This window comes from Streptomyces sp. NPDC003393 (genome assembly GCF_053589015.1).
On sequence record NZ_JBSFRB010000013.1, the window covers coordinates 56,825 to 161,106 of the forward strand.

The following is a 104,282-nucleotide window of genomic DNA, read 5'->3' on the forward strand; positions in this document are numbered from 1 at the left end:
GCTCGCCGTGTCGGCCCAAACCCTGCGGTGGTGGTGCATCACCACACTCGGACCGTACTGGAACACCCGGGTCATCGTCGTCCCGGGAGCACGCCTGGTCGGCGCCGGCCCCTACCGCTTCCTGCGTCATCCCAACTACGTCGCGGTCGTCGTGGAGGTCGCCGCCCTGCCCCTGGTGCACTCCGCGTGGCTGACCGCCACGGTGTTCACCGTCGCCAACGCGATGCTGCTCACCGTCCGTGTCCGCTGCGAGAACACGGCACTCGGCGAGAACAGGGCCCGCTGCGAGGACACGGCCCTCGCCCGGGCGGAGCCGGCGTGAGCACCGGCCCCGACCTACTGATCGTCGGAGGCGGGCCCGCCGGCCTCGCGACCGCCCTCCACGCCGCGCGCGCCGGACTCGACACCGTCATCGCCGAGCCGCGTCAGGCGCCCGTCGACAAGGCGTGCGGTGAGGGCCTGATGCCCGGAGCCGTTGCCGCCCTCACCCGGTTGGGCCTGGACGTCCCGGGTCACCCCATCACCGGCATCCGCTACGTCCAGGGACTTCGCCAGGTCCAGGCCGCGTTCCGGCACGGACCCGGCCTCGGCGTGCGCCGCACCGACCTTCACAACGTCCTGCACCGAGCGGTGCTGGACGCGGGGGTGCCCATCCTGCGCATGCGGGTGGAGGACGTGCGCCAGGACGCCACCGGCGTGACCGTCCCCGGCACCGGACTGCGCGCCCGATGGCTGGTCGCCGCCGACGGCCTCCACTCACCCGTGCGCCGCTCCCTCGGCCTGCAGATGCGCACCCGCGGGGTACCCCGGTACGGGCTGCGCCGGCATTACGCGGTGCCCCCCTGGTCGCCGTACGTCGAAGTGCACTGGGGACAGCACGCGGAGGCGTATGTCACCCCGCTCGGACCGGAACTGGTCGGCGTCGCCCTGCTCACGGCCCGGCGAGCCCCCTTCGCCACCCAGTTGGCGAGCTTCCGTGCGCTGGCGGCCCGCCTCCCGCAGGAAAGGGCCGTGACCGCGGTGCGGGGCGCCGGGCCGCTGCGCCAGAAGGCCCGCACCCGCACCCACGGGCGCGTCCTGCTGGTCGGTGACGCGGCCGGATACATCGACGCACTGACCGGTGAGGGCCTCTGCCTCGCCCTGACCGGCGCGGAAGCCCTGGTCGCCAACCTGAGCCGCGCCACACCGAGCCGTTACGAAACCGACTGGAGCCGAGCGACCCGGCGCCACCGGATCCTGACCGAGCTGCTGGTCGGAGCCCGTCAGCGGCCCGCACTCGCCGCCCGCATCGTGCCCACCGCCGCCTGCCTGCCGGGCCTGTTCACGGCAGTGGTGAACGCACTGGCCTGAAGCCTGCCGTCACCTTGCTTGCAAGGCGGCCCGGCGGGCCCCCACCACCCGTGGTCCGGTCGGGTTTCGGACGCCTCGGGCACCCTTGCTCGTTTCCCGGCATGCCGGTCAGGCGGTGGCGTCGCCGCCCACGGTCACCCGCTCGCCCGGGGCGCACCGCACCAGGCGCGCGTCGTGGCCGCGGCGCGCGGCCTCTGCCAGGAAGTCCTCGAGCGGGGAGCGGAAGACCGTGTAGTCGTCGTAGTGAACGGGCAGCGCCCGCCGCGGGCGCAGCAGGTCCAGCAGGTCGGCGCCCTGTTCGGCGTCCATGGTGACCACCAGGCCCCCGGGCAGGGTCGTGCCGCCCAGGTGCAGGACCGCCAGATGGATGTCCGGGCAGCGCTCCGCGATCCCGCGCAGGCCGTCGTACATCAGGGTGTCGCCCGAAAGGTAGAGCACCAGCCTGATCTCCCCCGAGCGGTCGCCGAACTCCAGCAGGCTGCCCATCACCGGCGGCAGCAGGACTCGCACGGGGCCGGGCGCGTGGCGGCCGGGCAGTGAGGTGATGCGTACGGAGGAGTCGCCGTGCCGCAGGGTGCGGCTCTGCCAGGTGCGCAGGCCGGTGGCGCGGCGGAAGCCGTACAGGCGCTTGAGCAGGAGGGCGCCGTGCGGCGTGGTCACGAACGGCAGGCCCCGGTCCAGCCCGCGCCGCGCCACCCGGTCGAAGTGGTCGCCGTGCAGATGGGAGAGCACCACGGCGTCCAGGTCCTCGTGGGGCAGTGCCGCCACGTCGACGGCCGGTTCGGTGAGCCGGCGCGAGACCAGCCCGTAGCCGAGGTGGGCGAACTGTCCGCGGTGGAGGAAGTTCGGATCGGTCAGCAGTGTCAGCTCTCCGTAGCGGATCAGCACGGTCGCATTGCCGATGAACAAGATCTCCGCGGTGCCTTCGGGCGGGGTGTGCTGCACGGCCGAATCCCCTCGTCGCTCATGAACCCCCACTGCCCCCCGAGTGATCGGCGGCCGCAGGTTCACACCCGGTCCGCGCGCCCCGGCCGAGGCCCGTCGTGATCGTTCCGGACGAGTCCGCACCAGGCGACGCGGCGGTCGCGGTCGGGACGGGTCCGGCTGTCCCGCCCGGCGTGGACAGACCGGCTCGGCTGCCCGGCAACCGCGGAGAGACCGCGTCAGGTGGCTGCCGGACACGAGGCCGATCGTCGGCGCGTCGTCCGGGGTCCGTCGGTCCGGCCGACGTCGTCCTCACCCGGGCGCAGGCGCTGGCCCGCCGGGGACCGGCCGACGTCCTGTTCCCGGAGCCGGACGAGGAGACGGATGCGACGGTGCGCGGCGGCGCCTGCTCCTCGTCCCTCCGAGGCCGTACGCGGGCCTTCAGGCATGCCCGTGCTCGCCGGCATCCAGGCAATCGACATCAGCGAGGGCACAGTGACGGGCCGTCAGTACTTGGTGAGCAGAGTGCGTCCGGGCCCTGCTCACCGACACCACGGTGATGGTGGCGAGACCGTCGACACTGTCCTGATCCGGCCATGACGCGATCGCGGGCCGATGCCGGAACGGTTCACGACCGGGCCTCGCATCAGTAACACAAGGGACATGACGCCTCATTGACGGTGTTCCAACTCGATCATAGGCTCGCTGTCCGTCGGCTTCCGCTCGCCCCTGTGCCCCTGCTCAGGCTGCGTCCGGGCGTGTTCGTGCGCCAGGCGCCGGCCTGCACGCCACGCCGGGCCGGGGGCCGCTGCCCGGCCGGCACCACCGGAACGACCGGAACCACCCGCACCACCGGACCAACCGGAACCACCTGCACCACCCCGTAACTCGCCATTCTCGGGAGGAGCATGTGAACAGACGACGCGCGGCTGTCCGGGCCGCGTCAGCGCTCGCCATCACCCTGGCCCTGACCGGCGCGCTCACCGGCCCCGCGGCCGCCGTACCCGGCGCCGCCGCACACGCCGGGACGACAGCGGTCGCCACCGCGACCGACCCCGTCACCCACGAGCAGAACGACCGTGTCCCCGAGGGCTCGGTGTGGACCCAGCACTACTTCCCGTCCTCCGATCACTCCGGCACCGAGCTGCACGCGGACGTTCTGCTGCCCGAGGGCATGAAAGCCGGTCAGAAGGTGCCGGTCATCCTGTCGATCGGCCCGTACTTCGCGCACACCGGGCAGACCGGCCCCGAGGGCTGGACGCACACCGGGCCCTCGTCCCGCTTCCAGGACTTCGTCGAGGGAACGGACCTCTTCCGCCACGGATACGCCTTCGTCATGGCGGACCTGCGCGGCTTCGGCGGCTCCACCGGCTGCCTGGACTGGGGCGGCCCCGGCGAACAGGCCGACGTCAAGGCCGCCGTGTCCTGGGCCGCCCACCAGCCGTGGTCCACCGGGGCGGTGGGCATGTACGGCAAGTCGTACGACGCCGTCACCGGGCTCATCGGCAACGACCTCGACCAGGATGCGCTCAAGGCCGTCGTCGCGCAGGAACCCCTGTGGGACATGTACCCGTACATCTACTCCAACGGCGTGCCCCGCCCGAACGTCACCGGCACCGCCAACGCCTACAACGGCATCGCCACGATGCCCCCGATGGCGGACGACGACCCCCACTACCAGGCCAACGCCCGCTGGGAGGACACCCACCCGGAGTGCCTCACCGAGAACTCCGCCGGGTACCGGATATCCGACCGGTCCGACCCCTACTGGAAGGCCCGCGACCTGGCGAAGATGGCCCGGGGGACCGACACGCCGCTGTTCGTCACCCAGGGCTTCATCGAGAACAACACCAAGCCGGAGGAGATGCAGGAGTACCTGGACAACCACGTCGGTCCGGAGCGAGGGTGGGTCGGCCAATGGGACCACGTGCGCGGCGGCGACCGCGTCGGTGACGGCCGCCTGGCCATGGGCCGCGAGGGCTGGTACGACGAGACGCTCTCCTTCTACGGCCAGTACCTCAAGCACGTCCGGCCGAAGGTCCACTACCCCGCCTACGCAGTCGAGGACTCCACCGGCACCTGGCGCGCGCAGCGCACCTGGCCGGTCGTCGAACGGTCCGTCACCCTCCCTCTGGGCAACGGCTCCTACATCGACGACGGCGGGGCCTCCGCCCGGAAGGCCCTGGGCATCTCCGCCGCCCCGGCGCCGCGGGGGACACAGCCGTCGGGCCGATGGGACATGGAGCACGCGCCGGCCACCGACCAGCCCTCTCCCCAGGGGCTGGCCAAGGGACTGGCGAAGCTCCAGAAGAGCGGTGAGGTGACCTCGAGCTTCTTCGTGTGGTCGAAGCCGACCGCGCGGGACGTACGCGTCACCGGCACGCCGCGGATCTCCCTGACCGCAGAGGGAGAAGGCAACGTCATGCTCAAGCTGTACGACGTCGCCCCGGACGGCACCGCGGTGATGTTCGACGAGCAGGTCTCCCTGTTGCACTCGGGACGGATGAACGTCGATCTCAAGGCGACCGACTGGACCCTGCCGGCCGGGCACGTCCTCGCCGTGGAGATCGGCTCCATCCAGACCGGCTCCTGGCGCGACACGCCGTCGGGTCAGACGATCGGAGTCAAGGGCGCCCAGCTCAGGCTTGCCCTGGACGACCCGTCCGACGACGTCGCCACGCCCGGCGACCGGTCCCCGTTCCTGGACACCTACCTGCGCCAGTACACGGTGGACCTGCCGGCCGGTCCGGCGACGTTCACGGTGACACCGGGCGGTCACCTCTGACACCCAGGGCCGGCGCCGGCCGACACGACCTCCGGGAGCCCCCGGAGCCTCGGCCGGCGCCGGCCCACCGACAACCGACCACCGTGCGGTCGCGGCCCGGATGCGGCCCGGCGGTGCAAGCGCGGCCGACTCCGAGGTCTATGCCGTCGTGACCCGCAGCGGTTCGAACGTCACGACCGTCTGCGGGCCGTCGGCCCAGCGCACCCGCAACTCGCCGTCCACGCGCGTGACTTCCCTGACGGCGCCAGTGGGCTTCGCCGCATCGGCCTCCGCCCCCAGGCCGGCCAACGCGACGAACACCGCCGTCCCCCGGACGTCCGCCGACAGCCGGGGCACCCGCACCCACGGCTCGTACGCCGTGCCCCCGGGCGCACGCACCTGGTCCCACCCGTCCCAGCCGAGCAGCCCCACCAGGTCGGAGCGGAGCGTCTGCGTGGCCCACCCGGTGAGCGTCACGCGTGCCCCGTGCGGCGCCCCGACCACCCGGTGGACCCGCAGTTCGTGACGCCCACGCGCCACGGTCACGCTCTCGACGCGCAGCCCGGGCACCATCGGCGGCCCGGACACGAACACCGGCCGGTGCCAGGAGCCCGCCCAGCCCCACCCGTCGCCCTCTCCCGCGCCGAGTGGACGGATCCGCCGCCGCACACTGGGTACGCCGCCGACCTCCACGGACAGATGGTTGTCCGCGAGGTTGTCCCGGGACGTGGGGCCGGTGTGGGTGGAGTACGCCAGGCGGCCGTACAGCGGGTCGTCCTCCGCCGCGAACTCGCCCTCGTGCGGCCGGACGTCGTCGCTGCCGTGGTTGTGCAGACGCACGATCCCGTCGGCCCCGGTGGACTGCACCAGCAGTCCGGGCGCGGCCAACACGAGCACCCGGTCGGGGCCCTCGCTCGGCGCCCGCTCCTCGGTCGCCGTCCACAGCGGGTCGTCCTCCCGTGCGAGCAGCGCCACGAAGGCCTTCGACGCCCAGTACGGGGACGCGGGGCCGGAGTAGTCCTGCAACGTGGCGGCGTGCGGGCCGTGCCAGCCCAGGCTGAGGAGTCCTTCGTCCGTCACCGCGCCCCGGTCGAGGAAGTAGCGCAGGCTGCCGCTGATCAGACGGCGTGACGTGCCCGGCGACAGCGGCGTGTGACCCGTGACGGCACCCACGCCGACCGCGGCCGCCGCCGCGAACCGGTAGGTCAGCGAGCGCCCGAAGTGGATCGGCGCCCCGTCGGCACCGAAGAGGAGCGAGAAACCCGCCAGGTGCTCGCGCAGCCGCGGCCCGAACCGGCCCGACAGCGCCGTGTCGTCCGACAGATGGGCGTGGAGCAGGGGATACAGGTGCAGCGCCCAGCCGTTGTAGTGGTCGAAGGCGCGCCCGTCGCCGTCGGCGTACCAGCCGTCGCCCCGGTACCACGTCTCCATCAGGTCCAGGGCCCGTTCCGTGGCCCGCGCCGTCGCCCGGTCGCCGCGGCCGACGGACTCCAGGAACGACGCCACCGTGAACGGGAAGAGGTACCAGTTGTTCGGCGCGGGGGTGTGCGTGACGGCGCCGCGCAGCCATGCCTCGGCCCGGTCCTGCACGTCGTCGTCGAGCCGGTCCCACAGCCACGGCCGGGTCAGTGACAGACCGAGCGCCACCGACGCCGACTCGACCATCGGCTGGCCCTGCACGTGGTGGTCGAGGATCAGCGGCCATGACTCGGCATCGTCCCGGCCCGGTGTGCGGGTGCCCGCCGCGAGGCCTCCCGCGTACCGCTCCAGCCAGCCGTGCGGGTCCTTGCCACCCGCGCCCGCGACGCGGAAGCCGGCCGCCAGGAACGTACGGGCGAAGCCCTCCAGGCCGTCCGAGCGGACACCGGACCGCGAGGGTCGGCCGGGCAGGTCCAGCAGGGCGCCGCCGGGGGTCGCCCAGCGCCACGCGGCGCCGAGCAGCCCGTCGGCGACGGCCTCCCAGTGCGCGCGGGTGTAGCCGGTGTACGGGCTCAGCTCCCGGTTCTCGGCGGGCAGGTCGAAGGGGACACTCATGCGAGGAACGCCAGTCTGTCGCGCCGGACGGGATGGGCGAGTTTCTCGCCCGCCGCCCAGCGGGCCACCTCGCCGACGGCCGAGTCGGCGAGCCGTTCCCACTCACTGCCCTGCGAACCGGCGAGGTGAGGGGTGATCAACACGTTCGGGCAGTCCCACAGCGGGTGCCCGGCGGGCAGCACCTCGGGGTCCGTCACGTCGAGCACGGCCCGGATGCGGCCCGCGCGCACCACGTCGGTGAGCGCCTCCTGATCGAGGACCGCCCCGCGGGAGGTGTTGATCAGTACGGCGTTCGGCCGCATCGCGCCCAGCAGTTCACGGCTGACCAGGCCGCGGGTCGCGGGCAGCAGCGGCGTGTGGACGCTGACCAGGTCGCTGCGGGAGAAGAGGCCGGGCAGGTCCACCGGCTCCACGCCCATGTCGGCGGCCTCGGCCTCGGTGACGTACGGGTCGTGCAGCAGAACGTCGAAGTCGAAGGGGCGCAGCAGTTCGACGACGCGCCGGCCGATCATGGAGGCGGAGAGGATGCCCACCGTGCGGCGGTAGTTGCCCACCTCACCCTGTGAGGTGCGCAGCCAGTCGTCGCGTTCGCGGGTCCTCCGGTAGTCGCGGGCCCGCTCCAGTACGTGCTTGCCGTGCAGCAGGACCATGGCGAGCGTGTATTCGGCGACCGGCAGAGCATTGGCCGCGGCCGCCGACGACACCTCGACACCGCGGTCCCAGCAGGCGTCGGTGACGTGCCCGCGCACCGAGCCGGCAGCGTGCACGACGGCCTTGAGCCGGGGCGCCGCCGCGAGGACGCCGGCGTCGAGCGACGGGCACCCCCAGCCGGTGACGAGCACCTCGACGTCCGCGAGGACGTCGGTGGCGCGTGCCGTCGTCAGGTCGTCGAGGACCGGTAGTGGCGCCAGGTCGCACACGTCCCTGAGCGCGGCCAGCGCACGCGGGGTGAAGACGGCGGCGGCCGCCTCGGGCGACATGGCCAGCGCCGCGCGTGGCTTGCTCACCTGACCGCCCCCGCCGCGAGGATCCGCCTTCCGAGACCGACCGGTTCACCCATGCTGATGGCCCCCACAACCCGCTGTCCGCTCGAGCGCTTCGCCCGACGTTTCGGCGGCAGCATAACCAGGGGCGCCGGCCAGCGCTGAGTTCCCGGAGACTCTCCTTGCTCACTGCCGCCGTCCGATCGGGTGCCCGCGAGGAGACGCGTCCGCGGCCCAGCCCTTGGAGTCGCCGCATGCGACGAAGGAGCGGACTGGCTGTAGCCGGGGCCGCGGCCCTGATCTGGGGCGAGTGGTTGAACTGGCGTTGGTCTCGGGCTCTCGTGGGAAAGGCAGGTGCGAGCACAGGCGGTCCCGAGGCCGTGGTCGTGCCGGGTTACCGGAACCCGCAAGCGACGGCGAACCGCGTCAACCGCCGGCGAGTTCGTGCCGGAATCCGCTCCGTCGCCACCGACGGCGCGGCTGACACGCGCGTGATCTTCAGCGGCGGTGCGACCGGCGGCGCCGCGGAGGCCCGGTTGATGGCCGACCACGCGACGTCGGTACTCGGTTTCGACGGCACAGTGCTGCTCGAAGAGCGAAGCCGGACGACATGGGAGAACGTCACGAACGTGACTCCGCTGCTCGAAGGCGTCGACCGCATTGAGATCGCTTCTCAGCCGGCCCACGCGCTCAAGGCCCGCGCGTACCTGCGACGCCACCGCCCCGATCTCGCCAAGAGACTCGTACGCGCGGACGACTACCGATTCGGCGAGTGGATGCTCGTCAAACCGGTGCTGGCGCTGTACGGACTCCGGACGCTCCGCGGCCTCACAGCCGAGGAACGGAAGGTCGAGCTCCCGGGCCGTCTCCCCGTCGACCTGGTGCTCCGTGTCGTCGTGCAGCGACGAAAGGGCGCGGTGCGCGACGGACGCTAACGCAGTGCCGCCGTGAGGCTCCGGCCGTAGGAGTGGCGCGTGGTGACGTCGATGCGCGTGCCGCCGTGGGTCCGTCCGACCCTGACTCCGTCGTCCGCCGAGAGCGCCTTCATCGTCCGGCCGCGGAGGGTGACGGAGACCGTATCGCGTTCCGTCGTCGGGTCGGACACCGCGATCCTGGTGATGCCGTCGCGCCCCTCCTGGACGATCACCGATGCCGGGCCGTCGATCGAGAGCCGTTCGGCGTGGTGGGTGCCCGATGCGAAGACGTTGACGGCCACGATGCGCAGTCCCGTGTGGCGCACGGCCTGGATCCGGGGGGTGTTGACCAGAACGGACACCGGTCCGCGGGCGTACGACCTCAGCCGTCTCTCGGAGGCGTTGGGGACGAGGGCGTAGGCCATCGAGGTGGGTGGTGCGGAGGCCGCCTGCTCGACGCGGACGGAGAAGACCTGCTTGGTCACCGGGGTGTCGGGATTGGAGGCGCGGACCAGGCGGCGACTGCGGGTTACCGTGTCGAGCGCGACGGTGGGCCGCTGCTCGTCCAGGAAGACGTATCCGACCGCGATGCCCTGACCGGCGTCGGCGTAGCGCAGCCAGGCCAGCGGGGCCGTACCGGGGCCGGACCAGGTCTTGCCGTCCCGGAGTTCCCCGGTGAGGGTGACGACGTCCGACGGGCCGGCGATCCGGGTGTCGATGGTCGTCGTCACCGGGCGCCCCGCGGCGTCACCGACCCCCGCGGCGAGGACGACGATCTCGTCGTCGAACATGAACCACGACTTGGTGGCCTCTGCGTTGCGGTAGGCGACGAAGTCGTCGGGGAGGGCTCCGGCCTGCTTCGCGGCATACGCCGCGTCGTCGGACTGGACGAGTCCGACCGCGCCGTAGGCGCCGAGGCAAGCCCCGCCGGAGAAGCTGTCGGTGCCGCGCGGGAAGTACACGTAGGTGTTCTGCGACTCGGAGGAGGAGGTGAAGCCGCGTTCGGGATTGTCGTACCACTGAGTGCCGTACAGCTCGGGAATCGTCTTGCGGCTCTCCACGGGCGCGGTGACGCCGGCGAGGCGGTAGGGCGAGACGGCCGTGTAGTAGTCGACACCGAAGGCCTGGGTCTGGTCCTGGCCGGAGAGATAGAGGTAGTGGGCGCCGTCGCCCTGGAACCACGGCATGAGATTCTCGCCGCTCATGTACTCGTACTTGCTGATCCTGGTGGAACTGCGGGCCAGCGCGAAGGCGTAGCCGGGGCGCCGGTGGACGGTCCTGTCCATCGCGTTGAACGCCACGTTGCGTTCGGCGGGGTTGAGGTCCTTCGCCGGGATCGACGTGTCGGCGAGGAGGGCGGCGTAGCGGGCGATGCTCACCGGGGAGACGAAGCTCTTCGGGTCCAGGGTGGCCTTCGAGGTCTCCCGTATGTACTTGACGTAGCCCTTCAGGGCTGTGGCGTCGGCCCCGGTCGCGTAGCCGGAGAGGTCGACGACGGCCTCGACGACGGAGGCGACGGAGCTGTACCCGGTGGCGGTCCTCGACACCGCGCGGCCCTTGACGATCTCCATCATCCAGCCCTCGAACATCAGTGGAGCGAAGCCGTCGACGACCCAGTCCCGCACGGTGTCGACGAGGCCGCCGATGTCCTGGGCGTAGCCCGTGCCGTCGAGGATCTTGAGGGTCTGGACGACGCGGGTCAGCAGGCCCGTGCCGTAGGAGCCGGTGTAGGCCACGGAGGCGTGCTGGACGAACGAACCGTCGGCGTAGAAGCCGTCGGTGACGCCGTGCCGGAGATCGTACGGATCGACGGTGGCGAAGACGGTCAGCTGATCGGCGATGGCCTTGCCGATGCGGGCGCCGTCGTCGAGCACGGCGCCTTGCAGGATCCGGTTCGTCGTGATGTCGGCGAGGTTGGCGCCGGTGTGGAAGCGTGAGTCGAGGTCGACGTCGCCGTCCTTGCCGTTGCGCAGGTAGGCGTCCATGGCGGCGACGTAGGCGGCGGTGAGGTCGGGCCGGTGTTCCGCGAGTTGGTCCTCGAGCAGGACGAGGGTCCTGCTCACGGGGGTGGATATGCCGATCTCCCAGTTGAACCAGTTGCCGTAGTAGCCCTTCGACGGGGTGCCGTAGTAGTCGTCGTACAGCCTGGCCAGGCCGTCGACGACCCGTCTCTGGACGGTCACGTCGTCGCGGAGGCCGGAAGCCGAGCCGCCGGGTGTGCGGGTCGCGAGGGCGATCTCGTAGAGGTACTGGAACGACGTCGTCAGGTTCGTGTCACTCGTGCCCAGGGCCAGGCCCACGAAGAGTTCCCCCTGCCCGGCTGCGTCCATCGCGGCCAGCCGGGACCGTGCGGTCGCGTCGATGGACGCGAGCTTGGGGCCCACCTCGGGCCGGGCGTTGGACTCCGCGGTTCCGGCCACCATCGCGACCACGTTGCCGATCAGTGCGGCACGGTCGCCGGCCGCGTCGGCGGCGGCCGCGTCCGGCCGGTCCACGCCCCAGGCCCTCGGCGGCCGCGGCACGGCCGGCATGGTCGCCGCGGGGAACACCGACAACAGAGCACGACGTGAGAGCTGCACGGGCACGCTCCAAGGGTTCGGCCGGAAAGCGCTTGTCACATCCAAGCAACTGGAAGTCCCTGTGTCACTAGGGCCGCAGCGGATGCGGACGGCACCGTCGTGGCGTCCTCATGCGCACGGCCCGTGGCGGGTCCTCGGTCCCCGATCAACGGTGGCTGCGGTGCGCCGTCTCGGGTCCGACGACGCGCAGCAGGTCGAGGGCGTCGGTGCTCGGTGTGCCGGGCGGGGGTGTGAAGACCAGCAGCCGCTGGTCCTCGGCCGGGCTGAGGAGCGCCTCGTAGTCGAACTCGATCAGCCCCACCTCCGGGTGCCGCACCCGCAGTCGGCTCTGCCGCCGGACGGCCACTTCGTGCCGGTCCCACATCGCGGCGAACTCGTCGCTCGCCCGCCGGATCCGGGCGACGAGCGCCGCCGCCTCGGCGTCGCCGGGGCCGCGGCGCGCCACCGCCGTACGGAGGTCGGCCACGATCTGCCGGCCGCGTCGCTCATGTTCGTCCTCCGGGTACGCCTCGCGGACGAAGGGATCGGTGAACCACCGCCACACCACGTTCCGGTCGGGCTCCTGCACGGTGCACACGCAGCCGAACAGGGCTTCCGCCACGGCGTTCTGGGCCAGCAGATCGCCGAGGTCACCGAGGATCTGCGCGGGGGTGCGCGTCAGCTGGTCGAGGAGGTGCAGCAGCCCGGGACGGACATGGCTCCCCGCCCGGCGGCCTTCCGGTGGGCGGTGCCCCGCCAGCACGAACAGGTGGTCGCGCCCGTCCTCGGTGAGCCGCAGCGCGCGTGCCAGGGCGCCGAGCAACTGGGTGGAAGGCTGTGGACCGCGTGCCTGCTCCAGGCGCATCAGGTAGTCGGCGGACATCCCGGCCAGCTGGGCCACCTCCTCGCGGCGCAGCCCTGGTGTCCGTCGCCGGGGCCCGGAGGCCAGCCCGACATCGTAGGGGCGCAGCCGCTCTCGCGACCGGCGCAGGAAGTCGGCGAGTTCACGGCGGTTCAGCGCGCTCGGCATGACCCCATGATCCTGCATCGGCGGGCCATGAGGACCTGGGAACCCTGGGACCGCCGGTCCTAGGCGAAGCGGTCCGCTCCTCATCCGGGCCGGGGCGCCGCATCGTTGGCGGTGGAACACGCTCTCCCACCCTCCAGGAAAAGAGGAACCATGCCCGTGGTGACCGTCGACGGCGCTCGCATCCCCTACCGTCTGGAAGGCTCGGGTCCGGTCCTCGTGCTGGTGCACGGCTCCGGCCGGGGGTCGGTCACCTGGGAGTCGGTGCTCGGGTACTTCACCAGCCGGCACACCGTCGTCCTCCCGGACCTGTCCGGAAGCGAGCCGGCCGAGGACGACGGCGGCGAGCTGACCGTCGAGCTGCTCGCGACCCAACTGGCCGCCGTACTGGCCGATGTGGATCGCGGACCGGTGGACGTGCTGGGCTACTCGCTGGGCGCGCCCGTCGTCGCCCTGCTCGCCGCGCACCACCCGGAGCTGGTGCGCCGACTGATCACGCTCTGCGGGTGGTGCAGCCCGGAGGACCCGTACATCCGGAAACGGCCTCACCGTCTGGCGCACGCTCGCCGACGACCCGACGGCCTTCGCGCGCTACGCCATGCTGACGGCCTTCAGCCGCTCCTACCTCAACACGCTCGACCGCGAGGCCGTGGAGGAACTGGCGACCGTCATGCCACCGAGCGTGAACCTGCTCCGCCAGCTCGACGCCGACCTGAAGGTGGACATCCGCGCCGCGCTGCCCCGCATCCAGGCCCCGACCCTGGTCATCGGGTGCGCGCTGGACGCGTTGATCCCCGTCGAGCACTCGCGCGAGCTCGCGGCAGGCATCCCGCACAGCCGCTACGCCGAGCTGGAGTGCGGCCATGTGGCGCGGCTGGAGCAGCCCGCCGAACTGGCCCAGCTCGTCACCGAGTTCCTCGGCTGAGCCGGGCGGGCAGGCTCCCCGTCCGCGACGCGGTGCCGGCCGCCGGACCTAGCCGAGATTGCGCAGCACCTCGTCGATGTTGGTCCGGTACGCCCGCAGCGCCCTCAGCCCGGCGGCGTAGCGGTCGCGGTGCCGTGCGATGTCCGCCGCCTGCTTCTGCGCCCGTACGGCGTGCCAGGTCTGGGCCGTACGGAGGCGGCGCTTGCAGGCGACGTCCGCGACGGCGGTGTCCCGCTCCCGCCGCGTGTGCCGGGTGTTGCCGTCGCTGCCCCGTTGCCAGGCGTCGTCGGCGTACGCCGCGGCAGGATCGGCATAGCGCGTGAACCCTTGGTCCGCCACACAGCGGGACCACGCGGCAAAGGCCGCACGGAGGCGCGGGTCGCGTTCGACCGCCTTGCCGACCTCGACCGCCCGGCTGCTCGCGTAGAGCCAGTCCCGCTTGAGGTCGATGCCCCGCATGAGCCGTCGGTCCGCCTCGGTGACGCAGTCCGGATGGTCCGCGTACTCGGCGTTGGTCATCCGGCGCCCCTTCGGCCGCGGCACCACGGGCTTGGACGGGTCCCAGCCGTAGCCCCAGCGGCGGGCGGCGTCGGGATCGAGGACGCCGTAGTCGGTGGCGACCGCGGTGGCCACGACGGGGTCGGTGGGGTAGCGGGGGTCGAGCGGGAAGTCCGGGTGGCCGCGCCCGGCCATGCACTGCCGGACCAGCAACGCCGATGCCCGCTGCGAGCGCTGGTAGTCCTGCGAGGTGTACGTGTAGCGGTCGGCGGGGAGGGGGCCGAGGTCCGACGCCGCGGCGACCGCCCCCGGGGGTTGCGGGCCGGAGGCACAGAGCGCCGCCAGTACCGCCACCCCGGCTGTGATACCGAGCCGCCGTCTCCGCCTCCCCATGACCAGGGATGTTAGCGGGCGGCGTGCACACGGTCGGCCGCGGCCCCACGCATGATCCATAGACAGTGTCTACGGCTCCTGGTAGACACTGCCCATGGAACGTCGAGGGGACTGTGGAGACATGAGCGGCCATCAGCACACCGACACTTTCAAAGCTCCCATCGACGACCGGTACTTCGAGGACTACACGGCCGGCGCGACGTACGAGTTCGGCAGCATCGCCGTCACCCAGGAGGAGATCATCGGCTTCGCCTCCCAGTACGACCCTCAGTCCTTCCACGTCGATCCCGTCGCGGCGGAGCGGGGGCCGTTCGGTGGGCTGGTCGCCAGTGGGTGGCACACCGTCGCCCTGATGATGCAGTTGTTCGCCGGGCACTACCTGTCGACGGTCGCGAGTCTCGGCAGTCCGGGCGTGGACGAACTGCGCTGGCTCAAGCCCGTGCACCCCGGCGACCGGCTGCGCCTGCGCCTGCACACCCTCGACACCCGCCTCTCCCGCTCCGACCCGCGGCGCGGCATCGTCCGCACCCTCGCCGAACTCCTCGACCAGGGAGGCGAGCCGGTGCTGCGGGTCACGGTCGTGAACCTGCTGCGCACCCGCGCCGGGGCATGACCGGCGGGACGGCACAACTGCTCCTAGGCGCCGTCGTGACGGTGGGCGCCTGTGTGCAGTGGCTGACCGGCATGGGCTTCGCACTCGTGGCCGTGCCCGCGCTCGTGCTGCTGCTCGGCCCGTCCGCCGGCGTCGCACTGGCCAACTGTGCGTGCGGAGCCATCAGCGCCGTCGGGCTCGTCGGCGGCTGGAGGAGAGTGCGGCTCGACGCGATGGGGCCGTTGGTCGCCGCGTCCGCGTGTGCCGTCCCCGCCGGGACCTGGGTGGCCGCCCGACTTCCGCACCCCGTGCTGTTCGTCGCGATGGGCCTCCTGGTGACCCTGGCCGTGCTCCTGGTGATGCGCGGCTGGCGCGTGTCCGCCCTGACCGGTACCCGAGGGGCGGTGGCCGCGGGCGCGGCGGGCGGATTCATGAACGCCGCGGCGGGACTGGGCGGCCCGCCGCTCTCCCTCTACGCGCTGAACGCCGGCTGGACCGTCCATGAGTTCGTGCCGAACGCGCAGTTCTACGGCATCGTCGTGAACATCTTCTCCATAGCGGCCAATGGGATCCCGCGGCTGGGCTCGACGGGGTGGACGACGGCGCTCGTCGCGATGGCGATGGGCGCGGTCGCCGGCCGAGTGCTCGCCGAGCACGTGCCGGAGGGCCGGGCCCGGCAGCTCGTCCTGCTGCTCGCGCTGGCCGGCGGACTGACGAGTCTGGCCAAGGGCCTCGGCGTGCTGTGAGTCCGCCGACCCGGTGCACTACGGCACCGGAACACCACCGACGCGGCACCGCGCCGCCGGCACCACTGTGCCGATGCTGGTGGCGAGCGTGCACCGGCATGAGGAGGGCGTCGCGGCCGACGGCGTCGAGGAAGGCTGTGCTGAGCGCGTCGGCGTGCGGGCGGGTGTAGGCGGCCAGTGCGCGGCGCAGCGGTGGGTCGGGCCACAGGATGCGCCCGTCGAAGCGGGGCGGGACCAGGTTCGCGGGGACGAGGGCCGGGCCGAGGCCGGCGGCGAGCAGGGGGGCCGCACCTGGGAGGACGGGCGCCGTCCCTGAACCCATGCTCGGCGCAGCGCGCCCGCCACGGTCGGACCAGCCGGCCCTGCGTCCGCAAGGGGACGCCTCGCGCGTTCTGGTGCCGGGACGGACGAGCCCGGCGCGCGGTCAGAACCAGTGCAGGCAGTGTGGCGAGCGTTCGGCGCGGAACAGGGCGTCGGCGAGGGCGGCCACGCCCGGACGGTGGGCCCGGACGTGTCCGGCTCGCACGAGCGTGCTCGGCGCGGTGCCGCCGAGGTACACCGAGCCCACGGCGCTCACATCCAGGGACAGGTCGGGCTCCCGGCCCGTGGGAACGCAGCCGGCCTTGCCGTTCCGCACGGTCAGCAGGTAGCGGGCGTGCTCGCCGAGGAACGGGTCGTCGACGTCGAGGACGAGCGTCAGCGTTCGATGCTGTCGAGCGCCGTCAGCAGCCGGTCGATGTCGTCGGCGCAGCTGTAGGGCGCCAGCCCCACGCGCACCGCGCCCTCGCTGCCGAGCCCGAGCCGCCGGGAGGCCTCCACCGCGTAGAAGGATCCGGCCGGTGCGTCGACGCCGTGCGCCGCCAGGTGCCGGGAGACATCGGACGAGCTGTGGCCGCGCACGGTGAACAGCTGCGTCGGGGTGCGTCGCGCGGCCCGGGAGTACACGGTGATCCCGTCCAGCTCCGCAAGCCCTCCCTCCAGGCGCTCCCGCAGGGCGTCCTCATGGGACCCGATCACCGTGAACGCCGCCAGCAGGCGTTCCCGGCGGGTACCGGCCGCGTCCGGCGCCAGGCCGGCGAGGAGGTCCACGGCGGCCCGTGCGCCGGCCAGCAACTCGTACGGCAGGGTGCCCAGCTCGAAGCGCTCCGGGACGGCGTCGGTGGACGGGAGCAGCTTGTCCGGCTGCAGCGTCTCCAGCAGTGCGGGCCGGCTCGCCAGCACGCCCAGGTGCGGACCCATGAACTTGTACGGTGAGCAGACCAGCGTGTCGGCACCGAGGCCGGCCAGATCGATGGCGGCGTGCGCGGCGTAGTGCACCGCGTCGACATGAACCAGCGCACCGCTCCGGTGGGCCAGGTCGGCGATGGCGGGCACGTCCGGCCGGGTCCCGATGAGGTTGGACGCCGCGGTGACGGCGACCAGCCGGGTCCGTGGCGACAGCACCGACGCCACCTGCCCCGGGTGCAGCTCGCCCGTGGCCGGGTCGAAGTCCGCCCAGCGGACCGCGGCACCGGCGCTCTCCGCCGCCTGTGTCCACGGACGTATGTTCGCGTCGTGGTCGAGTCGCGTGACCACCACCTCGTCGCCCGGACCCCAGTCCTTGGCGAGCGCGCGCGACAGATCGTACGTGAGCTGGGTGGCGCTGCGGCCGAACACGATGCCCCGCGGCTCGACACCGAGCAGGTCGGCCAGGGCCTGCCGGGCGCCGGTGACGATGGCTTCGGCGTTGCGCTCGCCCTCGTTGGTCCGCCCCCTGTTGGCCAGCGGGCTCGCCAGCGCGTCGGCGATCGCGTCGATGACCGGCTGGGGCATCTGGGTGCCTCCCGGGGCGTCGAAGCGTGCCGAGTGGGACTTCAGGGCGGGGATCCGCGCGCGGAGAGCGTCGACGTCAAGGGCCATGTGGACTCCGGAGAAAAGCGGTGGCAGCGGGGGAGCGGAGGCGGTCCGACCGGCCACACCCGTGACCGTGCCGGAGCCTCGCGTCGCATCATCGCAGCACCCGGGACGCGGCGCGCACGGGGCCGCCGGTAGCCGCGGCTGACGGTGCCGCAGCCGGCGGCGGGCACCTCGCCGACGCCGAACGCTTCACCGTCACGGCGCTGGGCAGCGGGTGACCGTAGGCCAGTCCTCCCCGTGTTCGACGGGCAGCGTCACCGCCTGCCGGTCCGATGAGCTGGCCCGGCTTCACCCCTGTGCCGGATATTTACCGATATGGTGCGTTGCATGGTCTGGACTGGGTGGATGCGGCTTCCTCGCCCTCTCCGCAGGCGGTGGGACGCCGCCCTGCTCTCGCCGGTGATCTATACCGTGGTCGTCACCAGCCTGGCGTTCGCCACGCCGAGGAAGGTCTCCTTCAGCCGCCTGTTGACCGCCGCACCTGCCCTGGCTGCCTCCACCTGGCCGGCACTCCCCACCGTCGTGCTCGGCGGCGTCTGCGTCCTGATCATGGTCGGGTTGAGCCTTGTCTACCCCGATCTGGGCACCTGGTTCACCGTGGGCGCCATCGCCGCCGTCACCGTGGCCGCCGCATACTCATGCCGTGTCCGACTCCAGCGCGAACAGGTCCTGGTCCAGCTCCGCCTCGTCGCCGACGCGGCGGAGAAGGTCGTTCTGCGCCCTCTGCCGCGCCGGGTCGGGAGCATCGAGGTCGAGTCGATGTACGTCGCGGCCGCCGCGCAGGCGCACATCGGCGGGGACTTCTACGAAGCCCTCGCCACTCCGCACGGTGTGCGACTGGTCCTCGGCGACGTACGCGGCAAGGGCCTGCCGGCGGTAGGAGCCGCGGCGGCGGTGGTCAACTGCTTCCGGGAGGCCGCGTACGACGAGCCGAGCCTGGAGGGCATCGCTCGCCGCCTGGACGCCAGCAGCACCCGCCACAGCTGTACGTTCCCCGGCGAGGACTCACTGGAGCAGTTCATCACCGTGGTGCTCGCCGAGTTCCCGTACCAGGCCGGCCACATCAAAATCCTCAACTGCGGTCATCCTCCTCCACTCCTCCTGCACCACGGCGAGCTCCTCGTCCTGGACCCCTCCGCCGCCTCACCGGGCCTCAACCTCGCGGAACTCCTCGGACCCTGCTACACCACGGACACGATCACCTGCGCCCCCGGTGACCAGTTGCTCTTCTACACCGACGGCGTCATCGAGAGCCGGAACCCCAGAGGCGAGTACTTCTCCCTGCAGGACTGGATGCGCCGGCAGAACCCGGTCGGACCCGAGGCACTGCTCCACAGGCTTCATCGGGACCTCCTCCAGCACAGCGGTGGCGGACTCGACGATGACGTGGCGGCCCTGGCCGTACGCATCTCCGACAGCTCAAGGGCTTCCTGAGACCGGACGGCCCGTGGGCAGGGCACGCGATCTCGTGGTGTGATCCAGGGCACGCGAACGGCGGCGTGGCCAGGCGCCGGCACCGTGAGGGGCGGTGGCGGTCACGGCTTGAGGAGGGTCTTGATGGCGCGACGTTCGTCCATGGCCCGGTAGCCTTCGGCGACCTGTTCGAGGGGGAGGGTGAGGTCGAAGACCTTGCCGGGGTCGATCCGGCCGCTCAGGACGCGCTCGATGAGGTCGGGCAGGTAGCGGCGTACGGGGGCGGGGCCGCCGCGCAGGCCGACGTGGGAGAAGAACAGTTCCCGGGCGTCGATGGCGACCTCGTGGGGCACGCCCACGAAGCCGACGTTTCCTCCCGGGCGTGCGGAGCGCAGGGCCTGCCGCATGGCCTGCGCGGTGCCCACGCACTCGAGGACGGAGTCGGCGCCGATGCCGCCGGTCATCTCCTGGATCCGGGCCACGCCCTCATCGCCGCGCTCGGTGACGATGTCGGTGGCACCGAACGCGCGGGCGAGCTCCCGCCTGGGTTCGTGCCGGCTCATCGCGATGATCCGTTCCGCGCCCATCTCCCGGGCCGCGATCACCCCGCACAGGCCGACCGCGCCGTCACCGACCACCACGGCGGTGGAGCCGGGCCGGACGCCGGCGGCGTCGGCGGCGTACCAGCCGGTGCCCATCACGTCGGAGGCGGTCAGCAGAGCGGGCCACGACTCCTCGCCGGGCACCTGATCGGTGGCGACGAGGGTGCCCTGCGCGTGGGGGATGCGCACGTACTCGGCCTGGCAGGTGCTCATGAACTCGCCCCGCAGGCAGCTGGACTGCCAGCCGTTGCGGCAGTTCGCGCAGGTGTTGTCGGAGGTGGCGAAGGAGCCGACGACGAACTGACCCGAGTCGATCCCGGTGACCTCGGCCCCGACCTCCTCCACCACACCGACGTACTCGTGGCCGATCGGTCGCGCGTCACCGACCGGCTCCACGCCCCGGTAGAACCACAGGTCGGAGCCGCACACACAGGTCACGGCGGTACGGATGACCGCGTCGGTCGGGTGGAGGATCCGGGGGTCGTCGAGCGTCTCGAAGCGCACATCACGGGGGGCGTGGATCACTGCTCCGCGCATGAGGGGTCGTTCCTTACTGACAGAGAGGAGCGGGACGTACAGACAGGGCCCGCCGGGCTGCGGGCGCCCGCCCGTGTGCGGCGGTGCCGGGGCCCGGGCGGCCGAAAGGCCACCTCTTCCAGACAACCGCTCTTTCGCGCGGGCTGCGAGTCACCAGCAGGAGGACTTGGTCCCGAGCCGGTGGCCACCCGGCCCGTCGGGACGTCCTGGCTGCTCGAGACGTCCGGGTGGCCGGAGCTTCAGCCCCGGCCGGGTGCGGAGGCGGCGGCCACGAAGAACGGGATGGCGATGAGCAAGCGATCGGCCTCGGCGCGCCGGCGCTGTTCGGCGAGCCACCGGTCGGCCTGGTCACCGCTCACGGCGCCGCTCGCGCGGGCCTGGCCGGCGAGCCTGGTGAGCAGCGCCAGCATCGCGGACTCGGTGAACACGACGGTGTGCGCCTCGACCATGACGCCCTCGAAGCCGTGGTCCAGGAGCAGGTTGCGGTACTGACGGGCGGCGCGAGGTGAGCCCAGGAGTTCGGCACGGGCGTGCACGATCGTGCGGGTGAGGGCCGTGTCGTCGGAGTCGATCACGAGCGCGTCCCAGTCCTGCCCGACCAGCACGATCCTGCCGCCCGGACGGAGGACGCGCCGCGCCTCCGTCAGTGCGCGCCCCGGCTCCGCAAGCATGTGCAGGACCTTGTCGGCGCGGTAGCCCTGCACACTTCGGTCGGCGAACGGCAGGTCCTCCGCGCCCGCCTCCCGGAACTCGGCCGCGGGCCACCGTTCCCGGGCGGCGGACAGCATCCACCGGTCGGGGTCCACGCCGATCGCTCGGACCCCGCGTTCGGCCAGCTCCGCGACCGCCCGTCCGGCGCCGCATCCCACGTCCACGACGGTCGAGCCCGGGACGGGACAGAGCAGTTCGTAGGAGCGAGCGCGCAGCCGGGAGGCGCTCGGCATCCGGTCCGCCGCATCGAGGAGGGACAGCAGGGCCTTGGTGTCGCGGTGCTCTTCCACCGCTTCCTGGTTCTTGGACATGGACGTCAGGCTGCGACTTAATGTCAACATGAAGTCAAGCGGAGACAGCGGCGCCGACGCGATGGGCATCGGCGTCCTCGCGGCGCGGTTCGGCCTGGCCACGCACGTCCTGCGGCACTGGGAGTCGATGGGCCTGCTGCACCCCGGACGGGACGCGGGCGGGCGCCGCCGCTACGGCGCCGACGACCTCACCCGCGTGGCGGTGATCCTCCTCTGCAAGCATGCCGGCCTCGGCCTGGACACCATCAGGAGCCTGTTCGCCACCGCCGACCGCGCCGGCCGACACGCGATCCTGCGTCACGAGGCCGAGGAGCTCCGATCGAGAATCGCGGCGGCCCAGGCTTCACTGGCGTTCATCGAGGGCGGCCTGAACTGCGAGCACGAGGACTTCACCCGGTGCCCGAACTACCGGCGGCTCGTCGCCGAACGGATCAGTCCCGGCGTGCCGGCACCCGAGCGGACGCCGGGCGGTGAGCCGCACATTGCGCCCACTCCCATAGCGCCTTGACATCGTCCCCGGCGTTCCGCCCCCTTGCCGGGAGGACGACCGGACCGTCCGACGGGCCGCGCGCGTCAGCCGGGCACGCCTTCGCGAACCTCCACGGTGTCCAACCTGACCAAGTGGCGGGCGATCGCGGCGAGCACGGCTTCGGGGTCGACAGGGCCGGTCGCGGCCCAGCAGACGTAGCCGTCGGGGCGGATCAGCAGCACGTCGGCGCCCAGCGGCTCCGCGCCCGGGGCGTACCGGGCCCGGGCGGTGTCGACCCGCTCCGGCAACCGCAGTCCGCGCGGTACTGCCCCCGCCAGATCGAGCAGCACGGCGTGCCCCTCGAGGAACAGCGCCGGAAGCCGTACGGGACGGTCGCCGTCCGCGGTGACCAGCTCCACGTCCGGGACACGCCGCCCGGTCAGCGGGTGCCGGCCGGAGTCGTCTGCGTCGCCGAGGAACGGGTAGGCCAGTGCCAGGCCGGACACCAGGCCGGCCAGGTGCCGGTTGGTGTCGGGCAACCGCAGCAGGTCGACGACGATGTCACGCAGCGCGGCCACGTCCTCGCTCGCGTTCGGATCGGCGAGAACCCGCTGTGCCGAGGTGTGGTGCAGGACCTGCGCGGCGACCGGGTGCCGTTCGGTGTGGTAGCTGTCCAGCAGGCCCTCGGGGGCGCGGTCCTGGACGGTCGCGGCCAGCTTCCAGCCGAGGTTGAACGCGTCCTGGATGCCGAGGTTGAGTCCCTGGCCGCCGAGCGGCGGGTGGATGTGCGCGGCGTCGCCGGCGAACAGCACACGGCCCTGGCGGTACTGCTCCACCTGGCGGGTGGCATCCGTGAACCGTGAGGAGTTCTTCACCTCGGCGAGCACCGTCTCCGGTCCGTACAGCGCCTCCAGCGCCATGGCGATCTCCTCCCGGGAGACGGCGGTGTCGCGGTCCACGGCCCCCTCGCCGACCGGACCGAAGGTGAACCTGTACCGGTCCGCGCCCATCGGGACCGTCATCGCCCAGTAGCCGCCCGCCTGGCGCATCATCGTGTGCATCTGTCCGACCTCGCGCGGCACCAGCTCCGACACCGAGGACAGCCGCACGTCGGCCAGTACCCCCGGGCGGGTGCCCGGCCGCCCGGGGAAGGGCATCCCGACCAGCCTGCGTACCGTGCTGTGCCCGCCGTCGCACGCCACCAGCCAACCCGCGCGCACCTGGCGCTCGTCCGCCGTGCGCACGGTGACCCCGTCGGCGTCCTGTGTGACCGCCGTGACCGGCACGCCGCGCAGCACCCGCGCGCCGAGCGCGGTCGCGCGTTCCTCCAGCACCTCCTCGATCTCCCACTGGGGCAGCCCGAGCGGGTAGGGGTGCCGTGTCCTCCAGGAGGAGCAGTTCAGCGGCACCGGCAGTGTCGCGAAGTGCCCGCCGACCGCGCCGTGAGCCGGAGCCCGTTCCTCCAAGGGTTCCAGCAACCCGCGCATCTCCAGCAGTTCGGCCGTGCGCGGCTGGACACCGCCGCCCTTCACCTGCTCGACGCGCTGCGCCAGCTGCTCCAGGACCAGCGTGTCCACACCCGCCTGCGCCAGTTCGCAGGCCAGCATCAGCCCGGTCGGGCCACCCCCGACGACCACGACCTCAGCCTCGACCAGGGTCTCGGCAGCTCTCTCCACCACGGCGCACTCTCCTCTTCCTCGCCTGAGTGCAAATGTATACCAGGTGCAGAAATGCACCGGGGCTGGCTTTGCTACCGTGGCGGCGTGGAAGGCAGGTCGACGACAGGTCAGTCAGGGCAGCCGGGACTGCGCGAGCGCAAGAAGCAGCGGACCCGCGCCGCGATCTCCGACGCCGCGATCCACCTGTTCCTGGAGCAAGGATTCGACGAGACCTCCGTGGCCCAGGTCGCCGAGGCGGCGGAGGTCTCCAGGCGCACCCTGTTCGCCTACTTCCCCTCCAAGGAAGACCTGGTCGTGCACCGCCTGGCCGACCACGAGACCGAGTCCGCCCGCGTCGTCCGGGCCCGCCCGACCGGCACGGCCCCGCTTGCCGCACTGCGCGCACACTTCCTCGACGGCCTCCGCGACCGCGACCCGATCACCGGCCTCAACGACCACCCCCAGGTGCGCCGGGTGCACCGGATGATCCTCGCGGCGCCCTCCCTGGTCGCCCGGATGGAGGGGTTCAGGGCAGGCGCCGAACGCGCACTCGCCGAGGCACTGCGGGAGACCGTGGAGGCGACGGAGTCGAGGGAGCTGACGGCGCGTCTGGCCGCCGTCCAGATCGTCGGTGTGCAGTGGACCCTGGCCTCCGAAAACGCCGACCGCCTCGCCTGCGGTGAATCCGCCGACACCCGCTACCCGGGCGCGGTCGCCGACGCGCAGCACGCCTTCGACCTCCTGGAGAACGGCCTGCGGCCACTGGTCTGAGAGCCGCGGCCCAAAGGCCGCCGCCGGCCCGCCGGCAGACCAGAGCGATCATGATGTACGTCCAAGGGGCGCGCGTGAGTGGCGGTCGCTGCTCATCGGCGCAAGGGTGGGATGTGCGGGCAGCAGCTGTTCAGTGCGCTCGGGCTGCTGCCCGCGAGCCGCCCGGCCCTGACCAGCCCTGGTGATCAGAGCGGTGAGCGGCTACGAGGCACCCGCGCCAAGGGACTCACCACCCCGGACAGCTGGTCGAACGCGTCCCGCAGCACCGGACGGTCCTGCGGTGCCGCTGTCACCAGCGTCTGTTCCAGCAGTTGGCGACGGCGCTGCCGTGTCGCTTCGAGCACACACCTTCCGGCACCGGTGAGGGAGAACGCGCCGGACGGGAGGCGACGTACCAGCGCCCGCTGCTCCAAGCGGCCGAGCAGCCGGGCCGCCCAGGACGCGCCGACGCGAAGGTCCCGGGCGATCCGGCCAGGTTCGGTCGGCTCGCCGTCCAGGACCAGCAGGACGCGCATCTGCTCTTCGGAAACCGAGGGGGCGACGTCCTCACGGGCTTGCTGCCACAACAGAATCATTGTTTCGGCGACGTGCTCGGCAGCAGAATTCGCCTCGGCACGTTCGGGTTCCACTGACATGGCTTTCCCCTTCCTCGATGCCGTTGATCAGCGGCTTACCCGTTCGGCGGTCCGTCAGCCCCGCTTTTGTGTTCGAAAACGCTGTGAGCTGGGACGGGAAGTAAATAGTATGGAGAGTCGGTGTGTCATCCGAGTGATGCCCCATTCGTTCAGGGGCCGGCCGGCATTTCCCCATTCCTCGATTTATCACCGAGGCAGCCGGCCATCATGGGCGCTCGGTCCTGCCGAATCCCGGAATGCGGCACGGCCGGATTCCGCCACGACGACCCCTTCGCCGGAGACTTTTGTCGGATGGTGGACTCGCGTGAAGCGGAGCCGCGTATGAGCCGTGCGGTTTCGGCGGCTGTCACCGACTGTGGCCGGCCACCGTGGCCCATCGCGGGTCGATGCGGCCCAGCCATGCGTCTTGATCGTCGGCCAGTGGCCGCTTCAGGGGAAGCGGGAGGAACCGGCAGGCGAAAGTGAGGCCGGCGTCGTCCCCGCGGCCGTCGACGTGGTGCTCCCACGCGTCGGGGGTGTCCGCGGGCGCCTGGAGGTGGAAGAAGCCGGTTCGTCGTGGCTGCCCCGTGGCGGGGTGGGGCTTGTCCTCCACGGTGATCTGCCGGATCACCGTGGCCGTCAGCAGACCGGTCTCCTCGGCGACCTCCCGAAGAACCGCGTCCTGTGGTCCTTCGCCCGGTTCTACTCCTCCCGCAGGAACCTGGGTGCCGGCCTCCGGCAGACCGACATGGTCGAACACCAGCAGCTCGGGGACGCCGCGGTGCCGGATCACGTACGCGGCGACGCGGACTCTCGGTCGGGCCATCCGGGCATTGTCCGCCATCGACGCCGTCGGAGCGGTGAACGGACGATGACGCACACGTCGCGGAGCCCCGCGCATGGCCCGCCTGGCACCGACGGCTCTACGCTCATCAGGGAACGTCCCGCCCTGCGGCTCCCGGCCGTATCGAAGCGCTGACCGGGCTCTTCACTCGCGCGCGTGTGGGCACGAGAACCAGATGGTGTTCGGAAAGGGAAATGCGCACGCATGGTCCTGAGACGCTTGAGCAGCGGAACGCCGCCCCTTTCAGGCTCGGTCGGTGGCAGCAGGCTGGAATCCCGTCCCGGCACGGCGGCGCCGCAGTCGCCGGCACCGAACGCGCGAAAAGGGCCGACCGCCGGTACTGTTCCACGACCGGGAGCCATCCGGCTTCCGGCAGCGCGCCGCACACAGTCCCCCTTCACGCCGTACGAAGTCTTGTCACCCGGACTCCGGGCCCACTGCGACAAGGGAGCCGATGGATCCCCTGAATGACGTCCTCGCCGTCCTGGACATGCGCAGCGCCCAGTTCGCGCGACTGGAGGCCGTAGGCGACTGGGCGATCTCCTTCCCCGGGTACCGGCACATCAAGCTGGGGGCGGTCCTGGACGGTGCCTGTTGGGTGGAAACCGAAGGGACACCGCCCGTCCGGATCGCCGAAGGCGACTGCTATCTGCTGGGGAACGGCCGTCCTTACCGCGTCGCCAGTGATCCGGCGGTGCCGGCCCGGCCGAGCAGTGAGATCTTCAGGGACTTCGTCGAGGGCGGCACCGTCAGAGTGGGGCCATCGGGCAGCAGTCCTGAAGCCGTCGTCGTCGGCTGCGGGTTCCACCTCGACTCCGCCAACGCGGCGGTCCTCGTCGACGTGCTGCCTCCCTTGGTGCACGTCCCCGCGGCCTCGGACGAGGCGGGCGCGATCCGTACCGCCTTGGACATGCTGCGCAGGGAGACAGCCACCCCGGAAATCGGCAGCGCCTTGATCGTCGAGCGGCTGGCCCACATCGTCCTCGCCCAGGTGCTGCGCAGCCACATCGCCGCGCAGGGCCCCACCGGCGGGGTGTGGCTGACCGCCCTGGCCGATCCCGGGATCGCCACCGCGCTCGCCGTCATCCATCAGGACCCCGCGCATCCGTGGACGGTCGCCGAACTGGCGGCCAGGGCGAGGATGTCACGCTCCCACTTCGCGGCCCGCTTCAGCGAACTCGTCGGCACTCCGCCCCTGGAGTACCTGGCCACCTGGCGCATCCGGGCGGCGGCACGTGAACTGCGCGCCGGGAACCGTACGATCGCGGCCATCGGCGCGCGGTACGGCTACGGCTCCCAGAGCGCCTTCAGCAATGCGTTCAAACGGGTCACCGGCATGGCCCCAGGTCACTACCGCAGGCAGGCCCGGTTGGCACCGTCCTCGTCCTGACCGGTGTGCGAGGTGGCGGTCGGGGTGTCCCGTTGCTCGGCCGGAGGGCCACGTCGCACGCGCGCCACAGCGGCCGGAAGCCCGAGTGCCTCCCGTACGCGGGCTTCCGGCCGGCACACCACGAGCACGCGCCGAACGCCGGTGCTCGACGGGCGAATGTCGCCTGGCAGGCCCTGGTGGTGCCCTAGTGGGCGATGCTGACGACAATCTTGCCGGCGGCGGTCCCGTCCGCCACCGCGGCATGCGCATCCGTGACGTCGGCGAGGCCGAACACGCGAGAGTCCAGCAGCGGCCGGAGGCGGCCGGAGTCGACCAGGGCGGTGACCTCGCGCAGGATCTCGCCATGGTGCTCGCGGCCGCGGCCGGTCAGCATCGGCGCCAGGGTGAAGACGCCGGAGTACGTGGCACCCCGGAAGGACAGTGGAGCGAGGCTGTGCGTTCCCCAGCCGAGCGAACTGAGCACGTGCCCGGTGTAGGCCCGCGCGACGGCGAAGGACGCGTCCAGGACCGGCCCGCCTACGGTGTCGTAGACGATGTCGAAGCCCTCGCCGCCGGTGAGGCGCGCGACGTACTCCTGAGGCGTCTCGGCGGTGTGGTCGATGGCGGTCGCCCCGAACTCCTCGACGGCCTTCAGGCGGTGCGGTGCCTCCGTGCCGAACACTTCGGCGCCACGTGCACGGGCGATCTGGAGGCCCACGTGACCGACGCCGCCGGCGCCGCCGTGCATGAGCACCTTCTGCCCCGCGTGCACCTGCGCCCTGTCGACCAGGCCCTCCCACGCGGTGATGGTCACCAGGGGCAGCGCGGCCGCCGCGCGCATGTCCAGAGACCTCGGCTTGGGCGCCAGCAGCCGGGCGTCGACCGCCGCGTACTGGGCGAGGGAGCCCTGCAGGTCGCCGACGCCGCCGGTCATACCGTAGACCTCGTCGCCGGGGGCGAACTCGCCGACGCCTTCGCCCACTTGCTCGACCACACCGGCCAGGTCGAGACCGAGCACCGCGGGAAGGGTGCGCTCGGCGTGGGCCGCCTGACCCGCAGCGATCTTGATGTCGAGTGGGTTGACCCCGCTCGCCTCGATCCGTACCAGCACCTGGCCGGGGCCGGCCGCGGGCTCGTCGATCTCCTTGAGCACCATCGGGGTGCCGAACTCTTCCAGGACTGCTGCACGCATGGTGCCACCTTCGGATGTGCGTTGCTGAATACACCTGACGGGTGCGTCCAGCAGTACTGGAGCTCCCTTAATCAGACAGACTAGTTCGTTCGATTAAGGGCGGCAAGTGGACTGGGTCACGGCTCGTCCAGGGGGGTCGGACGGTTCAGGAAGGCAGCCGAGGGCGGGACTTGGCCGTCACCCCGCGCCCGGACCCGGAAGCCGGCGGGGCTCACCAGGGTCAGGCGGTAGTGCGGCGCGCCGCACGGAGGGATGGGCTCGGCCTCGGCGCGTTCGACATGGACGTGCGGCAGGACGGCTCGGCACGGGGGAGTCACGGACGCAGAGGATGCAGGCGCTCGAACGGCAGGCGCCGCCGAGAGGAAATCGTTCCGGTGCCCGCACTCGGTGTGACGGTGCGGGCTGGGTGAGATGAGGCTGCTTAGGAGCCGAGGTGAAGGGCCCGGTCTCGACGACCGCGACCAGGTGATCGAGCTGTCGAGCGTCACCGGTGAAGCAGTCACCCGGCGGTGGGGGAGCCTTCCGCGGTGTGGGCATGGACCACCAGCTTCGCGGCTTCCTTCGCCTGGTCCACGACCGCACGGTCCTGCAGCAGGCGCCCCGAAGCCAGCGCGCCGTCGATGAGAAGACCGAGGTGCCGGGCCAGGCCGTCGGCGTTCTTGGCGCCGGCTCGTGAGCCGAGCTCCGTCAGCCACCCCTGGCGTCTCAGCACGTGCTGCTCGGTGACCGAGTGAGCCTCCGAACCGGGTTCGGCCTCCACCGCGGCGCTCACGAACGGGCAGCCGAAGAAGCCGTGGCGGTCGAAGGCGTCGGTGAGTGCGTCGAACAGACCCACCAGTTGGTCGCGGGGGTCGTCCCCAGCTCGTTGGGCGGCCTCCGACAACTGCGCCATCCAGGAGTCGTCGGTCCTGCGGAGATACTCCGCGACAAGTTGTTCCTTGGTGCGGAAGTGCGTATAGAGGGTGGACTTGGCCACCCCGGACACCTCGATGACCTGGTCGATGCCGACACCGCGCAGCCCGTGCGCGTAGAACAGCTCGCCCGCCGCGGTGAGAATCTTCTCCTCGGACTTGGTCTTGCGGATCTTGGTTGCCACGACCGACCCCTCCTTAATCAGACAGAAGGGTATGTCTTTTTAGGGTGGTCATCCAGGTGGTGATCCGGTGCACGCGGAGAGCGCACATGCAGCGGTTGCCCGAGGGCGAGCGACGCGCGGGCTCCACTGCCGAATGGCGGCTCCGGTGCCCACTGACGTGCCTGCCCGGCCCGTACCCGCGGTGCCGCGGTTCGGGTCAGTCGGTGAGCGACTGAACTGCGCCGGTCCGGGACGACTGCTTGACGGCCTCGAGCAGACGGTGCCGTTCGAGAGCGTGGTCGAAGCCCGGCACGGTGCGGCTTCCGTTCCGGAAGTCGGCGGCCAGAGCGGCGTACACCTGGACGACGTTGTGCGCCGGACCTGTGAGGCCGCGGGGAACCCCGGTGAAGTAGCGGTCCGGAATGTCGATCGGTGCGACGGTGGCGTCGGCGCCGCGACCGCCTTCCGGAAGCAGATCGACCACCTGCAGGTTCCGTTGATGCCGGAGGCCGTGAGCACCAGGTCGCCCTCGGCGCCGTTGATCTCCCAGCGCAGGTTGTCCGCGCGTGAGGAGGCTCCGCGGTAGAAGACCGAGGCGGCGCCCCCGTCCCGCAGCGTGCCCGTGACGGACACCTGATCCGGAGCGGTCACCGGAATCGTGACCCCCTCGTCCCTGAGGCGGACCTCCGTGCGGCCCCGGAGAAGGTTGGCGGACACCTTGTCGAAATCCCCGACGACGAAGTGCAGGGCGTCAAGGGCGTGCATCACGGGCACTTCCAGGGTCGTCGCGCCGCTCGCCTCGTCGAAGATGTATGCGTGCGCGCGGTCGGTCTCGCCGCCCCAGGCGACACCCGATCCGACCAACGTGGTGCCCAGGACCTTGCCCAGATAGCCGTCCGCGATCAGGTCGCGCGCGTGCCGGACGGCGGGTGCGAAGCGGCCTTGCAGGCCGATGGCGGGTGCTCAGGTACCCCGGAGGGAACCGTGGCCGGGACAGTCGCAGAAGAACGCCGCGCGGGCACGCAGGCCGGTACGTCGAACTGCCGGGGAGTCCCGGCCCCTCATCCGCAGCGTGCTGGAGCGGATCGGTGACAAGTGGAGCGTGGTCGTCGTGTGCCTGCTCGGCGAGTCCACGTACAGGTACAACGAACTGCGCCGACTGGCCCACCCGATCACGCAGCGGATGCTCAGCGTGACACTGCGCGGCCTGGAGCGGGACGGCCTGGTCAGCCGTACGGTGTACGCGACCGTTCCGCCGCGCGTCGATTACGCGCTGACCGAGCGCGGTCGGTCCCTGCTGGGGGTCGTCCGTGATCTGGCGACATGGGCCGACGGCCATAAGGAGGAGATCAGCGCGTCACGTGCGGCGTTCGACGCACGGGAGCAGTGATCTCTGCGCTTCGAACCTGCCCTGCCGCGGGCCGGAGTTCGGCGCGTTGAGCAGGCACAGCCCTGGTTCGGAGGGGGCACACACCTCGTCTGTCAGGACGGACCGCTGCCCGGCCGCCATGGAATGCCGGATCACGCACCGCGGGAGTCCGCCTTGTGCGTGTCTGCTCGCGGGTTCCGCAGTTCCATCCACACCGTCTTGCCCCGCCCATGGGGCGAACTGCCCCAAGCCGTGGCCAGACCGTCCACGATCACCAGACCCCGGCCGTGCTCGGCCCTGCTCTGTTCGGCTTCGTCCGAGACGCACATCGCCGATGGCAGCGGCGGATGGGCATCGGAGTCCAGAACCTCCAGCCGGACACGGTCGTCGTACTCCCGCATACGAACATCGACGGCGCTGTCGGCATGGATGAGAGCGTTGGTCACCGCTTCCGACGCGAGCACCTCCAGCGCGTCGGTGACCTCCGTCGTGTCCCACCGCCGCAGGCAGTCTCGGACGAACCGGCGTGCTGCGGCGACGCCCGCGAGGTCATGCCGCGGGATCTCCAACTGCTCGATCCGCCGGCTGGCTCCCGGAACACCGCCTTCGAAGCGGGCGAGCAGGAGGCTCAGGTCGTCGTGACCATCGGCCGCGGTCGCCACCAGCCGATCCGCGAGCTCCTCCAGGTCGCCGTCGGCGCCGGACAGAAGGTCCAGCGTCGACCGTGAGAACTCGCCGGTCCGCGCCCGGTAGATGCCGTCGGTGTACAGCATCAGCGTGGCGCCGGGGGGAACGACGGCGGAGGAGTTCGTCCCCGCGTACTCGGCGATTCCCATCGGCACACCTGCCACGACGTCCAGACATCGCAGCCGCCCGTCGGGGCCACGCAGCAGCGGCGCGGGATGGCCCGCCCGTGCGGTCTCGACGACCCCGTCCTCCAGGTTGAGGAAGCAGATACAGCATGTGGCGATGAGGTCGGTGTCCAGTGCGGAAAGGACACGCCCCGCCCTGGTGAGCACCGCCGCGGGATCGTGTCCCTCCTGGACGTACGCCATCACCGCGCTCCGCAACTGGCCCATGACGATGGCGCTGTCGGTACTGTGGCCCTCCACGTCCCCGACGATCAGTGCGACGCGTCCGTCGGACAACTGCAGCACGTCGTACCAGTCGCCCCCCAGTCCGGTCTCCGCCCGGGCGGGAACATAGCGAGCGGTGGTGACCACGCCCGGCAGCGCCGTGAGCGACCGTGGCAGCAGCGTCCGTTGCAGACTCTCCGCCAGGGTGTGTTCGTACGCCGCGAGCCTGGCTCGTTCCACCGCCGAGGCCAGGAGGTCCGCGAGCATCATCAGGGCGGCCTGCTCCTCGGCCGTCAGCGTGCGCTCCTCGGCGAACGTCAGGCAACAGATCCCGACGGGATGGAATCCGACACAGAGTGGCAGGAACGCCCAGCCGCGGACCGTGTCGTCCACGTCGTACGCGTCCGGGTAATGGCGCCGGAGTGCCGAGGCGCTGTCGAAGAACCGAGGAAAGTGGGTCAGGACGGCATCGGCCCAGGGGCTGCCGACCGCGAGGCGCGCTCCGTGCAACTGACGGATCAGGGAGGCGCCCGCACCACTGGTGCCCACGATCCACAGTCGCTCGTCGGTGATCTGACCCACGACCATTCCGTTCGCGCCGAACGGGTCCATGATGCGGGTCACTGCCGCGGAAGTGATCTCGTCCAGGCTCGTCAGCTGGGTCAACCGCGTGCTCAGGCTGTGCACCTGGTACATGAGGGACAGGCCCGCGGATCCAGGAGCGCCCGGCGCTCCCCAACCGGACGTCCGCGCCTCGATGTCGCTCTCGTCGTCCGGGCCCGCCACCAGGATCACGCTCGGGCCGGGCACCACGGCCACTCCCCGCGCTGCCAGTACGTCCAGGCGCGCGGCGAGGTGCTCCGCGACACCGGTGAGTGCGGCCCGCTGGGCAGGGCCCATTTCCCACCTCTGGTCCGGGGCCAGGGGGTAGATGAGCGTCAGCGCTCCATACCGGTCACCGCTGCCGGACTCCAGGGGCGCGGAGGCAGCGGAGTAGGGGAACGGGATCAGACGGGGTGGTTCTGTGCCTCCCGGTTTCGGGGCCGGGGCGCCGGTGACCGTGAATTCGCCGGTCCGCCACGCCGTGGCGGAGGCATGGCCGGCGTCGTCGGGCATGGCGTCGGGCATCCCGAACAGGAAGGGCACCGAACCATGGACCGCTGCCGCCTTCAGTTGCGACTGCCGTGGTTCGGCCAGGTAGACGATGGCGGCGAGGACCCCGGGCATGGCCAGCGCCTGCGACAAGGGTGCGACCAGCACGTCACGGAGCTCCGTCGTGACGACTGGCGCGTCCTGGAGGTTTTGCGGCTCTTCCGGAAGGTTTCTCATGGCGCCTTCCGCCCTGTCGTCGTGCCCACGCGACGACGCGTTGCCTGGGTCAGGCGGTGCCCCTCCGCGGTGGGGGCGAGTACCTCATGCCACCGACACTACCTCCGCCCGCCTCACCCCGCCGTGCGGATCGCGCGGGCTCGAGGCCGCCGTCACGCGGGCGGGCCGGCCCTGACGGGCGCTGCTCAGCTCACGGTGAGGTCGCCCGTCCGGTTCGCGTGTCGCCACCCGCGAGCATCCGGTTCACGGCATTGCCGAGGCAGCGGCCGGCCCCGTCACACGGCGACATCGACCACCACCTTGCCCTCGGCTGTTCCGCTCTCCACGAGACGGTGGGCGTCGGCGACGGTGTCCAGCGTGAAGTGACGGGCATCCACGATCGGCTTCAGCCCACCCTGGTCGGCGAGTTCCGCGGCTCTCGCCAAGATCTCCCCGTGGTGGTCCCGCCCATGTCCGGTCAGCATGGGCAGAAGACTGAAGACGCCGGAGTACGTCGCCCCGCGGAACGACAGCGGCGCGAGGCTGTGGGTGCCCCAGCCGAGCGCGCTCACCACGTGACCGGTGTGGACGCGAACCGCGGTGAAGGACGCGTCCAGCGTCGCGCCGCCGACAGTGTCGAAGACGACGTCGAAGCCCTCGCCGCCGGTGTGCGCGGCGACGTACTCGGGGACGTCGGTGGAGGTGTGGTAGATCGGCGTGGCCCCCAGCCCCTCGATCGCCGCCAGGCTGGCGGGCGAGCCGGTGGCGAACACCTCGGCGCCGCGTGCACGGGCGATCTGGATCGCCACATGGCCGATGCCACCGGCACCGCCATGCACGAGGACCTTGTCCCCCGCGCCCACGTCGGCGCGGTCCACGAGCCCCTCCCATGCGGTGATGACGACCAGCGGCAGAGCCGCGGCCTCGCGCGGTGTCAGCGCGGCCGGCTTGTGCGCCAGCAGCCGGGCGTCCACTGCCGCGTACTCGGCCAGGGAACCCTGGAGGTCGCCGACCCCGCCGGTGAGGCCGTACACCTCGTCTCCGGGGGAGAACCCACTGACGCCGTCACCCACTGCCTCGACCACACCGGCGAGGTCGAGGCCCAGCACGGCGGGCAGGACCCGCTCGGCGTGGGCCGCCCTCCCGGTCCGGATCTTGATGTCCAGCGGGTTCACACCGCTCGCGGCCGTTCTCACCAGCACCTGGCCGGGCCCGGCCGCCGGGGTCTCGATCTCCGCCGGTTCCAACGGCGTGTCGTACTGCTTCAGGAGGAGAGCACGCATGAAGGCTCCTTGGTCCCGTGCGCGCGGGGAGAAAACGGGCACCGCGCTCCCGCCCAAGTCTGCCCTCACTTCCGGGGTCGGCAAGCGGGCGAACGGCCGGTTCGGAAACGTCAGAGCGCCACCGTGTCCTTTCATCCCGGCATGAGATGCGCGGCGGGTGGCGGGTCGACCGCTCGGGAGCCCCGAGACGACGGGGTCCGTCCGCAGGCCGTCAATGCCTCAAGGGCGGGGCGAGCTTCCTGCCGCCCCACCGACCCCGTTGCGCCGACCGGCTCGTCGTCACTCCGAGGCGATCCGCACCACGGACTTGCCCGCAGGCGGCGCTGCTTGCCCGGAGATCATCGCGGGCACGTCCTGGAAGTCGTACACCTGGCCCACCGGCGTCGTGATCGCCCTCTCACTCGCCAGGTCCGCCAGGTGCTTCCAGACGGCGGCCTCCCACAAGCCGACCCTTGTTCGATATCTCGAAACGGTTGGCCGCTCCACTCGCACAGCAGGTACTGCCGGGTCACATCCGCCGCAACGGCCGAGCTGCAAGGAGTACTACGCGTGTCTATATGTCATGTCCGCAACAACCCCGCTTCCGTCGTTGCGCGCTGACGTTTGCAGTGCTCGCCGAGTCGACGGCAGACGGCGTTCCTGACCTGCTGTCAGCCGTGGTGCCCACGGACCGCTTTGATCCGCACCTCACCGACAGTCCGGACAGCCTCCGACGCGGCTGACCGGAACCGATCACTCAAGAATGAAGAGGCCTCATGCGCAGAGAAAGTGTCAGCCGCAGACGCCTGTCCGCGGTGCTCGCCGCGGCGATCGCGGCCGTGGTCACGTTGGCGGCGACGCTCGTCGCCGGCCCGGCTCAGGCGGCCACCAGCGGCGCCGTGCGCGGTGTTGGCTCCGGCCGATGTCTCGATGTGCCGAACGCCAGCCAGAACGACGGCACGTATCTGCAGATCTGGGACTGCTCGGGCAGGACCAACCAGCAGTGGACGTTGACGGACAGCAATCAGTTGACCGTTTACGGAAACAAGTGCCTGGATGTTCCGGGTCACGCCACCACCGCCGGTACCCGGGTACAGATCTGGACCTGCAGCGGCGGTGCGAACCAGCAGTGGCGGGTCAACTCCGACGGCACGATCGTCGGCGTGGAGTCCGGGCTGTGCCTGGACGTCACGGGCGCCGGAACGGCCAACGGCACGGCGGTGGAGATCTGGACGTGCAACGGCGGCAGCAACCAGAAGTGGACCGGCCTGTCCGGGACGTCCAACCCGCCCGGCGGCGGCACGTGTTCTCTGCCGTCGACGTACCGGTGGACGTCGACGGGTGCGTTGGCGCAGCCGGCGAACGGGTGGGTGGCGCTGAAGGACTTCACCAACGTGGTGTACAACGGCAAGCACCTGGTCTACGCGTCGAACGTGTCGGGATCGTCGTACGGCTCGATGATGTTCAGCCCCTTCACCGACTGGTCGGACATGGCGTCGGCCGGTCAGACCGGGATGAGCCAGGCCGCGGTGGCGCCCACGCTGTTCTACTTCGCGCCCAAGAACATCTGGGTGCTGGCGTACCAATGGGGTTCGTGGCCCTTCATCTACCGCACGTCGAGCGATCCCACCAACCCCAACGGCTGGTCCGCGCCGCAGCCGCTGTTCACCGGGAGCATCTCCAACTCCGGCACCGGCCCCATCGATCAGACGCTGATCGGTGACGGCCAGAACATGTACCTGTTCTTCGCCGGTGACAACGGCAAGATCTACCGGGCGAGCATGCCGATCGGGAACTTCCCGGGCAACTTCGGCACGTCGTACACGACGGTCATGAGCGACTCGACGAACAACCTGTTCGAGGGGGTGCAGGTCTACAAGGTGCAGGGCCAGAACCAGTACCTCGTGATTGTCGAGGCCATGGGTGCGAACGGGCGCTACTTCCGCTCGTTCACGGCCTCGAACCTGAGCGGTTCGTGGACCCCGCAGGCCGCAAGCGAGAGCAACCCCTTCGCGGGCAAGGCCAACAGCGGTGCCACCTGGACCAACGACATCAGCCACGGTGACCTGGTCCGCGACAACCCCGACCAGACCATGACCATCGATCCCTGCCACCTGCAGTTCCTCTACCAGGGCAAGTCCCCCGACGCGAGCAGTAGTTACGACCAGCTGCCGTGGCGGCCGGGCGTCCTCACCCTGCAGCGCTGATCCACCACCGAGGCCGGCCCGAGACGACGCGGGCCGGCCTTCCACTCGGCGGCGTGCTCCTCAAACCGCGCCGCCCACTTTTCAGGGGCCCCGGTCGCGTGCGCCCCATGCGCGGCGGTCATGACCGTGTTCGTTGACGGCCCACGTGTCCCGGCCGATGGTCCCGGCCCGACGTGCCGGAGGTGTCAGTGCGCTGCCGAACGCAACCGCGCGACCAGGGCGGCGGCCTCCGACTCCCCGCCCCGCGGCGCATCGGGCCACTCGTCGACCCGGTCCCACCAGTACTCACGCGGGGTTCCCGGATAGCGGGGGAGAAGGTGAACGTGCAGGTGGGGAACGTTGTCTCCGATGACGGCGGCGTACACATGCTCGGCCCCGGCCACTTCGCGGAGTCCGCGCGCCGCACGGGCGCACCAGTGCCCCACCCGTTGTGCCTCCACGTCCGTGAGATCAGCCAGACCCGGAGCGTGCCGACGTGGCTCGACGAGCAGGTGGCCCAGGTAGAGCGTCGCCGAGCCTCCTGGTGCTCTCGGCGACAGGTGCGAGACGACCACGAGTTCGTCCTGCCACACCGGGCCGCCCGGCATCCAGGACTCATGGTGCTTGCCGCAGACGAAGCAGTCCGTCGTCGCGCGCTCATGTGTCATGACCGGCATGATGCCCGCTCCGGAGGCGGACCGCCGGGGATTCGACCCTGGACGCCATGCGGAGGTGCCGACTGGAGCCGAGGCTCAGGGGCGGTGCAGACCCCATGTCTGCAGGGCGTAGGGCCGTCCCTTCTCCTCACCCTTGATCAGGGGCACGTCGAGCAGCCTGAAGCCCGCCTTGGTGGCCACGGCGACGCTGGCGGAGTTCTCGGCCTCCAGCTCCAGGATCACCTGCTCGGCGCCCAGCTGCTCGAAGGCGTACGTGGCCATCACCCGCACCGCCCGCGCCGCCAGACCCTGACCGCGGTGGGCCGGGCCGACCGCGTAACCGAGCTCCGTGCCCTCGAGGGCACGCCGAAGCATCACCTCGCCGAGCGGTGCGCCGCCGTCGACGGTGATGGCGAGCAGGACGGCCGTGCCCTCCGCCCGAAGCTGCCGGGCCCGGTCCAGGCGCGCACGCGCCGCCGCTTCGTCGAAGGGGGACACGATCGGTGTCCAGTACGCGATGTCGGGGTGGTCGAACAGCTCCGGCATCGCGGCCAGGTCCGCCTCCGTCCAGTCACGCAGGACGAGACCCTCCCCCGAGAGCTCGATCCGCTCGGGAAAGGACGACGTGGTGCTGCTCATGCGGCGGGACCTCCCTGGTCTGGTCGGGACGAGGCAGGATAGCCGGGGCCGGGCAGAGGCTCACCGGTGTTTTTTCGTGGCCCGTCCGACGCCAGGTTGTGCGGTCGGCGGCGACCGACACCGTCATGTGCCTGGGCGACCCCGTCCGCCGGTGGCCGCCGCACGCCGCTCGAGCCTGCGGAGCGCGATCTCGCCCCACTGGATGTTCTCCCGTTCGAAGGCCATGCCGCGCAGCAGCGTCAGGTACGGCCCGACCCGTTCGGCCTCGGCGAAGTACGCATCCTCCGTGCGCCCGTCCAAGAGGCGTTCCCGCAGACGTTCGTAACGCGCGAGCTTGGCCGTGGCCCACTCCAGGCGCTCGCTGATCGCCGCGCGTACGGCCGCGATGTCGCCGACGTCCGCGCATTGCACCTTCACCAGCAGCTCGTCCCGGATGGTCGTCGGCCTGCCCGGGGGTTCGGCCACGTAGGCGCGTACGGCCTCCATTCCGGCTTCGGTGAGGGAGAAGAGCCGCTTGTTCGGCCGGCGCTCCTGCTCGACGACCCGGGCGGTGATGAGCCCCTCGCTCGCCATGCGCTCCAGTTCCCGGTAGAGCTGCTGAGGGGTGGCCATCCAGAAGTTCGCGACGGAGGCGTCGAACCCCTTGGCCAGGTCGTAGCCGGACGCCTCTCCTTCGAGGAGCGCGGCCATCACCGCGTTGCGCAATGCCATGTCGGCAGGCTATCGCGTCGTTGACTATTCACGGATGTGACCAGTGGCGACCTGCCCTGATGCGCGGCCGTCTCGCGGTGAGGGGTCGACAACGCGCACGGCTCGGACATAGCATCCGATGCACTTATTCAAAAAATTGAGTAGAGGTGATGAGTCCGTGCACCCCTTCCGCAAGGCCGTCGAGACCCGGGACCACGCCGCTCTGGAGGCCCTGCTCGCCGAGGACGTCGTGTTCACCAGCCCGGTCGCGTTCAAGCCGTACTCGGGCAGGGCGATCACCGCCGCGATCCTTCGCGGCGTGTCCCGCGTCTTCGAGGACTTCACGTACGTACGGGAGATCGCGAACGCCGACGGCCGCGACCATGCCTTCGTCTTCGCCGCCACCGTCGACGGCAGGCAGATCCAGGGCTGCGACTTCCTCCACTTCGACGAGGAGGGGAAGATCGACGACTTCCTGGTCATGATCCGTCCGCTCTCCGCCGCCAAGGCGCTCGCCGAGGCCATGGGCGCCCAGTTCGACCGGATCGCCCAGGAGGCGGGCGGGCGGTGACCGACACCCGCCTGTGCACGCGGGCCGCTCCGTGGCTGTGCGTGCGGGACGTGGGGACAGCCGCGACGGATAGAAGGGGGGTGAGCGATCTGCGTGCCTGAGGGCCGGGCCGGCCGCGGCGGCCGGACCGCAGTGCGACGGCCTGCCGGCCGGCCCTGCCGAGGATCTTCACCCGCACCTCGCACGGCCGACACCGAACCACCGGAGAACCGCCATGCTCCCGGGACTCCCCGCGGATGGCTGCTACCGGAAAGATCCTCCAGAGGGAAGTGGCACGGGGAACCCAGCAGGGAGCCGTTCGTGCCCGCGAGCAATCCGCTTGACCGGGAGGACCGTTGACGGACGCGGACGAGCGCTCTGGACCACCGGCCGGCTCGCACGCGCCGGTCGGGATGGGGCGCCGCAGATTCCTCGGCTACGTGCTGGCCGCCTCGACGCTGACGGTGGCCGCCGAACTCGGCGAGACGGCGCTGGCACCGGACGAGGCGGAAGCCGTCGTACCGTCCCTGCCGGGGCCCGCGGAGATCTACGACCTCAACGACATGCTCACGCATGCGGCAGTGCCGACGGCGAACCTGATCACCATCCGGATCGACCCGGACGGCACGGCCTCCTTCGCGCTGCCCCGGGCCGAGGTGGGGCAGGGGATCAGCACCTCCAGCGCGATGCTGATCGCCGAGGAGCTCGACCTGCCGCTGGAGCGGATCCGGGTCACCCTGGCCGATGCGCGGCCCGAGCTGCTGTTCAACCAGCTCACCGGCGGATCCAACACCACGATCTCGACCTTCACGCCGATCCGGGTCGCGGCCGCCGTCGCCCGGGGCCGGCTGCTGAAGGCGGCCGCCCTGGAACTCGGGGTGGCCCTGGACACCCTGACCGCCAAGGCCGGTGTCATCACCTCCACGGCGACCGGAAGCTCACTGACCTACGGCGAACTGGCGGCGAAAGCCGCGTCCATGACGACCAGTCAGGAGTCGGTCACCCTCAAGGGCCCTGGCGACTTCCAGGTCATCGGCACCGCCCGAAGCCGTGTCGACGCCCGCGACGCGGTGACCGGGCGCAAGCGGTTCGCGATGGACCTGCGGGTCCCGGGCGCCCTGCCGGCCATGGTGTGCCGGCCGCCGACGATCAACGGCGCGGTCCGCTCGGTGGTCAACCTGGCGGAGGTGCGGGCGATGCCCGGCATCACCCACGTCGTGACGGTGTCCACCGGAGTCGCCGTCCGCGGCCGTACGTTCGGCCAGTGCATCGACGCCGTGCGCGCGCTGAAGGTCTCGTGGGGGCCGGGGAGCGCGGAGGGCGCCTCGGACGCCACGATCCGTGACGAACTCCGCCGCGCCGAACTTCCTCTTCCCTCCGTGAATCTGCTGACGAAGTCGGTGGACGCCCGTTTCACGTTCCACTTCGCCAGCAACAGTGCGCTGGAGACGAACTGCGCGATCGCCGACGTGCGCGAGGACTCGGCGGAGATCTGGGCGAGCCTGAAGTCCCCGGTCGTCGCGCAGGAGCAGATCGCGCTGCAGCTCGGGCTTCCCGTCTCCGCGGTGAAGGTGCATGTCACGGAGGGCGGCGGCTCCTTCGGCCGCAAGCTCTTCCACGACGCCGCCGCCGAGGCCGCCGAGATCTCCAAGGCGATGGGCGAGCCGGTCAAGGTGATGTGGCACCGCACCGACGACTTCCGGCAGGGCCGTGCCCATCCGATGGCCACCTCGCGGGTACGTGCCACCTACGCGCTGGGCAACGTGCTCACCTTCGACCAACGGCACACCTCCGTCGCCACCGACTTCGGTCACGGGGTGGGCGAGATCATCACCTCCGAGGCGGCCCGGCTGCCCGTCGGTGACCTCACCTTCTCGGAGACGATCTTCGCGCTGACCCAGCAGACCCCGTACAACTTCGGCGTCGCGTCGCAGTTGCTGAACGAGACCGACAAGGGGTTCAACACCGGCTCCATGCGCAACATCTACTCGCCCAACGTGCGGTGCGCGCAGGAGCTGGTCGTGGACGAGCTGGCCAGGCGGATGGGGAAGGATCCCTACGGCTTCCGCCGCTCCTTCGTGAAGGACGACCGGGCCCGAGCCGTGCTGGACAAGGTCGCCGAGATCGGCGACTGGGGCAGAAGCATGCCTGCCGGAACGGCGCAGGGGATCGCCCTCCACCCCGAGTACCACTCCTGCGTCGCCGTCCTGGCCGAGATCGACTGCCGGCCGGAGACCACCGGCCGCAAGATCCGCGACGCCTGCACCGGCCCGCGCGTCACCAAGGTCGTGTGCGCCGTCGACGTGGGCCTGGCCGTCAACCCTCGCGGCCTCGAGGCGCAGATGATGGGCGGCATCATGGACGGCATCGCCATCACCCTCAGCTCCAGCCTCCACCTCGACGACGGACGGTTCCTGGAGGGCAGCTGGGACGAGTACTTCTACACCCGCCAGTGGAACACCCCGCCCGAGCTGAAGATCGTTGTCATGCCACCCACCACCGGACAGCCCGGCGGAGCGGGAGAGCTGGGCGTCCCCGCCACATCGGCCGCCGTGGCCTGCGCCTACGGCCGTGCCACCGGCATCATGCCGACGACCTTCCCGATCAACCACGACGGTCCCCTCGGCTTCGAGCCGCTGCCCACCACCCCGCCGATCCCCGCGTCGCCCACCGACGGCCTCGACCGCGCCTACTAGGAGCCACCGTGCCCGAACACAGCTTCATCCTCAACGGCGAGCGGGTGACGGTCGACATCGAGGACGACGTCCGCCTGCTCTGGGTGCTGCGCGACGTCCTCGGCGTGACCGGACCGAAGTACGGCTGCGGTCTGGGTGTGTGCCAGGCCTGCACCAGCCACATCAACGGCCGGGCGTTCAACCCGTGTTCGGTACCGGTGAAGGACATCGGCGCGGACGACGAGATCACCACCGTCGAGGGGCTGCCCGCCACCGTGGGCAGGGAACTGCATCCGATGCAGGAGGCCTGGCTGGAGTACGACGTCGCCCAGTGCGGCTACTGCCAGCCCGGGCAGATCATGGCGGCCGTCGCCAAGGTCCGCCAGGTCCGGGAGGAGGGCAGGGAGATCAGCGAGGCCGACCTGGACGAGATCCGCAACGTCTGCCGGTGCGGCACCTACCACCGCATCCGCGAGGCGATCCGGGCCGGCGCGAAGAAGTACTGAGACGCCGGGCCGGGGCTCGCCCCGGCAGGTGCGCCGGTGCGCCCCGAGGGCAGGGCCTTGGCCGGGACGACCGTCGCCCCCGCCTGCCGGCCGGTGCGGACCGTGACCAACGTCTCTCGCACTCGGAGCAGAATTCCCACCCGATCCTTGCTATTTCTTGTGTCCGGCTGGGGAACCGGCACAGCCACCGCGCGCGGTCAAAGAAATGAGGCCCGGCAGCAGCCGAGCGTAGGCCTGAAACGGCGGTTCCCAGCCCACTCACTTCCCGGACTCCTGGCGTCCGGGCCGGCTCACCACGGCGCGTCACGGACGCGTCGCCCGTCCGGCTCGGTCAGGACCGGGTGGTACGTATGCCCGCCCCGCCGACCGGTCTTTTCGGATGTCGCACGGGGCCGACCGATGGCGTCGTACCGCCGCATCCCTGAGACCGCCGTGTGTCAGCCGCCGTTCATCGGCTGACACACGAGCGTTGAATCGGACTGTCGGCCGCCGATAGAGTGCAACGCGCGTCACATCCCTTCCCTTGTGCCCTGGGAGGACCTCGGTGGAACGGGACCGGCCGCTGGCGGTGACACTCGACAGGCTGCTCGAGGCGCTCGTTCAGGAGCGAGGTCCGCGGCGGTCCGCGGCGCTCGACCTCGAGAAGCCGGCCACTCGGACCTCCTCGCCGGAAGACATCGCCCGCACGCCGCACGACGGCCGTGAAGCGCCACCCGACGCCGTCGACGAGCGGGTCCGGGCACGTGTGAAAACGCTGGCGGCCGCCGGCCTGGCCCGCATGTGCCGGCGCACGACCGACCTGGTCGGCGGCTTTTCCCAGCATCTCGAGGTCTCGGCATCCGTGGGCCGGCAGGTGCGCTCGGGCGACATGGTCCCCAGCGCGGCATGCGCTGCCCCGGAACGACGCAACGTGTGCGACGCGACTCGAAGGCACCGCTCGAACTCGACGACTACGAAGTGGACCAGTGAATACGAGACCCAGGGTGATGCGGCGGCTCAGTGCTCGGCTCGCCGGCAGCCTCCAGCCGTCGGCCACCGACGATCTCTTCCTGGCCGTAGGCGCTGCCCTGACCCAGGTGCGGGGACGTCCGGTGCGACTGTGCAAGGCGGTGTTTCCGCCCCTGACAGCCAGCGGCTTATGGGTGGACCGCACCGGCCACGATCTGATCGTCGTCGAGGAGAACACGCGTCCCGATCACCAGTTGGTGATCATCGGCCACGAAGCGTGGCACATGTTCCAGGGGCACGGCACGAGCCTCTTCGAGCAGGGCCACGCAGCCTTGCGGATCGGCAGGAAGGAGGCGGCAGGCGTGCTGGCGGATCTCCTGGTCGCGCTTCCCGAAGCCGCCGACGCGGATCTGTCTCCGCACGCCCCCATGGATGCCGCGCTCCACTTCGCGGCGCGCAGTGACGGTTACAGGGCGCACGAGGAGTACGAGGCGGACCACTTCGGTTTCCGGTTCGCCACAGACATGCGGGCCGCTCTCGACGACGCCCGTGCAGAGACTGGACCGCCTGACCCCGCGGCCCGGATACAGGCTTCCCTGGCGCATCGCTTCCGCCGCGGCTGACGATCACAGCCGCCCGCGTCGCACCGAGGAGGGAAGCGGCCAAGTGACATCCGGACCGAGCGATCCGGGCTTCTACCTGTGCGGAGTCCTGCTCTTCCTGGTCTGCGCGGTGAAGGTCCCCACGATGGTGCGAAGACCGCACGACAAGCTGTTACGCGCGGCCTGCCTGCTGCTCTTCGCCGCGGGATGCGAGATGATCCTGGCCGCACCGCAGTGCATCGCCACAGTCGACCGAATCTCCGGAACAGCCAACTTCGCCGCCCCGGTGGTCTACGGGACGACGACGGTCTTCTCCGGGGCGAGCCTCCTGCTGATCGTCAACTGGCGTCCGGCATCCGCGGAACGGACCCGACGCGTGTCACGCCTTGTCGTGACCGCGTACAGCACGGCCACCTTGCTGATCATTTTCTTGTTCTGGGCCGGAGACGCCCCGGTGCAGCAGCTCACACTCTTCGACGTCTTCTACGCGGACACTCCGTACATCCGTGAAATGATCGTGACCTACCTGGTCGCGCAGGGGGTGGCCACCATGGCCGCCGGCCTGCTGTGCTGGAGGTGGTCCAGGGAAGTCAACGGGTCGCTCCGGGCCGGCTTGCGCATCCTCGCGCCCGCCTACCTGATCATCGTGTGTTACGACTGCATGAGGCTCGTGGCGGTGACTGCCCGCTGGACCGGACACGACCTGGACTTCCTCGTCGACAAGGTCTCTCCACTCCTCGCCCCTCCGGCCAGCATCGCCGGGGCCATCGGATTCGCCGTCCCCCTTGCCGGACCGCACGTGACCGGGAGCGTCAGGGCCGTACGGGAGCTGAGACAGCTCACACCGCTGTGGCAGGCCCTCGAGACGGTGTCCACTCCCGCCGCCGTGCGCGTCCCGCTGTCATGGTGGCGGACCCGGCCGGCCGTGCTCCTGACAGCTCGGAAGACCGCCCTGTACGACGCGATCCTGGCCCTCACCCCCTACTGCGATCCCGCCGTCCGGGAGATGGCCCACCGTGCGGCCCTCGAGTACGGCTACGACGAGCCCGGCGCGGCGGCCACCGCGGACGCCGCCATGCTCCTGGCCGCTCGTGAAGAGCAGCGCACCAACCCCGACCGACTGCGGGACACCGGGCAGTCGGCGCCATGGCGCGGACAGGACCTGGCGTGCCTCTCCCTGGCACTGAACTCGCCCACCCCGCATGCCCTCGCCCAGCAGTACGCGACTGTGCAGAAAGCAGCCCATCATGAATGAAGCGTTGCGCTGGATCCGCCCTCGGGTCGTCGTCATCGGGGGCAGCATCGCCGGCATGCTCGCGGCGGCCGCCGTCAAGGACCATGTCGATTCCGTCGAGATCGTCGAAGCCCATGAACTGCCCGAAGGCGCCGAGCCGCGCACCGGCGTCCCCCAGGCCGCCCACATCCACATGCTGCAGACCGGTGGCGCCGAGGCCATCGACGCGCTCCTGCCCGGAAGCATCGCTGCGCTGCTGGCGGCAGGCGCCCACCGCATACCCGTGACCACGAACATGGTCATCTATTCCCCTGAGGGCTGGTACCGGCGCTGGCGACGTGCCACCCACTACGTGATCACCGCCAGCCGCGACCTGACCGACTTCGTCGTACGGGAGCATGTCCTCAAAGACCCGAAGGTCACACTGCGCTCCCGCACCAGGGCCGTCGGACTCCTCGGCGACCGCCACGCGGTCACCGGCGTGAGGGTCCGTGCCGCGGACGGCACCGAGGCCGGACTCGACGCCGACCTCGTCATCGACGCCTCCGGCCGGACCACCCGCGCCCCTCAGTGGCTCACCCGGCTGGGCATCGACGGCCTCGCCCAGGACGACGTCGACTCAGGCCTGGCCTACGCCAGCCGCATCTACCGTGCCCCGGTCCCCACCACGAACTGGCCCATGGTCGGCGTGCAAGCCGATCCACGCCTGCGCACGCCGGGAAACGCCGGCGGAATCCTGCCCATCGAAGGCAACCGCTGGCACGTCAGCCTCATGGGAGCCCCCGGCGGGCACCCCAGCCGTGACGCCGACGCCTTCGAGCCCTTCGCCCGCACCCTGCGCCACCCCGTCATCGCCGACCTCCTTGCCCACGCCGAACCCCTGACCGACGTCCGCGTCACCCACAGCACCGCCAACCAGCGCAACTACTACGAACGACTCAGCGCATGGCCCGAGGGCCTGCTGGCGCTGGGAGACTCCGTCGCCGCCTTCAATCCCGTGTACGCACAAGGCATTTCGGTGGCCGCCCAGGGAGCCGTTGCCCTGCGCACCACGCTCGCCGCCGGCCTGCGGCCCGGGCTGGCCCGCCGCGCCCGACGCGCCATCGCCCGACCCATCGACAGCGCCTGGGCCCTGAGTACCGGCCAGGACATCCACTTCTCCACCACGAAGGGAAAACGGCCGAACCCCGTCGACCGGCTGCTTCATCGCTACGTCAGCCGCCTGTCCCGGACGGCGACCGGCTCGTTCCACGCGGCCACGGCTCTCACCGACGTCCTGTCCCTCCAGGCGCCGCCCACGTCACTGATCCGCCCCGACGTACTGCTGACAGCTCTCGTCGGCCCCCTGCGCCCGCGGCCCGACCGCCCTCAATTCTCCCCAGCCGAGCGCGCGCTCCTGAACGGCCTGGACGGCGCCGCACAGTCTTTCCGACCGGAAGGCGCGTGGTGAGCGCCATCGATGTGACGTAAGGCGCCGCCGCAGCGGATGCCACGAGGCAGGGCACGGCGTCCCGGCGGAACGGCTCGCAGGACGCGGAGCGCGCGCGACGACTCCCGCCTCCTGCAAGGCGGAGAGGCCCGATGGGAGGCAGCAGTTCCAGGCCTCCCCGGCTCGGAGGGCACTCAGGCGAGGCAGAACTCGTTGCCCTCGATGTCCTGCATCACGAGGCAGGACTCGTTGTCCTCGTCGGCCGGCAGCAGCCGCACGCGTACGGCGCCGAGCGCGACCAACCGTGCGCACTCGGCTTCGAGCACCGCCAGGCGTTCTTCCCCCACGAGTCCCGTACCGACCCTCACGTCGAGATGCAGCCGATTCTTGGCGACCTTGCCTTCGGGTACCCGCTGAAAGTACAACCGCGGGCCCACACCTGAGGGGTCACTGCAGGCGAACCATGAATCCCGGTCCTCGGGAGCCTGCGAGCCGTTGAAGTCGTCCCAAGTGGCGAACCCCGCCGGTGGCGGCGGCACCACGTATCCCAGCACCTCGCACCAGAAGCGAGCGACCCGCTCAGGTTCCGCACAGTCGAAGGTGACTTGAAACTTCTTGATCGTTGACATCGGCGCACCTTATCAGGGGACTCCGTCGCTCAACCGGGCTCTGACCGTTGCCGGCCCAAGCTCCGGTGGCAAGAAGACACCCACCTCGTCAGCCGCACCGGTCGGTAGGGCTGCCGGACCGATCCTGCGGGACGTATCCGGGAAGTGGCCGAGGCCAAGCTGGCCGACCCGAACCTTACGCCTGTGGAAGCGGCGTGGCGGCGGTCTCGTGCCGGCGGCCGGACCGGGCAGCCGGGCTGCTGAGCGGTGGCCGGGCGTGTGCGGGTTCGTGAGATGGTGTTGGTGTTCGCGCAGGGCAGGCCCGTGGCGCGGAGATCGCCGAGGTGACGTTCACCAGCGACGTGGCGACTGGGCCTCGGCGAACAACGTCGAGCTCGCTTACACCCCGACCAACAGCTCCTGGCTGAACCGCATCGAGGTCCAGTTCACCGCGCTGCGTCATTTCGCGATCGACGGCACCGACGACGCCGGCCGCGGAAGCAGCGCGACATGATCCGCCGCTGCATCATCTGGCGGAACAAGCAGGCCGTCGACGAGCGGCTTCGCTATGTGGTCGACAGGGCGAACGTTGCCTGATGCGGCACTGGGCCGCAATGCAGCGCCGACCCCTTACCAGGCCGGCCACCGCGGAGCCGAGGAACTCGCCGCGGCCTTCAAGATCTCGTTCGCCCCGTGGAGGGGTTCGCGTCCGGGTGGGCGGCCGCCGTTCGGATCACCCGAGGTGGCCTTCAGGTGATTGCCGGGTGTCTCATGGGCCGGACCGCCGTCGCAGGGGTACGACGTCTCGGCAGAGGACGGACCCGGAACCCCGTGAGGAGCTTGGAGATGTATGCAGCAGTCCGGCGGTACGAAGGGGTGACCGATTCGGCCGAGGCGGCGCGTCTGGTGAACGAGGGGTTCGTGCCGCTCATGCGCCAGGTCGCCGGTTTGGTGGCCTACTACTGGATCGATGCCGGAGACGGAGTCATGATCTCGACCAGCGTCTTCCAGGACCGGGCCGGGGCCGAAGAATCGATCTTGAGGGCTGCGGGCTTCGTGCGGGACAATCTCGCGTCACTGCTGCCCAACCCGCCCGAAGTCATGGCCGGCGAGGTGGTGGCTTCCGCCTGACGGCGTTCGAACCGGCCATGTGAGGTGGCCTCCACCAAGCTGTAGCGGCCTGGCGCTGCGGGCGAAGACGGACAGGAGACGGTCCTCGCCGTCGAGGGTGCAAGACCGCGGCCGGGTCGACCGAGGATGACCGAGCCGCCGCCTGAAGCCACGTGGCGGGCGACTCGTGCCGAAGGCGCAGAGGTCGAGGTCGGCCGCGGCGACATAGGTGTCCTCGGCCGCTGGACGACACCGGCACGGGGCCGGCGGCGGGATTCGAACCCGCGTCACTCTCTTGACAGGAGAAGTAGCCGCTGCCTGCGCACCTGCACGTGGAGAACGGTAGCGAGCGAGCAGGTCCGAGCGCACGCGGGTTTCCGGCGGGGCGTCGTCCGTCCAAGGGAGGGAAGAACCCCCGGCGAGCGTCCTATGGGCGATCAGGCAGGGCCTGTCGCCACGCACATGTGAGGTTGCCGGGCGCCACCGTCCGTCATCGACGCGAAACCGCGTTCAGCCGAGGCCGTGATGGGCGGCCCACAACTCGGCGGCACGGCCGGCAGCTTCGGCGACCAGGGCCGCCAGTTCGGGTTCGTCCGGGACGGAGAACGAGACGTACGCGCCCCGACCACCGCCGACCGGCCGGCCGTAGGCCTTCACGGCGAGGTGGCCGTCCGGGAGAAGCCGGACGTTGAGTGTGGTCAGAGTGAACGCTTCACCGCGTCGGGTGTCCGTCCAGCGGAGCGCCCGCGGGATCGTGACATTGATCGCCAGAGCACTCACTTCCACGTCGCTGCTCATGGACGGATGATCTCACGCAATGCGTCGCGGGCGGCCGTCGGCGGTCGGTGAGAAACGGGGTGCGAACGCGACTCGACACGTGCCTCAGAAGGCTTGTGGTGCGCAGGTGACGGACGCACGGCGCAGGTCGCATGCCTCTACCGCGTCGGCGGCGGGACGAGATCGCGGTCGCGCTGCCGAACGATTGCGGCGATCCTGTCAGGGAGGCGCGGGCGGCTTCGCGTACTGCACTGTGCGTCGCTGACGGCGCCGGCAGGGAAGGCGATGACCATGACAGCGATACCCGACAAGGCGCTACGAGGACACGGCAGCAAGGCGCTCAAGGGCGCCTCCATCGCCGCTGGGGCCATGATGACGCTCAGCGGGTCGTTCAGCATCCTCATGGGCGTCTCCGCCATCGCACAGGACAGTCTGCTGGCCACGTCGTCCGAATACACCTACTGGTTCGACCTGACCACCTGGGGCGTGATCCACCTCGTCGTCGGTGTGTTGCTCGTCATCACCGGCGTGGCGGTCCTGGCGGACAAGAGCTGGGGTCGCGGGGGCGGCGCAGCGCTGACGGCCGTCAGCCTGATCACCCAGTTCATGTTCGTGCCGCACTATCCGGCATGGGCCATTCCGATGATGACACTCGATCTCCTGATCCTGTTCGCGCTCACGAGGAGCTATGTCGAAACCAGCGTCGGCCCATAGCACCGGACGCCGGACGAGAGGGTGTGGTCCGAGGTCCACGACCACCTCGGACATGGCATCGACATCAGCTCCGTCGTCGCCGCACCGCTCCGGGCCGGGGCCCGTGTCGCGACGGCACGGGCCACGCGAGTGGTTCGGCCGGCAGTGCGGACAGGTAGTCCCTTGGACCCCGTGCGCCGACGACCCCGCAAACGGGTCCTCGGCGCTGTTCCGGGGTCCATCAGGAGCGAGTCGGCTCTACCAGCCGAGGTAGACGGACTTGGACCAGGTGTAGAAGTCCACGGCGGTCGCGCCCTGTTCGCGGAAGGTGTTGCTGGAGGAGTCGCCGACGCCGCCGAAGGGGACGTTGAGGTCGAGGCCGGTGGTCGGGCGGTTGACCTTGACGACGCCCACGCGGGCGGCCGCGGCGAAGCGCTGGGCGGCGGCCAGGCTGCTCGTGCAGATGCCCGCGGCCAGGCCGTAGGGGGAGTCGTTGACCTGGGCGATCGCGTCGTCCAGGTCCGTCGCGGCCAGCACCGTGATCACCGGGCCGAAGATCTCCTCACGGGCCGCCGCACTCCTGCCGGTCAGGCTGGTGAGCACGGTGGGGGCGAGCATCAGCCCTTCGGAGGTGTCGCCCCCGGCGGCGACGGCGGCACCCTCGGTCCTGGCCTGCTCGATGGCAGCGGTGACCGTGCCGAGTTGCCCCTCGCTGACGACAGGGCCCATCAGAGTGCCGTCGGCCAGGCCGTCCCCGGGGCGGTAGCGGGCCGCTTCCTTGGCGAGTGCGGCGACGAAGTCGTCGTGGACACCGGGTGTGCAGATCACCCGGGAGGAGGCCGTGCACGCCTGACCGGTCAGGCCGAAGCCGCCGGCCGCGGCGATCCGGGCGGCCTGTTCGATGTCGGCGTCGTCGAGGACCACCAGGGCGTTCTTGCCGCCCATCTCCACCTGCACCCGGCCGCGGCGCTCCTGAACCGCCCGCTCGATGCGCATGCCGACCCGGGTGGAGCCGGTGAAGGAGACCGCCGCCACGCGCGGGTCGCGGACCAGGGCCTCGCCGGCCACCGCGCCCGTGCCGTGCACCACGTTGAGCACCCCGGCCGGCAGCCCGGCCTCCACCAGGACCTCGGTGAGGTGGCGGGTGGAGAGCGGGGTGAGTTCCGCGGGCTTGAGCACGACCGCGTTGCCGCCGATCAGCGCCGGCGCCAGCTTCCAGGCGGGAATGGCGATGGGGAAGTTCCACGGGGTGATCAGCCCGACGACCCCGATCGGCTCCCGGCGGGTGTGGACCATGGTGTCGGCGAGCGAGCTGGGCAGCACCTGCTGACCGAGCCGCCAGCCCTCGGAGCCGAAGAAGCGCAGCACGTCGATGGCCCGGCGGACCTCGCCGCGCGCCTCGGCCAGCGTCTTGCCCTCCTCCCGGACCAGGTCGCGGGCGGCCTGCTCGTGTCGGCCGCGCAGGATCTCGGCGGCGTCCAGCAGGATCGCGCCGCGCGCCGGGGCGGGCAGCGCGGCCCATCCCGGCTGGGCCGCCGCGGCGGCCGTCACAGCCGCGTCGACGGCCTCGGCACCGGAGGCCGGGGCCACGGCGACCAGCTCGGCCGGGTCCGCCGGGTTGTACCGCTCGAGGCCGTCGCCGGCGACCTCCTCGCCGGCGATGAGGTTCGGAATGTGCACAGTGCTCATGAGGTGCGGTTCCTTGCGAAGTCGAAGGGTCACAGGCTGCGGACCAGGCCGCCGTCGCAGCGCAGCGCGGTCCCGGTGACGTACGAGGCGGGGGCGCCGCACAGGAAGGCGGCGACCGCGCCGAACTCGGCCGGGGCGCCGTACCGTCCGGCGGGAATGGTGGCCCGAGAGGCGGCCTGGACCTCGGCGACCGGGCGCTGCTCGCGCTCGGCCCGGGCGGCGTCCAGGACCGCCACCCGATCGGTGGCGATCCGGCCGGGCAGCAGCAGGTTGACGGTGACGTTGTCGGCGGCCACCTCGCCGGCGAGGGTTTTCAGGTAGGCGGCGAGGGCGGCCCGTCCGGCGTTGGACAGGGCCAGTCCGGCCAGCGGCTCGGCGATGCCGCTGGAGCCGATCGCCAGGATGCGGCCCCAGCCGCGGCGGCGCATCGCCGGCAGGGCCGAGGCCACCAGCCGCTGCTGGGCGAGCAGCAGCGAGTCCACGGCCGCGGCGAGGTCGCCGGTGTCCAGGGCCGAGGCGGTGCCGGGCCGCGGGCCGGGGCCGTTCAGGACCAGGATGTCGGGGTCGCCGTAGGCCTGGCGGGCCGCCTGGACGAGCGCCTGCGGCCCGTCCGGGTCGGTGAGGTCGACCTGGACGCCGACCGCGTCCGGCAGCCCGGCGGCGATCTTCTCGGCGAGGTCGCCGCGCCGCCCGGACACCACGACCGAGGCGCCCTCGGCGGCCAGCGCCTCGGCCACCGCCCGGCCCAGGCCGCCGGTGGAGGCGGCGACCACGGCGATGCGGCCTCGGATGCCGAGGTCCATCACCGCACCTCCTTGGGCAGTGCGGCCAGGTGCCGTTCCAGCTGCGGAATCAGGCTCTCGGGCAGCTGCGCGGCCGGTGGCCGCACCCCCGACTCCATGATCAGGCCGCGACGCCGGACGGCCTCCTTGCGCAGCGCCAGCCCGATCCCGGCCTGCGCCTCGAAGTTGACCAGCGGCAGGTACGGCAGATATGCCTCCCGGGCCGCCTCGTAGCCGCCGCCGCGCCAGGCCTCGACGCAGGCGATCAGTCCCTCGGGGCAGGAGAAGCCGGTCATCGCTCCGGCGGCGCCGGCCGCGAGTTCGTCGAGCAGGCCCAGCCCGCCCAGGCCGCCGAAGACCGGGACGTCCACCTCGGCGGTGAGCTGGGCTACGGCCGCCGGTGTGGGCGGCGCCTCGGCCTTGACCGCGACGGTGGAGGGGACCTCGCGGACGGCGCGGACCAGGTCGGAGGTGCGGATCGTGACCCGGCTGGTGGCCGGGTAGTCCTGGACCACGATCCCGGCGCCGGTGGCGTCGTGGACGGCGTTGAGGTGGGCCGCGACCGTCCGCGGGTCGGGGGAGTTGACCTGCACCATCACCGCGGCGAGCCGGTCCCCGGCCACCTCGCGCGCCAGCCGGGCCTCTTCCAGCACGGGTGCGGTGGCAAGGGCGGTGACCCCGACGACCAGCGGCAGGTCGACGGCGTCGACCACCGTCTCCAGCACGGCGCGGCGCTCCTCGGCGGAGAGCCGGGCGGCCTCGCCGAAGACGCCGAGCACGGTCAGACCGGTGGCGCCGATCCGCTCGTAGTGCTCCACCAGCCGGGCCAGACTCGGCTCGTCCACCGCGAGGGCGGAGCCGAGGAAGGGCGTGGCGACCACACCCCAGACTCCGGGGGCGAGGTGTGCGGGCATCAATGAACTCCCTTCATCGTCCGGGCCAGACGGGCGGCCGCTTCTGCTGGAAGGCGAGCACGCCCTCCTGGGCGTCCTCGCTGTCCAGCGCCGCCATCAGCGCGGGGGTGCGCAGCCTGTGCGCCTCCCGCGCCGACAGCCCGCTGCCGTGCTGCACCATCTGCTTGATGGCGCGCAGCGAGGTGGGGGCGCAGGCCAGGATGTCGCCGATCCAGCGATCGACGGCCTCGTCCAGTTGCCCGGCCGGGACCACTTCGTTGACCAGACCCATCCGGTGCAGTTCGGCCGCCGAGGCGCGGCGGCCGGTGAGCAGCAGCCCCATCGCCTGGGTGTGCGGCAGCCGGCGGACCAGTTGGAAGACGCCGCCGTCCAGGGGGATCCGGCCGACGCGGGGTTCGGTGAGTCCGAACTGGGCGGTCTCGGCGGCGACGACGATGTCGCAGCCGAGGACCATCTCCATGCCGCCGCCCAGTGCGTAGCCGTTGACCCGGGCGATCACGGGGACGTCCAGGGTGGTGCGCAGGCTGAGTCCGCCGAAGCCGTTGGGATCGAGCCCCGCCCAGTATTCGAGGCCGGTCTTGTCCACCGCGTCGGCGGACATGTCGGCGCCCACGCAGAACGACCGCTCTCCGGCGCCGGAGACGACGACCACGCGCACGTCCGGGTCGGCCTCGATCTCGGCCCAGATCTCGTTGAGCCGGGCGTTGGTCTTGACGTCCACCGCGTTGAGGACGGCGGGACGGTCGATGGTGACGCGGGCGATGTGTCCGTCGCGTACGGAGCGGACCTCGTCGGTCATCGCAGGACGCCCTTCTCGCGGAGCAGCTCGATCTGCTCGGTGGTGTAGCCGAGTTCGGTGAGCACTTCGGTGCCGTGCTCGCCGAGCCGTGGCGGTACCCGGCGTATCTCGGCGGGCGCGGCGGAGAGGTGGAGCGGCGCGTTGAGGGCGCGGACGCGGCCCGCGACCGGGTGGTCCATCTCGACGATCATCTTGTTGACCGCGGTCTGCTCGTCGTCGAGGGTCTGCTCCAGACTGCGCACCGGGGCGCAGAGGATGTCCTCGGCCTCCAGCCGCTTGACCCAGTGGTCGGTGGTGTTGCCGGCCACCGCCCGGGCGAAGATCTCCTGCAGCTCGGCGCGGTGTGCGAACTGAAGGTCCAGGGTGGCGAACTCGGGGCGCTCGCCCAGATCCTCGTCGAGTTCCAGGGCGCGGCTGATGTGGTGCAACGGGTCGGCCTTGAAACCACCGACCATGATCAGTGCACCGTCGGTGGTGCGGAACACCCCGGTGAGCGGCATCGCGGCCCAGTTGATCTCGGAGCCGCGGTTGAGCTGCTGGCAGGCTTCCTGCATCTGCATGTGCAGCATCGAGTCGTACATCGACACCTCGACCTTCTGCCCCTGGCCGGTGCGGTCGCGGTGCAGCAGGGCCAGCAGGATGCCCTGGAGCAGGTGCATTCCGGTGGTGTAGTCGCACAGGGTGGTCGGGTAGAGGGTGACGGGGTCGTCGTCGGAGACCCGGCGCCACATCACTCCGCTGTACGCCTGGGCGATGGCGTCCTGCCCGCCCTTGTGGGCGTACGGGCCTTCGGTGCCGAAGCCGGTGCCGGAGGCCCAGATGATCCTGGGGTTGACGGCGCGCAGCGCCTCGTAGCCGAGGCCGAGCCGCTCCATCACGCCGGCCCGGAAGTTGCTCACCACGACGTCGGCGGAGCGCACCAGTTCCTGGACGGCCTGCCGGCCCTCCTCGGTGCGGGTGTCGACGGCGATGCTGCGCTTGTTGCGGTTGATCGACAGGAAGATGGGGTTGTCCAGGCCGGCCTCGTCCGGGATGGAGGTCCGGGAGATGTCGCCGGTGCCGGGGCGCTCCACCTTGATCACGTCGGCGCCGTAGTCGCCCAGCATCTGGGTGCAGGACGGGCCCATGAAGACCTGGGTGAAGTCGATGACGGTGACGCCGCTCAGCGGCTGCGGGGTGGCGGTCATGCCACGGCCTCCTCGGGCTGGTCGACGGTCGCGTTCGACGCGGGGATGTCACCGGGGTCGGCGCCCTGCTCGCGCATGCGGTGCTGGATGACGGCCGGGTCGACGTCGCGGACCGCCACGCCCTGCTCCACCGCGGTGGCGGCGGCGATGCCGGCCGCCTGTCCCATGGCCATGCAGGGCGGGATCTCACGGGAGATCCGCTGCGCCTCGGGGGTGGCCGAGTAGTGGCGGCCGGCGACCAGCAGCTGGTCGACGCCGCGGGGGAGCAGCGCGCGGTAGGGGGTGTAGTAGTCGCGGCCGCGGGCGACGCTGTCGGTGAAGTGACGGCGGGAGGCGATGTCGTCCTTGGTGACCACGTACTCGCCCTGGAGCAGCCGGGTCTGCCGGACGCCCATCTGCTCGGCGACGTCGAGGAGATAGGCGTTCTCGAAGCCGGGCAGGTCGGACTTGATGTGGTCCAGGACGGCCCCGATCCGCGCCCTGGCCTCGAACTCGGCCTCGGTGAGCGAGACGGGGTCGGTGCCGTCGAATCCCGTCATGTGCGGGCAGTTGCACCAGACCACGCCGGGGACGGGTGTCTTGAGCCACCACAGCTCCCAGGCGCCGCCGAGCATCCGCTTGATCTTGCGGTTGACGGCCCGGGCCTCGCGCGGGTGGTCCTGCTCGAAGCGCTCGGCGGCCGCGGTGTCCACCCCGCCGAGCCGGAAGACCAGGGTGACCAGGTAGTTGTCCTGCGTGTAGGCGGCGCCGGCCCGGGAGGCCACGTCGATGTCGCCGGTGGTGTCGATGACCACGTCCCCCATCACCGCCTGCGGGCCGGCCTTGGTCTCGCAGACCACGCCCCTGACCGCGCCGTCCTGGACCACCGGACGGGAGAACCAGCTGTGCAGCCGCAGGTTGACGCCGCTCTCGCGGATCAGGTCGTTGGAGACCCGCTTCCAGCCGTCGGGGTCGAAGGCGACGGCGTAGCAGATCGGCTTGGGGCTGGTGTGGGAGTGGAAGTCGAAGGCGCCCCAGCGGCCCCACTTGGCCCAGGTCTCGGGCGATGAGAAGCGGTCCTCGGGCGGCGGGTAGACGGCGAGGCCGAGCTTGGCCATCCGCTCGACGTACTCGTCGACGATCCCGGTGACGGTGACCTCGTCCCCGTTGATCATGTCGTCGAGGACCAGGACCATGCCGCCGGAGGCCAGGCCGCCGAGGGCCGAGTAGCGCTCCAGCAGGGTGACGTCGGCGCCGGTGCGGGCGGCGGCCACGGCCGCGCTGACCCCGGCCGGTCCGCCGCCGACCACGATGACGTCGGACCGCTGGACCACGGGTGCCTCGATGGCGTCGAGAGAGACGGTCTGGGGCATCTGAGTTCCTTTCAGCTGCCGACGCGGACGCCGCCGCGGCGGAGGACGAGCAGGTAGAGCAGGACGCTGAGCAGGCAGAGGGCCGCGCCGTAGACGGGGAACGCCCAGCCGGCGCCGAGGTCCTGGAGCCACAGCAGGAGATAGGGGGCGGTGCCGCCGAAGCCGGCCACGCCGATCGCGTAGCCGAGGCCGACGCCGGTGACCCGGCAGCTGGTCGGCATCAAGGTGGCGGCGACGGTGTTGTACAGGCCCATGGTGAAGGCGAGCACGGGGGCGCCGACCAGCATCACCACGGTGAAGGTCGCGATACCGGGCTGCTGGTAGGCGAGCACGATGAAGATCAGGGGCACCACGGCGAGCCGGGAGACGAGGAAGGTGCGGGAGATTCGCTTGCGGTCGGCGAGCCGGCCGACGAGCGGGTAGAGCGCGGCGACGCAGATCCCGGCGAGGGTGGAGACCAGGAACACGGTGTCCGGGTTCTCGTGGTAGGCGGAGCGGGCCAGATTGGGCAGTCCGGTGGCCCAGGTGTAGTTGAGCGCCTGCGCGCCGGCCACCACGAAGACGATCGCCAGGAGCGCCAGCCGGTGCTGCCAGACCTCGGCCCAGACCTGGCCCACCCGGGTCGGAGCGGCCTGTGCCTCGCTCGCGGTGTGCAGGGTTTCCGGCAGGCCTCGGCGCAGCCAGAGGAAGGCCAGGCCGCCGAGTGCGCCGATGAGGAACGGTATGCGCCAGCCCCAGGACGCCATGGCGTCGGGGGTGATGACGGAGGTGGTCAGGAAGCAGACGAGGGAGGCGCCGACGATGCCGGCCTGCACGTAGATGCTGATGACGCTGCCGAACCGGGCGGTGCTGCCCTCGGGAGCCAGCTCCACGATGTACGCGGAGTTGAGCGGGGCCTCGATGCCGGTGGACAGTCCTTGCAGGATGCGGCTGGCCAGCAGGATGACGCCGGCCCAGACCCCGATGCTCGCATGGCTGGGCAGCAGGGCGATGATCAGGCTGCTCACGACCATCGAGCCGATGGAGAAGAGCATGATGGCGCGTCGGCCCATGCGGTCGGCGAGGGTGCCGAAGATGATCGCGCCGAGCGGCCGGGCGGCGAAACCCACCGCGAAGACGGCCAGCGCGGACATGGTCTCGGAGACGGAGTTGCCGGACGGGAAGTAGAGCGGGCCGATGTAGGAGGCCAGCAGCCCGTAGACCATCCAGTCGTACCACTCGACGGCGTTGCCGCCGCCGAGGGCCAGCAGCGCGCGGCGGTGGGAGAGGGAGTTTCTGGTGGCGACAGGGTTTCTGCCGATGAGTGATGCCATGGCGGGGCACCTCATGGGGAGGGGCACGGGACGAGGCCGTGCGGGACCGGCGCCCGGGCCTGCGGCCGGGGCGTTGGGGACGGGGCGGTGCGGGCCTCGCCTACCAGCTGGGCGGGGTGATCACCCAGATGGAGGTGGCGGGCTCGTCACCGGGGTTGACGTACCAGTGCGGAATGCTGGAGGAGTACGTGATGGAGTCGCCTGCTTCGAGCCGGTGCCGGACGCCGTCGAGATAGACGTCCTTCACACCGGAGAGCACGATGCCGAACTCCTCGCCGTTGTGACGGAAAGGGTTGGCGCTGGTGTCGTGGCCCGGCTGGGTGACCACCCACAGGACCTCGAGAGCGCCGTTGAGTGACGGGGTGAGCAGTTCGTAGCGGTCGCCGTCCGCCGGGTCCGAGCCGTGGAACTCAAGGCTGCGGCGTTCGTGGGCGCGGACCACCGGGCTGACCTGCTCGACGAGATGGAACAGCCGCCCGATCGGCACGTCCAGACCGTGGGCGATCTGCACCAGGCTGGTGAAGGAGGGGTTGCCCTTCCCTCGCTCGACCTGGCTGATCAGTCCGGTGCTGATGCCGGAGCGGCGGCTGAGTTCGTCCAGGGTCAGTCCGGCCTGCTTGCGCAGGGCCTTGATCTGCAGGCCGACCGTGGCGGCCAGTACATCGAGGTCCGGCCGGCCGTCCGGCATCGGTGCGTCGGTGTCGTGCACGGTCTCCGCCTGTCCCTGGAGTGCTGTGTTCTGCGACATATTGAAGACCTTCACGATGCTGAAAACAAGCCCCTGATGTTCATCTCGTCCGCGCCGACCGGGTGCCCGGCCCGGAAGGCCGGCGGAACCCGCAGCTCAGGGGCCGTACCAGGCCGCCCGACGCACGGCCGAAGCCGCGCCTCGGGCGGCCGTCCTATGACCGACCGCCATGCTCAGCCCGCCGACCGCGCCCCTCCACCTCCGGTCGGCGGCTTGTTCCCCTTCTCAGGGGCGCGCCCCTGATGCCACATCTCCGCAGCCACCGGGTTGTGTCCCCGCGAGGAGACGAAGAGACAAAGAGACACAACCCGAAGACCGGCTACGACATCACACACCCGCTAGTTCCGGTACCGGAACACGATCCGGCCGCGCGTCAGGTCGTACGGCGGGAGCTCCACCAGCACCCGGTCCTCCAGCATGATCTTGATGTAGTTCTTGCGGATCCTGCCGCTGATGTGCGCGAGCACCTGGTGGCCGTTCTCGAGCTCCACGGTGAACATGGCGCTGCGCAGGCACTCGACGACCTTGCCCTCGACTTCGATGACGTTCTTGTTCCTGGTCATCGCACCAGCTCCAGGTTGCTGCCCATCGGCCGGGCGCCGACGCCGTGGAACAGGGCCGCGGCCGCTTCGTTGGACTCCTGGACCTCGGTCCAGGCCGCTGTGGACCCGCAGCTGTGCAGCGCCCCCAACGCGTGGGCCAGCAGAGCCCGCGCGATGCCGCGGCGCCGCTCGCCGGCCCGGACCGCGACCAGCCCGATGCGCGGCCGCTTCGCCCTCACCACCCGGATCAGCCCCAGGTAGCGGTCCGCCGCCGCGGCCACCGCGTACTTCGACGGGTCGACGACGGTGCCGCCTTCGGTGTCGCCCATCACCTCCGCGGGCATCGACTGCCACCATCCAGCGGTCGCCTCGACTTCGTCACGGATCGCGCGGTCCGCCGCCCGCAACAGGCCCTCGTCAGCCTGACCCGCGGGCACGATCGTCACGCCCGGGGGCGGGAGGACGTCCTGGAGGCCAGTGACCCGCGGGTCGGTCGGTACGACGTACTCCCACTCGCGGCGCCGGATCGTGAAACCGGCCCGCCGCCAACGGGCCGTCAGTTCGACGTCGGCTTCGTCGACCACCGTGTACAGCGGCGCCGGAAGTTCCGCCGGCATCGCCTCGGCGAGCCGGTCGAAGGCGGCGTCGTGCCAGGCGTCGATGCCGACGAACAAACGGCCGTCGGGCCGGCGCGCGGCATACGCGCGGCCGACCACCAGGTCGTCGTCCAGGGCATGCCATTGCCGGTCCGCGACACGCGTGATCACCACCGCGTTCCCGCTCAGGCCGGATGTGAAAGGTTTTGTGTTCATCGGAGTCTCCTTCCAGGAGTGCCTCGATCTCAGGCGCTCCTGGCGACACCGATGGTCAGCCGCCGGACCGTGACGGGATGGGGGAGCACCCATGGATGACTGTGTTCACGGGTCTCACCTCCCTACGACGACTTCACGGTCCACGGGGAACGTAGCAGCCGGGCTCCGCCGCGCTCAATTCCTTTACCGGCGCACGACGCCCACTCAGCTCGGTTCGGTCACTGCTTGACGGCCCACCAACGCCCAGGCGATGCCATCGAGTTCGGAACGTGCCGCGGAGCAGCACCCGCGGTCGTCGGCAGCGGCTCAGGCGTCTGACGCCCGGATCGCCGCGGCGGCGCGGTGCAACTCGGTGAGGACTGTTCGGACGGCTTTCCGGGCGGTGCGTTCGGGTCGGTGGAGAACGTCGATGTGGCGTCGGGCGTGCACTCCGCGCAACGGTCTGAGGACTACGTCGGGGTGCGCACGGGAGGTCCAGCGCGGCATCAGCGCCAGGCCGCCGCCGGCGGCCACGACCTCGGCGACCACCGCGAATTCGTTGATGCGGTGGACGATGTCGAGCCGGCGGTCGGCGGCGCCGGCGATGGCCTCGATGGTGGCCATCAGTGGGAAGCCGTCGTGAACGGTGATCCACGGCTGGTCTGCCACGTCCCGCGGTGTGAGCAGTGGTTTGGCGGCCAGTGGGTGGTGGGCCGGCAGGGCGATGTCGAGGGGCTCCTGCAGGAGCGTGGTGGCGGCCACGGTGCGTGGCCAGGGCGGACCATGGTCGAGGCGGTGAGCGAGCACGAGATCGTAGTCACGCGTGAGTGCGGGGAAGCGGTCCTGTGCGACGTCTTCGTCGCCGAGGCTCAGGCGGGGGCGGCCCCGGCCGACGAGGCTGCGCAGCAGGATCGGGAAGAATGCGGAGGCCGCACTGTGGAACGCGGCCACCGATACGTCGCCGTCGGGTTGCTCCGCGAAATCGGTGACGGTGTGACGTGCCCGAGCCAGGGCGCTCTCCACCTCGATGGCCGCCGCGGCCAGGGCCTGCCCGGCGTCGGTCAGCACCACCCGGCGTCCCGCACGCTCGGTGAGCGGGACGGGGAGCGAGCGCTGCAGCAGTCGCAGCTGCTGCGAGATCGCGGACGGCGTCACGTGCAGAGCCTCGGCCACCGCGCTGACACTGCCCAGTTCTCCCAGCTCACGCAGGATCCGCAGCTGCCGTTCGTCCATGCCCGACAGTGTAGTCCTGCTACAACTTTGGTTAAGAAGTTGGTTGTGGCCTTCAATGTCCCGGGGTGGCAGCGTAAGGGTCATGCACATTGCCCGCCGTACCGATGCGGTACTTCTGCTGGTCGCCCTGGTCTGGGGATCCAGCTATGTCTCGGCCAAGACGGCCACCGTCGCGCTCCCGGTCATGGCGGTGCTGTTCGTCCGGTATGCGCTCTCCGCGCTCGCCTGCGGCGCCCTGGTCGCCTTGCGCCGAAGGCGCCGCGGCACCCGCGAAGAGGTCCGCGTCGGGCTGCTGCTGGGCGTCACACAGGCGGCCGTGCTCGTGCTGGAGACCTACGGGGTGGCGCACACCAGCGCCGCGAACGCCGGACTGATCATCAGCCTGACCATTGTGCTGACGCCGCTGCTGGACCGCACCGGCAGCCGCAGACTGCCCTGGACCTTCTTCGTGGCCGCCGGACTCTGTGTCCTGGCTGTCGGGTTGCTGACCGCCAGCACCGGGCTGCACGTACCACGACTCGGAGATGCGCTGGTGCTCGCCGCCGCGGTCGTCCGGGCCGGACACGTCGCGCTCGTCGGACGACTCACCGCCGGCCGCCCCCTGGACCCGCTTCACCTGACGACCGTACAAACCGTCGTCGGCTCGGCCCTGTTCGTGGCGCCGGCCCTCACCCACCTGCCCGATCTGGCCCACAGCGGTGCCGCCACCTGGACTCAACTTCTCTATCTCGCCCTGTTCTGCAGCGTATTCGCCTTCCTTGCCCAGACCTGGGCCGTGCAGGGCACCTCGGCCAGCCGGGCCAGCCTTCTTCTGGGCACCGAACCGATCTGGGCCGTCGTCTTCGGGATCAGCCTCGGCGGTGAACGGCTCACCCTCTGGGCCGCCCTCGGCGCCGTGCTCATGGTCGCCGGAACGTACTGGGGCCAGGCCATCGAACGCACCCACCGCATCATCACGGCAGGAATCACGAACGAGGACGGAGAGCGCCCGGCGGCGACACCCATCGGCGCCTGATCGCGCCTGCCGGTCGCCGCACGTCTCAGCCTGGTCAGATCGCGGTAACACCTGTTACCATGCCGGGTATGGCCAAGACACAGCTGGGCGCGCGCGTGGATGAAGATGTCGCGGAACTCGCGAAGAAGCGCGCCGCCGACCTGGGATTGAGTGTCGGGGACTACCTTGCCCGGCTCGTGCAGGACGACGCCAGCGGTCTGCGTGCCCGTGCGGTGGACGCGGCCGCCCACTTCCTGGCCGAACACCAGGCGGTCTTCGACGAGGCCGAGGAAGCCCAGCGGACACCTCGGGGACCACGCGCGGCCTGATGGATCTGCACATCGACGTCGCCTGGATCCTTCAGGTCGCGGAGGCAGCGGGGGCGAACGATCCAGCCCCTGACGACTACGGTGTTCCCGTGTCGGCGGTCGCCCGTCACCGGGCCGGGCTGTTCGAGCAGCCGATCTACGACGGCCCCTATGCCAAGGCCGCCGCCTTGGTGCACACGCTCGGCCGGTGCCGCTGGCTGGAGCGCTCCAACCTGGCCGTCGCCGCCGCCACCGGTGTCATGTACCTCGACGCCGTCGGGATCCCCGTCAAGCCCGCCCGCGAGGATGCCGTCGCCCTCAAAGACCTGCTCCTCGACCCCGGTTGCACCGCCGAGAAGATCGCCACCCTGCTGCGGACCTGGCCCACCGCCACCTGACACCGCGGACCGGCCTCCGCCGCTCCCGGCAGGGGGTGCCTACAGTGCGGTGACCGCCGTGCGGTAGAACTCCGCGGCGGTGACGCCGGCGGGGACGTCGAGTTCGGCGGCGACCGCGGTGATCGCGCGGTCGGCGACAGCGAGGTCGGCCTGCCCGTCGGCGGCGAAGTACGGTGCGATGAACGTTTCGTAGTGGGCTCGGACCTCTTCCGCGGTCTGCCCGCCGAGGAACGTCCGCATGTGCCGCACCGTGGTGCCGGGGTCGTCATGGATCACCTGAAGGGCGCGCCGGTGTGCTCGTACGACGGCCCGGACCGCCGGGTCGTCGGGGCTGATGTAGGTGGGGTCGACCGCCACGCCCACGGTGGGGAGCTGGAAGTGGTCGCCGACCCAGCCCAGCACCTGCCAGCCGCGCTCGGCGGCGACCGCCTCCGGTGCCATGGTGCTGCCGACGTAGGCGGCGTCGATGCTGCCTTTGTCGAGCAGGCGCAGGCCCATGCCGTAGTCGCCGGGCGAGCGCTCGATGGTGTGGACGTCGCGGTCCGGGTCCAGGCCGGCCTTCCGCAGCACGATCCGGGCGAACACGCCGGGTGGGGTGCGCGGGGCGTGCACCGCCAGCCGTCGGCCCGCAAGGTCGGTCAGCGCGGTCAGGCCGGAGCGAGCGAGGAACCAGAACAGTGGGCGGTGTGTGTTGACATTGAGCGCGACCCACGGGATGCCGTCGGTCAGTCGCGACAGCAGTGCCCGGCCGAGTCCGATGGTGGCGCACCGGCGCAGCCGTTCCACGTCCCAGGCGCAGCCGTCGCGCAGCGCGACGTGGATGCCCTCGTCGGCGTAGTGGTCCTGCTGGTCGGCGATGTAGGCGACCAGTTCCTCGTGCAGGCCTCGTCCGACGTAGGCCAGGTCGATCGTGTGCATAACGTCATTTCCCTGATCGTTTACGGGCGCGGCCTCGTGTGCGGTGGTCAGTGGGGCGTCAGTACATCGCCATCCCGCCGTTGACCGCGGCCGTGGTACCGGTCATGAAGGAGTTGTCCTCGGCGGCGTAGAAGGCGACCGCCTGGGCGACGTCGGCCGGGTCGGCCAGGCGGCCCAGCGGCGTGGCGGCCACCTGTCGCTGCCTCGTCGCCTCGTCGAGCACGTCATCGGTGATGCGGGACGCCACCGGGCCGGGCGAGACGATGTTGGCCGTGATGCCCTGCGGGCCGAGTTCCTGCGCGAGATATCGGGCGAACTGCTCGAGTGCGGCCTTGGAGACGCCCAGCGCGATCATGCCCGCCCGGGGCCGGCGGCTGAGTCCGGTGCCGATGTAGATGAGGCGCCCCCAACCCTGCCTGGTCATGGCGGGCAGTACGGCCTTGGTGACCGCGAACGCCGCGTGCATCTCGGCATCGATCTTGCCGCCGAGTTCTTCCCACCTCATGTCCTGGAACGACTTGACCGCATAGGGGATGAGCGCGTTGTGCACGAGCACGTCGATGCCGCCCCAGGCCTCCCAGACCTGCCCGACCATGCGCTCGACAGCGGCCTCCTCGCGCACGTCGGCCTGCACGGCCATGGCCTGCCCGCCTGCGGCCTCGATGCCGGTCACGACCCTCTCGGCCGCCTTGCTGTGGCTGAGGTAGTTGACCACCACGCGCATTCCTCGCGCGGCCAGCAGCCGCGCCGTGGCCGCTCCGATCCCGCTGCCGGCCCCGGTCACCAACGCCACCCTGGCAGCCGTCCCGGTCATGGGCCCACCTCCTGATCGTCGTCACGGGCCGTCGGGATGACCGCCCGAGGTCGTTCACCGACGATGCCCTGGTCCGCCGGGCGGATCGCACCGCAGAGAACGGTGCAGGCGGTGGCCCGCTGCGGAGCACCCCAGGCCGTACTGCGGGTGAGGAGCGCATGTACCAGTACCGTACGTCCGCGCCCGCCGGCCCCGCAGGGAGACCGCTGCCGATCCCGTCACGGAGGCTCTTCCCACGACGGTGTGTTCGCCGTGTGTCAGGTTTTGAGGACGAGCGGAAGGCCACGCAAGGCCCGCGCGGCGTCCGCGCGTTGCACGTCGACGAGAAGACGGTGCGGGTCCAGTGCTTCCAGCCGGCCGCGGTGAACAGCCCCATGAGGATCAGTGCCCCCTCGATGGGGGCCGCGTCGGTCGCTTCGCCCGCCGGACCGCGCGACGTACGCCTGCGGCCGCACCGGCATCCTGGGGGAGCCGGGCGGCCGGAGGTGCGGGTTGCGCGGGTCAGGACACGGGGAAGCCCAGGTCCGGACCGGTTGCCGTCTCGGTGGGATCCGGCCAGCGACTGGTGACGACCTTGCCGCGTGTGTAGAAGTGCACGGCTTCGCTGCCGTACATGCGGTGGTCGCCGAAGGCCGAGTCCTTCCAGCCGCCGAAGGAGTGGTAGCCCACCGGCACCGGCATCGGCACGTTCACGCCGACCATGCCGACCTCGACCTCCAACTGGAACATGCGGGCCGCGCCGCCGTCGCGGGTGAAGACGGCGGCGGCGTTGCCGAACGGGGAGCCGTTGATGATGCCCATGGCTTCCTCGTAGGTCTCCGTGCGGAGCACACACAGGACCGGTCCGAAGATCTCGTCGCGGTACGCGTCCGAGTCGGTGCTGACCTTGTCCAGGAGCGAGATGCCCATCCAGTGCCCGTTCTCCAGGCCCTCGACCGTGCAGCCGCGGCCGTCCAGCACCACTTCGGCTCCCTGGGCGGCCGCACCCGCGACGTACCGCGCGACCTCGTCGCGGTGCGCCCGGGTGACGAGCGGGCCCATCTCCGACGCCGGGTCGTTGCCCGGTCCTGTCCTGACCTTCGCGGCGCGCTCGGCGATCCGGGAGACCAGCGCGTCGCCCGCCGAGCCGACCGCGACCACCACGGAGACGGCCATGCAGCGCTGACCCGCGGAGCCGTAGGCGGCGGACACGGCGGCTTCGGCCGCCGCATCGAGGTCGGCGTCGGGCAGCACCAGCATGTGGTTCTTCGCGCCGCCCAGCGCCTGGACGCGCTTGCCGTGGGCGGAGGCCCTGCTGTAGACGTGGCGGGCGACCGGCGTGGAGCCCACGAACGACACCGCCGCCACGTCCGGGTGGTCGAGCAGCGCGTCCACCTGCGACCTCGTCGCCCTGCACGATGTTGAGCACACCGTCGGGCACGCCCGCCTCGGCCGCGAGCTCCGCGAGGAGTATGGCCTCGGACGGGGCCTTGCTGCTCGGCTTGTGGACGAAGGTGTTCCCGCAGGCGATCGCCATGGGGAACATCCACATGCTGATCATCGCGGGGAAGTTGAACGGTGAGATGCCGACGACCACACCGAGCGGCTGGCGGATCGAAGCCACGTCGACGTGACTCGACACCTCGGTCGACATGTCGCCCGCGAGCGCCGTGCCGAGCCCGCAGGCCAGCTCGACGATCTCCAGGCCACGGGCCACCTCGGCCAGCGCGTCCGCGTGGACCTTGCCCTGCTCGGCGGTGATCAGCGCGGCGAGGTCGTCGCGGTGCGCGTCCAGCAGGGCGCGGTAGCGGAAGAGGATCGCGGTCCGCTGAGCGAGCGGGGACCGGCTCCAGGCGGCGAAGGCCTCCTTCGCCGCGGCGACCGCCGCGTCGACCTCGTCGGGGCCGGCCAACGCTACCCGCGTGGTGACCTCTCCGGTCGCGGGGTCGGTCACGGGTCCCCAGGCGCCGGACGCGCCCGAAAGGTCTCCGCAGGGCTTTCCCGCGACCCAGTGGGTGACGGTCTTCATCGGCAAGACTCCTTCGAGGGTGACGGCGCCGGGCCGCGAGGTTCCTGTCGTCGCACCTCAGGGACCTCGGCCGCGCCCGGAGCGGGCCACGTCTTCGGCCAGGGGCACGTGCCGCCGTGGCCGAGCGGGCGCAACTGCTGCTGCCAGGAACGTATGGCTCGATGTTGCGAGTTGTGGCAGATCAGAGGCCCGGGGCGCGAAGTGCCTCCCTCTTGTCCCGCACTGTGGTGGCGCGGGTCACTCGATGCCGAGCGGCAGACATGCGGCTCCTCGAGATCCGTCTCTCGCGGGTCCGAGATCGAGCGGTTGAGCCACCGCGCGTCCGGCCCGTCGGTTCCCGGGGCCGGCCCCAATGCCAAGCGCTCGATGTGTGCCATGCGGCGCTTACATCAGGACATGATCGACATGGGCGCAGCGACCCGACCATAGGGTTCGGCGAATGAATGGTTCCCCGTGCGCCGGCCCTCCCGCACCTACGGCAGACAGTACGAAGCGTCGGCTCCTCGGCCCCAGTTGGTTCGCAGCAGTGATGGGCACCGGGGTCGTCGCCGACGCGGCGGTCACCCTGCCATGGACATTCCACGGACTGCTGACCGCCGCCACGGTGGTCTGGCTGGGCGCCGCGCTCCTGCTGACACTGCTGGCCGTCGGTTACCTCCGGCAGCGGGCGCTGCGGTTGCACGCCGGTGATCCGGTGATGGCCCAGTTCTTCGGCGCGGCTCCGATGGCACTGCTCACGGTGGGCGCCGGGTCTCTTCTGCTCGGCCGTCGGCTGATCGGGGCCGAGGCGGCGCTGGACGTGGACTGGGTGCTGTGGTCGCTCGGCACCGTACTCGGGCTCGTCACGGCATGCACGGTGCCTTATCTGATGGTCACGCGGCACCGCTTCGGGCCGGACGCCGCGTTCGGAGGCTGGCTGATGCCGGTGGTGCCGCCGATGGTCTCGGCCGCTACGGGCGCGCTGCTCGTCCCTCACGCACCGGCGGGACAGCTACGGCTCGCCCTGCTGTTGGGCTGCTACGCGATGCTCGGGCTCGGCCTCGTCGCCACGCTGCTGGTGCTCGCCATGATCTACGGTCGGCTGGTGCACCACGAGGCACCCGCTGGTACGGCGGTGCCCACGGTGTGGATCGGGGCGGGGGCGTTGGGACAGTCGGTGACGGCCCTCGGCGCGCTGGCGACTGCGGCGCCGGGCGTGCTGCCCGCGCCCTATGCGCGGGGCACCGAGGTGCTCGCGCTGCTGGGCGGGATCGTGGTCTGGGGCTTCGCCATGCTGTGGGTCGTGCTGGCCGCGGGGCTGACGGTGCGGACGATCTGGGCCGGGCTGCCTTTCGCGCCCACCTGGTGGTCCTTCATCTTCCCGGTGGGCGCCTGCGTGACCGCCACCTGCGCCCTCGCGGCGCGGACCGGTTCGGACGTGTTCGCCTGGGTGGCCGTGTTGTTCTACGGGCTGCTGGTCATCGCCTGGGTGGTCGTGGCAGGCCACTCTCTTCGCCATGCCGCCGTGCACATGTGGCACCGGCCCGTGGCCGGGCATGCGCGCCGGAGGGGTGTCGAACCGGACGTGCGGTTCGACGGGGCGATCGAGCTCCGGGGCACCGTCCGTACCACCGCCGGCGGCCGCCCGATCCCGGAGGCCCGTGTCACTCTTCTCGACCCGGCCGGCGACGTCGTCGGCGTGACCCTGACCGCCGCGGACGGCTCCTATGCCTTCACCGACCTCGACGGAAACCATTACACCGTCGTGGCTGCGGGATATCCGGCGCAGGCCATGCCTCTTTCCCTCGAAGGCAGCGGCCGGGACGTCTTCGATCTGACGCTGGCGCACGAGGAGAGCTGAGCAGTCGGCTGCACCTCGCTGCGGGCCTGCTCTGCACGGCGCCCGGGACGCATGCGCGACTGAAGCCGGCGGTGACCACGTTCCCGCGCGGGGCGTGTGGGTGCATGAAGCAAAGCCGACCGGGCTCGAAACATGATCCGGGCAGCTTGTTCGTGCGACGCTGGCGGAGCGACCGGCCGGGACGGTGATGCGCGTTCGTGGCGCGAGCCGATCGGTCCGCCGACGGCCGGACGGTCTTCCGGTCCTCACCTGCGGTGTGCTGTCAGATGCCTTCCCACTCCTTGCGCAACGCTGTACTCCCGCATATGTCCGTGCCGCCGCGCTCGACCACGTGAGCAAGCGCCTTATGGCGCGCAGCGAGGAGATCGCGCAGCTCATCTCCGCGGAGAACGGAAAGCCGATCAAGTGGACTCGCGTAGAGGTCGGCCGTGCGGTGTCCGTGTTCCGGCTCGCCGCGGAGGAAGCCCGCCGCTTCAATAGCGGTGAGGCTCAGCGGCACGACACTGACGCCAGCGGCCAGGCCCGACTGGCGCTCACCCGCTGCTTCCCGAAAGGCGTTGTGCTGGGTGGATCACGCCGTTCAACTCCCCGCTGAACCAGTGTGCCCACAAAGTCGCCCCGGCTATCGCGGCCGGCGCCCCGATCATCCTGAAGCCGGCGCCCGATACTCCGCTGACGGGTCTGATCATCGGTGACCTCCTTGCCGAGACCGAACTGCCGGCCGGTTCATGGAGCATCCTGCCGGTCGCCAATGACCGGATGCGGGGGCTGGTGCAGGACGAGCGCCTGCTCGTTATCTCGTTCACCGGCTCCGAGAGGGTCGGGTACGCCATCATGGACTCCGTTCCCAGAAAGCACTGCACGTTGGAGCTCGGCGGGAACGGTGCTGCCGTGGTGTTGGCCGACTTTACGAGCGACGAGGATCTTGACCGGGCCGCCGCGCGCATCGCTACGTTCTCCAACTACCAGGGCGGACAGTCCTGTATCTCTGTGCAGCGTGTGATAGCTGACGCCGCGGTGTTCGACCGGCTGTTGCCGCGTATCGTCGCAGCCGCGTGACCGTGACGCGGACACGCTCTTGTCTTTGCCGGGCGGGCACAATGCATTCTCTTGCGGCGATCAGATCTGGTTGAGTCCGCCATCGACGAACAGCTCGGATCCGGTCACGAAGCTGCTCTCATTGCTGGCGAGAAACAGTGCGGCAGCTGCGGCCTCGTCCGGGTGCCCCATCCGGCCCAGCGGAATCTGGCTGGCGAAGACGTCCCTCATCTTCGCGGCCTGGTCGGCGTCTGCGGCCAGGCCGGTGATGCCCGGGGTGACGATCGGGCCGGGAACCAGGGTGTTCACTCGGATCGCGCGGCCGCTGAGTTCGTTGGCCCAGGTGCGGGAGAAGGAACGGACCGCGGCCTTGGAGGCTGCGTATACGCCGAAGGACGCGCCGCCCGAGGTAGCGGCAGTCGATCCGGTCAGGATCACCGAGGCGCCGTCGTTGAGCAGCGGAATGGCCTTCTGGACGGTGAAGAGCATGCCTCGCACGTTGATGTTGAAGGTGGTGTCGAAGTGCTCCTCGGTGACCTGCTCAAGCGCGGCGAACTCACCGCCGCCCGCGTTGGCGAACAGTACGTCGATGGACCGGCCTTGCTCGGCGACAGCCGCGTAGAGGCGGTCGATGTCCGCGAGGTTCGCGATGTCGCCCTGGACGGCGGTGGCTTCCCCACCGATCTCGGCCAGCGCGGCGTCGAGGGCCTCCTGCCGACGGCCGGTGATGAACACGTGCGCGCCCTCACGCGCGAATCGCTTGGCTGTGGCCAGTCCGATTCCGCTGTTGCCTCCGGTGACGACTGCCGTCTTCCCGTCAAGCTGTCCCATGATCGCTTATCCCTGTCCGGTGCAGACGCCAAAAATCGTGCACCATGTGTCGTTGCAGTGTTACAGCCCGGAGCGGACAGCCCCGGACCACTTATGGACTGTACGGTAAAGAACTACGTTGTGGACCGCTCGGGCAAAAACGTGACTGCATCCACACCGCCGAGCGGCGACGAGCCGGCCGGCGCCGGTCCACCCGCCTGGACGCTGGGGCGCCGGGGGCAGCCGTGCGCCACACACCCCGCCACCACCCAGCCTGTCCCCCCTGTGTGTCGCATGCAGCCGGGCGCCCACGATCTGGACCGATAGGTCAAGAAGAGCGTATGCTGTTGAACATGGGACGACCGCGGAATTTCGACGAGAACCAGGTTCTGGAGTCTGCGCGCGAGCAGTTCTGGAATCAGGGGTACGCGGCTACGTCACTGCAGGACCTGACGGACGCCACCGGACTGGGCAAGGGGAGCCTGTACGGGGCCTTCGGCGACAAGCGGCAGCTGTTCCTGCACGTGCTGGACGGGTACCGCGACGAACAGCTCAACGGCGTCCGGGCGGTCCTGACCGGGCCCGGTACGGCCTTCGAACGCCTGACCCTGCTCGTTGAGGGCGTGGCCAAGGGATTCACGGAGGACCCGCAGCGGCGCGGCTGCCTTCTGGTCAACAGCACGTCCGAGCTGCACAGCAATGATCCGTACGTCGTCTCCCGGGCCCGGAGCAGCTACCAAGCGGTCGAAGATCTTCTGATCGCCTGCGTGAAGGAAGCTCAGGACGAGGGGACGGTCGAACCGGGGGCGGACGCCCAGGAGGTCGGGCGGCTGCTCCTTGCCGTCATGCAGGGCATCGAGTTTCTCGCGAAGACCGGCATGGACGGCTCAGCTCTGCTGCAGATAAGCCAGGCCGCCCTCAAGCAGCTCTCCCGACACTGACCATCCTGCGGGCCCGCACCCTTCACAGGTGACGTGCCGACCGGCAGGGACCCGGGTGGGCCCGCTTGAGCCGGCTGCGAGCACGCGCATTACTGCCCTCCGAACACCCCCACGAGTGGCCCCGGGTAGCCGTCCCAGCGCGGTTGACGGTCTACCCCTTTCACCATGCCCTTGAGCAGGCACTCCGGCCGGGCGGCTGCGCCGCAACGCGGGCCGGACGACGCTCCGGCAGCCGGGCGGCGCCGGCCCATTGCGCGCGGGCCCTGACGGCACGGTCTCCGGGCTACCCAAGTCCGCGCGGGACCTCGCTCGCGCCTCACTTCCGCACGCCGACGGCGATTCGCCAACTGGCGACGGCAGCATCTCGACCGCGATCCGCGACAACGACGGAAACCCCATCAACGTCTTCCAGCAGGGCGCAAGCCCGACCGGCTGACACGGCGAACCCATCGCCCAGGCTGCCGAGCCAGTTTCAGGCGCTCCGGACATGGTTGCCCGGGACATCTTTGAACCGTCCCTCCCGGCGGCCAATTTACAGCGCCACTGGCCGGCAGGGTCCTGAGTTAACGGCAGCGCCGCCGTTGACCCAGGACCGGGGGACGGCGCTAACTGCGCGCGAACTCAAGCAGGTCCTTGTTGAAGATCTCGGCGTACTTGGGCACCATCGCAAGGCCATGAGGTGCGCCCTCGTAGACCTTGTACTGCGCGCCCTTGACGATCTTGGATGATTTGGCGCCCGCGGAGACGATGGGCACGATCTGGTCGTCGTCGCCGTGCACGATCAGTGTCGGCACATCGACCTTCTTCAGGTCCTCGGTCGTGTCCGTCTCGGAGAATGCCTCGATGCAGTCGTAGGCGCCCTTGATGCCGACGGTCATGCTCCAGAGCCAGAATTCGTCACGCGTTCCCTGGGAGACGGTCGAGCCCTCACGGTTGGCACCGTAGAACGGGGCACTGAGGTCCTTGTAGTACTGCGAGCGGTCCGTGAGCACACCCTGGCGGATCTCGTCGAACACCTCGATCGGCAGGCCCTCGGGGTTGGCTTCCGTCTTGAGCATCAGCGGCGGGATGGCGCCGAGCAGGACCAGTTTGGCGACCCGTGCCGTGCCGTGCCGGCCGATGTAGCGGGTGACTTCGCCGCCGCCGGTGGAGTGCCCGACCAGGATAATGTCGCGCAGGTCTTCGGTTTCGACGACCGCCGCAAGGTCGTCGGCGTACGTGTCGAGGTCGTTGCCGTCCCAGGGCTGACCGGAGCGTCCGCCACCGCGCCGGTCGTGAGCGATGGCGCGGAATCCGTTGTCCGCCATGAGCTTCATCTGGGGGTCCCAGGCGTCGGCGGTGAGTGGCCAGCCGTGGGAGAAGAGCACGGGCTGTCCCGAGCCCCAGTCCTTGTAGAAGATCTGCGTGCCGTCCTCGGCGGTGGCGAAGGGCATGGTTACGCTCCTCTCGATGTCCGCTCGCGGGCCCCTTGCTCACGCCCTCCGGGGATGTGACGGGAAAGCGGCGCCCATGAGGTCAACATAATTGCGAGGCAGCGATTCAGCGCGTCTGGAAACACCGCTTCGGTAAGAGTGGGACGGCCGTTGCCTGACAGGCGAGGACGTGGTCTGTCTCGTACGGTGGTCCTTACATGCCGCGGGCACATCCACGGTCAGGAGAATTCACCGGTACGCCACTCGAGTGAGTCTCCCGGGCACAGTCACCCACCCGCCCTGAACATCACCACTGGTGGCGGACGGCAGCCAGGTGATCACGGGTCGTTACTACTCGTTCTGTGACACGCGGAGGGCAGGACATGGGATCCGACGTTGACGTGCTGGTCGTCGGTGCTGGTCCAGCGGGGTTGCTGCTCGCAGGTGACCTGGCCGAGGCCGGAGTGCGCTGCACCGTCGTGGAACGGCGAGAAGGGGAATCCCAACTGACACGCGCATTCGCCGTTCACGCCCGAACGATGGAGCAACTGGACGCCCGCGGCCTCGCCGACGACCTGCTGCTGACCGGCCTCCGCAACCCGATCTTGCAATTTCTGCGGATCGATCTGTCGCACCTGCCGACCCGTTACCCCCACGTGCTCGTGACGCCCCAGTACAACACCGAGCGACTGCTCCTGTCCCGCGCCCTGACACACGGCGTGAACATCATGCGGGCCCACGAAGTGACCGGCGTCCAGCAAGACCCGAGCGGTGTCGACGTCACCGTGAAGACACCAGCCGGCGCCGAACACATCCTGCGCGCAGACTTCGTCGTCGGCGCAGACGGACGAAACAGCTGCGTGCGCCAGTCCCTCGGCCTGCCATTCCCCGGCCGCTCCGCCGTTCGCTCCATGATGCTCGCAGACGTCCGGATGGCTGATCCGCCAAAGAAGCCGCCCACCGTGGCAGCGACCGGAGACGCCTTCGCCATTGTCGTCCCGTTCGGCGACGGCTGGTTCAGGGTCATGGCCTGGAATCGCCACCACCCCATGCCCGACAACGCATCGGTCGATCTGGAAGAAATCAAAGACGTCGCCCGCCAGGCGCTCGGCAGCGACTTCGGCATGCACGACCCTCGCTGGCTCTCCAGATTCCACAGCGACGAACGCCAGTCACCCCGCTACCGAGTAGGCCGAGTATTCCTCGTTGGCGACGCCGCCCATGTCCATTCGCCGGCCGGCGGCATGGGCCTCAACACCAGTATCCAGGACTCCGCAAACCTGAGCTGGAAACTCGCAGCCGTTCAGCGTGGCCGCGCACCAGACACCCTGCTCGACAGCTATCAGAACGAACGGCACCCGGTGGGACACCGGGTTCTGCGGATGAGCGGGGCACTGCTCCGCGGCGTCCTCACCACACCACGGGCATTGTGCGGCCTCCGTGACTTGTCAGCGCGTACGGTGCTGCAAACCCCACCAGTGGCCCGACGACTGGCCATGGCAATCTCGGGAATCGACATTTCCTACGCCGCCAAGGTCGGCGCGCATCCCCTTGTCGGGAAGCGGGCACCTGACGTCCCCCTCAGCGACGGACGCAGACTCTACGAATCCCTCCGTGAGCGACGGTTCGTCCTTGTCACACCGTCCGACACGGAACGCTTCCCCTCACTGATCACAGAGTGGGCCGGCGAGGTGGAGATCGTATCCCCGAAGGGCGCTACCAAAAAGAGTGTTCTGGTCAGACCAGACGCCTATATCGCATGGGCCATCTCGGACGAGTCACCTGAACATCGCATCGACGCGGCCAGTAAAGCATTGACCGAATGGTGCGGCACACAGGGCTCCAGCTCTGTAGCCCCTTCACCCGACTAAGAGGGCGTTTGGAGGCGCTTCTTGTGGGCGTAGTACGTGGAAGGGGCGATCTTGCAGTCGTGTGCGGTGAGCGTCCTGCAGATCGGCTCGACCCCGCCGAAGCGGTCCCGGTGCTCGTCGATGAACGCTACGAGCGCGTGTGTGGCCGGTCGAGCTCGGCCGCGAAGAAACTCGCCGCGGCCTTCAGGATCTCGTTCGCCCGCTTCAGCTCGGCGTTCTCCTTCTTCAGCGCCTTGAGCTGGGCGGACTCCTCCGTCGTCGTCCCCGGACGCTGCCCCGCGTCGATCTCTTGCTGCTTCACCCAGTTCCGCAGAGTCTCGCGGGAACCGATGCCGAGCTTCTCGGTCACCGCCTGCAAGGCGGCCGTCTCATTCGGGTAATGGTCGCGTACTTCGGCAACCATGCGCACCGCGCGACGGCGCAGCTCAAGCGGGTAACGGGAGGGTCGTGCCATGACTCGATCCTTTCACGGAATCGAGTCTCTACCTGACACGGGGCGGTTCACGAGACACTAGAGCCTCGGCCTCGGAAGCCAGATATAGACGGCGCTGCCGCTCGTCCAAATGCGGCAGCACCACCGTGAACTTCGCATCCAGTACCGCCGGGACTTCATCCGGAATCGCCACAACAGCCCATCTACCGCACAGAGCTCAGGCATTGGCCCGAATCCGGCAGTAGTTAAATTACAGCTCCTGAACCGCTTCCAGTTCGTTTTCCCGGCGAAATACTTGGCCGCCTTGCGCAGGATGTCCCGCTCGGTGGCCAGTTTCCGCTCGCTCGCCTCAAGCTCGGCCACCCGGGCCTCCAGCTGCCGGATCCGCTCGTCCGGGTCGGCGGAGGGTGCCGACGGTCCTGCCCGGGCCAGCGCTGCCCTGCCCTGCCGAGCGGCCGCGGGGGCGACTTCGCGACGTTCCCGGTCCCGCAGCACCCACTCACGCAGGGTCGCCCTGTTCATGCCCAGGTCAGCGGCGATGCTCTTGTAGGTCGTCCCGGGCGTGGACTCAGGGGGAGGCACCCACTTCTGGCCCGGGCCGGTTGACTGAGCGGGACGCCCGTGGCAATCGATGACGTCCCTGCTGCTGTGCACTGGCGCACGCAGTCCTGACTCGCGGGCGCTCAAGCAGCAGGGATCGATCAATCAATAGCGACCGTCCGCTACATATTCGGCGGATGGATCCGCAGCGCATGGATCTGGCGTGCGGCGTGCCGTTCGCCTTTCAGACGAGGTTCTGCGCAGCCTTCTGCCGGGATGCATGTGCGATGGCATCCATGAGCTGGTGGCGGGTGTGGGCGTAGGCGAAGTCGGGAACGATGTTGGTCCCCTCGCGAAGGTCTCGTCCCAGGTGGGTGTAGAGCGCGGCCACATTCCTGGCAGGACCGACGAGCCCGTCGGGGATGCCCGCCGAGTACTCGGCGGGTACCTCGAGCGGCGACACTGTCGCATCGTCGCCGAAGCCGGCCTGGAGGGTGAGGTCGGTCACCTGAATGTTGCCCCAGGGGGCGGTCAGGACGATGTCACCGTCCGTGCCGTTGATCTCCCAGCGGAAGTTGTCGCCGCGCGAGGTACCACCGCGGTAGAAGACCGAGGCTGCGGCGCCGTTTTCGAGAGTGCCGAGCACAGAGATCTGGTCCGGGGCCGTCACCGGGATGACGGCGTTGCCGTCGTCGGTCACGGTCACCTCCGTGCGGCCGCGCACCAGATTGGACGACAGGTGCTGGAACTCCCCGAGGGTGACGTTGAGCGCGTCGATGGCGTGGAGAGCAGCGCCGGAGAGAGGAGTCGCGCCCTGGCTGTCGTCGAACCAGTACGTGTGCGCCTTAGTGGTCCGCCCGTTCCACACCATGCCGGACCCGACCAGGGTGGTGCCGATGACCCGGCCGATTCGGCCGTCCTCGATCAGGCGCCGTGCGTAGCGCAACTCGGGGTGGTAGCGCCCTTGGAGGCCGATGACGGTGCGCACCCCGGCGGCCTCTGCACGTCGGGTCAGCTCGGTGGCCTCGGCAAGGTTCAGGGCCAGCGGCCACTCGGAGTAGACGGTCTTTCCAGCATCGATCGCCGCGGAGACCAGCTCCCGGTGGTGCGGGACCTTTACCGCTACAACGACGACGTCGACTCCCGGGTGGGCCAGAAGCGCGGCGTGGTTGTCGAAGGCCGCCTCGACGCCGAACTCCTGCGCGGCCGCGTCCGCCGACTCGCGCCGCGAGGTGCTGACAGCCCGCAGCTCGAAGTCCCGCAGGGCCTTCAGGGCGGGAATGTGGCTGATGGAGGCCCAGCCACCGGGGCTGCCGCCGATGATTCCGACACCGATGGTGCTCATGTATTCACTCCTGTGTGCGTGGCCCTGCGCGGGCCGAGGGATGGTGGTCGGCGACTACTTCTGTGCGGGGGACGTCGTCCAGTTGGGGACGGTGTCCACGCGGAACCGGGACAGCACGGTGCTGGAGATGTACCAGTGGCCGTTGATGCGCTGATAGGTGTCGTGATACTGACCGTAGCCGTGGAAGCCGTTCTTGTAGCTGGATCCGGGTGGGAAGCTCACGTAGTCCTCCATCGCCCAGGTCGCCGTGGCACGGTTTCCGCGCACCTGGATTTCGGGCAGGAAACCCTGGTGGGCGGTCGGGGCGTCACCCAGGAGCGCTGCGGTCTTCTCGGCGAGCTCCTTGCCGCTGCTGTACTTGGCGCCCACATCGATGGTGGGGTGGGCGGTGAAGAGGGCGGCCAGCTTGGACCACTGCTTGCTGTCGAGGTAGCGGAAGTAGCGCGCCTTGACCTGACGGATGTCCTCGACGTCAGCGAGCCGCTGCACCGTAGCCGCGTCGCCGGCCGCAGTGGTATGCGCCGTGGATGCCGACTGGGAGGCCCAGGCCGTCGCACCCGCGCTTCCTCCGACCAGCAGTGCGGCTACCGCGGCTGCGCCGACCGTACGGGAGCGCCATGCCGAGGGATTGCGGTGTTCGTGCGTGCTCATGCTGGTTTCCTTTCGATGCCGCCTCGGTACGTGGGCGACAGTCACTGAGTTCGGGGCCCTGGAGCGGCCGGCCTGGCACTCAGCCGAGGGAAGCGCCTCGCTATCGGTGTGTCGCGGTCAGGCGCCCTCAGCTCAGTGAACCCTATGTGGAACGGAATGGCAAGAAAAGGCGAGCATATCTGTATCGAGCGTTCTGAGGCGGCGTCGCGACTCGGTCCATGAGGGCGGGACACCTGGCAGACGGAGGCGGCGGTGCGGGACAGCCCGCGGCGGGCTGAGGAGGGTCCGGTCGACGGCCGTGCTCGCTTCCGCAGGCCTGTCGCCGGTGCTCGGACGCCACGCTGACAGTGCCAGACTCTGCGGCGCTTGCCGCGGTGATGACCCAACGCCGCGACCTGGTGCGCGAAACACCCCACGTGTTGCCCGACGAGCTCACAGTCGGATCACCAGCGCGGTACACGACCAGAAATTATTTGTCGATCGTTCTTCATAGAGGTACGGTGGGTGTATGGCACGCACTCGTGAGTTCGACACCGAAGCCGCCGTCACCGCGGCGATGGAGGCGTTCCGGAACACTGGATACGGTGGCACGTCCGTGCGGGATCTGGCCGAGGCCATGGACATCGGCAGTGGTTCGCTGTACGCGGCCTTCGGTAACAAGGAAGGTCTCTACCTGGCGGCACTGGACTTGTACCGGCGGCGCTACGCGCTGCCGTTCATCGAGATGCTGCGCGCCGGTGGTGACGTGCGGGAGACGGTTCGTGCGGCTTTCGAAGCGGTGATAGACGAGATCACCTGTGGCCCCGGTCAGGCGTCCTGCCTGATCGTAGGAGCGGCCATGGAGCGAGCGCACAGCGATGCCCAGGTGGCCGAGAGACTCCGCACGACCACGCAGCTGCTGGAACTCACCCTCTTCGAAGTGATCGCCGAGGCGCAAAGGCGCGGTGAGATCGCGGCCGACCGGAGCGCTGCGGATCTTGCCGGATTTCTCGTCATGACCTTCCAGGGGCTGCGGGTGATGGGTGCCATCAATGCCGATCGCACCGCGTTGACGCGGGCTGCGGAGGTCGCCCTGCACTGCCTCGGCTGAGTTTGCGGCGCCGTGACCGCCCGCCCGGGACCGGCGCTGGGTCTCGCCGGGAGCGGGGTCTTCTTCTATGGATTTACTTTAACGAACGCTCGAGAATGAAAGTACCACCGTCTGATGGGCCCCGAAGAAGGCGCGTTCACCCCGGCCCGGCGCATCCGCCAACGCAGCGCGGCCGACCATTCCGGCCCACGAACGACATCCCAGAGGAATCCATACCATGTCCCAAGACATCCACCAGCCCGATCCCCGGCGCTGGTTGGCCCTGTTCTTCATCGCTGTCGCCCAGTTGATGGTCTTCCTGGATGGGGCGATCATGAACATCGCCCTGCCTTCTGCCCAGCAGGATCTGCACTTCACCGACGGCGGCCGGCAGTGGGTCATCACCGCATACGGCTTGGCCTTCGGAGGTCTGCTCATTCTGGGCGGACGCCTGGGCGACCTCTGGGGGCGCAAGAGGGTGTTCGTGATCGGATTGGTCGGCTTCGCCCTGGCCTCGGGCATCGGCGGTGCGGCACAGAACCTGCCCACGCTCCTCACTGCCCGTGCCCTCCAGGGAGTCTTCGGCGCGCTCCTCGCGCCAGCCGCTCTGGCGCTGATCTCCCTGGCGTTCACCGACGCCAGGGAGCGCGCCAAGGCCTTCGGCGTCTACGGTGCCATCGCCACCGCGGGCGGCGCCCTGGGCCTCCTGCTTGGCGGGATATTCACCGAGTACACCGACTGGCGCTGGGGGTTCTACATCAATCTGCCCATTGCGGCCATCGGCATCATCGGTGTGCTGACCGTGGTGCGCGACCCGGGCGCGCACGCAGAGGGCGGCCGGCTGGACGTACCGGGGGCCATCCTGGCCAGCGGCGGCGCCGTCGCCCTGGTGTTCGGCTTTGCCAAGGCGGAGAGCAACGGCTGGGGTGCGGGTGTGACCGTCGGTATGTTCGTCCTGTCCGCTCTCCTGCTGGCGGCCTTCGTCCTGCTTGAGGCCAAGGTGGCATCGCCGCTGCTGCCGCTGCGCGTACTCACCGAACGGAACCGTGCGGGCGCCTATCTCTCGCTGGCCCTGTCAGTCATGTCCATGTTCGGCATGTTCCTCTTCCTCAGCTACTACTTCCAGTTGGTGAAGGGATACACACCGGTGCAGAGCGGAGCGGCTTTCATCCCGATGGCGGCCGCGCAGGCCATCGGCTCCACACAGATCGGCGCCCGCCTCTCTCACCGGGTCCGGCCCGGCCTCCTGATGGGCGCCGGTTACGCGGTGTCCGGCGCAGGCGTGCTGATGCTCGCCCTGCTCGACGTCGATTCCTCGTTCGGGTACATCGCAGTGGCCGAAATCGTAGTGGGCGCCGGTATCGGCACGGCGTTCCTGCCCGCCTTCAGCCTGGGCGCCCACGGTGTCGAACCCCGCGACGTCGGGGTCGCCTCCGCCATGACCAACACGTCGCAGCAGATGGGCGGTTCCATCGGCACCGCGTTGCTCAACACCATCGCCGCGAGCGCCACGACCGGATACGTCGCCTCCCGTCACGGTGCCGCCTCCCTCTCCGGCCTGTCACTGGTGCACGGCTACTCCGTCGCCTACTGGTGGGCTACCGGATTCCTTGCCGCGGCGGCACTGATCGCGTTCGTCGCCGTCAACGCCGGCAAGTCGAATCACGAGCCGGTCGTCGCGGCCAAGAGCACGGAGACCTCGGAGCTTCAGGCCGCCGAGTAACAGGTGCAGGCTCACCAGGGCCGCCGGTGGGGACGCGACGCGGGCCGCGGGCGGCCTGCCGCGCCGACAGTTGGGCATGAGCGTTTCCATGGCCGTCTGCGCAGGGTACGCCCCTGCCGCGCCGGCGTCCTGGTTCGTTCCGCTTCCGGCCAGCGTCCGTGCGTGGTGTCCATGCCCGGTCAATGCCGGCGGGCACGGTCCACGCATCAGGCCGATGCAGTCGTCAGCGGCTTGGGCAACGGCCGTAGTACGTCGGGTCTGTCGCTACGGCGGTCACGCCGACAGTCACGAAACACACCCGACACCATCTATGTAGGTTACCTTGATGGGTAGATCTCGTCCTCTTTCTCCCTTTTTTGTGACGCAAGGGGATTCACTTGCCGTGATTGACACCGGCTTGACAGGTGTCTCTGGGCTGCCAATAGTGGTGCTCCCCACCACCATGGAGGCACCGTGCACGATCAAGACGAGTACCTGTACTTCCTTAGCCGCGCCTTCGACGGCATGTTCGAGGCACTGGAACGGCTGGGCGACGACCTCGGAAACACCGCACCGCCGCTGCCTGACGCCAACTCCCCTTACGCCATCGCCCACCACTGCGTCGCGGTGGCTGACTATTGGATCGGCCACGTGATCGCGGGGCGTCATGTCCTGCGGGACCGGCCGTCCGAGTTCACGGCGAAGGGGACCGTGCAGCTCCTGCGGGGGGAGGTCGATGCTCTCCTCGCACGCCTGCGGGCAGACCTCTTTGAGACACTGCCGACACAGCCGCCGCGCAACACACCTCCTGCCGACTTCGAGGGGCCGGACCGTCCGCTGACCGTGGCAGGCGTCCAGCTTCACGTACTGGAAGAGCTGGCCCAGCACCACGGGCAAATTCAGATCACCCACGATGTGCTGCGTGCGGGAGTCCTGGCATGACGCCCGAACCGGCTCAGAGCATCCCCGGCTTCGACGACCTCGACCTCGATTGGCTACGTGCTCGCAGAAGCGTGAAGTGGAACCGCCCTGATCAGAACGTCCTGCCGGCGTGGGTGGCGGACATGGACTTCCCCACTCCTCCGCCCGTGGTGGCCGCGCTGCACGACGCCGTCGACAGACACGACCTCGGTTACCCGGACTGGCCGGACGGCAGCCCGCTGCGCCGGGTCTTCGCCAAGCGGATGGCCGAGCGTTACGGCTGGACAGCGTCGGCCGATCGGGTGCGCGAGCAGACCGATCTGATCCAGTGTCTCCAGCTCATCCTTCACCTCGCGACGTCGGACGGGGACGCCGTGGCGATACAGGTTCCCAACTACCCGCCGTTCTTCGCGACATTGCGGACGATGAACCGGCGCGTCGTGCCCATCCCGATGGAAGACACGGACGACGGCTGGCGCATGGACTTCGCCGCCCTGGACGCCGCCGTGAAGCGGTCCGGCTGTAAGGCACTCGTTCTGGTGAACCCGCACAATCCCACCGGCCGGATGCTGACGCACAACGAACTCGGCGAACTCGCGGCCATCGCGCGGCGCCACGACCTGCTCGTGATCAGCGACGAGATCCACGCGGAGCTGACCTACGCCCCGCACCAGCACATCCCCTTCGCAAGCCTGTCCGACGACGCCGCGCAGCGCACAGTCACTCTCACCTCCGCGACCAAGGCCTTCAACCTGGCGGCCATCCGTTGTGCCGTCACGCATTACGGCCCCGACCGCCTTCTCACCCTGCGGGACGCACAGCCGCCCGATCTGTACGGCACCGTTTCACCACTAGGCGTTGTGGCCACTCAGGCCGCGTGGGAACACAGCGACGCCTGGCAGCGTGATCTCCTGACCGTTCTGGACCGCAATCGCCGGCGCGTCCACGAAGTGGTCAGCAGGAGGCTCCCGCTGGTCCGGCACCACCTGCCCGACGCCACCTACCTGGCATGGCTGGACACCCGGCCGCTCGGCCTGGGCGAGCCACCGGTGGAGAAGGTGCTGAGGGACGGCAGGGTCCTGCTGGACGGCGGTGCCCCTTTCGGCCCGGAGGCCCATGGTTTCCTGCGACTGAACTTCGCCACCTCGCAACCGATACTGGAGGAGATCCTGGCGAGAGTCACAGCCGCGCTGAGCAGCCGGGAGGGGTGACGTCGGTGCCGGAGACCACCTGGCACCATGGATCTCGTGAATGACTTCGTCTTTGTCAGCGGGCGGCTGTCCCTCGACCTGGCGGGCACCTTGCTCTGGCGACGAAGCCGGCGCATCGAACTGCTGCGTTGTCCGGACGACCTGCGACGCTGGACCGACCAGGCGGGACTACTCGACGCGCCCGGCCCGATGGACGCACGCGCCCTGTGGCGAGTGCGCCGTCTCAGGGAAGCCGTGTACGCACTCATCCGCAGGTGGCCACCGGCACCGGTTTCGGACGTGGAGGTGCAGGAGGCTCTTGCCGAGGTGAACGAGGCCGCCCGGCTGCCGCTTCCGAGGCACCAACTTGATGCAGACGGGCACCTGACCCGTACCGGGGGTATTGACGAGATACTCGGCGCAGTGGCCCGGGATGCTGTGGATCTGCTGGGTGGTGACGAAGTCGCTCGCGTGAGGGAATGCCTGAACGAGGACTGCACCCGCCTCTTCGTGGACCTCTCGCGGTCCGCCAACCGCCGCTGGTGCGGCATGGCCGAGTGCGGGAACCGGCACAAGGTGGCAACGTACCGCAAGCGGAGGCAGCAGGAGGCGCGCTGACCACTTAGGCTCTCGCCAGGGCGGCTCTGCCTTCGCAGCGCGCTGCTGTCTGCGAGTCACCAGCTCTTACGGTGGGAAAGCCTTCGAGATGAGCGAACGCGCGCGTCACTTACTTCGGCTTGTCAGGGTGAGGCTGGATCGTCGAAGGTCAGGCCGGTGCCGGCTATGAAGCCGTTGAGGGTGTCGGGCCGGTACCGAAGACGGTGACGGCCTGCCCGTCGGGTTCGGTGACCCACCTCGCGGGGACCTGTGGGCTGAAGCCGAGCCGGTCATCGGCTTCGTCACACCCGAGAAGCTGTGCGAGACCTGGAACTTCCTGCCGATCAACATGGCCACCCGAGCGGCGGTCCACACCTCCCCCTTTGGGGGCCGCCCGGATTCGGGCCGGTACGACTTCACCCGGGACGGACTGGAGGACGCCGTCGCTGCCATGCAGCGCCTCGGCGTCGACAGCGACCGCCTGCGCGCCCCTTCCACGAGCATGAACCGTCACACTGCTGCCGGGCCGCTCCCCGCCGACCGGCTGGCCGGGCCTGTCCGACGAAGAACTAAAGACAGTCCCGGTTGTCCCGCGATGCCGATCAGAGCGGACGAATCAGCTGTCCGTGGCAATACGAACGGCGTCCGCAGACGTGAGGGCGGAGTCGTCCAGAGAGGCGAGCAGGCGCAGGCGGTCTTCGGAGTCGCTGCCGGGGCGGGCATGGTAGGTGACGAGGGTGTGTCCTCGGGTACCGGGGATCAGAAGTTTCTCATAGCGCAGTTCCAGGACACCGACCTGTGGGTGTTGCAGTCGGCTGGTGCCGGTGGCCTTGTGCTTGACGTCCTGGCGTGCCCAGAGTCTGCGGAAGCGCTCGCTGCGTACGGAGAGTTCGCCCACGATTTCGACGAGGCGCGGATCGTCGATGTCCGGTCCGGCGACGGACCGGAGGTAGGGCACGATGCGGGCGGTCATCTCATCCCAGTCGGCGTGCAGGGCGCGCAGTTCCGGTTCCAGGAAGGCGGCGAGGATGCTGTTGTGGCCGGGTGCGTTGAAGGAGGAGAGCGCGATCGCCAGGCGGTTGGCGGCGAGCACGTCCATGTACGTGCCGTGGACGTACGCGGGGGTCAGCGGCCAGATGTTGATCAGGCTACGGATGCCCTCGCCGACCTTCTCGGGACGGCGGGGGCGTCGGCGACGGGCGCTGGGGGAGGCGGCGAGCTGAACGAGGTACGCGGTGGCCTCCTCGTCCAGTTGCAGTGCGTTGGCGATGCTGACCAGGACCTGTTCGGAAGGGTGCCGGTCGCGGCCTTGTTCCAGGCGCACGTAGTAGTCGGAGCTGACCCCGGCGAGGAAGGCGACTTCTTCCCGGCGCAGGCCCGCGACACGCCGATTGCCGGTGTCGGGGATGCCCACCGCGGCGGGCTGGACGAGTTTCCTGCGGGCGCGCAGATACGTGGCCAGGGGGCCCAGGTCGCCGGTGGCTGCCATGCGTTCCAGGGTACGCAGCCGCTGCCCCGTCCGGGTGGCCCTGCCAGTCCCAGTCTCAGCCGGTCCTGGGCGGCCCCGCCACAGCTGCCGCACAGTGGCAGAGCACGGCCGAAATCGACAGAACCAGTCGATGAGCGGGTCTCCGCGGATGCGGCGGAGCAGGTGAGGTCGTGCTTCCGTAGCCACCTCCCGACCGAGGAGCACTCGTGTCTGAGCTTTTCCGTGGTCCCTTCGACCGCCACTCGACCGCTTCGCAGGTGATCGACGGTGTCGATCTGTCCGGCAAGCGTGCCGTGATCACCGGCGCCACCTCCGGCATCGGAGTGGAGACCGCCCGTGCGCTGGCGTCCGCCGGCGCCGATGTCACACTCGCGGTCCGGCGGCCCGATGCCGGGGAGGAGATCGCAGCCGACCTGAGGGCCAAAACCGGCAACGACGCCATTGGCGTCGCCCGGCTGGACGTGGCGGACCTGGACTCGGTGAAGGCGTTCTGCGCCGACTGGGCCGGCCCCCTGCACATCTTGGTCAACAATGCCGGGATCATGATGCTGCCCGCGCTGGAGCGGGGCACCGGCGGTCACGAGCAGCAGTTCGCCACCAACTACCTGGGCCACTTCGCCCTGGCCCTGGGCCTGCACAGGGCACTTGTCGAGGCGGACGGTGCGCGCATGGTGACTGTCTCCTCCAGCGGGCACCTGTTCTCCCCCGTCGTCTTCGACGACCTCGACTACCGCTTCCGCCCCTACGACGCGCTCGGCGCCTACGGCCAGTCCAAGACCGCAGAGGTGCTCCTCGCCGTCGAGGCGGACCGGCGCTGGGCGGGTGAGGGCGTCAGGGCGAACGCGCTGCACCCCGGGGCGATCGCGACCAACCTTCAGCGGCACACCGGCGGGCTGAGGACGCCCGAGCCCTACCGCAAGACCATCGAGCAGGGTGCGGCCACCTCCGTCTTCCTCGCGGCCTCCCCGCTGGTCGAGGGCGTCGGCGGCCGCTACTTCGAAGACGTCAACGAAGCCCCGCAGGTGACCGCACGGCCGACGGAACTGGGTGTGCCGGGGGTGGCCGCCTACGCACTCGATGCCGCGAACGCCGAGCGCCTGTGGGACCTCAGCACCACCACCCTGCGCTGACCTGCGCCATGAGACCCAGCAGAGATCGAGAACAGAGGACCATGAGGAACATCAGCAAAGTCGGCTTCATCGGGCTCGGCGACCAGGGCGGGCCCATGGCCGAGGCGATCGGCGAACACGGCTTCGAGCTGCACGTTTGGGCGCGCCGGCCGGCCTCGCTGGCCGCCGTGGCGGCAGTGCCCCACGTCGTACACGACACGGTCGCCGATCTGGCAGCCTCCGTCGAACTCATCGGCCTCTGCCTGCGCGACGACACGGACATCTGGAACCTGCTCGACGACCGGCGTCTCCTGGCGAACACCAGGCCAGGCACGATCATCGTCAACCACGGCACAGGTGACCCCACCGAGGCCGAGCGGATCGGCGCCCACGTCGCCGACTCGGGCGCGGTCTATCTCGACGCACCGGTCAGCGGCGGCAGCCCGGGCGCCCACGCCCGCACGCTCACCACCTTCGCCGGCGGACCTGCAGACACCTTCCGCACCGCACACCCGGTTCTCGAAGCCTTCAGCGACACCGTGCGGCTCATGGGGCCGGTCGGAAGCGGACAGCTCACCAAGCTGTTCAACAACGCACTGACCATCACCAACATGAAGAACGCCGAAGACGTCCTCGCTCTGGCCGCACAGGTCGGCCTCGACCTGCCCGCACTGATCGAGGCCATCGGCGCCAGCAGTGGCAGCAGCGCGGCCCTCCACGCCCTGAGCACCGACATCACCCCCAACCTGGCCGAGCATCTCCACCCACTCATGCGCAAGGACATACAGCACTTCGCGCACGCCGTACGCGAACGCGGCGCACGTCCCGACGAAGTCCTGGCCCGCGGTGAGGCCGGCGCGTCTGGACTGGTCCAAGCCACCCGCCTGCTCGCCTGGTGAGAAGTGCCGGCGGACCGGCGTCACGCGGCCGTCTGCCCGTCGGATGTGGCAGGGGCGTGCGTGAAGCTGCGGCGGGTGTCGTCAGCGGCGCGGCCCCAGCTTGTCCAAGGACGTGCCCGCCGCCCACCGCCGTAGTCGGCGGCCGTCGACGAGGTGGACATCCTGTTGCCGGGAGGCCCAGAGCACCTCGGAGCGGCTGAAGCCGCCGAGGCGGACGACGACCCGGCCGGGCCCGTCGACGCCGGGCCGGTCCGTCTCCCGCACGGACGCGGGCCAGAAAAGCCCTTCGGCGTCGGTCGCGTCGCCGTCAGTCGGAGCGGGTCTGAAGACGACGTCGAGTTCGCGGCCGTGGGGGTCCCTGGCGTACAGCCGCAGACGCCCCTTCCGCAGGCTCAGATCCGCCACCTGCCAGCCGTCGCGCTCCAGTATGCGCGCGGTGGCTTCGGCCAGCCCGCGGTCATCGAGCCGCGCGAGTTCCTCGGCGGTGTAACGGCCACCGCGTCGGCGGAGGAACGTCCGGCGCACGCGCAGGGTCACCATGGTGGCCGCGGCCAGCAGGTTGACGCCGATCACCAGGCCGGTGACCCCGAACGCGCGGTTGAGCCGGTTGAGCAGCAGGACGGGGGCGAGCAGGAGTACGCCGAGGCCGACGAAGGAGGGGAGGACGTCGCGGAGTCCGGGACCGTACCGGCCTTGCGCCCGCAGCTCGGACACGATCCGCTGACGCCGGGACCGGCGCGACTCCGCCCCGGACGGGCGCTGCCTCCGCAGGGGCGGTCGCAGCCGCCGTGAACTGGGCACGGCTCCTGATTGTGCCCGAGCCTCTGCTTCCCGAGGTGGGCGCCCCCGACGAAGGCTCCGGAGCCGAGGTATCTGACTGCGCATCAAACCCGATGCCGTTGGGGCAAAGCGCGCCCCGACCTCCCGCTCCGCGTCGCCGACCGTGGCGGCCCTCTTCACGATGTCAGCGCGTGCGTGCCGGCGCCTGTGCGCCCTCGTCGACGAGAAGTTCGGCGCCGGTCGCGGCCTGGACCTCTTGCACGGTGACGCCTGGAGCGGTTTCCACCAGGCGCAACCCCTCGGAGGTGACGTCGATGACGGCCAGATCGGTGATGACGCGGTCGACGACACGGCGGCCGGTGGCGGGAAGACTCAGCTCCGGTACGACTTTCGGGCTGCCGTCCTTGGCGACGTGCTCCATCACGACCACCAGCCGCCGGGCGCCGTGGACCAGATCCATGGCCCCGCCCATGCCCTTGACCATCTTTCCGGGGATCATCCAGTTGGCCAGGTCGCCGCGGGCGGACACCTGCATGGCCCCGAGCACCGAGACGTCGATGCGGCCGGCGCGGATCATGCCGAAGGAGAACGCCGAGTCGAAGTACGACGTCCCGGGGATGGTGGTCACCGTCTCCTTGCCCGCGTTGATCAGGTCCGGGTGTTCCTCGCCGTCGTACGGATAGGGACCCACGCCCAGAATGCCGTTCTCCGAGTGGAGCACCACGTGCACGCCGTCCGGCAGGTGATTGGGTATCAGGGTGGGCAGGCCGATGCCCAGGTTGACGTACTGACCGTCGCGCAGTTCCCTGGCAGCGCGGGCGGCGAGCTGGTCGCGGTCGAGCGGCATGGTCACTTCTCCTCGGAGGCGGCGGGCGGGACGGCTGCGTCGGTGCCGGCGGGCGCCGGGCGGACCGTGCGGCGCTCGATGCGCTTGGCCGGCGCGCCGTCCACGGCGACCACCCGGTCCACGTACACGCCCGGCAGGTGGACGGCATCAGGCGGGAGTTCGCCGGCCTGCACGATGCGTTCGGCCTCCACGACGGTCACCCGTCCCGCCATCGCGCACAGCGGGTTGAAATTGCGTGCCGCCGCGTGGAAGACGCAGTTGCCGTGCCGGTCGGCGACGGCGGCCCGCACCAGGGCGAAGTCCGCGACGATGGCCTCCTCCAGCAGATAGCGGCGCCCCTGGAACTCCCGTGTCTCCTTGGGCGGGGAGGCCACCGCGACACCGCCGTCGGGGGTGTGGCGCCAGGGCAGGCCGCCGTCCTCGACCTGCGTGCCCACCCCTGCCGGGGTGTAGAACGCGGGGATGCCGGTGCCTCCGGCCCGCAGCCGCTCGGCGAGGGTGCCCTGCGGTGTCAGCTCCACCTCCAGTTCGCCGGACAGGTACTGGCGGGCGAACTCCTTGTTCTCACCGACGTAGGAAGAGGTCATCCGGGCGATCCGGCCGGCCCGCAGCAGCAGCCCCAGCCCCCAGTCGTCCACCCCGCAGTTGTTCGACACGACCCGCAGGCCGGACGCGCTCGTCTCGGCCAGCGCGGCGATCAGCGTCGACGGGATGCCGCACAGGCCGAACCCGCCGACCGCGAGTACCGCACCGTCAGGGATGTCCGCCACTGCCTGCGCGGCCGCGGCCATCACTTTGTCCATGCCGTTTCCTTCCCCACCGGGGTCTGTTCCGTTCGTCGGTCCGGCCTGCCCCGTCGTAGGGGGCAGGACCGGGTGTTTTCACCTTTGCCTGCACCGGCGGTCACAGACCATGTGTGCCCATGACATGACTGGGCCTCGAAGAGCGGTGACCGGCAACATGCCGCCCGTCGTACGGCGCTCCTAGGGTTCCGGCAACCACGCACCGCACTCCCGTCGTCGCGTACGAGGCCGCCGTCCGGCCCAAGGCCTGCGGAACCCGGCGACGGGCGGGCGACACACCGTCAGGAGCCGATCGTCATGCGTTCCCGCCTCACGGACACCTTCAGAAGCAGATCTCTTCGCGCACTCACCCTGTTCGCCCTCGGCGCCCTGGTCGCGGGCTGTTCCTCGGCCGGCACCGCTGGCACCGCGTCCGGCAGTTCGGGCGACAGGGCCGCGCCCGTGAAGGTCGGACTGGTCTACTCCCGCAGCGGACTGCTCGCCGCCTACGGCAAGCAGTACGAGGAAGGCTTCAAGGCAGGCCTCGCCTACGCCACACACGGGACGAACAAGGCCGGCGGCCACCCGATCGAGATCACCGAACAGGACGACGCGGGCGACCCGGCGAAGGCCGTCGCAGCGGCCAAGACACTCGTGGGCAAGGGGTACAAGATCCTCGCCGGCACCACCGACTCCGGCGTGGCGCTGCAGATGGCGCCGCTGGCCGCGCAGAACAAGGTGCTGTACATCAGCGGCCCGGCGGCCACCGACGCGGTCACCGGCATCAATGCCTACACCTTCCGCTCAGGCCGGCAGTCCTACCAGGACATCCTCACCGCCGGCACCCTGCTCGGCGACGCCAAGGGCAAGAAGGTCACCGTCCTCGCCCAGAACTCCGCGTTCGGACAGGCCAACGTGGCCGCCGTGAAGGCCGTTCTGGGCAAGAAGGGCGCGCACGTCGGCTCCGTACTCGCCCCGCCCAGCGCCACGGATCTCACGCCCTTCGCCCGACAGGTCAGGGCCGGCAAGCCCGACCTGGTGTTCGTCGCCTGGGCGGGCGCCACCGCCCCCGCCCTGTGGACCGCGCTGAACCAGCAGGGCGTGCTGGACGCGAGCAAGGTCGTCACCGGACTGGCGGGCACCGCCTCGTACCCGATCTTCGGTGCGGCCGGCTCCAAGGTCTCCTTCCTCGCGCACTACTTCCCGGGCGCCGGAAGCGGCAACCCCGTGGAGAAGGCCATGCTCGACGGCATCACCAAGGCCGGCGGCACCCCCGACCTGTTCAGCCCCGACGGTTTCACCGCCGCCCAGATGATCGTGCGAGCGATCGAGAACGGCAGCGCGACCGACACCACCGCCATGGTCGAGGCACTCGAGGGCTGGAGCTTCGACGGGCCCAAGGGCAAGGAGCAGATCCGCGCGTCCGACCACGCCCTGATGCAGCCGATGTTCACGGCCCGGCTGACGGGCAGCGCCTCCGCCGCCCGTCCCGAGCTGATCGACAGCATCTCGATGACCGAGGTCGCACCACCGGCCGCGAAGACGGCGGGCTGAGCGGATGTCCTCCTCGAACACGACGTCGCCGGGCGCCGCGGGAGCCCCGGGCGCCGGGGAGGCCCGTACCTCTCCGGCGCCGGTGCTCCGGCTGCGTGACATCGGCTGGACGGTCGGCGGCGCGACCATCGTCGACTCCGTCTCCTTCGACGTCCGCGAAGGCGAGTTCCTGGCTTTCATCGGCCCCAACGGCGCGGGCAAGACCTCCCTGTTCAATCTGGTGAGCGGGCTCAGTCCCGTCTCCCGGGGCACGATCGAACTGGACGGCCGCGACATCACCGCGGACGCCGCCTACGCCCGGGCCCGGCGCGGCCTCGGGCGCACCTTCCAGACCTCCAGCCTGTGGCCGGGCATGACGGTCGCCGACCACGTGGGGCTGGCCGCCCAGGCCGCCGACGGCACGTCGTACCGCATCTGGCGCCGCGCCGAGGCCTACCCGGAGCAGGTCGAACGGGTGCTGGAACGCACCCAGCTCACGCATCGCGCCGACACCTCCGCCGAAGCCCTCTCGCACGGCGAGAAACGCAAGCTCGAACTCGCGGTCCTGCTCGTCGGCGAGCCCCGGCTGATGCTGCTGGACGAGCCGATGGCGGGCGTGAGCGCCGAAGAGGTGCCCGCGCTGACCGAACTCATCCGGTCGCTGCACAAGGAGGAGGGCCGCACCGTGCTCATGGTCGAGCACCACATGGACGTGCTGCTGGGCCTGGCCGACCGGCTGGCCGTGATGCATCACGGCACACTGCTGGCGCTGGACGCCCCGCAGGCCGTGATGGCCGACCCCACCGTGCAGCAGGCCTACCTCGGGGAGGAGCTGTGACCCCCGCCCCGGCGCCATTGCTGACCGTGCGCGACCTGCGGGTCGTGATCGGGGGCAGGCACATCCTGCACGGTGTCGACCTCGAGGTGGCCGCCTCCGGCACCACCGCGCTGCTGGGCCGCAACGGAGCCGGCAAGACGACCACCGTGCGCGGCATCCTCGGACTGGTCCCGCGCACCGGCAGCGTCCGCCTGGCGGGCGAGGAGACCGTGCACCTGCCCACCCATGCCCTGGTGCGCAGGGGCATCGGGTACGCCCCCGAGGACCGCGGTGTCTTCACCGCCCTCAGTGTGGCCGAGAACCTGCGCCTGGCCGAGCGGCCCGGTGCCGGTGAACCGGCCTACGACCTGGTGTACGAGCTGTTCCCGGAGCTGAGACGACGCGCTCGGCAGGCCGCCGGCACCCTGTCCGGCGGGCAACAGCAGATGGTCGCCATCGCACGGACCCTGCTCAACGGCAACCGGCTGATCATCGCCGATGAACCCACCAAGGGCCTGGCGCCCAAAGTGGTCACCGAGGTCGCCCAGGTGCTGGAGCACGCCGCCGAGGCGGTACCGGTCCTGCTGGTGGAGCAGAACCTCGCTCTGGTGCGCCGCCTCGCCCGCCACTGCGTCGTCCTCGCCGACGGCCGCACCGCCCACCGGGGCCCGGCCGCCGACCTGCTCGCCGACACCGAGGCGACCCGCAGGCTGCTCGGCGTCGGCAGCGCCGGCCACGCCGGCGCCACGGACACGCCCGCTCGTCCGTCCGTCCACACCGCGGCCCGACCCGCCGCCCGATCCCCGGAGGCAGACGCCTGATGTCCACCGTCGTACTGCTCACCTTCACCGGGCTCGGCCTGGGCGCCCTGTACTTCCTGGTCGCCTCCGGACTGTCCCTGATCTTCGGGCTGATGGACGTACTCAACTTCGCCCACGGCGCTCTGCTGTCCGTGGGCGCCTACGGCACCTGGTGGGCCGCCTCCGGCCACCTGCCCGGCGCCGGACCCGGTGGCGCCGGGTTCGCCCTCGCCGTCGCCTTCGGCACCGCGGTGGGGACCGTCGCCGCCGTGCTGCTCGAACTCGCCGTGATCCGACCGCTCTACACCCGCCCGCGCGAGCAGATCCTCGCCACGGTGGGCGTGGGCCTGGCCGTCCCGGCCCTGCTGTCCGCGATCTGGGGCGCCGACGCGCGGCCCTTCCCCGGGCCGAAGACACTGTCCGGGACCTTCGGCCTGCTGGGCGCCGAAGTGCCCGTCAACCGCGTCGTGCTGACCGGCGCGGCCGTGGTGGTGCTGACCGCGCTCAAGTTGTTCCTCGGCCGCACCCGGCACGGACTGGTCGTCCGCGCGGGCGTGGAGGACCGGGCCATGGTCACGGCCCTCGGCATCGACGTCCGCAAGGCCTTCACCCTGGTCTTCGCCATCGGCGGCGCGGCAGCGGCGCTGGGCGGTGCACTCGGCGGTCTCTACTTCGGCTCCGTCGATCCCGAACAGGGCACCTCGCTGCTCATCTTCGCCTTCGTGGTCGTCGTGACGGGCGGCATGGGCTCGCTCACCGGTGCCGCCGTGGCCTCGGTCGCGGTGGGCCTCGTCCAGCAGTTCGCCAACTACTACACCACCGCAGGGCTCGGCGACCTCGCCGTCGTCGTCCTGCTCGCCGTCCTGCTGCTCGTCCGGCCGCGGGGGCTCACCGGGAGGCTCGCATGACCACCGCCACCCAGCCGCGCGGCAGGGCCCGCACGGCGGACCACCCCGCCACCACCCGCTCCCGACGGCTGCGGCGCGCCGCCCGCTGGTGGCCCGCCCCGCTGCTGGTGGCGGTCTTCACCGTGCCCTACAGCGCGCTGCCGCTCCCGGGCCTCCTCGACGGCCCCATCGGCAGTCCCGGAAATCTGCAACTGCTCGCACTGTGCCTGGTGTTCGGGGCGCTGGCCACCGGCTACGACTTGCTGCTCGGCCGCACCGGACTGCTGTCCTTCGGGCACGCGCTCTACTTCGCCGCGGGCACCTACGTCACCAACACCGTCATGCTGGAGGCGGGCCTGTCCTTCGCCGTGTCCGCGCTGCTCGGTCTGCTCGCGGGCGTGGCCCTGTCCGCCGTGCTGGGCGCGGTCAGCCTTCGGGTCAGCGGCATCGGGTTCTCCATGGTGACCCTGGCCTTCGCGCAGGTCGGGTCCATCCTCGTGCAGCGCGACCCCGGAGGTGTCACCGGCGGCGAGGAGGGAAGGGCGGCTCCGGCGGAGCGGCTGCCCGCCTCACTGGTCGGCATCGAGCACACCGCCAACCTGTACTGGATCGCCCTGGCCTATCTCGTCCTGGTGCTGGTCGTCGTGCAGTGGACGGTCCGCTCGCCCATCGGCCGGGTCTGGGAGGGCATCAAGGAGAACGAACGCCGCGTGGAAGTGCTGGGCCTGCGCCCGTACGGCTTCAAACTGGCCGCCTTCGTCCTGGCGGGCACCCTGGCCGCGCTCGGTGGCATCGTGTACCTGCTGCTGACCGGTGGCGCCACCCCGCAGGCCACCACCTCCGACTTCACGCTGTCGCTCCTGGTGATGGTGGTGCTGGGCGGCTCGGGCACCCGGTGGGGTCCTCTGGTCGGCGGCATCCTCTACACCTGGGCCGACCATCGGCTCGGCGACCTGGCCGGCTCGGGAGCGGTCGCCGGGCTGCCCTCCGTGCTCCGTGTGCCGCTCTCGCAGCCGCTGTTCCTGCTCGGCGCACTGTTCGTCGCGGTGATCTACCTGCTGCCCGGTGGCGTGGTGCGGCTGCCGGCCCGGCTGAGTGCCGCCCGTACGTCCCGTGTCACCGCCGACCGCGACGAGGTCCTTCAGCCGTGACCCGTACTCCGCGGAGGGAGATGACGGCGGTCCTGCGGAGGGCGGTGACCCCGGCGTACGAGGAGTTCTGTGTGCCGGTCGGCCGGCCGGCCGGCGTGGCGGGAAGCGGAGGGCGGTGCGCCGTCGCGGTGACCACGCCGGTTCCCGTCGGGCACCATCCGTCGAGCGCCGCAACGGCGCGATGCCCTAGCGTGGCCGGTGGTCGGCGTGGGTGGGGCGTTGCGCGCGTGCGGGCCGGGCATCACGCGCCGGCGCCCGACAGCAGGTGCAGACGGAGGGCGAGTTGGAGTTCCAGGGCCTGCTCGGGGGTGTTCCAGCCGGGGCCGAGCAACGCCTGGATGCGGTCGAGCCGCTGCACGACGGTGTTCACATGGACGTGCAGTTCCTCCTTCGCCCGGGTCAGGCTCCCTCCGCAGCCGAAGTAGGCGCGCAGGGTGCGGACCAGTTGGGTGCCGCGCTGGGCGTCGTACTCCAGCAGTGGGCCCAGGACGGAGGTGACGAAACCGCCCACATCGTGGTTGTCGCCCAACAGCACGCCCAGAAAGCCGAGTTCGGCAGCGCTCGCGCCTTGCCCGTGGCGGCCGAGGATGTGCAGGGCCCGCAGACAGCGCAGGCCCTCGGTGTGCGCGTCGGCGATGTCCCGCGGCCCGGCCGCCGGTCCGGCGCCGGCCACCGTGACCGGTACGCCGGTCAGCCGGCCGAGTTGCCCGGCGGCGACGCCGGCCGCCTCGCCCGGACCGGTGCCGTCGCACGGGAGCAGCAGCACGACGGAGCCGTCGTGTTCCGCACTGACACCGCCGCAGCCGAACAGGTACTGCACGGCCGCGTCGGCGAGCCGCTGCCGGGCCGCGTCGTCGGTGTGCGCGAGGAGCAGCATGTGAGGCCGGTCGAGGTCGATGCCGAGGCGCCGGCCGCGGGCCACCAGACCGGCGGGGTCGCGGTCGGGAGCGGTGAGCAGATCGGTGATCAGGTCACCGCGGACCCGGTTCTCGGTCTCCGCGACCGAACGCCTCAGCAGGAGCAGCAGGGACGTGACGACGCCGCTCCGCTCGAACAGGCGCCGGTCGGGGCCGTCCAGATCGGGCCGCCCGTACAGGACCAGACAGCCCAGCAGTTCCTGCCCGGCCAGCACCGCGCAGACCCAGCGCCCGTCACGGAAGACCGCGTGGGCTGCCGCGTGCGAGTCCTTCGCCGCCGAGACCAGCGCTGCCGCCTCCTCGGCGCTGCCGGTGTCCTCGGGGTCCGCGGCGAACGCGCCGTCGTGCCCGCCGATCGCGGTGAGCGGCCGTCCGGAGCTGTCATGGACCGCGACCTGCCCCTTCAGCAGACCGGCCACGGCGGTGGCCACGTCGGCGACGTCACCGCCGCGCAGCACCAGATCGGTGAGCCGGTCATGTGACTCCTCGGCGCGCTGCATGGCGGCGGAATGCTCCCGGATCACGGCGTTGGCCTCGGCCAGTTCGGCCAGCGCGATCCGTGCGTCGGCCATGGCCTTGGCGGTGTCGATGGCGATGGCGGCGTGGTCGGCCAGCGAACACAGCAGAGCGACCTCGTCCGGGGCGAAGGTGCGTGGCGTACGGTCCGCGGCGAACAGCGCTCCGATGACCTGGCCGCCGCTTCCGGAGCCCAGCAGCAGCGGCACGCCGAGAATCGCGACCAGGCCCTCGTCGAGGACTCCGGCGTCGATGCTGCCGGTGTGCAGGAAGCGGTCGTCGGTGCGGTAGTCCGGGGAGGCGTAGGGGCGCGCGGTCTGTGCGACCAGGCCGCCCAGACCCTCGCCCAGCTGGAGGCGCAGGTTCTGGAACAGGTCCGACACCGAGCCGTCGGTCACTCGCATGTAGGTGTCTCCCGCTTCCTCGTCGGGCAGCGTGAGGTAGGCCGTGTCGGTGCCCAGCAGCATCCTGGCCCGCCGGACGATGGAGCGCAGCACGGCGTCGAGGTCGCGCAGGGCCGCCAGGTCGCCCGCGGTGTCGAAGAGCGCGGTCAGCTCCGCCTCCCGGCGCCGGTGCTGCCGCAGTGTGCTCTGCACCCGCAGTGCCGCTTCGGTGGCCTGTTCGATCTCCGCGAGATCCTGGACGGTGGCGCCGGCGCGGCGCGCGTCGGCGGCGACGGCGCCGAGGTCCTCGGAGGGGGCGCCGGCGGCGAGGAGTTCCAGCAGCCGGCGCAGATGAGGGGTGGCGGAGGGGTGCTTGTGCGACATGGGCGGGCAACCGTTGCGTCGTCGGTGGGCGGGGGAGTCCGAAGTGGGTGAACGGCCGAGGAGAGTCGGGGTCCTCCCGAGGGGGCAGGACTCCGACCCTCCTCGGCCGGTGAGCGGCGCGGCGCCGTCAGGCGGACGCGGCCGTCCGCCGGTCCGCGGCCGTGCGTGCGGCGGAGTCGTCCGGCTCGATCGTGGCCAGGTCCCGGCCGCGGGTCTCGCGGGCGGCGACGACAGCGATCACGGTGATCAGCGCCGCGATGCCGACGTACACCGAGATCGGGGCGGAGTTGCCGTACGAGCCGAGCAGCGCGGTGGCGATCAGCGGGGCCGGGGCGCCGGCCGCCACGGAGGAGAGCTGTGCGCCGATGGAGGCACCGGTGTAGCGCATCCGGGTGGCGAACAGTTCCGAGAAGAACGCTGCCTGGGGCGCGTACATGGCGCTGTGGAAGATCAGTCCGACGGTGACGGCCAGGACGAGGGCGGGGAAGGACTTGGTGTCCAGCAGGCCGAAGAAGGCCCACGACCACAGGCCGACGCCGACCGCTCCCACCAGGTACACCGGCTTGCGCCCCACCCGGTCGGAGAGTGCGCCGAACAGCGGGATCAGACAGAACTGCACGGCCGAGCCGATCAGCACCGCGTTCAGCGCCGTCTGCTTGGCGAGCCCCAGATGCTCGACGCAGTAGGTGAGGACGAAGGCGGTGATCACGTAGTAGGAGATGTTCTCGGCCATGCGCGCGCCCATCGCGACCAGGATGTCCCGCCAGTGGTGGCGCACGACCTCGACGAACGGCGGCTGTTCGGCCCGCTGTTCCGCCTTGCGCCGCTCGGCCTTGGCCAGCGCCTCCTTGAACAACGGGGACTCGTCGACGGACAGCCGGATCCACAGACCGATCATGACCAGCACCGCGGAGAGCAGGAACGGCACCCGCCAGCCCCAGGAGTCGAACGCGTCGTCGCTGAGCAGGGTCGTCATCAGGGAGAGCACCCCGACGGCGATCAGGTTGCCGGCCGGCGCGCCGCCCTGCGGCCAGGACGCCCAGAAGCCGCGCCGCTTCGCATCGCCGTGTTCGGACACCAGCAGTACCGCGCCGCCCCACTCGCCGCCGAGGGCGAAGCCCTGGATCAGGCGCAGGGTGGTCAGCAGCAGCGGAGCCGCGACGCCGATCGTGTCGTAGCCGGGGACACAGCCGATCAGGGCGGTCGACAGGCCCATCATCAGCAGGCTGATCACCAGGAGCTTCTTGCGGCCGAGACGGTCGCCGTAGTGGCCGAAGACCACGGCGCCGATCGGGCGGGCGGCGAAGCCGATCGCGTAGGTGAGGAAGGACAGCAGGGTGCCGGTGAGCGGGTCCGACTCGGGGAAGAACACGCGGCCGAAGACCAGGGCGGCGGCCGAACCGTAGAGGAAGTAGTCGTACCACTCGATGGTGGTGCCGATGAGACTGGCCGCGACTATCTTGCGCAGGCCGGCCGGTCTTCCGGAGGCGCCTGTGTCGTTCACGGCGTTGTGAGCGCTGGGCATGGTTGTCACCGTTTCGGATCGAGAGGGGAGCGGAACCACCGCACCGGCCGACACCGGGGGACGTAGGGGAGGGGCCGGGGGAGGTCGTTGGTGGGGTGCGCCGGCGGTGCCGGCAGCGGGTGGGACGAGGAGTGGGTGACTGCCGTCAGTGGGCCGTCCAGCCGCCGTCGAGCGGGATGGAACTGCCGGTGATGTAACCGGTGTGACCGGAGCACAGCCACAGGGCCGCCTCGGCGACCTCGGCCGGCTCGATCAGGCGCTTGATCGCGGTGCGTTCCAGGAAGACCTGGGCCATCACGTCGGTCGCCGGGATGCCGTGCGCGAGCGCCTGGTCGGCGATCTGCTCCTCCACCAGCGGTGTGCGGACATAGCCGGGACTGATGCAGTTGCTGGTCACGCCGTACGCGGCGCCCTCCAGGGCCACCACCTTGCTCAGGCCCTCCAGAGCGTGCTTCGCCGCGACGTACGCCGACTTGTAGGCGCTGGCCCGCAGACCGTGCACCGAGGAGATGTTGACGACGCGGCCCCATGACTGCGCGTACATGTGAGGCAGGGTGCGCCGCAGGATCCGGAACGGCGCCTCGACCATCACACGCTGGATCAGCGTGAAGCGCTCCGGAGGGAACTCGTGCACGGGCGCGACGTGCTGCAGACCCGCGTTGTTGACCACGATGTCGGCGTCGTCCGGCAACGCCTCCACGGCGCCGGCCTCGGCGAGGTCGGCCACGACGGCGATCCCGCCGATGGCCTCGGCCACCTCCTTCGCGGGCTCGGCCGCCCGGTCCACCACGTAGACCTGGGCGCCGGCCGCGGCGAGGCCCTCTGCGCAGGCCCGGCCGATCCCGCTGGCCGCACCGGTGACCAGGGCTTTGCGCCCGGTGAGGAATCGGGTCGAGGCCAGACCGGGCGCGGTGGTGCCACCGGGCTCGGGATGCTGGAGCGAGCCCTCGGCGGAGCTCTTGGTGCTGTCCATGGCCGAACACGGTAGGTAGGAACCATGACGTGAGACACATGGGCCGCCAACACATTTCGGCAACATCAAATGGGTTGCATCACCATGTCCGGGCGGTCGACGGCTGCTCCCGGTGACCCAGCGCACCCGAAACACCCGATTCGCGGAAGTCGACCACCCGGCCCGGCCCGTCGCATGGCACAGCGTCACCGTCGACACCATGGGCGTGCGAGCCACGCCGGCCGCCGCGTTCCTGGATGCCCTTCACATGTCCCGGTCCAGCCGGCCGGTCGTACGGTCCGCTTCCAGCAAGCCGGCAGGACAACGCGCCGGGCGCGGGCCCCGTGCCGCGCCCGGCCGGAGGGACGGGCACGGGGCGGCCCGGAGACGCTGCACCGCCGGGCGACGCGCCACGCCCGCCCTCGTTCTCTCCCCACACTCACAGGAGCCGCACGCATGCTGAAATCCATCTGGCGCGGATTCTTCCGGCGCACCGCTCTGGCCGCGGCACTGGGCGCCTTCGCCGCGGGTCTGACGGCAGTCGTCCCTCTCGCCCCGGCCGCCGCGGCCGCCGGCACCCTCCAGCAGGTCACCGACTTCGGCTCGAACCCCGGCAATCTGACGATGTACGAGTACGCGCCGGCCGATCTTCCGGCGAACGCGCCGCTGGTCGTGGCCCTGCACGGCTGCACCCAGTCGGCGAGCGACTACCACGCGCACTCCGGCTGGCAGAAGTTCGCCGATCAGTGGGGCTTCGCAGTCGTCTACCCGCAGACCGGTTCGGCCAACAACGTCCTTTCCTGCTTCAGCTGGTTCGACTCGACCAAGGACACCCGGGGCAAGGGCGAGGCGGCCTCGATCATCCAGATGATCGACACCGCCGTGGCGCAGTACGGCTCGGACCGCGGCCGGATCTTCGTCACCGGCCTGTCCGCCGGCGGCGGCATGACCGCCGACCTGCTCGCCGACTACCCGGACGTCTTCGCAGGCGGTGCCGTCGACTCCGGTCTTCCCGCGCAGTGCGCCCCCACGCAGATCGCCGCGTCCGGCTGCCAGTACGGCAGCCAGAACCTCACCCCGAAGCAGTGGGGCGACAAGGTCCGCAACTCCTACCCCGGCTACACCGGTCCCTGGCCGCGGGTCGCGATCTGGCAGGGCACCTCCGACACCACCGTCGCTCCCGTCAACGGCACCGAGCTGCGCGACCAGTGGACCGACGTCTGGGGCACCGGGCAGACGGCCTCCAGCACCCGCAACCTGACCGGCGGGACCACGGAGAGCATCTACAACGACAGCACCGGCGCGCCCGCCGTCGCCCTGTTCTCGGTCTCCGGCATGGCCCACGGCCTCGCGGTGAACCCCGGCTCGGGCGCCGACCAGTGCGGCAGCACCGGGACCTACTACCTGAACTACATCTGCTCCAGCTACCACACCGCCAAGTTCTGGGGCCTGGACGGCAGCGGCGGCCAGGGCGGAACGGGTTCCCTGCCCGCCCCGTCCGGACTTGCGGTGACCGGCACCACCGACACCGGCGCGTCGCTGACCTGGAACCCCGTCAGCGGTGCCGCCTCGTACAACGTCTACCGCAACGGGACGAAGGTCGGCTCCGCGACGGGCACGATGTACACCGACGGCGGCCTGTCCGCCGCGACGTCCTACAGCTACACCGTCGCCGCGGTCGACTCCTCCGGCGCCGTCGGCGCGTCGTCCGCACCGGTCACGGCGACGACGACCGGCTCCGCGCCCAAGTGCTACACCGACAACAACTACAACCAGGTGCGCGCCGGACGCGCCCACCAGAGCCTCGGCTACACCTTCGCCAACGGCTCGAACCAGAACATGGGCCTGTACAACGTCGCCGTCGTCCACACGTTGAAGGAGACCTCCCCGGGATACTTCGTCATCGCCGACACCGGCTGCTGAACCGGTGGGGGACCGTGCCTGCGCCGGGAGCGACGAGCCCGGCGCAGGCAACGCCACCAAGTCCTCGGCGACCACCACATCGCTGGGCGACGGGCGTGGCCGACGCCGGTTGGCGCGGACGGCGCGCTCCTGGCGAGAACGGAAACGCCGCGAGCGGCGGACGATCCGTCACGGAGTACGGAGTACGGAGTACGGGGCCCGAGCCCGGAACGCGGCTCTGCGGCACCGCTCCTGACCACGGGTCCAAGCGGCGCGCGATCGGCGCGTGTCGGTGAACGGCCGGCGAACGTCTGCCACCGATCAGGCAGAACTCCTTGTACGACGTGGTCTACGCGCGTATCTTGACGCCGACTTGAACCGTCGCACCCCCCCATATCTCCGCCGCGCCTCTGACACAACTGCTCCCGCGAGAAAGAGTCTCACGTGACACGCATACCCCCGGCCCTGCGCGGCCGAGGTGCCAAGGCCCTCCTCGTCGCGCTGCCCGTCGGCCTCACCGGGTCGCTCGTCGCGCTTCCCTTCACCGCGCAGGCCGAGCCCTCCGCGGACGCCGTCATCTCCGAGGTGTACGGCGGAGGCGGCAACTCCGGTGCCTCGTACACGAACGACTTCGTCGAACTGGGCAATGGCGCCACCGCCCCCTTCGACCTCGAGGGCTGGTCCGTGCAGTACCTGTCCGGATCGCCCACCGCGAACAGCAAGTGGCAGGTCACGCCGCTCACCGGCGCCATCCCCGCGGGCGGTACCTACCTGGTCCAGGAGGCCAAGGGATCCGGCGGCGACACGGCGCTGCCGACGCCCGACGCCTCCGGCACGATCTCCATGTCGGCGGCCAACGGCACCGTGGCACTGGTCCACTCGACGACTCCGCTGACCTGCCTGACCGCCGCCGACTGCGTGGCGGACGGCACCGTCAAGGACCTGGTCGGCTTCGGTACCGCCGTGGTCCGTGAGGGATCCCCCGCCACGGGAGCCGGCAACACCACCTCCGTCTCGCGCGACACGAAGCTCACCGACACCGACGACAACGCGGCCGACCTCACGGGCGCCGCACCGAGCCCCCACAACACCGAGGGCGGCGGCTCCGGCGACCCGTCACCCTCGCCCACCCCCACGTCCACCTCGACCCCCGGTAGTCTGCGCATCCACGACATCCAGGGCACCGGCCGGATCTCCCCGCAGAACGGCAAGGCCGTCACCAATGTGCCCGGTGTGGTGACGGGTGTGCGCAGCACCGGCTCGAAGGGCTACTGGATCCAGGACCCCGAAGCGGACGGCGACCCGGCCACCAGCGAGGGCCTGTTCGTCTTCACGGGCTCCGCCACGCCTCTGGTCAAGGTCGGGGACTCCGTGCTCGTCTCGGGCAAGGTGAGCGAGTACTACCCCGGTGGCAAGAGCGGTGGCGCGCAGTCCGTCACCGAACTGACCGGCCCCACGGCCGCCGTGCTCTCGACGGGCAACGCGGTGCCTGCCGCCGAGGTGATCGACTCCTCGACGCTGCCGGACGCCTACGCCCCGCAGGCACAGGGCGGAAGCATCGAGTCCCTGGAACTGCGGCCAGACGCCTACGCGCTGGACTGGCTGGAGGCCCACGAGGGCATGCTCGTGCAGATCGGCGACTCCCGCGTGGTCGGTGCCACCAACGCCTACAACGAGACGTGGATCACCACCAAGCCCGCCCAGAACCCGACTCCGCGCGGCGGCACCGTCGTCACCGGCTACGACGATCCCAACTCCGGGCGGCTGCTGGTGACCTCGCTGACCGGCGACCAGCTCAAGGCCGACGTGGGCGACACCCTCGCCGGCACCACCAGGGGCCCCGTCGACTACTCCAACTACGGCGGCTACAACATCCAGGCGACCGCGCTCGGCACGATCGAGCCGGGCGGACTCACGCCGCAGGTGGCGAGCAAGGGCAAGTCCAACGAACTGTCCGTGGCCACCTACAACGTCGAGAACCTCGACCCGACCGACCCGCAGAGCAAGTTCGACCGGCTGGCCGAGGGCGTCGTCACCAACCTGGCGACCCCGGACATCGTCAGCCTGGAGGAGATCCAGGACGACAACGGCCCCAAGGACGACGGCACGGTCACGTCCGGCGCGACCGTCTCCCGGTTCATCGACGCCATCAAGGCAGCCGGCGGCCCGACGTACGACTGGCGCGCCATCGACCCGGTCAACGACTCCGACGGCGGCGAGCCCGGCGGCAACATCCGCAACGTCTTCCTCTTCAACCCGCAGCGGGTCACCTTCGTGGACCGGCCGGGCGGTGACTCCACCACGGCCGTCGAAGCCGTCCGTGACGGCAAGAAGGGCGTACGGCTCTCGGTCTCCCCGGGGCGGATCGACCCGACGTCGGACGCCTGGACGAGCAGCCGCAAGCCGCTGGTCGGCGAGTTCCGTTTCCGCGGCAAGCAGGTCTTCGTCGTCGGGAACCACTTCAACTCCAAGGGTGGCGACCAGCCGGTGCACGGCGCCTTCCAGCCGCCGACGCTCGGCTCCGAGACCCAGCGCACGGCCCAGGCGAAGGAGGTCAACACCTTCGTGTCGAGCCTGCTCGCCAAGGACCGGAAGGCCAAGGTCGTCGTCCTCGGTGACCTGAACGACTACCAGTTCTCCAAGCCGCTGGCCGAGCTCACCTCCGGCGGTGTCCTCACCGACCTGATCAACACGCTGCCGGTGAACGAGCGCTACAGCTACGTCTACGACGGCAACTCCCAGACGCTGGACCACATCCTGGTCTCACCCGCCGTCAAGAAGCCCCACTACCAGGTGGTGCACATCAACTCCGAGTTCTCGGACCAGACGAGCGACCACGACCCGCAGGTGGTCCGCTTCAAGTAGGCGGCACGCTCCGCCGTCAGGAGCGCCGGTGTGCCGTGCACGCGACCGTGTGCACGGCACACCTGTATCGGGGCCGTGGTACCCCACCGCGCCGGCCTCCGGCCCTCGCCGGCTGCGCGATCTCTCATGTCGTGGACCGTCATCCGGCCGCATACCGGGGCGGTGTCATTCCGTCCCCTGCCGTGCACCGCCACAGCCTGACCCACCCGCGGGCACCGCGCACTCCCTTGCTGAACCCGTCCGACGTGGTCATTGCCGCTTCCCGCACCGTGGTCGGTCGAGGCCCAAGCGACCTGCTGACTGCGATGCGGAAACGCGTGGCCCTCGAGGCGCGTATTTCCCCGGAGTGACCGAAACGGCGCTGTTGTGCCGACTCCTGCGCATACTCAGACAAGTACGGCGGGCAGAGTCCTTTCATACGGCAGCCGACGAGGGGGAGTTGGATGTCACTGGACTTGGCGACCACCGTCACCACCGTGGGGGGAGTGGCCGCCGCGCTGATCGGCGTGGTGGCAGGTGCGGTGCTCAGCAGCCGCAGCGACCGGATGCACTGGGCACGTGACAAGCAGATCGCCGCCTGCTCGGCGATCGTCGCCGAGTCCACCCGTGTCCAGCTCGCTCTGCTCCGGGCCTGGAAACACGGTGATCCTGTGGACTGGGTGCCCTGGAACGTCGCCCTGGGAACCATCTGGCTCGTCGGCAGTCCCGCTGTGGTCGAGGCCGCGGCACGCGTCGACGAGGTGTTCTGGGAATGCAGCGACCAGTTCATCCGGCAAACCGTCTCTGATGAAGACGTCTGGGACGAGGCCAGGGACCGCATGGAAGCCGCGCGGCTGCGGTTCATCAACGCGGCACGCCGCTACGTCGATCCCCAAGGCGCACGCCTCACCCAAGCGCCCGTCAGCAGGCCTGCCCGACCGCGCATCGCCGGACACCACACGGCCCCGGGCCCCGACGGTACCCCAACACCCGATACCGCATGAATCTCGTGGGCCGTCCGGAGTTCGGCGAGGGTGTGCCGAAGGCCGGTGTCGGCAGTGGGTGTTGCTGTCGGTGCCGGCCTTGGGGGTGTGGGGGTGTTGTTGGGGTGTCTGGGGTCAGTAGGC

General features: G+C 70.5%; 89 protein-coding genes, 1 tRNA gene and 10 pseudogenes (1 of these 100 cut by a window edge). 46 read left to right on the top strand and 54 right to left on the bottom strand.

Annotated elements, in window-relative coordinates; all coding sequences use genetic code 11:
- Positions 1-322 carry the 3' portion of an isoprenylcysteine carboxyl methyltransferase family protein gene (locus ACWDUZ_RS15580; RefSeq protein WP_451632334.1) on the top strand. Its footprint begins 230 nt before the window's first position, so only the last 322 of its 552 coding nucleotides appear in the window; its start codon lies off the left edge, out of view; the stop codon is at positions 320-322.
- Positions 319-1,350 (top strand): NAD(P)/FAD-dependent oxidoreductase, encoded by a 1,032-nt coding sequence (locus ACWDUZ_RS15585; protein ID WP_451632335.1) that lies wholly within the window; start codon positions 319-321, stop codon positions 1,348-1,350. The genes ACWDUZ_RS15580 and ACWDUZ_RS15585 overlap by 4 nt, the downstream gene beginning before the upstream one ends.
- 108 nt (positions 1,351-1,458) lie before the next feature.
- Here the strand turns inward: ACWDUZ_RS15585 and ACWDUZ_RS15590 are convergent, their stop codons facing one another.
- Positions 1,459-2,295, bottom strand: a complete 837-nt coding sequence (locus ACWDUZ_RS15590) for an MBL fold metallo-hydrolase (RefSeq protein ID WP_451632336.1) — start codon at positions 2,293-2,295, stop codon at positions 1,459-1,461.
- A gap of 889 nt (positions 2,296-3,184) precedes the next feature.
- On the opposite strand from ACWDUZ_RS15590, the gene ACWDUZ_RS15595 reads away from it, so the two are divergent.
- Complete coding sequence (locus tag ACWDUZ_RS15595; protein WP_451632337.1) at positions 3,185-5,059, top strand: CocE/NonD family hydrolase; 1,875 nt, start codon at positions 3,185-3,187, stop codon at positions 5,057-5,059.
- A gap of 138 nt (positions 5,060-5,197) precedes the next feature.
- Here the strand turns inward: ACWDUZ_RS15595 and ACWDUZ_RS15600 are convergent, their stop codons facing one another.
- Positions 5,198-7,072, bottom strand: a complete 1,875-nt coding sequence (locus ACWDUZ_RS15600; RefSeq protein ID WP_451632338.1) for a DUF2264 domain-containing protein — start codon at positions 7,070-7,072, stop codon at positions 5,198-5,200.
- Positions 7,069-8,052, bottom strand: coding sequence for a hydroxyacid dehydrogenase (locus ACWDUZ_RS15605; protein ID WP_451632427.1), 984 nt, complete (start codon positions 8,050-8,052; stop codon positions 7,069-7,071). The genes ACWDUZ_RS15600 and ACWDUZ_RS15605 overlap by 4 nt, the downstream gene beginning before the upstream one ends.
- Before the next feature lie 257 nt (positions 8,053-8,309).
- Here ACWDUZ_RS15605 and ACWDUZ_RS15610 point away from each other — a divergent pair.
- Positions 8,310-8,906 (top strand): annotated as a pseudogene (locus tag ACWDUZ_RS15610) (ElyC/SanA/YdcF family protein); the annotation flags it as partial.
- A gap of 80 nt (positions 8,907-8,986) precedes the next feature.
- On the opposite strand, the gene ACWDUZ_RS15615 reads toward ACWDUZ_RS15610, so the two are convergent.
- Both ACWDUZ_RS15615 and ACWDUZ_RS15620 read right to left on the bottom strand, forming a co-directional pair.
- Positions 8,987-11,548, bottom strand: a complete 2,562-nt coding sequence (locus ACWDUZ_RS15615; protein WP_451632339.1) for a polysaccharide lyase family 8 super-sandwich domain-containing protein — start codon at positions 11,546-11,548, stop codon at positions 8,987-8,989.
- Between the two features lie 145 nt (positions 11,549-11,693).
- Positions 11,694-12,557, bottom strand: coding sequence for a helix-turn-helix transcriptional regulator (locus ACWDUZ_RS15620; RefSeq protein WP_451632340.1), 864 nt, complete (start codon positions 12,555-12,557; stop codon positions 11,694-11,696).
- 150 nt (positions 12,558-12,707) lie between these two features.
- On the opposite strand from ACWDUZ_RS15620, the pseudogene ACWDUZ_RS15625 reads away from it, so the two are divergent.
- Both ACWDUZ_RS15625 and ACWDUZ_RS15630 read left to right on the top strand, forming a co-directional pair.
- Positions 12,708-13,055 (top strand): annotated as a pseudogene (locus ACWDUZ_RS15625) (alpha/beta fold hydrolase); the annotation flags it as partial.
- A 97-nt stretch (positions 13,056-13,152) separates the two neighbouring features.
- Positions 13,153-13,479 carry an alpha/beta fold hydrolase gene (locus ACWDUZ_RS15630; protein WP_451632341.1) on the top strand — a complete coding sequence of 109 codons (327 nt, stop codon included), beginning with the start codon at positions 13,153-13,155 and terminating at the stop codon, positions 13,477-13,479.
- A gap of 48 nt (positions 13,480-13,527) precedes the next feature.
- On the opposite strand, the gene ACWDUZ_RS15635 is transcribed toward ACWDUZ_RS15630, so the two are convergent.
- Positions 13,528-14,331, bottom strand: coding sequence for a hypothetical protein (locus ACWDUZ_RS15635; protein ID WP_451632342.1), 804 nt, complete (start codon positions 14,329-14,331; stop codon positions 13,528-13,530).
- A gap of 160 nt (positions 14,332-14,491) precedes the next feature.
- Here ACWDUZ_RS15635 and ACWDUZ_RS15640 point away from each other — a divergent pair, with 160 nt between their 5' ends.
- From ACWDUZ_RS15640 to ACWDUZ_RS15650, 3 genes are read left to right on the top strand one after another with little or no spacing between them, the layout of a single operon-like run.
- Positions 14,492-14,983: a MaoC family dehydratase gene (locus ACWDUZ_RS15640; RefSeq protein WP_451632343.1), complete on the top strand. Its 492-nt coding sequence runs from the start codon at positions 14,492-14,494 to the stop codon at positions 14,981-14,983.
- A complete protein-coding gene (locus ACWDUZ_RS15645) occupies positions 14,980-15,708 on the top strand; it encodes a TSUP family transporter (RefSeq protein WP_451632344.1) in 729 nt (242 codons plus the stop codon). Before ACWDUZ_RS15640 ends, ACWDUZ_RS15645 begins: the two co-directional genes overlap by 4 nt.
- 13 nt (positions 15,709-15,721) lie before the next feature.
- Entirely contained in the window at positions 15,722-16,024 is a 303-nt protein-coding gene (locus ACWDUZ_RS15650) for a hypothetical protein (RefSeq protein ID WP_451632345.1), read from the top strand.
- A 108-nt stretch (positions 16,025-16,132) separates the two neighbouring features.
- Here ACWDUZ_RS15650 and ACWDUZ_RS15655 read toward each other — a convergent pair.
- Positions 16,133-16,402, bottom strand: a pseudogene (locus ACWDUZ_RS15655) (sterol carrier protein domain-containing protein); the annotation flags it as partial.
- Positions 16,403-16,404: 2 nt separating this feature from the next.
- Complete coding sequence (locus ACWDUZ_RS15660; protein WP_451632346.1) at positions 16,405-17,607, bottom strand: cysteine desulfurase-like protein; 1,203 nt, start codon at positions 17,605-17,607, stop codon at positions 16,405-16,407.
- A gap of 324 nt (positions 17,608-17,931) precedes the next feature.
- Between ACWDUZ_RS15660 and ACWDUZ_RS15665 the strand changes: the two genes are divergently transcribed.
- The gene (locus tag ACWDUZ_RS15665; RefSeq protein WP_451632347.1) at positions 17,932-19,038 is read left to right on the top strand and encodes a PP2C family protein-serine/threonine phosphatase; all 1,107 of its coding nucleotides are present in this window, start codon (positions 17,932-17,934) and stop codon (positions 19,036-19,038) included.
- A 101-nt stretch (positions 19,039-19,139) separates the two neighbouring features.
- On the opposite strand, the gene ACWDUZ_RS15670 is transcribed toward ACWDUZ_RS15665, so the two are convergent.
- Entirely contained in the window at positions 19,140-20,156 is a 1,017-nt protein-coding gene (locus ACWDUZ_RS15670) for a zinc-dependent alcohol dehydrogenase family protein (protein ID WP_451632348.1), read from the bottom strand.
- 239 nt (positions 20,157-20,395) lie between these two features.
- Positions 20,396-21,178 carry a methyltransferase domain-containing protein gene (locus ACWDUZ_RS15675; RefSeq protein WP_451632349.1) on the bottom strand — a complete coding sequence of 261 codons (783 nt, stop codon included), beginning with the start codon at positions 21,176-21,178 and terminating at the stop codon, positions 20,396-20,398.
- Between the two features lie 28 nt (positions 21,179-21,206).
- Between ACWDUZ_RS15675 and ACWDUZ_RS15680 the strand changes: the two genes are divergently transcribed.
- Positions 21,207-21,686: a MerR family transcriptional regulator gene (locus tag ACWDUZ_RS15680; RefSeq protein ID WP_451632350.1), complete on the top strand. Its 480-nt coding sequence runs from the start codon at positions 21,207-21,209 to the stop codon at positions 21,684-21,686.
- A 65-nt stretch (positions 21,687-21,751) separates the two neighbouring features.
- On the opposite strand, the gene ACWDUZ_RS15685 is transcribed toward ACWDUZ_RS15680, so the two are convergent.
- Positions 21,752-23,323: an FAD-dependent monooxygenase gene (locus tag ACWDUZ_RS15685; RefSeq protein ID WP_451632428.1), complete on the bottom strand. Its 1,572-nt coding sequence runs from the start codon at positions 23,321-23,323 to the stop codon at positions 21,752-21,754.
- 87 nt (positions 23,324-23,410) lie between these two features.
- Here ACWDUZ_RS15685 and ACWDUZ_RS15690 point away from each other — a divergent pair, with 87 nt between their 5' ends.
- On the top strand, positions 23,411-24,076 hold the full coding sequence (locus ACWDUZ_RS15690; RefSeq protein WP_451632351.1) for a TetR family transcriptional regulator: 666 nt from the start codon (positions 23,411-23,413) through the stop codon (positions 24,074-24,076).
- Positions 24,077-24,261: 185 nt separating this feature from the next.
- Here the strand turns inward: ACWDUZ_RS15690 and ACWDUZ_RS15695 are convergent, their stop codons facing one another.
- Together ACWDUZ_RS15695 and ACWDUZ_RS15700 are read right to left on the bottom strand one after the other, a co-directional pair.
- Positions 24,262-24,711 (bottom strand): hypothetical protein, encoded by a 450-nt coding sequence (locus ACWDUZ_RS15695; protein ID WP_451632352.1) that lies wholly within the window; start codon positions 24,709-24,711, stop codon positions 24,262-24,264.
- A 346-nt stretch (positions 24,712-25,057) separates the two neighbouring features.
- A complete protein-coding gene (locus tag ACWDUZ_RS15700; protein ID WP_451632353.1) occupies positions 25,058-25,516 on the bottom strand; it encodes an NUDIX hydrolase in 459 nt (152 codons plus the stop codon).
- 472 nt (positions 25,517-25,988) lie between these two features.
- Between ACWDUZ_RS15700 and ACWDUZ_RS15705 the strand changes: the two genes are divergently transcribed.
- Positions 25,989-26,924: an AraC family transcriptional regulator gene (locus ACWDUZ_RS15705; protein ID WP_451632354.1), complete on the top strand. Its 936-nt coding sequence runs from the start codon at positions 25,989-25,991 to the stop codon at positions 26,922-26,924.
- 184 nt (positions 26,925-27,108) lie between these two features.
- On the opposite strand, the gene ACWDUZ_RS15710 is transcribed toward ACWDUZ_RS15705, so the two are convergent.
- The 4 genes and pseudogenes from ACWDUZ_RS15710 to ACWDUZ_RS15725 form a co-directional block, all read right to left on the bottom strand.
- Positions 27,109-28,095: a zinc-dependent alcohol dehydrogenase family protein gene (locus ACWDUZ_RS15710; RefSeq protein WP_451632355.1), complete on the bottom strand. Its 987-nt coding sequence runs from the start codon at positions 28,093-28,095 to the stop codon at positions 27,109-27,111.
- Positions 28,096-28,594: 499 nt separating this feature from the next.
- The gene (locus ACWDUZ_RS15715) at positions 28,595-29,191 is read right to left on the bottom strand and encodes a TetR/AcrR family transcriptional regulator (protein ID WP_451632356.1); all 597 of its coding nucleotides are present in this window, start codon (positions 29,189-29,191) and stop codon (positions 28,595-28,597) included.
- A 196-nt stretch (positions 29,192-29,387) separates the two neighbouring features.
- Positions 29,388-29,654 carry a hypothetical protein gene (locus ACWDUZ_RS15720; RefSeq protein WP_451632357.1) on the bottom strand — a complete coding sequence of 89 codons (267 nt, stop codon included), beginning with the start codon at positions 29,652-29,654 and terminating at the stop codon, positions 29,388-29,390.
- 38 nt (positions 29,655-29,692) lie between these two features.
- A pseudogene (locus ACWDUZ_RS15725) lies at positions 29,693-30,124 on the bottom strand (Gfo/Idh/MocA family protein); the annotation flags it as partial.
- Between the two features lie 118 nt (positions 30,125-30,242).
- Here ACWDUZ_RS15725 and ACWDUZ_RS15730 point away from each other — a divergent pair.
- The gene (locus ACWDUZ_RS15730; RefSeq protein ID WP_451632358.1) at positions 30,243-30,560 is read left to right on the top strand and encodes a winged helix-turn-helix transcriptional regulator; all 318 of its coding nucleotides are present in this window, start codon (positions 30,243-30,245) and stop codon (positions 30,558-30,560) included.
- A 131-nt stretch (positions 30,561-30,691) separates the two neighbouring features.
- On the opposite strand, the gene ACWDUZ_RS15735 is transcribed toward ACWDUZ_RS15730, so the two are convergent.
- From ACWDUZ_RS15735 to ACWDUZ_RS15745, 3 genes are all read right to left on the bottom strand, one after another.
- Positions 30,692-32,875, bottom strand: coding sequence for an ATP-binding SpoIIE family protein phosphatase (locus ACWDUZ_RS15735; protein WP_451632359.1), 2,184 nt, complete (start codon positions 32,873-32,875; stop codon positions 30,692-30,694).
- Positions 32,876-33,219: 344 nt separating this feature from the next.
- Complete coding sequence (locus ACWDUZ_RS15740) at positions 33,220-34,206, bottom strand: zinc-dependent alcohol dehydrogenase family protein (protein WP_451632360.1); 987 nt, start codon at positions 34,204-34,206, stop codon at positions 33,220-33,222.
- A gap of 279 nt (positions 34,207-34,485) precedes the next feature.
- The gene (locus ACWDUZ_RS15745) at positions 34,486-34,650 is read right to left on the bottom strand and encodes a hypothetical protein (protein WP_451632361.1); all 165 of its coding nucleotides are present in this window, start codon (positions 34,648-34,650) and stop codon (positions 34,486-34,488) included.
- Between the two features lie 311 nt (positions 34,651-34,961).
- Between ACWDUZ_RS15745 and ACWDUZ_RS15750 the strand changes: the two genes are divergently transcribed.
- Positions 34,962-36,392 carry a non-reducing end alpha-L-arabinofuranosidase family hydrolase gene (locus ACWDUZ_RS15750; protein ID WP_451632362.1) on the top strand — a complete coding sequence of 477 codons (1,431 nt, stop codon included), beginning with the start codon at positions 34,962-34,964 and terminating at the stop codon, positions 36,390-36,392.
- A 185-nt stretch (positions 36,393-36,577) separates the two neighbouring features.
- Here ACWDUZ_RS15750 and ACWDUZ_RS15755 read toward each other — a convergent pair whose 3' ends face one another.
- From ACWDUZ_RS15755 to ACWDUZ_RS15765, 3 genes are all read right to left on the bottom strand, one after another.
- The gene (locus ACWDUZ_RS15755) at positions 36,578-37,039 is read right to left on the bottom strand and encodes an HIT family protein (RefSeq protein ID WP_451632363.1); all 462 of its coding nucleotides are present in this window, start codon (positions 37,037-37,039) and stop codon (positions 36,578-36,580) included.
- 84 nt (positions 37,040-37,123) lie between these two features.
- Positions 37,124-37,666 (bottom strand): GNAT family N-acetyltransferase, encoded by a 543-nt coding sequence (locus ACWDUZ_RS15760; RefSeq protein WP_451632364.1) that lies wholly within the window; start codon positions 37,664-37,666, stop codon positions 37,124-37,126.
- A 123-nt stretch (positions 37,667-37,789) separates the two neighbouring features.
- Positions 37,790-38,377 carry a PadR family transcriptional regulator gene (locus ACWDUZ_RS15765; protein ID WP_451632365.1) on the bottom strand — a complete coding sequence of 196 codons (588 nt, stop codon included), beginning with the start codon at positions 38,375-38,377 and terminating at the stop codon, positions 37,790-37,792.
- Between the two features lie 157 nt (positions 38,378-38,534).
- Between ACWDUZ_RS15765 and ACWDUZ_RS15770 the strand changes: the two genes are divergently transcribed.
- The 6 genes from ACWDUZ_RS15770 to ACWDUZ_RS15795 all read left to right on the top strand — a co-directional run bounded on the left by ACWDUZ_RS15770 (position 38,535) and on the right by ACWDUZ_RS15795 (position 46,321).
- On the top strand, positions 38,535-38,927 hold the full coding sequence (locus tag ACWDUZ_RS15770) for a nuclear transport factor 2 family protein (protein WP_451632366.1): 393 nt from the start codon (positions 38,535-38,537) through the stop codon (positions 38,925-38,927).
- Positions 38,928-39,319: 392 nt separating this feature from the next.
- Positions 39,320-41,602 carry a molybdopterin cofactor-binding domain-containing protein gene (locus ACWDUZ_RS15775; protein WP_451632429.1) on the top strand — a complete coding sequence of 761 codons (2,283 nt, stop codon included), beginning with the start codon at positions 39,320-39,322 and terminating at the stop codon, positions 41,600-41,602.
- Between the two features lie 8 nt (positions 41,603-41,610).
- Positions 41,611-42,087 carry a (2Fe-2S)-binding protein gene (locus ACWDUZ_RS15780; protein WP_451632367.1) on the top strand — a complete coding sequence of 159 codons (477 nt, stop codon included), beginning with the start codon at positions 41,611-41,613 and terminating at the stop codon, positions 42,085-42,087.
- Between the two features lie 986 nt (positions 42,088-43,073).
- Positions 43,074-43,658 (top strand): toxin-antitoxin system, toxin component, encoded by a 585-nt coding sequence (locus tag ACWDUZ_RS15785; protein WP_451632368.1) that lies wholly within the window; start codon positions 43,074-43,076, stop codon positions 43,656-43,658.
- 43 nt (positions 43,659-43,701) lie between these two features.
- Complete coding sequence (locus ACWDUZ_RS15790) at positions 43,702-44,892, top strand: MAB_1171c family putative transporter (RefSeq protein ID WP_451632369.1); 1,191 nt, start codon at positions 43,702-43,704, stop codon at positions 44,890-44,892.
- Entirely contained in the window at positions 44,885-46,321 is a 1,437-nt protein-coding gene (locus ACWDUZ_RS15795) for an NAD(P)/FAD-dependent oxidoreductase (RefSeq protein WP_451632370.1), read from the top strand. The genes ACWDUZ_RS15790 and ACWDUZ_RS15795 overlap by 8 nt, the downstream gene beginning before the upstream one ends.
- 173 nt (positions 46,322-46,494) lie before the next feature.
- On the opposite strand, the gene ACWDUZ_RS15800 is transcribed toward ACWDUZ_RS15795, so the two are convergent.
- Positions 46,495-46,929 carry a VOC family protein gene (locus ACWDUZ_RS15800; protein ID WP_451632371.1) on the bottom strand — a complete coding sequence of 145 codons (435 nt, stop codon included), beginning with the start codon at positions 46,927-46,929 and terminating at the stop codon, positions 46,495-46,497.
- 334 nt (positions 46,930-47,263) lie between these two features.
- Between ACWDUZ_RS15800 and ACWDUZ_RS15805 the strand changes: the two are divergent.
- Both ACWDUZ_RS15805 and ACWDUZ_RS15810 read left to right on the top strand, forming a co-directional pair.
- A pseudogene (locus ACWDUZ_RS15805) lies at positions 47,264-47,505 on the top strand (IS630 family transposase); the annotation flags it as partial.
- A 249-nt stretch (positions 47,506-47,754) separates the two neighbouring features.
- Positions 47,755-48,039 (top strand): hypothetical protein, encoded by a 285-nt coding sequence (locus tag ACWDUZ_RS15810; protein WP_451632372.1) that lies wholly within the window; start codon positions 47,755-47,757, stop codon positions 48,037-48,039.
- A 240-nt stretch (positions 48,040-48,279) separates the two neighbouring features.
- Here the strand turns inward: ACWDUZ_RS15810 and ACWDUZ_RS15815 are convergent.
- A tRNA-Ser gene (locus ACWDUZ_RS15815) sits at positions 48,280-48,348 on the bottom strand.
- A gap of 180 nt (positions 48,349-48,528) precedes the next feature.
- Entirely contained in the window at positions 48,529-48,816 is a 288-nt protein-coding gene (locus tag ACWDUZ_RS15820) for a hypothetical protein (protein ID WP_451632373.1), read from the bottom strand.
- 270 nt (positions 48,817-49,086) lie between these two features.
- Between ACWDUZ_RS15820 and ACWDUZ_RS15825 the strand changes: the two genes are divergently transcribed.
- Positions 49,087-49,509 carry a DUF7144 family membrane protein gene (locus tag ACWDUZ_RS15825; RefSeq protein ID WP_451632374.1) on the top strand — a complete coding sequence of 141 codons (423 nt, stop codon included), beginning with the start codon at positions 49,087-49,089 and terminating at the stop codon, positions 49,507-49,509.
- Between the two features lie 237 nt (positions 49,510-49,746).
- Here ACWDUZ_RS15825 and ACWDUZ_RS15830 read toward each other — a convergent pair whose 3' ends face one another.
- From ACWDUZ_RS15830 to ACWDUZ_RS15880, 11 genes are all read right to left on the bottom strand, one after another.
- A complete protein-coding gene (locus ACWDUZ_RS15830) occupies positions 49,747-51,177 on the bottom strand; it encodes an aldehyde dehydrogenase family protein (protein ID WP_451632375.1) in 1,431 nt (476 codons plus the stop codon).
- A 29-nt stretch (positions 51,178-51,206) separates the two neighbouring features.
- Complete coding sequence (locus ACWDUZ_RS15835; protein ID WP_451632376.1) at positions 51,207-51,980, bottom strand: SDR family oxidoreductase; 774 nt, start codon at positions 51,978-51,980, stop codon at positions 51,207-51,209.
- Positions 51,980-52,873, bottom strand: coding sequence for a dihydrodipicolinate synthase family protein (locus ACWDUZ_RS15840; protein WP_451632377.1), 894 nt, complete (start codon positions 52,871-52,873; stop codon positions 51,980-51,982). Before ACWDUZ_RS15840 ends, ACWDUZ_RS15835 begins: the two co-directional genes overlap by 1 nt.
- 13 nt (positions 52,874-52,886) lie before the next feature.
- Positions 52,887-53,672, bottom strand: coding sequence for an enoyl-CoA hydratase-related protein (locus ACWDUZ_RS15845; protein WP_451632378.1), 786 nt, complete (start codon positions 53,670-53,672; stop codon positions 52,887-52,889).
- Positions 53,669-54,859: a CaiB/BaiF CoA transferase family protein gene (locus tag ACWDUZ_RS15850; RefSeq protein ID WP_451632379.1), complete on the bottom strand. Its 1,191-nt coding sequence runs from the start codon at positions 54,857-54,859 to the stop codon at positions 53,669-53,671. The genes ACWDUZ_RS15845 and ACWDUZ_RS15850 overlap by 4 nt, the downstream gene beginning before the upstream one ends.
- The gene (locus tag ACWDUZ_RS15855; protein ID WP_451632380.1) at positions 54,856-56,211 is read right to left on the bottom strand and encodes an FAD-dependent oxidoreductase; all 1,356 of its coding nucleotides are present in this window, start codon (positions 56,209-56,211) and stop codon (positions 54,856-54,858) included. The genes ACWDUZ_RS15850 and ACWDUZ_RS15855 overlap by 4 nt, the downstream gene beginning before the upstream one ends.
- Positions 56,212-56,222: 11 nt before the next feature.
- Positions 56,223-57,524, bottom strand: a complete 1,302-nt coding sequence (locus ACWDUZ_RS15860; RefSeq protein ID WP_451632381.1) for an MFS transporter — start codon at positions 57,522-57,524, stop codon at positions 56,223-56,225.
- Positions 57,525-57,624: 100 nt separating this feature from the next.
- The gene (locus ACWDUZ_RS15865; RefSeq protein WP_451632382.1) at positions 57,625-58,272 is read right to left on the bottom strand and encodes a helix-turn-helix domain-containing protein; all 648 of its coding nucleotides are present in this window, start codon (positions 58,270-58,272) and stop codon (positions 57,625-57,627) included.
- A gap of 338 nt (positions 58,273-58,610) precedes the next feature.
- Positions 58,611-58,835, bottom strand: a complete 225-nt coding sequence (infA, locus tag ACWDUZ_RS15870; RefSeq protein ID WP_451632383.1) for a translation initiation factor IF-1 — start codon at positions 58,833-58,835, stop codon at positions 58,611-58,613.
- Positions 58,832-59,626, bottom strand: a complete 795-nt coding sequence (locus ACWDUZ_RS15875) for a GNAT family N-acetyltransferase (protein ID WP_451632384.1) — start codon at positions 59,624-59,626, stop codon at positions 58,832-58,834. The genes infA and ACWDUZ_RS15875 overlap by 4 nt, the downstream gene beginning before the upstream one ends.
- 306 nt (positions 59,627-59,932) lie before the next feature.
- Positions 59,933-60,838: a LysR family transcriptional regulator gene (locus tag ACWDUZ_RS15880; protein ID WP_451632385.1), complete on the bottom strand. Its 906-nt coding sequence runs from the start codon at positions 60,836-60,838 to the stop codon at positions 59,933-59,935.
- Positions 60,839-60,920: 82 nt separating this feature from the next.
- Here ACWDUZ_RS15880 and ACWDUZ_RS15885 point away from each other — a divergent pair, with 82 nt between their 5' ends.
- The 3 genes from ACWDUZ_RS15885 to ACWDUZ_RS15895 all read left to right on the top strand — a co-directional run bounded on the left by ACWDUZ_RS15885 (position 60,921) and on the right by ACWDUZ_RS15895 (position 62,538).
- A complete protein-coding gene (locus ACWDUZ_RS15885) occupies positions 60,921-61,853 on the top strand; it encodes a DMT family transporter (RefSeq protein WP_451632386.1) in 933 nt (310 codons plus the stop codon).
- Positions 61,854-61,921: 68 nt separating this feature from the next.
- Positions 61,922-62,161, top strand: a complete 240-nt coding sequence (locus ACWDUZ_RS15890; RefSeq protein ID WP_451632387.1) for a hypothetical protein — start codon at positions 61,922-61,924, stop codon at positions 62,159-62,161.
- Positions 62,161-62,538, top strand: a complete 378-nt coding sequence (locus ACWDUZ_RS15895; protein ID WP_451632388.1) for a fic family toxin-antitoxin system, toxin component — start codon at positions 62,161-62,163, stop codon at positions 62,536-62,538. Before ACWDUZ_RS15890 ends, ACWDUZ_RS15895 begins: the two co-directional genes overlap by 1 nt.
- Before the next feature lie 39 nt (positions 62,539-62,577).
- Here the strand turns inward: ACWDUZ_RS15895 and ACWDUZ_RS15900 are convergent, their stop codons facing one another.
- The 3 genes and pseudogenes from ACWDUZ_RS15900 to ACWDUZ_RS15910 form a co-directional block, all read right to left on the bottom strand.
- A complete protein-coding gene (locus tag ACWDUZ_RS15900) occupies positions 62,578-63,456 on the bottom strand; it encodes an ABC transporter substrate-binding protein (protein ID WP_451632389.1) in 879 nt (292 codons plus the stop codon).
- A 58-nt stretch (positions 63,457-63,514) separates the two neighbouring features.
- Positions 63,515-64,270 (bottom strand): SDR family NAD(P)-dependent oxidoreductase, encoded by a 756-nt coding sequence (locus tag ACWDUZ_RS15905; RefSeq protein ID WP_451632390.1) that lies wholly within the window; start codon positions 64,268-64,270, stop codon positions 63,515-63,517.
- Between the two features lie 501 nt (positions 64,271-64,771).
- A pseudogene (locus ACWDUZ_RS15910) lies at positions 64,772-66,339 on the bottom strand (CoA-acylating methylmalonate-semialdehyde dehydrogenase).
- Between the two features lie 378 nt (positions 66,340-66,717).
- Between ACWDUZ_RS15910 and ACWDUZ_RS15915 the strand changes: the two are divergent.
- Both ACWDUZ_RS15915 and ACWDUZ_RS15920 read left to right on the top strand, forming a co-directional pair.
- The gene (locus ACWDUZ_RS15915) at positions 66,718-68,118 is read left to right on the top strand and encodes an SLAC1 family transporter (RefSeq protein ID WP_451632391.1); all 1,401 of its coding nucleotides are present in this window, start codon (positions 66,718-66,720) and stop codon (positions 68,116-68,118) included.
- 295 nt (positions 68,119-68,413) lie between these two features.
- Positions 68,414-69,171: pseudogene (locus ACWDUZ_RS15920) on the top strand (aldehyde dehydrogenase family protein); the annotation flags it as partial.
- A gap of 66 nt (positions 69,172-69,237) precedes the next feature.
- Here ACWDUZ_RS15920 and ACWDUZ_RS15925 read toward each other — a convergent pair.
- Positions 69,238-69,987 (bottom strand): glucose 1-dehydrogenase, encoded by a 750-nt coding sequence (locus ACWDUZ_RS15925; protein WP_451632392.1) that lies wholly within the window; start codon positions 69,985-69,987, stop codon positions 69,238-69,240.
- A gap of 332 nt (positions 69,988-70,319) precedes the next feature.
- Between ACWDUZ_RS15925 and ACWDUZ_RS15930 the strand changes: the two genes are divergently transcribed.
- The gene (locus ACWDUZ_RS15930) at positions 70,320-70,907 is read left to right on the top strand and encodes a TetR/AcrR family transcriptional regulator (RefSeq protein ID WP_451632393.1); all 588 of its coding nucleotides are present in this window, start codon (positions 70,320-70,322) and stop codon (positions 70,905-70,907) included.
- Between the two features lie 605 nt (positions 70,908-71,512).
- On the opposite strand, the gene ACWDUZ_RS15935 is transcribed toward ACWDUZ_RS15930, so the two are convergent.
- Positions 71,513-72,340 carry an alpha/beta fold hydrolase gene (locus ACWDUZ_RS15935; protein ID WP_451632394.1) on the bottom strand — a complete coding sequence of 276 codons (828 nt, stop codon included), beginning with the start codon at positions 72,338-72,340 and terminating at the stop codon, positions 71,513-71,515.
- Between the two features lie 362 nt (positions 72,341-72,702).
- On the opposite strand from ACWDUZ_RS15935, the gene ACWDUZ_RS15940 reads away from it, so the two are divergent.
- The gene (locus ACWDUZ_RS15940; RefSeq protein WP_451632395.1) at positions 72,703-74,190 is read left to right on the top strand and encodes an FAD-dependent monooxygenase; all 1,488 of its coding nucleotides are present in this window, start codon (positions 72,703-72,705) and stop codon (positions 74,188-74,190) included.
- On the opposite strand, the pseudogene ACWDUZ_RS15945 reads toward ACWDUZ_RS15940, so the two are convergent.
- The 4 genes and pseudogenes from ACWDUZ_RS15945 to ACWDUZ_RS15960 form a co-directional block, all read right to left on the bottom strand.
- A pseudogene (locus ACWDUZ_RS15945) lies at positions 74,190-74,644 on the bottom strand (transposase); the annotation flags it as partial. The gene ACWDUZ_RS15940 and the pseudogene ACWDUZ_RS15945 overlap by 1 nt on opposite strands.
- A 348-nt stretch (positions 74,645-74,992) precedes the next feature.
- Positions 74,993-75,277: pseudogene (locus ACWDUZ_RS15950) on the bottom strand (transposase); the annotation flags it as partial.
- 130 nt (positions 75,278-75,407) lie between these two features.
- The gene (locus ACWDUZ_RS15955) at positions 75,408-76,508 is read right to left on the bottom strand and encodes a Gfo/Idh/MocA family protein (protein ID WP_451632396.1); all 1,101 of its coding nucleotides are present in this window, start codon (positions 76,506-76,508) and stop codon (positions 75,408-75,410) included.
- Positions 76,509-76,562: 54 nt separating this feature from the next.
- A complete protein-coding gene (locus ACWDUZ_RS15960; protein ID WP_451632397.1) occupies positions 76,563-77,159 on the bottom strand; it encodes a nuclear transport factor 2 family protein in 597 nt (198 codons plus the stop codon).
- Positions 77,160-77,667: 508 nt separating this feature from the next.
- Between ACWDUZ_RS15960 and ACWDUZ_RS15965 the strand changes: the two genes are divergently transcribed.
- The 5 genes from ACWDUZ_RS15965 (at position 77,668) to ACWDUZ_RS15985 (ending at position 82,659) form a co-directional block, all read left to right on the top strand.
- Positions 77,668-78,249 (top strand): TetR/AcrR family transcriptional regulator, encoded by a 582-nt coding sequence (locus ACWDUZ_RS15965; protein ID WP_451632398.1) that lies wholly within the window; start codon positions 77,668-77,670, stop codon positions 78,247-78,249.
- Positions 78,250-78,466: 217 nt separating this feature from the next.
- Positions 78,467-79,951, top strand: coding sequence for an MFS transporter (locus ACWDUZ_RS15970; RefSeq protein ID WP_451632399.1), 1,485 nt, complete (start codon positions 78,467-78,469; stop codon positions 79,949-79,951).
- 453 nt (positions 79,952-80,404) lie between these two features.
- Positions 80,405-80,872: a DinB family protein gene (locus ACWDUZ_RS15975; protein ID WP_451632400.1), complete on the top strand. Its 468-nt coding sequence runs from the start codon at positions 80,405-80,407 to the stop codon at positions 80,870-80,872.
- Entirely contained in the window at positions 80,869-82,062 is a 1,194-nt protein-coding gene (locus ACWDUZ_RS15980; RefSeq protein WP_451632401.1) for a MalY/PatB family protein, read from the top strand. The genes ACWDUZ_RS15975 and ACWDUZ_RS15980 overlap by 4 nt, the downstream gene beginning before the upstream one ends.
- A 27-nt stretch (positions 82,063-82,089) precedes the next feature.
- Positions 82,090-82,659 (top strand): CGNR zinc finger domain-containing protein, encoded by a 570-nt coding sequence (locus ACWDUZ_RS15985; protein ID WP_451632402.1) that lies wholly within the window; start codon positions 82,090-82,092, stop codon positions 82,657-82,659.
- A 196-nt stretch (positions 82,660-82,855) separates the two neighbouring features.
- On the opposite strand, the pseudogene ACWDUZ_RS15990 reads toward ACWDUZ_RS15985, so the two are convergent.
- A pseudogene (locus ACWDUZ_RS15990) lies at positions 82,856-83,016 on the bottom strand (helix-turn-helix domain-containing protein); the annotation flags it as partial.
- 238 nt (positions 83,017-83,254) lie between these two features.
- The gene (locus ACWDUZ_RS15995; RefSeq protein ID WP_451632403.1) at positions 83,255-84,127 is read right to left on the bottom strand and encodes a helix-turn-helix transcriptional regulator; all 873 of its coding nucleotides are present in this window, start codon (positions 84,125-84,127) and stop codon (positions 83,255-83,257) included.
- Positions 84,128-84,333: 206 nt separating this feature from the next.
- Here ACWDUZ_RS15995 and ACWDUZ_RS16000 point away from each other — a divergent pair, with 206 nt between their 5' ends.
- A complete protein-coding gene (locus ACWDUZ_RS16000) occupies positions 84,334-85,257 on the top strand; it encodes an SDR family NAD(P)-dependent oxidoreductase (protein ID WP_451632404.1) in 924 nt (307 codons plus the stop codon).
- A 41-nt stretch (positions 85,258-85,298) separates the two neighbouring features.
- Entirely contained in the window at positions 85,299-86,135 is an 837-nt protein-coding gene (locus ACWDUZ_RS16005; protein WP_451632405.1) for an NAD(P)-dependent oxidoreductase, read from the top strand.
- 81 nt (positions 86,136-86,216) lie between these two features.
- Here the strand turns inward: ACWDUZ_RS16005 and ACWDUZ_RS16010 are convergent, their stop codons facing one another.
- The 3 genes from ACWDUZ_RS16010 to ACWDUZ_RS16020 all read right to left on the bottom strand — a co-directional run bounded on the left by ACWDUZ_RS16010 (position 86,217) and on the right by ACWDUZ_RS16020 (position 88,565).
- A complete protein-coding gene (locus ACWDUZ_RS16010; protein WP_451632406.1) occupies positions 86,217-86,936 on the bottom strand; it encodes a hypothetical protein in 720 nt (239 codons plus the stop codon).
- 163 nt (positions 86,937-87,099) lie between these two features.
- Positions 87,100-87,762 (bottom strand): CoA transferase subunit B, encoded by a 663-nt coding sequence (locus ACWDUZ_RS16015; RefSeq protein WP_451632407.1) that lies wholly within the window; start codon positions 87,760-87,762, stop codon positions 87,100-87,102.
- A 2-nt stretch (positions 87,763-87,764) separates the two neighbouring features.
- Positions 87,765-88,565 carry a CoA transferase subunit A gene (locus tag ACWDUZ_RS16020; protein ID WP_451632408.1) on the bottom strand — a complete coding sequence of 267 codons (801 nt, stop codon included), beginning with the start codon at positions 88,563-88,565 and terminating at the stop codon, positions 87,765-87,767.
- 297 nt (positions 88,566-88,862) lie between these two features.
- On the opposite strand from ACWDUZ_RS16020, the gene ACWDUZ_RS16025 reads away from it, so the two are divergent.
- The 5 genes from ACWDUZ_RS16025 to ACWDUZ_RS16045 are packed head-to-tail and all read left to right on the top strand — an operon-like array spanning position 88,863 to position 93,732.
- A complete protein-coding gene (locus ACWDUZ_RS16025) occupies positions 88,863-90,098 on the top strand; it encodes a substrate-binding domain-containing protein (RefSeq protein WP_451632409.1) in 1,236 nt (411 codons plus the stop codon).
- Between the two features lie 4 nt (positions 90,099-90,102).
- Positions 90,103-90,915, top strand: coding sequence for an ABC transporter ATP-binding protein (locus ACWDUZ_RS16030; RefSeq protein WP_451632410.1), 813 nt, complete (start codon positions 90,103-90,105; stop codon positions 90,913-90,915).
- Entirely contained in the window at positions 90,912-91,715 is an 804-nt protein-coding gene (locus ACWDUZ_RS16035) for an ABC transporter ATP-binding protein (RefSeq protein ID WP_451632411.1), read from the top strand. Before ACWDUZ_RS16030 ends, ACWDUZ_RS16035 begins: the two co-directional genes overlap by 4 nt.
- Positions 91,715-92,602, top strand: coding sequence for a branched-chain amino acid ABC transporter permease (locus ACWDUZ_RS16040; RefSeq protein WP_451632412.1), 888 nt, complete (start codon positions 91,715-91,717; stop codon positions 92,600-92,602). The genes ACWDUZ_RS16035 and ACWDUZ_RS16040 overlap by 1 nt, the downstream gene beginning before the upstream one ends.
- Positions 92,599-93,732 carry a branched-chain amino acid ABC transporter permease gene (locus ACWDUZ_RS16045; protein ID WP_451632413.1) on the top strand — a complete coding sequence of 378 codons (1,134 nt, stop codon included), beginning with the start codon at positions 92,599-92,601 and terminating at the stop codon, positions 93,730-93,732. Before ACWDUZ_RS16040 ends, ACWDUZ_RS16045 begins: the two co-directional genes overlap by 4 nt.
- A 241-nt stretch (positions 93,733-93,973) precedes the next feature.
- On the opposite strand, the gene ACWDUZ_RS16050 is transcribed toward ACWDUZ_RS16045, so the two are convergent.
- The 3 genes from ACWDUZ_RS16050 to ACWDUZ_RS16060 form a co-directional block, all read right to left on the bottom strand.
- Complete coding sequence (locus ACWDUZ_RS16050) at positions 93,974-95,932, bottom strand: helix-turn-helix domain-containing protein (RefSeq protein WP_451632414.1); 1,959 nt, start codon at positions 95,930-95,932, stop codon at positions 93,974-93,976.
- Between the two features lie 127 nt (positions 95,933-96,059).
- Entirely contained in the window at positions 96,060-97,457 is a 1,398-nt protein-coding gene (locus tag ACWDUZ_RS16055) for an MFS transporter (RefSeq protein WP_451632415.1), read from the bottom strand.
- Positions 97,458-97,602: 145 nt separating this feature from the next.
- Complete coding sequence (locus ACWDUZ_RS16060) at positions 97,603-98,430, bottom strand: 3-hydroxybutyrate dehydrogenase (protein WP_451632416.1); 828 nt, start codon at positions 98,428-98,430, stop codon at positions 97,603-97,605.
- 435 nt (positions 98,431-98,865) lie between these two features.
- Here ACWDUZ_RS16060 and ACWDUZ_RS16065 point away from each other — a divergent pair, with 435 nt between their 5' ends.
- From ACWDUZ_RS16065 to ACWDUZ_RS16075, 3 genes are all read left to right on the top strand, one after another.
- Positions 98,866-100,332: an extracellular catalytic domain type 1 short-chain-length polyhydroxyalkanoate depolymerase gene (locus ACWDUZ_RS16065; protein ID WP_451632417.1), complete on the top strand. Its 1,467-nt coding sequence runs from the start codon at positions 98,866-98,868 to the stop codon at positions 100,330-100,332.
- 423 nt (positions 100,333-100,755) lie between these two features.
- Positions 100,756-103,176 carry a lamin tail domain-containing protein gene (locus ACWDUZ_RS16070; protein WP_451632418.1) on the top strand — a complete coding sequence of 807 codons (2,421 nt, stop codon included), beginning with the start codon at positions 100,756-100,758 and terminating at the stop codon, positions 103,174-103,176.
- A gap of 455 nt (positions 103,177-103,631) precedes the next feature.
- The gene (locus ACWDUZ_RS16075; protein ID WP_451632419.1) at positions 103,632-104,159 is read left to right on the top strand and encodes a hypothetical protein; all 528 of its coding nucleotides are present in this window, start codon (positions 103,632-103,634) and stop codon (positions 104,157-104,159) included.
- Positions 104,160-104,282: the final 123 nt, after the last annotated feature.

Excerpts from the sequence above, each read along its gene's own strand:
- ACWDUZ_RS15600 (WP_451632338.1), bottom strand. The coding sequence starts at position 7,072 with ATGAGTGTCCCCTTCGACCTGCCCGCCGAGAACCGGGAGCTGAGCCCG.
- ACWDUZ_RS15605 (WP_451632427.1), bottom strand. The coding sequence starts at position 8,052 with ATGTCGCCCGAGGCGGCCGCCGCCGTCTTCACCCCGCGTGCGCTGGCC.
- ACWDUZ_RS15620 (WP_451632340.1), bottom strand. The coding sequence starts at position 12,557 with ATGCCGAGCGCGCTGAACCGCCGTGAACTCGCCGACTTCCTGCGCCGG.
- ACWDUZ_RS15630 (WP_451632341.1), top strand. The coding sequence starts at position 13,153 with ATGCTGACGGCCTTCAGCCGCTCCTACCTCAACACGCTCGACCGCGAG.
- ACWDUZ_RS15640 (WP_451632343.1), top strand. The coding sequence starts at position 14,492 with ATGAGCGGCCATCAGCACACCGACACTTTCAAAGCTCCCATCGACGAC.
- ACWDUZ_RS15645 (WP_451632344.1), top strand. The coding sequence starts at position 14,980 with ATGACCGGCGGGACGGCACAACTGCTCCTAGGCGCCGTCGTGACGGTG.
- ACWDUZ_RS15660 (WP_451632346.1), bottom strand. The coding sequence starts at position 17,607 with ATGGCCCTTGACGTCGACGCTCTCCGCGCGCGGATCCCCGCCCTGAAG.
- ACWDUZ_RS15665 (WP_451632347.1), top strand. The coding sequence starts at position 17,932 with ATGGTCTGGACTGGGTGGATGCGGCTTCCTCGCCCTCTCCGCAGGCGG.
- ACWDUZ_RS15670 (WP_451632348.1), bottom strand. The coding sequence starts at position 20,156 with ATGCGCGGAGCAGTGATCCACGCCCCCCGTGATGTGCGCTTCGAGACG.
- ACWDUZ_RS15675 (WP_451632349.1), bottom strand. The coding sequence starts at position 21,178 with ATGTCCAAGAACCAGGAAGCGGTGGAAGAGCACCGCGACACCAAGGCC.
- ACWDUZ_RS15680 (WP_451632350.1), top strand. The coding sequence starts at position 21,207 with ATGAAGTCAAGCGGAGACAGCGGCGCCGACGCGATGGGCATCGGCGTC.
- ACWDUZ_RS15695 (WP_451632352.1), bottom strand. The coding sequence starts at position 24,711 with ATGTCAGTGGAACCCGAACGTGCCGAGGCGAATTCTGCTGCCGAGCAC.
- ACWDUZ_RS15700 (WP_451632353.1), bottom strand. The coding sequence starts at position 25,516 with ATGGCCCGACCGAGAGTCCGCGTCGCCGCGTACGTGATCCGGCACCGC.
- ACWDUZ_RS15705 (WP_451632354.1), top strand. The coding sequence starts at position 25,989 with ATGGATCCCCTGAATGACGTCCTCGCCGTCCTGGACATGCGCAGCGCC.
- ACWDUZ_RS15710 (WP_451632355.1), bottom strand. The coding sequence starts at position 28,095 with ATGCGTGCAGCAGTCCTGGAAGAGTTCGGCACCCCGATGGTGCTCAAG.
- ACWDUZ_RS15740 (WP_451632360.1), bottom strand. The coding sequence starts at position 34,206 with ATGCGTGCTCTCCTCCTGAAGCAGTACGACACGCCGTTGGAACCGGCG.
- ACWDUZ_RS15750 (WP_451632362.1), top strand. The coding sequence starts at position 34,962 with ATGCGCAGAGAAAGTGTCAGCCGCAGACGCCTGTCCGCGGTGCTCGCC.
- ACWDUZ_RS15755 (WP_451632363.1), bottom strand. The coding sequence starts at position 37,039 with ATGACACATGAGCGCGCGACGACGGACTGCTTCGTCTGCGGCAAGCAC.
- ACWDUZ_RS15760 (WP_451632364.1), bottom strand. The coding sequence starts at position 37,666 with ATGAGCAGCACCACGTCGTCCTTTCCCGAGCGGATCGAGCTCTCGGGG.
- ACWDUZ_RS15765 (WP_451632365.1), bottom strand. The coding sequence starts at position 38,377 with ATGGCATTGCGCAACGCGGTGATGGCCGCGCTCCTCGAAGGAGAGGCG.
- ACWDUZ_RS15775 (WP_451632429.1), top strand. The coding sequence starts at position 39,320 with ATGGGGCGCCGCAGATTCCTCGGCTACGTGCTGGCCGCCTCGACGCTG.
- ACWDUZ_RS15785 (WP_451632368.1), top strand. The coding sequence starts at position 43,074 with ATGCGGCGGCTCAGTGCTCGGCTCGCCGGCAGCCTCCAGCCGTCGGCC.
- ACWDUZ_RS15795 (WP_451632370.1), top strand. The coding sequence starts at position 44,885 with ATGAATGAAGCGTTGCGCTGGATCCGCCCTCGGGTCGTCGTCATCGGG.
- ACWDUZ_RS15800 (WP_451632371.1), bottom strand. The coding sequence starts at position 46,929 with ATGTCAACGATCAAGAAGTTTCAAGTCACCTTCGACTGTGCGGAACCT.
- ACWDUZ_RS15810 (WP_451632372.1), top strand. The coding sequence starts at position 47,755 with ATGTATGCAGCAGTCCGGCGGTACGAAGGGGTGACCGATTCGGCCGAG.
- ACWDUZ_RS15820 (WP_451632373.1), bottom strand. The coding sequence starts at position 48,816 with ATGAGCAGCGACGTGGAAGTGAGTGCTCTGGCGATCAATGTCACGATC.
- ACWDUZ_RS15825 (WP_451632374.1), top strand. The coding sequence starts at position 49,087 with ATGACAGCGATACCCGACAAGGCGCTACGAGGACACGGCAGCAAGGCG.
- ACWDUZ_RS15830 (WP_451632375.1), bottom strand. The coding sequence starts at position 51,177 with ATGAGCACTGTGCACATTCCGAACCTCATCGCCGGCGAGGAGGTCGCC.
- ACWDUZ_RS15835 (WP_451632376.1), bottom strand. The coding sequence starts at position 51,980 with ATGGACCTCGGCATCCGAGGCCGCATCGCCGTGGTCGCCGCCTCCACC.
- ACWDUZ_RS15840 (WP_451632377.1), bottom strand. The coding sequence starts at position 52,873 with ATGCCCGCACACCTCGCCCCCGGAGTCTGGGGTGTGGTCGCCACGCCC.
- ACWDUZ_RS15845 (WP_451632378.1), bottom strand. The coding sequence starts at position 53,672 with ATGACCGACGAGGTCCGCTCCGTACGCGACGGACACATCGCCCGCGTC.
- ACWDUZ_RS15850 (WP_451632379.1), bottom strand. The coding sequence starts at position 54,859 with ATGACCGCCACCCCGCAGCCGCTGAGCGGCGTCACCGTCATCGACTTC.
- ACWDUZ_RS15855 (WP_451632380.1), bottom strand. The coding sequence starts at position 56,211 with ATGCCCCAGACCGTCTCTCTCGACGCCATCGAGGCACCCGTGGTCCAG.
- ACWDUZ_RS15860 (WP_451632381.1), bottom strand. The coding sequence starts at position 57,524 with ATGGCATCACTCATCGGCAGAAACCCTGTCGCCACCAGAAACTCCCTC.
- ACWDUZ_RS15865 (WP_451632382.1), bottom strand. The coding sequence starts at position 58,272 with ATGTCGCAGAACACAGCACTCCAGGGACAGGCGGAGACCGTGCACGAC.
- infA (WP_451632383.1), bottom strand. The coding sequence starts at position 58,835 with ATGACCAGGAACAAGAACGTCATCGAAGTCGAGGGCAAGGTCGTCGAG.
- ACWDUZ_RS15875 (WP_451632384.1), bottom strand. The coding sequence starts at position 59,626 with ATGAACACAAAACCTTTCACATCCGGCCTGAGCGGGAACGCGGTGGTG.
- ACWDUZ_RS15880 (WP_451632385.1), bottom strand. The coding sequence starts at position 60,838 with ATGGACGAACGGCAGCTGCGGATCCTGCGTGAGCTGGGAGAACTGGGC.
- ACWDUZ_RS15885 (WP_451632386.1), top strand. The coding sequence starts at position 60,921 with ATGCACATTGCCCGCCGTACCGATGCGGTACTTCTGCTGGTCGCCCTG.
- ACWDUZ_RS15890 (WP_451632387.1), top strand. The coding sequence starts at position 61,922 with ATGGCCAAGACACAGCTGGGCGCGCGCGTGGATGAAGATGTCGCGGAA.
- ACWDUZ_RS15895 (WP_451632388.1), top strand. The coding sequence starts at position 62,161 with ATGGATCTGCACATCGACGTCGCCTGGATCCTTCAGGTCGCGGAGGCA.
- ACWDUZ_RS15900 (WP_451632389.1), bottom strand. The coding sequence starts at position 63,456 with ATGCACACGATCGACCTGGCCTACGTCGGACGAGGCCTGCACGAGGAA.
- ACWDUZ_RS15905 (WP_451632390.1), bottom strand. The coding sequence starts at position 64,270 with ATGACCGGGACGGCTGCCAGGGTGGCGTTGGTGACCGGGGCCGGCAGC.
- ACWDUZ_RS15915 (WP_451632391.1), top strand. The coding sequence starts at position 66,718 with ATGAATGGTTCCCCGTGCGCCGGCCCTCCCGCACCTACGGCAGACAGT.
- ACWDUZ_RS15925 (WP_451632392.1), bottom strand. The coding sequence starts at position 69,987 with ATGGGACAGCTTGACGGGAAGACGGCAGTCGTCACCGGAGGCAACAGC.
- ACWDUZ_RS15930 (WP_451632393.1), top strand. The coding sequence starts at position 70,320 with ATGGGACGACCGCGGAATTTCGACGAGAACCAGGTTCTGGAGTCTGCG.
- ACWDUZ_RS15935 (WP_451632394.1), bottom strand. The coding sequence starts at position 72,340 with ATGCCCTTCGCCACCGCCGAGGACGGCACGCAGATCTTCTACAAGGAC.
- ACWDUZ_RS15940 (WP_451632395.1), top strand. The coding sequence starts at position 72,703 with ATGGGATCCGACGTTGACGTGCTGGTCGTCGGTGCTGGTCCAGCGGGG.
- ACWDUZ_RS15955 (WP_451632396.1), bottom strand. The coding sequence starts at position 76,508 with ATGAGCACCATCGGTGTCGGAATCATCGGCGGCAGCCCCGGTGGCTGG.
- ACWDUZ_RS15960 (WP_451632397.1), bottom strand. The coding sequence starts at position 77,159 with ATGAGCACGCACGAACACCGCAATCCCTCGGCATGGCGCTCCCGTACG.
- ACWDUZ_RS15965 (WP_451632398.1), top strand. The coding sequence starts at position 77,668 with ATGGCACGCACTCGTGAGTTCGACACCGAAGCCGCCGTCACCGCGGCG.
- ACWDUZ_RS15970 (WP_451632399.1), top strand. The coding sequence starts at position 78,467 with ATGTCCCAAGACATCCACCAGCCCGATCCCCGGCGCTGGTTGGCCCTG.
- ACWDUZ_RS15980 (WP_451632401.1), top strand. The coding sequence starts at position 80,869 with ATGACGCCCGAACCGGCTCAGAGCATCCCCGGCTTCGACGACCTCGAC.
- ACWDUZ_RS15985 (WP_451632402.1), top strand. The coding sequence starts at position 82,090 with ATGGATCTCGTGAATGACTTCGTCTTTGTCAGCGGGCGGCTGTCCCTC.
- ACWDUZ_RS15995 (WP_451632403.1), bottom strand. The coding sequence starts at position 84,127 with ATGGCAGCCACCGGCGACCTGGGCCCCCTGGCCACGTATCTGCGCGCC.
- ACWDUZ_RS16005 (WP_451632405.1), top strand. The coding sequence starts at position 85,299 with ATGAGGAACATCAGCAAAGTCGGCTTCATCGGGCTCGGCGACCAGGGC.
- ACWDUZ_RS16015 (WP_451632407.1), bottom strand. The coding sequence starts at position 87,762 with ATGCCGCTCGACCGCGACCAGCTCGCCGCCCGCGCTGCCAGGGAACTG.
- ACWDUZ_RS16020 (WP_451632408.1), bottom strand. The coding sequence starts at position 88,565 with ATGGACAAAGTGATGGCCGCGGCCGCGCAGGCAGTGGCGGACATCCCT.
- ACWDUZ_RS16025 (WP_451632409.1), top strand. The coding sequence starts at position 88,863 with ATGCGTTCCCGCCTCACGGACACCTTCAGAAGCAGATCTCTTCGCGCA.
- ACWDUZ_RS16030 (WP_451632410.1), top strand. The coding sequence starts at position 90,103 with ATGTCCTCCTCGAACACGACGTCGCCGGGCGCCGCGGGAGCCCCGGGC.
- ACWDUZ_RS16040 (WP_451632412.1), top strand. The coding sequence starts at position 91,715 with ATGTCCACCGTCGTACTGCTCACCTTCACCGGGCTCGGCCTGGGCGCC.
- ACWDUZ_RS16045 (WP_451632413.1), top strand. The coding sequence starts at position 92,599 with ATGACCACCGCCACCCAGCCGCGCGGCAGGGCCCGCACGGCGGACCAC.
- ACWDUZ_RS16050 (WP_451632414.1), bottom strand. The coding sequence starts at position 95,932 with ATGTCGCACAAGCACCCCTCCGCCACCCCTCATCTGCGCCGGCTGCTG.
- ACWDUZ_RS16055 (WP_451632415.1), bottom strand. The coding sequence starts at position 97,457 with ATGCCCAGCGCTCACAACGCCGTGAACGACACAGGCGCCTCCGGAAGA.
- ACWDUZ_RS16060 (WP_451632416.1), bottom strand. The coding sequence starts at position 98,430 with ATGGACAGCACCAAGAGCTCCGCCGAGGGCTCGCTCCAGCATCCCGAG.
- ACWDUZ_RS16065 (WP_451632417.1), top strand. The coding sequence starts at position 98,866 with ATGCTGAAATCCATCTGGCGCGGATTCTTCCGGCGCACCGCTCTGGCC.